We start from the raw sequence: 112,446 nt of genomic DNA, 5'->3' as shown, positions 1-112,446 counted from the left end.
TTGTATGTTCCTCAATGGCGTGAATGCGGTTCTGATCATCAATGAAGATCATGTCCAGCGAGATGAAGGTGTTGCGCATCCACATGGCGGATTCCTGCGGGGCAGGCCAGACAAACAGCATGCCATGATCCGGCTTTATCTCCTTGCGGAACATCTCACCCACTTCCTGCTGGCGTGGCGTGCTGGCCACTTCCACCCTGAAGGCATGGCTGCGCCCGGTCTGATCGGTAATGGTCAAGGCAACTTCGGGTAATGGTGGCTGTGCCTCCGTAACCGTTTCTTCAGCCCGAACCATGCCACCAGCAGCAGCCAGACCCGCCAGGACGAGTCCACCTGCCAAAAGACCCCACTGATAAACTCTTTTCATCATCATCCCTCTCCTTATCTGCACCACCATGCCGATCAGTGCTGAAATGCCGGATTATGCTGCCGCTCTTCCCCTATCGTGGTCGGCAGGCCATGACCCGGCAGGACGATGGTATCGGCCGGAAGAGTGAACAGTCTGCTGCGGATCCCCTCCAGCAGCTGTCTTTCATTGCCATAGGGGAAGTCTGTCCGCCCCACCGTACCACGGAACAGCGTATCACCGGCAATCACCAGCCCTGCCTGCCGCAGGATGAACACGACATGACCGGGCGTATGACCGGGAACATGAGCAACCTCAATGTCATGCCCAAGAAAGAACAGTATATCCCCGTCGCTGGAAAAACGGTCCGGTGTGACGCTTTTCATGCCATCCAGCCCGAAAGCAGCCGCCTGCTGCTCGATTCTCGACAGCAGAAACAGGTCCTCCCGCAACGGCCCGATGACAGGCACGTCACCCCCCTGCCGGTCCGTCAGCAGTTTCTTGAGGTCGGCAGCACCTCCGGCATGATCAAGATGACCATGTGTCAGCAGGATGGCCTCGACATGCAGCCCCTCGGCTTCCCGGGCCAGCCGCACACTTTCTCCGCCAGGGTCGACAACAATCGCCCGCCCCATCTGGTCCGACAGAATCGTGCAGTTCTGACGAATCGGTGTCACGGTCACTTTCCGCAAGGTTAATTTCATGACGGGCTTCCATTTCCGGGCATCAAACAAGAAATGATCTACAACGTCATACCCCTACCCGACAAGAAACCACCACTTCCCCACACTCCACACCCATGAAATAAAATACTGCAGAAAGAAAAGCATAGTAGACGAATAGAAGATTAGGATCTAAATACAGTTTCTGGAGCCATTTCTCCTTTACATTTCCGGAGGGCCATGCCTCTTGCGGGCTTTGCCTTGCCAAATGAGTATGATCAGCCTGAAACATATTTCTAATTGGTATATATTTCCTAATGTTAAATCTTATTCAGGTTTCTCTGCCCATTTCATGCCATTATTTGTCTTGTCATTCACAGGCTTCTTCTGATAGTTTCCCGGAACTACTGAAAGAGTGAGGTCCACTTCGGTCAAACAGAACGGGAAGATGTATCATGCGCCGTGCCGGGAAACGGTTATTTTTATCATGTCTGGTATTATCTGCGGCAGCATTCTGCGCTCCCAAGGCCGAAGCGAGGCACCATGTCCGCCATTCAAGCCGTTTGATCAGAAGCAGCCACTTCCTGCACAGGCATTACCGCCACTATGGTCATGCCCATGTCATCCAGTGCGTTGCCTATGTGCACCAGAGCACGGACTTCCACATCCGTGGCAATGCACGGGACTGGTGGCGCAATGCTGAAGGCATGTACGCCCGTGGCCAGCAGCCCGAGCCCGGTGCTGTCCTCAGCTTCCGTCCCACACGCCGTATGCCACTTGGGCATGTTGCCGTTGTCCGTCGGCAGATCGACAGCCGGACCATCATGATCGACCAGGCACACTGGGCCTCCAACGGCATCAGCCACAACACGAAAGTGGTGGACGTGTCTCCTGAGAATGACTGGACGGCTGTCCGTGTGGCTCTCCCGGGCAATGGGGAACGTCTCGGCAGCATCTATCCGACGCATGGCTTCATCTACAACCGTCAGGACGGTTCTGCCCCTGTTTCCATACAGTACCGCAATGTCATTGCCAAAGGAACGGCCAGTGACATGGAAACAGCCTCCATTCCGGCTGATGCCAGCTTCTTCGGAGACGAGGCTCCCAGCCGGTCTCTCCAGTAAGAACTGGACCTCACGACCGTAGTCCCACAAAGCCGGACCGTTCCCTCAGGGACGTCCGGCTTTGTGGTATGGATGACCTGTCTGGATGGACTGTGCCCGGAAGAGCTGCTCCGCCAGCATGACCCGCACCAGCATGTGTGGCCATGTCAGCTTCCCCAGCGAAAAAACAGCATCCGCCCGCTGAAGAATGGCGGCATCAAACCCTTCGGCTCCCCCAATCATGAAACAGACAGGGCGGCCACTCTCCTGCCACGTCTGCAATCGGGACGAAAAGGCCGGGCTATCCAGCAGACGGCCCCCTTCATCCATCGCCACAAGAAACGCATTGTCAGGACAGGCAGCCAGAAGGGAATCGGCCTCCCGCCGTTTCAGTTCGGCAGGAGCACCCCGGCCCTGGGCCACTTCCACAATCTCCAGCTTCGGACGCAACCGGGCGCAGTACCGGTCGAGCAGCTCCCGTTCCGGGCCGGCCTTCAGCTTTCCTACGGCGATGAGCTTCATCAGAAAACCCTCTCGCCAGCCACCACCTCATTCAACGGCAATTTCTTCCGCAGCCGCATCAAAGTCACCACCCCACATGCGTTCCAGCGCATAAAGCTCACGGCTTTCCGGCATGAAGAGATGGACAACCACATCTCCTGCATCCATCAGAACCCAGTCACTACCCTGGTCCCCTTCAATCTGCGGGCGGGCAAGATTTTCTTCCTTCAGGCGACGTTCCAGATGCTGGGCCATGGCAGAAATCTGACGCTCGGAAAGACCGGAAGCAATGACCATGCGCTCAGCGAATCCGGCACGACCTGTCAGGTCCAGCACGACAATGTTCTCGGCTTTGTCTTCATCCAGACTGTCCGTAATGACAGACAGAAGACGGGCCAGCCCTTCCTCATCACTATGAGGGGCGGAAGCGGGGGTTTCAGTCGCGTTGATGATGGTTCTCACTCCTGATCGACAGACGGGCAGAACAGCCCCTTTTGACGCAAAGCGGTCGAAGATATGTCATTCTGAGGTGCCGAAAGGAATGTCCAGCCCGGCCCACTTCCTTTTTCTAGCAGAAGAGACGCCGCCCTTCCATCACGACGATGATGCCGCAGGACGGAACTGGCCCGCCCCTTGAGGGCCGGTATGATGCTTCCGGGGCGAGGCAGGACAGCAATCGGCACCATCTGCGCCAGCCGCCGCCATGACCGCCAACGGGAAAACTGGGCCAGCCCGTCTGACCCCATGAGCCAGACAAAACGGCACTGTGGGAAACGCTGCCGGAGCATGGCCACGGTCCGGACCGTGTAACGCTGCCCCAGCTTCTGCTCTATGTCCGTGGCGATGATGCGCCGTCCATCTGCCAGAGCCTGTGCCGTTGCCAGCCGCCGGGAGAACGGCGCCATTCCCTTGCGGGGCTTGAGGGGATTCCCCGGAGACACCATCAGCCAGACCTGATCCAGCTTCAGACTTGCCAGAGCCTTGCGGGCCAGCTGGATGTGCCCCTCATGCGCCGGATTGAACGACCCTCCCAGCAGGCCGATGCGCATCCGGCGGCCATCCCCGAATCGGGATGCAGCAGCCCCCAGCGGAGTCGCCGGAAGCCTTTCGGGACGAGGCCCCTTCATGAGGCTGTCTTACACGTTGAAGCGGAACAGCAGGACATCACCATCCTGCACGACGTAATTCTTGCCCTCGACACGCAGCTTGCCGGCCTCACGGGCACCCGCCTCGCCCTTGTAGGTGACGTAATCATCATAGGCGATGGTTTCGCAGGCGATGAAGCCACGCTCAAAGTCATTATGAATGACGGCTGCCGCCTGCGGGGCCTTCGTACCTGCCGTGATCGTCCAGGCCCGGGTCTCCTTCGGCCCTACCGTGAAGTAAGTCTGAAGGCCCAGAAGGCGATAACCAGCAGCAATTACACGGTCCAGACCGCTGTCCTTCAGGCCGAGGCCATCCAGAAACTCGGTCCGTTCCTCAGCCTCAAGCTGGCTGACCTCCGCCTCGATGGCCGCAGAGACGATGACAGCCCCGGCACCTTCCGCCTCGGCCCTCTTCCGCACCTGCTCGGAATAGGCATTGCCAGTCGAAGCCGCCGATTCTTCCACGTTGCAGACATAAAGGACGGGCTTGGTCGTCATCAGCTGGAGGCGGGCAGCCTCTACTTCTTTCCCCTCAGGAACGGCCGTACGGGCCGGTTTGCCCTCACGCAGGGCGGCCAGCAGCGGCTCCATGAGTTCCAGCTGTTCCTTGGCCTCACGGTCATTGCCACGGGCACGCTTTTCCAGCCCGACCTTGCGGCGCTCCAGACTGTCCAGATCGGCCAGCATCAGTTCCGTCTCGATGATGTCCGCATCCCGCACGGGGTCCACGCCGCCCTCGACATGGGTGATGTCATCATCATCAAAGCAGCGCAGGACGTGGATGATGGCATCCACCTCACGGATGTTGGCGAGAAACTGGTTGCCCAGCCCTTCCCCCTTGGAAGCCCCACGGACCAGCCCGGCAATATCCACAAACTCGAGGCTCGTTGGCACAATGCGCTGAGAGTTGCCAGCCTTGGCCAGAACCTCCAGCCGTTCATCCGGCACGGCCACCCGCCCCGTGTTCGGCTCGATGGTGCAGAACGGATAATTGGCAGACTGTGCCGACGCTGTCTGTGTCAACGCATTGAACAGGGTGGATTTGCCGACATTGGGGAGGCCGACGATCCCGCAGTTGAACCCCATTCGCTCTCTCCCCTTTCTGTGCCCTGCCGGTCTGGCTCATCTCTCGCCACCGCAGGCCTGTTAGATTCTCTGTTTTCAGTTCCGCCGCAAGGCTGTTTTCGTCATGAAGGCCTCATGCTCACCCTGCGCCAGAAGTGGCGTGGCATCGGCCATGTCATCCAGCCACAGCTCCAGCTCAGACCGTTCCGTGCTGGAGAAATCCCCCAGTACATGGCCATGCACCTTTTCCCGGCTGCCCGGATGGCCGATCCCCAGCCGCACACGCCAGTAATCAGGGCCGGGCAGGGCCTTGTCCATGGAGCGCAGGCCATTATGCCCGGCCGCTCCCCCGCCCCGTTTGACCCGCATCTTTCCGAAGGCCAGGTCCAGCTCATCGTGAAAGACGGTAATCTCATCCTGTGGGATTTTATAGAAACGTGCTGCCTGCTGCACGCTGTCACCAGACAGGTTCATGTAGGTCAGCGGCTTGAGCAGAAGAACCTTCTGCCGCCCGACCATGCCTTCCGCCGTTTCCCCACGGAAGCGCTTGCGCCACGGGCCGAACCCATGGCGCGCGGCGATCGCATCGACCGCCATGAAGCCGATATTGTGCCGGTTGCGGCTCATTGATGCGCCCGGATTACCGAGTCCGACCCAGAGCTTCACAACCGCAATACCCCTTACTTGGCTTCAGCTGCTTCCTCAGAAGCCTCTTCCGGCTCCTCGTCAACCGTCGGCGGAGCGATGGAGGCAATCACGAAGTTGGGGATATGCAGGGTCGGTGTGGAGTGCTCCGTCCCCTGGAGGTCGTCCCAACGCACGTTGTCGTTGATGTCCAGCTTGCTGAGGTCAACCGTGAAGTGCTCAGGGATGTTCTCGACCGGAACTTCCACGTCAACGGAGTGACGGGCAATGTTCAGCACGCCGCCACGCTTGATGCCCGGAGCCTCATCTTCACCCGTGAAGGTGATGCCCACCTGAACATGCACGCTCTGGCCAGGAACCAGACGCAGGAAGTCGATATGGATCGGCGCATCGGACACCGGATGGAACTGGATGTCACGGATCAGGGCATGGACCTGCTCACCACCGATGCTGAACTGGTACAGGCGGGACTGCCAGGCACCACGGTGCAGCTCTTTCATGATGATGCGGGGGTCGATGGAGACCAGAGCCGGCTCCTTCTTGCCACCGTACACCACGCCCGGGACCATGCCCTCACGACGTGTTGCGCGCGCTGCCCCCTTACCTGCTTTGGCGCGCTGGGAGATCTCCAGTGTCGTTACTTTCGCCACGTTATACGCTCCTGCGTTCTGAAATTGTCATGCCCAACCGGCCTCCAGGGGTGCCGGATGGTTGCCCCGCCCTAGCGGAAAAAAGCGAAAAAGACAATTTTTTTATCAGTCCAGCCCCGCACGGATGACAGCAATCTGGCGGCCCGTCCGCCCGTCACCATGCACTGTTGCCCGGCGATGGCTGAAAAAACGCTCCTCCGCCAGCGTATCATGGCCTGTCCATTCTGCCTGCACGCCCTCTTCTGCCAGACGGAACAGGCAGAAAGCGGGCAGATCAAACTGATGATGCCCAGCTCTTGCTGCCTGGCTGAAAAACCGCTCGCCCTCCGGGTGCCGTTCCAGAACGGCCCGACGCATGTCCTCACCCACTTCATAGGAGACAGGGCCGATGCAGGGCCCCACCACGGCACGGAGTCCCTCCGCCCCCAGCAGACGCATCTGCCGGACTGTCTCTTCCAGCACACCTCCCACAGCTCCACGCCAACCTGCATGGGCTGCACCAACAATCCGCCCATCGTCCGACGACAGCAGCACAGGGGCACAGTCCGCCGTGGCTACGCCCAGAGCAAGCTCCGGGCAGTCCGTCACCAGCGCATCACCCGCCGGAAGGGCCTCGTGGCCCTGCGTATGAGACCAGACCTCATCAACCTGGCGCAGCACATGCACATCCGCTCCGTGAACCTGCCGGAGCGCAGCAAACCGCTCCAGCTCCACACCCACGGCAGCTGCCATCCGCCGCCTGTTCTCCTGCACGTTGTCCAGCCGGTCCTGCGTCCCCAACCCGCCATTGAGGGTATCATAGGGAGCCACAGACACGCCCCCCTCCCGGGTAAAGAAGCCATGCCGGACAGGCAGAAGCGGCGACCGTAAGAAGACAGGCTGTGTCATTCTGCAATCCAGTCCGTCTGCCGGGCAGGACGGCTGAAGGCATGAACCATCAGGCCAATCCCGGCCAATGCCATGGGCAGGCACAGGAGCTGCCCCATCGTGATTCCCCCAGCCAGAAAGCCGATATTGTCATCCGGCTGGCGGAACAGCTCACAGAAGGCCCGGGCACAGGCATAGCCAAACAGGAACAGCCCGGACAGGAACCCGGCCCGTGCCCGCAAGGCTGGGCGGCTGACAGCCAGCAGCATCACGACCAGTAGCAGGACACCCTCCGTCAGGGCTTCATAAAGTTCGGACGGATGCCGTGGCTCCGGCCCGACAGCGGGAAAGATCATGGCCCACGGCACGGCACTCGCCACTGGCCGTCCCCAGAGTTCCCCGTTGATGAAATTGGCACACCGCCCCAGAGCCAGCCCGATGGGCACCACCACGACGATCCGGTCTGCAAAGGCCAGAAAGTTCAGGCCCCGCCGCCATGTGAACAGGGCCAGTGCAATGATGACCCCTGCCGCTCCCCCATGAAAGGACATGCCGCCCTTCCATGTGGCGAAGATTTCCAGAGGATGGGACAGAAAGAAAAGCGGCCGGTAGAACAGGACATAACCCAGCCGCCCCCCAGCAGCACACCCAGCACCGCATAGGCAAGGAAATCATCCACGGCTACCTTCGTTGCCACCTTCGGCCCAAGCTGGACCAGCCTGCGGGCCAGGGGCAGGGCAATGATGAAAGCCAGAATATAAGCCAGAGCATACCAGCGCACCACCAGCGGCCCGATCTGGAAAGCAACGGGGTCCAGCCCCGGGAAGATAAGCGGATGTGTCACAGATACGGCCTTCCTGATGCCAGATACCCCTTGATGTAATGGCTGATCCCGTCCTCCGGTGTTGTGAAAGGAGCCGTATATCCAGCCGCCCGCAGTGCCCTCATGTCAGCCTGCGTGAAGGACTGGTACTGCCCCCTCAGGCTCTCTGGCATCGGAACATAATCGATCTCTGCTGCCCGTCCCGCCGCAGCACAGACAGCCCGGGCCAGAGCCTCGTATGTACAGGCCTGTCCTGTCCCGCAATTGAACAGCCCGCTGACGGCAGGGTGTTCCAGCAGCCAGAGCAGGACATTCACCACGTCCCCGATCCAGATGAAATCACGCTTCTGCTGCCCATCCGCAATATCAGTCCGGTCGGACTGGAACAGACGGATGGGATTACCGGCCATCAACTCATCATATTTTACCTTGATGACCGAAATCATCCGCCCCTTGTGATACTCATTAGGGCCATAAACATTGAAGAACTTCAGACCGGCCCATTGTGGTGGGGTCGGTTCCCCAGCCTCTACCGTCCGCTTCACCCAGAGGTCGAACGCCTGTTTGGACCAGCCATAAAGATTGAGCGGCTGCAATCCCTCGATGCTGTCCAACCCGTCTGCAAACAGCTCTGGCCGGTCTGCCGCCCCATAGGTTGCTGCCGAAGAAGCATAAAGGAACGGCACCTCATGCTCCACACACCACCGCCAGAGCTGCTGGGACAGGGTGACATTGCTCTGCCAGACCAGGTCTCCATCCCGGGCCGTCGTTTCACTGATGGCCCCCAGGTGGATGACGGCCTCCACCCCTCTCACCGTTGCCAGAAAAGCGGAAAGTTCATGGGGGGGAATGATCTGGTGGGGAGGATGGCTGGCAAGATTGTGCCACTTCCCCTGATCATGCAGATAATCCACAATGACAGTCCGCCGCCCCTGCCGGAACAGGGCCTGCTGCACGCATGAACCAATAAATCCGGCTCCGCCGGTGACGATAATCATTCTTCCTGTATAGTCTGGCCAGATGCGGCTTCCAACAGAAAGAACGCAGAAACAGGGATGACGGTTGACAGACCGGCTTCCTGTTCTGAAAGAGTCGTGGCGGAAAAGACGGTCCGTTTTCAATGCTGAATGTCCAGGAGTAGCACCATGGTCTCTCGCCCCCGTTTCCTCGATGATCTGACCGGCCTTGCCGGAACGGCGTTTTCTGCCGCATCCGGCCTGCGGGAGGAGGTCCATACGCTGATCCGCAGCCAGATCAACGAGATGCTGTTCTCCCTCAACCTTGTCCGCCGGGACGAATTCGAGGCCGTGCAGGAAATGGCCAGCCGCACCCGGGCCGAGCAGGAACGGACCGAACAGCGCCTCAGGGAGCTCGAAGCACGACTGGACGAGCTGGAACAGGCCCTGACAGCCCCACCCTCACAGCACTGATTTTTCACAGGACATGAACGGAGACTTCCCATCATGACAGCTCCCACCCTTCTTCTCGTCGGTTGCGGCAAAATGGGCGGCGCCCTCATGCGGGGCTGGGTCAACAGCCCGAACCCGCCACGCCTCTTCATCCTGGACAGGAAGCTCCAGGACGCCCCGGCAGGCAGCACCGTCTTCCGTACACCGGAAGAAATCACTACGGACGTGACACCGGACATCATCGTCCTGGCTGTCAAACCAGCCGGTGCGGAAACCGTGCTCAAAGCCCTGCGACAGAGCCTCGGTGCCCGCATGGACAAGACCGCCCTGCTGTCCGTCATGGCAGGCAAGAACTGTGAAAAACTGGCTGAATGGTGTGGCCGGGCGGACATGCCCATCATCCGCACCATGCCCAACACACCTTCCAGCGTTGGAGCAGGCAGCACGGGGCTATACGCCTCACCGCATGTCAGCAGGGAACAGAAAGAGCTGGCCATCCGCCTGATGGAGCAGGTTGGTACGGTCGTCCCCGTTCCACATGAGGAAGACCTGCGGTCTGTCATCGCCATTGCCGGCTCTGCTCCCGCCTATGTCTTCCTGCTGGCCGAACTGCTGGAAAAAGCAGGGCAGGACCTGGGGCTGGAACAACAGGCCGCCCGTACGCTGGTCCGCAGCATGATCTACGGTGTGGGCAAGATGCTGCATGAACTGCCGGACGATGCCGAAACCCTGCGCAGGAACGTCACCAGCCCCAACGGGACAACGGCCGCAGCCCTGAATGTCTTCATGGCTGAAGAAAACTGGCCCCGCCTGATCCCGCTGGCAGCCGAAGCCGCCATCAAACGGTCCCGTGAGCTGGATGACTGACATCGGATGCAGGCAGACACCACTCTGCCTGCATCACCATAGCCGCACGGACAGGGAAAACCATCATGACTCTTGACCATCACGACCCGCTTTTCGACAGGACCATGATTGAGGCCACCCTCCAGCTCGCCCAGAGCCATGGCTGGCAGCGTGTCTCTCTTGTTGATGCTTCACGTGAAGCGGGGCTGCCCCTCCAGCAGGTCCGGCAGCGTTTCCCGTTCAAGTCCATGATTCTGATCCGGCTGAACAGCCAGATTGATGATGCCGCACTCTGCGGGGAAAGTTACGGTGCGACTGTTCGTGAACGGCTGTTTGATCTGCTCATGCGGCGTTTTGATGCCATGCAGGATTACCGCTCCGGCATCTGCGCCATCATGCACACCCTCCCCCGAGACCCTGCCCTGGCAGCGCTTCTCGCCGGAACCACGATGGAAAGCCTGCGCTGGGTCGCTGATGCCGCAGCACTGGACCGTCACGGCCTTGGTGGCATGATCCGCCTCAACAGCCTGCTGGCCATATGGTCCAGAACGCTGGCACGCTGGGAGAAAGACTCAACCCCAGACCTTGCCAATACGATGCAGGTGTTGGACAGCACGCTCGCCCGTGCCGAACGGATGGGCCTGTTGAAGGAATCTTCCGCCTCTGGGCAGGCTGACATGGTTGCAGAAGAGGGTGGACTGCCCGACCATGTTGCCCCTGAGGAAAACAGTAACAACAACGTGTTGGACTGATCCCTCCTACAAAAAATGGCGGCCCTCTCTTTACCCTTCTGGCCGTTCGGGATAAGAGAAGGGTCTGCGTTGGGGCGTAGCCAAGCGGTAAGGCAGCGGATTTTGATTCCGCCATGCGGAGGTTCGAATCCTCCCGCCCCAGCCAGTATTTCATCCCTGAAAATCAGAGCATAAAAAAACGCCGCTCCCTCTTCGGAAACGGCGTTTCATCCGTAGCTGCACTCAGATGCTGTCTGCCCTCCCTGACGAAAGGGCAGACACCCCATCAGAACTTCTGGAAGTCCTTCGGGTGAAGCTGGTTCTGATCAAGGAAGGTGATCTGGCCCTGATCATTCGGCAGCTCGATGGTCGTGTTGCCACCCTTGACGGTCTGATGCTCAAGCATCTGGCCGATCTGCTCGTCCGTCGCCTTAAGGCCAACCTTGTTGCCCGCAGCCTTGCCAAAGTCGGTAATCGTGTAATGACCGCCCTTGTTGTTCAGGAACTGGAAGAGATTGGCAGACCCGCTGCCACCACTCAACGTAGCACCAGCATCAGTGCCACCACTGACCGTATTGTGCACGGTGATCGTGTCGGACGCTGTACCACCCTTGATGGTATCACCAATTCCGGCAAAAGCCTGAAGAGACTGATGGGACTTGGATGCATCAAACAGGATGTTGTCCGGATGCAGGGCATCACTCTGATGATCCGTCTTGAAGACGCTCTGACCAGCACTTCCCTGGCGGGCATAGTGATAGACACTATTGGCCGTCCCGAAGATGGTCGCATTGTTACCAACAGAGTGGGTACCGGACCCCACACCACCAAGGAAGCTCAGCGTTCCACCAAGGGAAAGCCGCGTCCCATCCCCGGCAGCGGAGATCGTATCCTGACCACCCAGCACAGTTGCCTGCGGCAGACTGGTCGCATCATTCCCCATGCGGAAATCAATTGAGCCATTACCCACGACATCAGACGGGGCCAGCGGCGTGCCATCACCAGAGCCTGAAGAAGACACCAGAGATGCAAAGGAGGTTGAAAACAGTCTGTTCAGGTCCTCTGCCCCCTGCGTGGGGATGCTTACAGGATACTGATGCTGCTGCCCTCCCGGGACGGTTACAATAGCCACGAAACTTCACCTCAATGCAGCGTTGTCACACTCAACTGGGCCAACAGGCAGAACTGCCGCCACAAACGGAACGACCGGCCCTTCTCACCCCTCCCTTGAGCTGTGAGGGTCAACATTTTTCATGGCCTCCTCGGGTCCAAATTAAGGAATATCTGTGACACCCCCTCAAAACCCTACGCTTCAGCACAAATTAAGGAACGGCATGACAAGGACTCTCTTTTCACTCATGAGTAGTAAACATATGGCTTCAAAATTACAACATGTTTATTTATTTTTAATTAAACAAATCGCCCGTCAGGTGCAAACCGCATGACGCCTTCCATGAGAATCGCATGGAAGGCGTCTATCGACTGCCGAGACTACGAATCTGGATTTGCGGAACAGCCCGCCTTACTGCAACCGGGACTCGAGCCGCTCCAGAGCAGCCAGCCAGAGCGTGGCTGTCCCATCAGATGGCGCCCGCCAGTCCCCACGGGGGAAAGACTTCCCCCAGCCACCACTTTCGGCCCATTGGGCATGGCCGACCTCTTGAACTGGCTGGTTGCAAAAAAACGCCGCATGAACAGGCGCATCCAGTGAATGATGGCCGGCAGGTCATAGGCGACCCGGTCCTGCTGCGGATAGTTCAGGGGCCAATCGCCCCTTCCCGCATCCCGCCATGCATGAAACTGGAGAAACGCTATCTTTTCAGGCGGGAAGCCATACCGCAGCACATGATAGAGAGTGAAATCCTGCAAGGGATACGGGCCTATCATCTGTTGGGTACTCTGCACCCCCTGCCCCTGATCGGGCACCAGCTCCGGTGAAATCTCTGCCGAGACAATCTTCTCCAGAACAGTACGGACCGATGCCGAGAAGCTCCCATCATGCCCCACGGCCCAGCGTATGACATGCTGGATGAGTGTCTTTGGCAACCCGGCATTGACATTGTAATGCGCCATCTGGTCCCCGACGCCATAGGTGCACCAGCCCAGCGCCAGCTCGGACATGTCTCCCGTACCGATCACCAGCCCCTGATGATGGTTGGCCAGACGGAAAAGGAAATCCGTCCGCAAACCTGCCTGCACATTCTCAAAGGTCACATCATGGACAGGCTCCCCACGCCCATAGGGATGGTCGATGGCCACCAGCATGGCTTTCGCCGTGGGGCGGATGTCCAGCTCCCCGGCGCTGACACCAAGGCTCTCCATCAACCCATGGGCCATGGCAAGGGATGCGCTGCCCGTCGCAAAGCCCGGCATGGTTCTGGCCAGAATGCGGCTCCGCTCCCAGCCAAGGCAATCCGCCGCCTTGACCGCCACCAGAAGGGCCAAAGCACTGTCCAGTCCGCCCGACACGCCAATGACCATGGTCCGGGCATGAGCTGCCTTCAGCCGCTGGCACAGCGCCTGAACCTGAATGTTCCACGCTTCCCGGCAATCCTGCTCGCACTGCTCCGGGCGGGAGGGCACGAAAGGAAAACGGGGCACATCCCTCATCAGCCCACGGTCCTTCACCTCCGGTGCCAGAGTGAAACGGACATGACGGAGTCCATCATCATCGGCCGGGACGAAATAACCCATCTGAAGCCGTTCCTGCCGCAACCTGTCGAGATCGATATCCGCCATGATCATGGCACCCTGCTGGAGGAAACGCTCCGACCGGGCCAGGCAGTCCCCGGCCTCATGGATGAGAAGCTGACCATCCCAGGCCAGATCAGTCGTGGATTCGCCCTCGCTGGCTGCTGCATAAAGATAGGCGCTGACGGTCCGCATGGACTGTGCCCGGCAGAGCAGGGTTCTGTGCTCTGCCCGTCCAACCGTCACCGGCGAGGCTGAAAGATTGGCCAGCACCGTGGCCCCGGCCACAGCCAGGGCTCCGCTGGGAGGCTGGGGAGCCCAGAGGTCCTCACATATTTCCACCCCCAGCACCAGACCGGAAACATCCTCGGCTTCAAACAGGATGTCCGTTCCAAATGGCACGGCACGCCCTCCCAGCATGATGGTTCCGGAGCAGCCCTGACCACTGGTGAAATGCCGGGGTTCATAAAACTCCCGGTACCGGGGCAGCATCGTTTTGGGGACAATGCCGAGAATCCGTCCCCGGTGGAAAATGGCCGCACAGTTGTACAGGGCATCTCCCCGCCGAACGGGCAGACCAACGATGCCAACCGTCATGCATCCTGCCGTCGCCTCAACCAGAGCCAGCAGAGCTTCCAGCGCCCCATCCAGCACCACCTGCTGGAAGAAAAGGTCCTCCAGCGTGTAGCCTATCAGCCCCAGCTCCGGGAAAACCGCCACGGCAACACCCTGCTCATGGCAGCGCTCCAGCCACTCCTGCACGATCCTCCCATTCTGCCGAGGGTCGCCCAGAGTGATGGGCGTGGTACAGGCCGCAACACGGGCAAAGCCCTGCCGGTAAAGACACAGAAAATCAGCCATGGTCATGGCGGCTTCCTCCCGTTGGAGACTCCTCTCAGCCTGACGGCTCACACATCCAGCCGACCATTCCGCACAAAACGGAACAGACGGTGCGTCTCCATGACAGCCAGACCAAAGACCAGCACGGCATACAGGGCAGAAAGCGTCGTCATGGAGACAGGCAGACCGAAAGGATAATCCGGCAGGTCACAGGGTTTCGTGGGCCGTGCAGGAAGATGGGCCATCCAGTCCGCAAAATCATGCCCTTCCACAAGGCCAACGTGACATTCCGCCGCAGGGCTCGGCCACAACCCATGCTCCACCCCGACATGAAGAACCCCCAGACCGACGCTGACCGCCAGGCAGACCAGCCCGGCCACGGCCGCCCAGCGGGCATAACGGGGGGACAGGACCAGAGCCAGCACACCCAGCCCCAGCAGCACGCGCCAAGGTCCCCGCTCCCAAAGGCACAGCTCACACGGCACCATGTGCAGGAATGTTTCCGCCACGAAAACGATCAGGAACACAAGCAGGGCGGCTAGGACATACAGCCCACCAATATGCCAGACGGCCCTGATCTGCCGCTTGTCGGTAAACAGCATTCTCCTCATCCTCCCAGTCTCATCCATCCAGCCTCAATGCTGGGTGCCCACACCCTGCGCCGGTTGCGGCGGTAGCAATGGAGCCGCCGGTGGCAACAGGGATGTCGGCCCGGATGGGGCAGCTCCCTGCCCACCACTACCACCAGAAGAAGGCGGTGCCAGCACGGTCGGCCCCCGTCCTTCATCCGCCTCCACATGCGGGGCAATGGCCATGGGCAGCTGCGGCTGCACAGGCGCTGGCAACGGCCCAACCATGGGGTCTACCCTGTCCCCATCACAGGACACGACCTGCACATCATACAGGGCACCTGCATACGCTCCCAGGGCCGGATCGTCCGTGAACATCCATCCCTCGAAGGGCGGACTGCCGGATTCCTGTTTCTCTTCAATCTTCAGCAGGATGGCCGTCTGCGCCGGGAGACCATCCGGCCTCTGAAGGCACCGCTCCAGCCGGAGGGACAGAGGCCCATAAACAGCATCATCCCCCACATGCAGCGGTACGAGTTCCACGTGGGAATCCAGGCGCCGCATGATCCGCAGCACGGCTCCATTGCGCCCCTGCCACGCCGTGGCCGGATAAACAGCCGGAGCGGCCACACCCCGGACTCCTTCCGCCCGCAGGTTCTCCGGCACCGTGGCCAGCAGCCCCGCCAGACAGGACAGGGCCAGAACTGTCTTCCTGATCCTCACTCCACACCTTCCTTTTCCACCACCTCGACGACACCACTTTCCACCATCACATCGGCCAGAAGCCGCTCCATGCGGTGCCGCAGAAAGACAGGCCCAACCTCCATGAGCAAAGCATCGGCGCAGGCATCGCGCAGCACCTGCCTCAGTTCCACTTCATTGTCCCGCAGGACACGCAGCTTTCCCGTGCAGCTTATGGGCTGCCCCTCCCTGTCCAGCCAGGTCTGCTCATCAGAGGCGTGGCTCACGGTGATGTCTGCCCTGCACCAGGCGACGGCTCCGGAACGGCCGCAGAAGCGGCGGCCGGCTGCGCTGCCGGAGCAGCCTTCTTCTGAAGGGAGTCCGTGACCGAAAAAATGAACTTGCTCAGCAGCTGCTCAAGGCTGATGGCCCCCTGCGTTTCACCAATGGTCCCGTCAGGCGCCAGCATGGCCGTATCGCCACCCGGCGTCAGCGCCACATATTTCCCGCCAAGAAGGGAATCCGACGTGATGATGGCCCCGCTATCCACTGGCAGGTGTATGTCAGAAGCAACGGAAAAAACGACATTGGCCTGGAAGGTGTGTGGGTCCACCTGCATGCTCCGCACATGCCCGACAGTTACGCCTGCCAGCCGGACATCCGAGCCCACACTCAGCCCGTCAACATGGCCAAAGGCCGCATGAAGGGGATAGCCACTGTCCTGCGGATGCTGCCGCCCGACAAGAGCCAGCACGACAAGCACCACCAGTGCAGCAGCGGCCACCAGCCCGACCAGCAATTCCATCCGCTCCCGGCCAGCCCGCCTTGCTGCGATATATCCGGCATTGTCCGAAGCCATGAACACATCCTCATTCAAGCATTGTTGACCCATCATGCAGTCACGCCGTACCGCTCTAGCGGACTCAGCCCTTCACGTCCAACATCCTGCATGATGGACGCCATTTTTTCTTTTTCCTCCCAAGGCTGGCAGTTATCCCCCATATCCCCATTTTTCTGCCCGCTTATGCCCGTTTTCCCCCTGCGGTCATGGTTTCATCATTCCCCCTTCAGTACTAGACTCGTCAGCATGAAAGCGCATCTTCACTGGAATGGCGTTCACATGAGAACGCTTCAGACGAGCATCGACCCCGACAGCACAGCCCTGCGTGCGGTCACCCTTCCTTCTGTCTGGAGTGATGACGCCGCCCAGGCGCTTGTCCAGCTGGCGCCGGCAGAAGGTGGGCCTGTCCGCCTTGCCAGTGAATCCGCCCGCTGGGTGGAGATGATCGACACCACCCCCCACCTGCCACACAGCCCGCAGGATGCTCCGCCGGTCGGCCGTGGCCTGTCCTGCCTGCTTCTGATGCAGCAGATGGCACCCAACGCAGCTCTGTGGCGCAATGAGCCGGACGGGCAGCCCGGCTTCATCATCCGGCTTTCCGGTTTCGTGCAGGATGGCATTTTCGCCACGGAACATTTCGCAGCCTGCCTGAAGCTGGCCTGCGACAGCCTGCGTCGGCTGGATGCCGCACGGCGCCCCTACCGCAGCGGCGACCTTCCGCTTTTTGATGACCCTGCCCCCCGTGGCGACAGTGACGGTCCCGCCGGCATTGTCCTGCTGACAGACCTGGACGCCTGCCTGGCGGGCCTCGGGCTGGATTATGACAGTGACGAAGGCCGGGCCATTGCCACAGCCATCACCCGTTTCACACGGCTTGTTGCCCACGCCGGTACTGCAACGCCGGAAAAAGCCTTCTCCTGCCCGCAGGCACCAGACCTGGAGCAGGCCAGCATTGCCATCAGCGCCGCCACACAGTCCCTGTCCGGCCTTGCCACGATCGAGACCGGGTTCTCCTCCCCCGGGCCGGTCGATGCCCTGCTGGATGTGGAATCCTGCGGGCTCGGCCCAATTTTCTCGCTGGTCAACAGTCAGGGTGGGCTGCATCCTTCCACTCTGGAGCGTCTGGCCCACAAGGGCCTCTCACCGGAAGCCGCCCTCGCCCTGACACTGGACGGACAAACACCCCTCCAGCCAGCTGGTGCCAAGGCACACGCCCTGATGCATGACGCTGTCCTGCCCTTCTGCGACCATCTGCCGGCCCTGCCCGAGCCGGAAACGGACGACCTCAAGGAGAAGCTGGGCCGTGGCGTCCGTCGTCCCCTACCCATGCGTCAGGGGGGCTTCAGTCAGCGGACCTCCATTGGCGGGCACCGTCTCTTCATGCGGACCGGTGAATTTGAAGATGGCAGTCTGGCATCCCTGTCCCTCACCCCTCCTCGGGAAAGCCCCATGGCCCGTGGGCTGATGGAATGTTTCAGCCAGGCCGTCAGCATCGGCCTCCAGTTCGGCGTGCCGCTGGAGGTGTTTGTCGAACAGTTCGCCTATTCCCGCTTCGGAGCCTGCGGCACGGTGGAAGGGGACGAAATGGCCAGCTATGCGACATCCATGCTGGATTATGCCTTCCGCGCCCTTTCGGAGGCCTATCTGGGCCAGCGCATGCCTGATGCCCCTGCCGAGTCCGGCGAAAAACAGCATGAAGCCCCCATGCTGCCCTTCGGGCCGGAGCAGGACGGTCCATCCTCCCGCCCCCGGAACAGGAAGCTGCGCCTCGTCGGCTGAGGCGCCATGCCAGAAATGCAGGGCGGGAAATCATTGACAGTGACTGAACAGCCTGTCTAGCTAGACCTGTCCAGCACGGGCTTCCTTTCCGATGGCGCTACGCCACGAAAGGAACGGAGCGCTGCCCCGCCAGATACGGCGGGGAGTTATGGGGGATCGCGCATGATCGATCACGATACAGCCAGACGTGAGCCGTTCGATGACCGTCTCGCCCGGCTGGAGCAGAAGGTGGCTCCCCGGACCGGGAAAGCGAAGCCGTCAGCCCTCTCAGAACAGTCCTCCCTCGGCATGGCCTTCCGCATCGCCAGTGACATGATTGCCGGTATTGCTGTTGGTCTGGGCATTGGCTATGAGCTTGACCGATGGACAGGATACAGGCCTGTGTTTATAATTGTGTTCGCCATGCTTGGCATGGGAGCCGGCCTGCGGAATGTCTGGCGTGTTGTGAATGTGATGGATGTCCCCGAAAGTGGGACGCAGAAAAACGGGAGAAGCCAGCGTGGCCAGCGGATCGACGATTGACGCGCTCGGGCAGTTTGAGCTGCATCCGATTTTTGGTTCTTTTGGTGAGGCCCTGTGCCTCTCCCAGGCCCCGCTGTACATGGTCATCAGTGTGGCTGTCGTGCTGGCGTTCCTCTATCTCGGCATGAAGCCGAAGGCTGTTGTGCCCGGTCGTCTCCAGGCTGCGGCGGAGGTCAGTTACGAGTTCGTGCACGGCCTGGCTGTCGATACCATCGGTGAGAAGGGCACGGCCTTCTTTCCCTTCGTCTTTGCCCTGTTTTTCTTCATCCTGGCCGGCAACTATATCGGTCTGCTGCCATTCTCCTATACATTCACCAGCCACATCGCCGTGACCTTCGCCCTGGCGATCACGGTATTCATTCTCTGCATCCTGACCTCGCTGCGGTTCCAGGGCATCGCCTTCCTGAAACATTTCATGCCGGAGGGGGCTCCGGTGGCCCTGTGCCCCATCCTGATCCCCATCGAGATTCTTTCCTACATCTCCCGCCCCATCAGCCTGTCCATCCGTCTGTTTGCCAACATGGTGGCCGGGCATGTGCTGCTGGAAGTCTTCGCAAGTTTCACGATCATGCTTGCCGGTCTCGGAGTTGTCGGCGATGTGCTGGCTGTCACTCCGCTTGTGCTCAACATCGCACTGACGGCACTTGAGCTGCTGGTAGGGCTGCTACAGGCCTATGTCTTTGCCATCCTTACCTGCATTTACCTGCGTGAGGCTGTCGATCACTGAGTGACCGATACCTCCACGTGTTTTCCTTCGCCCTGTCTTAAAGGAACCTGAACCATGGATCTTCTTCATCCCGCCCGTGAGATTGGTGCTGGTCTTGCCGTGATTGCTCTCGCCGGTGTCGGTGCTGGTATCGGCAACATCTTTGCCGCCCTGGTGAACTCCATCGCCCGCAACCCGGCTTCCCGCCCGCATGTGTTCGGTCTGGGCATGCTTGGCTTCGCCCTGACGGAGGCCATTGCCCTCTTCGCCCTGCTGATTGCCTTCCTTATTCTCTTCGTCTGAGGGCAGGACCCATGCGCCTTACGCCTCGTTTCCTCCTGTCTGCCGCCGCCCCCCTTGCGGCCTTACCGGGCCGGGCCGTGGCGGAAGGCATGCCCCAGCTCCACTTCAAGGATCCCCTGTTGCAGGGGCAGGTGGTCTGGGGTGCCATCATTTTCATCGTCTTCTACCTGCTTCTGAGCCGTTCCGCCCTGCCTAAGGTGGCGGATGTGATCAAGGCCCGTGAAGTCCGCGTCCGGAACGATCTGGACGTTGCCCGCCGCGCCCGCAAGGATGCCGACCAGGCCCAGAAGGAACTCTGCGAGGCCCGCGAGAAAGCCATGGAAGAGGCCCGCGCCACCATCCAGGGCATCCGCGATACGGCCAAGGAGAAAATCCGGGTTCAGGCAGAAGAAACAGCAGCCCGCCTGGAAGCAGAGATCAAGAAGGCTGAAGCGCAGATTGCTCTGTCCCGCAGCAATGCGCTGGGCAGCATCAATGAGATCGCATCCAGCACTGCTACGGTTCTGACAGAGCGCCTTGTTGGCACAGCCGACCAGCAGGCCATTGCCGCTGCTGTTGAACACGCCCATGCTGCGAGGAGCTAAGCATGTTTCATGAACCCCGCTTCTGGACAGCACTTGCTTTTGTCCTGTTCTTCGTCATCTTCGGTCGCAAGATATGGGCTGTTGTCACATCCAAGCTGGATGACCGGGCTGATGAGGTCCGCAAAAATCTGGATGAGGCCACACGTCTCCGCCGTGAGGCCGAGCAGATGCTCGAAGATTCCAGACGTGACCACAAGCAGGCTCAGGAAGAGGCTCAGGCACTGATTGCCAAGTCCAATGCTGAGGCCCAGCAGCTGCGTGCCCAGGCTGAAAGTGATGCGGCAGAGATTGTTGCCCGCCACGAAAAAATGGCCCGTGAGCGTATTGAAGCTGCCGAAAAAATCGCCCTGCGCGACATCCGCCGTGAGGCGGCCGCCCTGGCCCTGGCAGCTACAAAGGACGTTCTTGGTAAAAAGCTGGCTGAAGACCCCGACCTTGCCAACAGGCTCATCAATGATGGCCTGAAAGCACTCCCGCAAGCCTTTGGTGACAAAGCTGCGTAAGACATCATGACAGCCAGTGAGATGACCAGTCCCTTGCTGGCTGTCGTGATTACCGTCCTCAATGAGGGCGAGAATATCCTTCCCGTCTGTGCAGAAATCCGCACGGCTCTTGAGAGCCTGCCACCGGCAGAGATCATCTTCGTGGATGATGGCAGTACGGACGACACCCTCCAGAAATTGCAGGAAGCCCGCAGCACTATCCTGCCCGGGTTGCGTATTCTGTCCCATCCCTCCTGTCTGGGTAAATCTACGGCCCTGCGCACGGCCATCAGGGCCGCCCGTGCCCCATGGATCGCCACAATGGATGGAGACGGACAGGACGACCCTGCCTTCATCAAAACAATGGTCGAAGCCGCATGGGACCATGGTGAAGGGGCTGTCGGCCCTCTGGTTGTTGGCGTCCGCCGCAAGCGTCAGGACAGGCTCTCCCGCAGGTTTGCCACCCGTTTCGCCAATGGTTTGCGCCAGCATCTGCTCAAGGATGACTGCCCTGATACGGGCGGGCCGCTCAAGCTCTTCCCCCGCGACCTGTTCCTCTCCCTGCCCCAGTTTGAAGGGCTGCACCGTTTCATCCCCGCCTTGATGAAAAGCTACGGCGCCCCCCTCATCTGCATCGAGACACGACACAGGGCCAGGCTTCATGGCCATTCCAAATATACCAATCTGCACCGGGCTCTCGTGGGGGTGCGTGACATGCTGGGGGTTCTCTGGCTACAGAACCGCACCCGTCGGCCACCACCACTGAACGAACTGTAAGACAGCAGCCTCTCTCCCCGCCCGGCACCGGACGACCCTTCTGACGATCCGGGCAACATGCCCGTTCATCCAGTGCGAACCGGAGTTTTCATGCCTCCAAAATTCCGTCATTACGCTCTGCTTGCCGTTCTGGCGTTTCTGGCTGCCTTGCCGGGGCGCATGAGCCTGCCCCCGCTGGACAGGGATGAGCCACGCTACATGCAGGCCACAGCCCAGATGCTCTCTTCCGGCAATTTCCTGGACATACGCTTCCAGGACCAACCCCGCTATCTGCAACCAGCAGGCATCTACTGGCTGGAAGCCGGAGCAGTAAAGGCCTCCGAAATCATCACACAGGATGAAACGCTACGCCATGAAAGCTGGCCCTACCGTATCCCCAGCCTTCTGGCATCAGTCTGCAGCATCCTCCTGACAGCCTGGATCGGAACCCGTCTGTTCGGATTTTCTACAGGCCTACTGGCGGCAGGCCTGCTCATGGTGGCACCGCTATTTGCCGCAGAGAGCCGGATGGCCACCATCGACAGCACCCTGCTGCTGGATATTCTGTGCCTTCAGGCCCTGCTGCTCTGCCATTTCACCGACATGCAGAAGGGCAGAACGACACCATGCCGTTCCAGCATCCTCTACTGGAGCGCTCTCGGGGTAGGGATGATGCTGAAAGGCCCCATTGTTCTCATCCCCGCCCTGGGCACCCTGATCTCACTCTCCATCTGTCTACGCAGTACGGCACTCATCCGACAGTTGCGGGCCGGGTGGGGCTGGCTGCTCAGCGTACTCATCGTCCTTCCCTGGTGTCTTGGCATTGCTCTGGTCAGTCATGGTGAGTTCTTCCGCCGTGCCGTAGGCCACAATCTACTTGGCAAAATTGCCCACCCGCAGGAAACACACGGCTTCCCCCCCGGCTATTATCTCCTCCTGTTCCTGCTCGCTTTCTGGCCAGGGGCTCTGGCAGCCATACGCTCTCTCCCAACCCTCTGGCAGCGACGTGCCAAACCAGAGACCCTGTTTCTTCTCTGCTGGATCATCCCACACTGGCTCATCTTTGAGTGTCTGGCCACCAAGCTCCCTCATTATGTCCTGCCAACCTACCCGGCCATTGCCATTCTGGTGGCTGCCAGCCTGACGGTCTGGCCCCTCGTACCGCTACGTTCTCTCTGGACGAAACTGGGGGTGTCCCTCTACGCCCTCGCCTGGGGATTGGCCGGACTCCTCTTCTGCCTGGCCGGGCCAGTCCTGCTCTACAGGATGGAAGGCCACCTCTTTGCGGATGCGCTCATACCTGCCCTGGGCAGCCTGCCACTCCTTCTGGCAGGCCTCCGGCTCATCTGGAAACAGAACTGGTCCGGCGGGGCACTCTGCGCCATGGGTGCCGCCCTGCTGACCGAAACGGGCATCTTCCTCTGCGTCATTCCCCATCTGACCAGCATCCAGCTTGCTCCCCGCATTGCCGAGAGCTTCCGGGAGCTCCGCCCCTGTCCCGACAGCGCCCTGATTTCCCCCTCCTACAGGGAACCCAGCCTTGTCTTCCTTACCGGGGGCCGGGCCAGACTGCTGCCACCATCGCAAGCAGCCCATGAACTGCATGACCACGCACGCTGCGATCTGGCTCTCCTGGACAGGAAGGATGACCCAGCCTTCCAGCAGGAACTGGCCCGCCTTGGCACGGAGAGCATTCTGTATGACCAGTTTGACGGACTGAATTACTCCAACGGTCACAGGCTTCATCTGCGGCTCTATGCCAGCAGTGAAAAACCCACCCGCTGAAAAGGAAACTCATGCCTTGACCTGATGGCAGCCCTGAAGAGAAGCGGCTCGCTTTCATTAAAAAACTGACATAGAATGAACGGACAGAACATTTTGTGGGCAGGGCCATGTTGCAGAATTTCACTTCCCCCGTGCCTGTGGCAGGGCATACCGTCTCCTCATGACACAACAGGCTGTTCCCTCCCCCACCAAAGACAGCACCCCGCCTTCATGGTCCATTGACGATACGGCCAACGGGCTGTCCCTGACCATCCGGGGGGACTGGAAGGCCCTGCAGGATGATGTGGTGCAGTTCCCGGCAACTGCTCTCACCTCCTCCCACCCAGGGAGCGGGAAGACATTGTCCATCAACCCGGACGGACTGGGCAGCTGGGATTCCTGCTTCATCATGTTCCTGTGGACCGTCAAGCAGGCCGCCTGCCAGGCCTCCCTGACATTTGATGATCACGCCCTGCCGTCTTCCGCCCAGCGCCTTCTGGCTCTTCTGCCAGAAAAAGTGGAACAACCCGCCCCCCACCAGCAGGACCGGGAAAGCTTCTTTGCCCGTGTTGGCGGAAAGACGCTGGACATCCTGCATGAGACAGCCACATCCAGCGCCCTGCTGCTGGAAGTCATGCGGGGAGCTGTCGGGACGCTGCGTGGCAAAAACTCCATGCGTCTCAAGGACCTGCTTGTGGATGTCTGGAATGCTGGCCCCTCGGCACTGCTCATCGTCAGCATTGTCAATTTTCTGATCGGGGCCATCCTGGCCTTCGTGGGGCTGCTGGAATTACGCAAATTCGCAGCTGAAATCTATGTGACCAATCTGGTGGGCATTGCCTCCGCCCGTGAAATCTCCGCCATCATGACAGCCATCATCATGGCCGGACGTACGGGCGGAGCCTATGCAGCCCGCATCTCCACCATGCAGGGCAATGAAGAGATTGACGCTCTTCAGGTGACTGGCATCTCCGTGGCGGGCTATATCCTGCTCCCCTCCATTCTCTCGCTGATCCTCATGATGCCGCTGCTGTATCTCTATGGCACGCTGGTCTCGATTTTCGGCGGTTTTGTCGTCTCCATGACCATGATGGACATTTCTCCCACCGGATACTGGCTCTCCACCTTCAACGGCGTGGAACTGAGCCAGTTTGCCTTCGGGTTCATCAAGGCACTCTTTTTTGCTGGCTTCATCGCTCTGGCTGCCTGCCGGATCGGCCTGAAAGCCGGCCGCAGTGCTGCGGATGTCGGCATTGCCGCCACACGGGCTGTCGTCATCGGGATTGTCGGGGTCATCGCTCTGGATGCCGTTTTTGCCGTCCTCGCCAACGCCGCTGGAATCTGATGATGTCTGATAGAGAAACTCTCATTTCCGTCCGTGATCTGCAACTCTCTTTCGGGCCCAAGATCATCCAGCAGAATGTGTCATTCGACCTGAAAAAAGGCTCCATCTTTGCTGTCATGGGGGGCTCCGGCTGCGGCAAAAGCACCCTGCTGAGGAGCATGATCGGTCTTCTGCGCCCCACGGCAGGGCACATCATGGTGGGTGGGGAGAATTACTGGGAGCAGGATGACGCCCACCGCACGGCCATCAACCGCCGTTATGGCGTTCTCTTCCAGAGTGGTGCGCTGTGGAGCTCCATGACCGTGGGCGAGAATGTCGCCCTGCCGCTGGAGATGTTCACGGACCTCAAGCCTGATGCCATAGACCATCTCGTCCGCCTGAAACTGGGGCTGGTGGGGATGGAGCATGCCATCGATCTCTTCCCCTACGAGATTTCCGGTGGCATGAAAAAACGGGCTGGACTGGCCCGGGCCATTGCGCTGGAGCCGGACATCCTCTTTTTTGACGAACCCTCCGCCGGGCTGGACCCGATCACCTCCGCCCGGCTGGATGACCTCATCCTCACCCTGCGTGACGGACTTGGGGCTACGATCGTCATTGTCAGCCACGAACTGCCCAGCCTTTTCACCATTGCTGATGATGGCATCTTTCTGGATGCTGTCACGCACAGGCCCATTGCCAGTGGCTCACCCCGTGCCCTGCATGACAGCTGTACCCTCCCGGAGGTGACGGCCTTCATGCACCGCTCTGCTTCCATCCCTTCCCAGACAGAACAGAAGGCCGAACAGCATGTCTGAAACCACCAACAGAAAAACCCAGATCGGCATCTTTGTCGTCCTTGGGGGCGTGCTGCTACTGTTCATCATCATGACATTCGGGCATCTCCGCCTCTTCTCCAAAACACGGGACGTTGCCGTGGTGTTCCAGAACTCCATTGCTGGCCTGTCTGTCGGGGCCCCAGTCAATTTCCGTGGTGTGAAGGTCGGATCCGTCCAGAGCATCACCCTGCATTTCGACCCACAGGACCACAAAGCCTATATCCCGGTCATCATTACTCTGGAGACCGGGCAGATGCATGTTGTCCAGGACGATGCGGGGGGCAAGCAGGTCAATTTCCAGACAATGATTGACAATGGCCTGCGCGCCGGGCTGAACCTGCAGAGCCTCGTGACGGGACAATCCAACATCGAACTGGACTTCGACAAATCCGCTCCCGCCACGCTGCATCCCCGCATCACAAAACTGCCGGAAATTCCTGTCCGGCTCTCCACCATGGAGAAGCTGAAAAACACACTGGAGCAGATTCCCATCAAGGATATCAGCCAGCATGCTGATTCCGCCCTGCTATCCGTCACGGAGCTGAGCGAGGGCCTGCGCCAGGACCTGCCCGGCCTCATTGCCAGCCTGAAGAGAACATCCGACCAGTCGCAGGAAACCATGCAGGTTGCTACTGCCACCATCAGGGACCTGCATACCCAGCTGGATGGGTCACTGGCAAAACTGGACCGACTGTTTGATACAGGTACCAACCAGCTTGAAATGCGTGGAAAGGATATCCACAGGACACTCCTCTCCGCCACAGCCACACTGGAGGCCCTGCAGGACATTCTCTCCGCCCGTTCCGTGGACCGAGCCAATCTGGATGCTGCGCTGCGGGATATTGCCGCAACGGCTTCCTCTCTCCGTGGGTTCGCCAACGATGTGGAACGCAATCCGCAACTTCTGCTTATGGGACGCCACCCATGATGTTTCCATCACGCCGTACTGTTCTTGCCCTTCTGGGAAGCTGCACCCTGCTTGCAGGCTGTGCATCTCCCCAGCTGCACATCTATACGCTCGGCATTCCTGTCCATACCGATACGAAATCCCTCCAGGTGTCTCCGCAAACAACCATCGTGCAGATCAGCCGGATCATCATGCCGGACTATCTGGACAGCCAGGAGATCATCACCCGTCAGGGGGAGGAAATCCGCCGCAGCCCCAACTCCCGCTGGGCATCCCGCCTGTCCCTTGGCATTACGGACCTGATCACCAACGAAGTGGCTGCCTCCCAGCATGACATCCTGGTGACGGACCAGCCCCTGGCCCAGGCAGCCGACATGCAGATCATGGTTGCCATTTCCGAATTCGATGTGGATGTGAGCGGTCATGCCATACTGAACGCCCATTGGGCCATTGTTCCGCATGATCGCCACAAACCGATGGTCCGCAACATTGCGCATCTCGCTGCCAACGGGCCTGTCAGGACAGATGCCGATACGGCCGCACTGATGCGGAAACTCGTAATACAGCTGGCGGAGCATATCTCCAGATCCATCCCAGCAACACCGTAAAGCAAGACGGCCCCCGGGACTGAAACAGTGAACCAGTCCCAGCCCTCTTCCCCGATGCCATCCCAAACTGTTTTTCAGGAAAATCGTGGTGGAGCTAAGGGGAGTCGAACCCCTGGCCTCCTCATTGCGAACGAGGCGCTCTCCCAACTGAGCTATAGCCCCACAATCTACCGTTCAAAACACCATGCACGCCATGAACTGTCAAGTCGTGACTGCCCAGCAATTGGTCTCGCCAGCCATGCAGAAGATTGTTACATGTGTGGGTCTGCATCTCCTCACGCCATCAGGAAGGATATCCGCCTGTGCATGCTGCCATCATCTATCTCCAGGTCATCAATCTCCTCATGGTGGTGCTGGATGTTTATACATGGATCATCCTTGCCTACTGCCTTGCCTCCATGGCCATCGGTTTTGGCGTCATAAACCCTCAGACCAACCGCTTCGTGAGTAGCCTTCTTGAGATACTGGCAAGGCTTGTGGAGCCCGTTCTGCAACCCATCCGCAATATTCTACCAGACACAGGCATGATGGACTTCTCCCCCCTCATCCTGCTCCTGGCCATTCAGTATGGCATTCCCTTCATCCTGAAGAGCATTTTCAGAATCTTCTTCCTCCCACAGGGCTGAAACGAAAAAAACCCCCGCCTGAAAATCAGGTGGGGGTTTTCCCTGTCCGATGAAGAGCTGATCAGAACACGGCAAACACGGCGGCTTCCGGTGAGATGGACCGGGACGTATTGTGCCCGGCCACCGGCAGGATCACACCGACAATCCCACCAACACTCGACGTCCAGTTATATTCAATCCCAGGCCCGACATTGAAGGCACCGGACCAACCCGTCCGAGAGTTGATGTATTTCTTTGAATAAACATTGTACCCATTGACCGAACTGGATGTAGCCCAGGTATGGTACAGGTCCAGCGCAAACACCCACTTCTTGGTGATACCCAGCTCGACTGAACCACCCTCATTCCCATAGGGACCGGCATGACCACGCCCGGTGAAACCTTTCTCTGTCCCATAACTGGTGATGTTGCGCAGTTTCGTACTGGCCACCGGATGGCGGACCTGCGCCCAAAGACGCACACGCATTGCATGGTCAAAAAACGGCAGGGCAAACTGGCTGTGCACACCATAGCGAAGTGCCCAGACACCCTGGCCAACCCCCTCTGACGCATTGGAAAGGTTCTTGTAATCACCTGTCGGGGTATTCACACCAAAATAAAGCGTGATGGACGGCGTATAATGCGGTGTCAGACGGTACTGGAACTCCACCGGCAGATCATTAAACTTCAGGCCGGAATGTTTGGTATGATTCCCCCAGCTATAGCTGTATGTCGGCAGCAGATAGATGGACAGATGGTCCGTAATACCATATTTCGCCAGCGAAAACTGGGAAATGGAATGCTGCCCCCCGGCTCCCTTCCGGGTATTGAGATGCCCGTTGGAATCAAACGCACCGGCAGGCAGGCCAGCCGCTACATAAGGCTCCACAGCAATCATGCCCGGGACAGGCAGAGCTGGTGAGGGAGAATAGAGGGACCCCGTATACCACTGCTCCGGCAACGGCTTGGAGGCTGGTTTCTCCGCAATGGACACGACCGGCTTCTGGGCAGCAGCCTCATGGGAGGAAGCCGCAACAGTCGTCCCCGCAGCTGCGCTGGCCGGCTGGGTGGCTTTGCCCGTTTTCTGGGCCGAACTGTCACCTGCTCCGTTACCGTTACTGGCCGCCACAGCCGTCTCCGCAGCATGCACATCTGCACAGGCACCGAAAGTACCTGCAAAAAGACTGGACAGAAGGGCTGCGTAACGCACGGACGTCTTCATCACGATAAACCATCATCCCATTGTTGTGATGAGAAAACATTACGACAGCAAAAAGATAGTTTGCAATAGAGAAATGAAAACTTATTTATATCTGAAACATATTCCATTTGTTTTATCTATCCGGGACATCCCCGGAGAAAACCAGACCAATGGTCTGTTTCCAGATGGTCATCAGGACGCTGTCCCTCCAACTGTCAGGCCACTCACCTTCAGCATGGGCTGCCCCACACCAACAGGCACACCCTGCCCGGCCTTGCCACATGTCCCTATGCCCGGGTCCAGCTCCATGGCGGGGCCGATCATGCTGATCTGCTCCATCACCGCTGCTCCACTGCCGATCAGCGTCGCCCCACGCACTGGTGCCGTAACCCGGCCATCTTCAATCAGATAGGCTTCCGAAGCAGCAAACACGAATTTGCCAGAGGTGATATCAACCTGCCCGCCACCAAAATTGCGGGCGTACAGGCCCTTCTTCGTGGAGCGGATCATCTCCTCCTCCGAGGCCTGTCCCCCCGCCATGATGGTATTGGTCATGCGCGGCATCGGCGCATGGGCATAGGACTGACGGCGGCCATTCCCTGTTGGCGTTACTGATGTCAGGCGGGCATTCAGCCGGTCCTGCATGTATCCCTGCAATATCCCGTCTTCAATCAGCACGGTCCGGCTGGTGGGAGTTCCCTCATCATCCATGTTCAGGGAGCCACGCCGCTCCGGCAAGGTGCCGTCATCCAGAACAGTCACCCCCGGGGCAGCAATACGCTGGCCCACGCACCCGGAAAAAACGGACGTCCCCTTGCGGTTGAAATCACCCTCAAGCCCGTGCCCGACAGCCTCATGCAACAGAATCCCGGGCCAGCCGGCCCCCAGCACAACCGGCATGTCCCCTGCCGGAGCCGCCACGGCCTCCAGCGTCACCAGGGCCTGCCGCAGGGCCTCTTGTGTCATGGCCTGCCAGCAGGACGGCTCCATAAGGCGGGACAGAGCATACCGCCCTCCCTGTCCGGCACGGCCACTCTCCCGCCGTCCGCCCTGTTCCACCACCACGGAAACATCGAGCCGGACCAGCGGACGGACATCCACCAGCGGCCCTGCATGCCCCTCCTGAAGAAACGCAGGACGCATGATCCGCACGACCTGCCACTGCGTGTTGAGGGTCACATTCACCTGCACGACACGGTGGTCCAACCCTCGCCCATAGGCCTCAATCTCTCCCAGCAACGCCGCACGCTGTGAGAAATCCCCCCCCTCAAGCGGATGTGCTGCACCATAAAGAAAGGCCCGTCCATCTGCCGCCGCAGCCTCCTGCAGGCGGGAAGGGGCCCGCTGGTCCGGTCGGAGAGCCATGCGCTCTACACTGCCCAGCCCCTCGGCGGCACGCCGCAACGCCCCCATCCCCAGAAGATCCGAGTGGGCAAAGATGGTCTGGCTGCCCGTGACACCCCGCAGGCCAAACCCGGAAGAGCGGTTGAAACCAGCCGTCCGCAGCAGGCCATTTTCCAGCCCCAGCGTCTCTTCTTCCCGGTATTCCAGAAACAGCTCCCCGTCATCCATGCCAGCAAGACTGCTGGCAAGCTGACGGTTCACGTCATCAGGTGTCCATGGCAGGGTCTCATGAAAAAAAAGGGCGTCGGATATTTTTACAGGGGAAGGCGCAGACATGACCACCAGATGGATTTTCCATACGGCACAGATGCCGGGGATTATAAAAAAACTGAGGCAGCACTGTCTCATAAAATGAAGTTTATGAGCAAGCACTCGACAGATGGCCAATTGTCCCCTAATCGTTTTGGTATCAGTCCAAAAATTGCGAGGCACGCAGCCATGGCGAAAAAAGCAGTTTCCTCTCCTTCCGCACAACGCCCTTCCCCTCAGAAAGCCGCCATCCAGCGCGTTTTTGAGCTGATCGAAGAGCACGGCATCGAGTTCGTTGATCTCCGCTTCACCGACACGAAGGGCAAATGGCAGCACACCACGCAGACGGTCCGCACCATTGAAGAGGACACCTTCACGGAAGGCTTCATGTTTGACGGCTCCTCCATCCAGGGGTGGAAGGCCATCAACGAGTCCGACATGGTCCTGCTGCCGGACCCGGAAACAGCCGTGGTCGACCCCTTCTCCGCCCGCCCGCAGCTCATCCTGATCTGCGACATCATCGACCCCAGAACGGGCGGCTATTACAATCGTGACCCCCGTGCGACAGCCAAGCAGGCCGAAGCCTACCTGAAGAAGAGTGGCCTGGGTGATACGGCGTTCTTCGGCCCGGAAGCCGAGTTTTTCATTTTCGACAGTGTCCGCTTCGGCACGGGTGAGAATTACGGCACTTACCACCTCGACAGCATCGAAGGGCCGGAAGCTGCCCTGAAGGACTACCCGGAAGGCAACATGGGCCATCGTCCGGCCCGCAAGGGTGGGTATTTCCCTGTTCCGCCGGTGGACAGCGAACATGACCTGCGCGCCGAGATGCTGGCTACCATGGGCGAGATGGGTCTGCCGATCGAGAAGCATCACCATGAAGTGGCCCGCAGCCAGCACGAGCTGGGCACGGCCTTCGCCACACTGGTGAAGTCAGCCGACTTCATGCAGATCTACAAATACTGCGTGCACAATGTCGCCCATTCCTACGGCAAGACGGCCACCTTCATGCCGAAGCCCATCTATGGCGACAACGGCACCGGCATGCATGTACATCAGTCCGTCTGGAAGGACGGCAAGCCGCTCTTTGCTGGCAAGCGCTATGCTGACCTTTCCGATGAGGCCCTGTACTACATTGGCGGGATCATCAAACACGCCAAGGCACTGAATGCCTTCACCAATCCCTCCACCAACTCCTACAAGCGGCTGATTCCGGGGTTTGAAGCCCCTGTGCTGCTGGCTTATTCCTCCGCCAACCGCTCTGCATCCTGTCGTATCCCCTACGCTACAAGCCCGAAGGCAAAGCGTGTCGAGGTCCGCTTCCCCGACCCGACAGCCAACCCCTACCTTGCCTTCAGTGCCATGCTGATGGCTGGTCTGGACGGCATCCGCAACAAGATCCACCCGGGCGAAGCCATGGACAAGGACCTGTACGAGCTGCCGCAGGAAGAGCTGAACATGATTCCGACTGTCTGCGGCTCCCTGCGTGAAGCTCTGGAGGCCCTGAAGACCGATCATGCCTTCCTTCTGGAAGGTGATGTCTTCACCAAGGACCAGATCGAAAGCTACATCACGCTGAAGATGCAGGACGTATACCGCTTTGAGCACACACCGCATCCGGTTGAGTTTGAGATGTACTACTCCGTCTGAGCTACCCCGTTCTTCCTGCTCCTAGCCGGGGCAGGAAGGGCTGGCCAGCGCACCATCGGAACAGACCGTCTGCCTTTCCATGAGGGGCAGGCGGTTTTTTTTCATGATGGCCGCCCCATGAAAAAAGGGCCTGCCCCCTGAGGGAGCAGGCCCTTGCCTCATGCTGCTGGCAATGCCGGATCAGGCATTTTTCTTGGAAATGCCATTTTCGGCTACATCCCACAGCCAGGCAGCCCCACGCACACCAGAGCTGTCACCATGACGGTTCTGCACGATTGGTGTCGTGCAAGGCGATGTAATTACATAACGGGGCAGCAGCTTGGGCACACGCTCGTAGATGCTGGGAAGATTGGACACGCCACCACCCAGCACGATCACATCAGGATCGAGGAAATTGACAGCCTGCGCACAGGCCCGGGCGAAACGGTCCATGTAGAGGTCCAGCGCACGGATGGCGGCTTCATCCCCATTACGGGCCGCCTCTTCAATTCCGTTCGGGGAGCGGTTGCCTTCACCCTTCCATTCCGCAGCCAGTGCCGGGCCACAGAGATAGCGCTCCTGACAGCCCTCATTGCCACAGAAACACTTCCGCATGGGCATGTCTTCCGGCTTTGCCCACGGCAGAGGGATATGACCCCATTCACCGGCGATGTGATGATGACCGGAGAGCACCCGAGCATTGGCCACGATGCCACCGCCCATGCCTGTCCCGATGATCACGCCCAAAACGACGGAATAACCGGCACCAGCGCCATCAGCAGCTTCGGACAAAGCGAAGCAGTTGGCATCATTTTCAACACGCACGGGACGGCCAAGACTCTCCTCCACATCACGCTTGAAGGCATTGTTGTTCAGCCATGTAGCGTTGGAGTTGCGGACCAGGCCTGTCTCGGGGGACAGGGACCCGGGGATGCCGATGCCCAGAGTGGATGTCAGCTGAGTCCCCGTGATGCGATGGGCAGGCACACAGCCGATCTGGTCCTCAGCCTTCAGCACCAGGTCCCGGATGGCCTCGATGGCCTTGTCATAAACCCCGGGGTTGGGAATACGCTCGCGCAGCACTTCCTTGCCACTGCGGTCCAGAGCAAGAATTTCGATTTTCGTGCCGCCAAAATCAATTCCAAGACGATAATCAGCCATGTGATGATTCTCCCTTAATCCAGCTTACGATGCGGGATGCAGAGGCTGCTGTCGGATGACCTCCAGCTCGGCTCCATGCTCCTTGATGAAACCGGCCAGAGCGCCAAAATGCTTGCTGGCAAGGTGGGTTTCGAACCCGTCCTTGCTGGCCCAGATCTCGCTGACCATGAAACGCCCCTTCTTCTCAGCATCACGGGAAATTTCGTAACGCTGGCAGGCTTCTTCCTTCAGCGAATGACCAGCACAGACCTGCACGGCTTTCTCAAGCTGGGCGGCTTTCTCTTCAGCAATGGTGACCAGTGCCAGAATATGGATGCTCTCGCTCATTTCGACTCTCCCTGAGTTGCCCCGCCCAGCTGCCGATGGAACCACGCTGAGCAAAAAAAATGGCCGGAGGCAACACACATTCCTGTCAGTCCTCTCCCACTGTGGGAGAAGGCGGACAAAGCCTGCCTCAAGCCCTGCATGAATGCGAGCCTCACCAAAAAACAGGGCCGTGTAAAGACCTGTTCACAAACTTTCACTCAGGTGTCTTCTGCTCAGCGGGCCGTCTGCGGGACGAAGGGCAAAGCCGTGACAGAAACCTTGTGGAGCTGCCCGTCCGCATCGGCGGCGTAAAGCACCGTACCCTCTGCTGCATGGGATGGTGTGACATACGCCATGGCAATCATGGCCCGCAGGGTCGGACTGAAACAGCCAGACGTAATGCGCCCGACCCGGTCTGTCCTTCCTTCATCCGAGAAGAGTTCCACACCGCCACCCAGCAGCACGTCCCCTTCCGGACGCAGACCAACGCGCTGGCGGTATACGCCATGTTCCATCTGCCCTTCGATCGTCCCGGCACCAGGGTACCCCCCGCCCGTGCTCCGCCGGCCCGGCGACAGGCAGCTATGCTGCTGACCAGAGCGGCCTCCACCGGAGATGTGGTTTTGTCGATGTCCGCCCCATACAGACACAGCCCGGCTTCCATCCGCAGACTGTTCCGTGTCTCCAGCCCGGCCGGAGCCACATCGGGATCGTCCAGCAGACGGCGGGCAAAGGCTTCAGCCTGACTGGCCTCCAGAGAAAGATCGAACCCTTCCATACCCGTATAACCGAAACGGGATACAATGAGGCTGCCACCCTCCCACTGCATGGCCAGACTGTCCCGATACCGCATCCCCATGATGGTCGTCTGGTCCAGCACACGGGCCAGAACCTCGGCCGACAGAGGGCCCTGAAGGGACAGCATGGCCCGGTCAAATTCCCGGATCAGCCTGCAATCATTGCCAATGGCATTTTCGAGATAATCAGCATTGTCTTCCCTGTTCTGGCCATTGAGTGTCAGGATGAACTCTTCTTCCTGACGGGAAATGGCCAGATCATCCCGGATGCCACCCTGATCAGTCGTCAACAGTCCATAACGGACCCGGTTCTTCTCAAGCCCCATGATGTCCAGAGGCATCAGGGCTTCGAGCGCCTCAGCAACAACAGCGGCATTATCCTCTTTTGCACGGATACGGACCTGCCCCAGAAAGGAGATGTCAAACAGCCCCGCCTGCTTGCGGGTATGAAGATGCTCCACCTCCATGCCGAGAGGGTAATGCTCGGGCAGGGCATAGCCTGCATAGCATCCCATCGTGGCCTTCAGCTCTTCATGCAGCGCCTGAAGGGGGCTGGACTTCAATGTTTCATCCGTCATTCTGTTTTATCCTGTAAATACAGGGGAAGTTCACCACTCTGCCAGCTTCATCCCCGTCTGACAATCCGGGCCCGGGCAAGGCTTCACCACGTTCCCCACCTGGGGGAGCTGGTCATTCCCCCGCCTTCAGGCTGGCCAGTACATCCGACTTCATGCTCACGCTCTGTGCCTGTGTCGGGAAAGAGCCTTCCTCAACCTGCCGGACATAATGGGACAAGGCTCCAACCATCTGCTCTCCGATTTCAGCAAACCGATGGGCATGACGAGGGGATTTGCCTTCGAAAAGACCCAGCACGTCATGCCAGACCTGGACCTGCCCATCACAACCCGGCCCGGCTCCGATCCCGATGGTCGGAATGGTCAGGGTTCTGGAAACCAGCTCGGCCAGCTCGGCGGGAATGACCTCCAGCACAATACCGAAAGCTCCGGCCTCCTCCAGCGCACGGGCATCATCCAGAAGTTTACGGGCGGCCTCGACCTGCTTTGCCTGCGCCCGCAGGCCGATCTGATGCTGGGACTGCGGTGTCAGACCCAGATGCCCCATGACGGGCACACCCATTTCCGTCAGCCGACGCACGACCGGGGCAATCTCCCGGCCGCCTTCCAGCTTCAGGGCCTGTCCACCACCCTCCTGCATCACACGGCGGGCCGCATCCACGGCATCCTGCTCGGTAGCATAGGAAAGGAAGGGCAGGTCGACCACAATAAGGGCTTTATGGCTGCCCTGGCGGACCATCCGTGCATGATAGATCATGTCCTCCACACGCACGGGCAGGGTCGTATCCCGCCCCTGCATGACCATGCCCAGAGAATCCCCCACCAGAATGACCGGCACGCCCGCCTGCTCGGCAATCAGGGCCGAAGCGTAATCATAGACCGTGAGCATGGCGATCCGCCGACCCTCATCCTTCATGGTCTGGAAGTCTGCGATTGTAGTCCGGCGCATGGTGGGGATCCTTCTCTATGGCCTCATGAACGAGGGAGGTTCTGGGCGATATAGGGGGGCAGGCTGAAAGAGGCAACATGCACCTCTGGCGTCCAGTACTGGCAGCCTTCCGCAATGCCCTGTGCACGACGGGCCAGCTCGACCACGTCCGGACGGTGCGGCGGAGCCCCCTTCTTGGCCATGCCCAGTGTCATGAACCCACCAACATAGGTTGGCACGGCAGCCAGATAGGCCGTGACATGCGGGAAGAATTTCGCACGACGGGCCGTTGTCTCCCGCAGCTCATCTGCCTGCTGGAACGGCACGCCGCACTGATTGACGATGATCCCTTCATCCGAAAGGATGCGGGCGCAGTTCTCATAGAAATCATCCGTGAAAAGCACATCACCCACGCCGATCGGGTCCGTGCTGTCCACGATGATGACATCAAAGGCTGCATCACCAGATTTCTTGACGTAATCGATCCCGTCCCCAACGATGACCTCAGCCCTCGGGTCATTCCACGCATCCTTGCCAAACATCGGCAGGTGCTGCTTGGAGAGTTCGATCACGTCGCCATCAATTTCCACCATGACGGCTTTCTCGACCGTCCTGTGCTGGAGAACACGACGCAGCACACCACCATCACCGGCCCCGATGATGAGAACACGTTTTGGGTTCGGATGCATGAAGAGCGGCACATGAGCCAGCATCTCCTGATAGATGAACTCATCCCGCTCCGTGATCTGCACGATACCGTCCAGCACCAGCACACGGCCATGGCTGCTGCTCTCGAAAATGCGGATGTCCTGAAACGGGGACTTCCTGTGGGCCAGTTCTTTCACAACCCTGAAACGCTGGCCCCAATCGGGATAGAGGGCCTCGTTGAACCAGGTCCCGGAAGACGTGCCAGATGTCATGGCGGCATCCTTTCTTCAATCAACGACGCCTGCCGCCCTCCATCACGGGGAGGCCAGCACAGACGCCGCTCCTTACCCCTGCTCCCCCTCCAGCATGGACGCTGGCCAGCGAACAGGAACACTCCATGGAATCCATTGGAAATTGAGGGAAAAACCCCCTGGCCTTTCCCTATCCGGCTTACCGGCCCGTATGCCGTGTCGAGCTGACACGTCCACGCCTGAAAGCATCAATCTCCACACGTCCTGCCTGAAACAGCTCCTGCATGACAGGGACGGACATGTTGGGATCGCACACACCGCACATGAAAATGTCGACAGCGGCGAAATGACGCTCGGGCCATGTATGGATGGAAATGTGGCTTTCGGCCAGTACCAGCACACCAGATACACCGCCATTGGGTGTGAAATGGTGGAAATGACCATGCAGAATGGTCGCCCCGGCTGCCTCGGCAGCACGCCTCAGAGTGGCGTCAATCTGATCGGGGTCATCCAGATTTCTGGCATTCCAGAAATCGATGAGGAGATGGTTCCCTGCGTAGGTGATCCCATCACGCTTGATGAAAAAGTCCTTACAATCAGCGATTGTATCGATTGCCTCAGTATTCTGGATATCTCTCGGAAGGTCCGATTCCATCCCCAGTCGAGCAAGTGCGTCCATAACGTACCCCTGAACCAGCAGATTGCCGCATCCTCCCCCAATGAAGGAGCGGAAGGGTTGACCTCTAGGGGAATATAACCCTCAACGCAACTCTATTCTTTCTTTCTGAACAGAAAATGCCCAAATGAAGCCACAATAAAAAATGGGGAGGAAAATCCTCCCCATTCGTAAATACCGGTCATCGGACCTCAGTTGCGGGTCTTGTCAACCAGCTTGTTCTTGGCGATCCACGGCATCATCTCACGCAGTTTTGCGCCAACCTGCTCAATCTGATGCTGTTCATCACGGGCACGGGACGCCTTGAAGCCCACATTACCGGACTGGTTCTCCAGAATGAAGTTGCGCACGAAGGTTCCATTCTGGATGTCCTTCAGCACCTCACGCATGGCCTCCTTGGCGGCCGGGGTCACAACGCGCGGCCCGCTGACATACTCACCATACTCCGCCGTATTGGAGATGGAGTAGTTGACGTTGGAAATGCCGCCCTCATACAGCAGGTCCACGATCAGCTTCATCTCATGCAGACACTCGAAATAGGCCATCTCCGGTGCGTAGCCTGCTTCCACCAGTGTCTCAAACCCGGCCTTGATCAGCTCGATCGTACCACCACACAGCACAGCCTGCTCACCAAACAGGTCTGTTTCCACTTCCTCACGGAAGCTGGTCTCAATCACGCCAGCACGGCCGCCGCCAACAGCGGAAGCGTAAGCCAGAGCTACATCCTTGGCCTGGCCGGAAGCATCCTGATGCACGGCCACCAGGCAGGGCACACCACCGCCACGCTGGTATTCAGAACGCACAGTGTGGCCAGGGCCCTTCGGAGCGATCAGGAACACGTCCATCTCGGGGCTCGGCTCGATCAGACGGAAATGGATGGCCAGACCATGAGCAAACACCAGAGCCGTGCCGGGCTTCAGGTTCGGGGCCAGCTGTTCCCTGTACAGGGCGGCCTGGCCTTCATCCGGTGTCAGGATCATCACGACATCAGCCCAGGCTGCGGCTTCGGCCGGGGTAACGACACGGAAACCCGCTGCCTCCGCCTTGGCCTTTGCCTTGGATTCCGGGCGCAGCGCCACAACGATATCCTTCACACCGCTGTCACGCAGGTTGTTGGCATGGGCATGACCCTGGCTGCCATACCCGATGATGGCGACCTTCTTTTCACAGATCAGATTGATGTCCGCATCACGATCATAATAAACACGCATGACTTTTTTCCTTCCTCACAACGGGTGCAGGCCCCTCAATCATCCTGCCCCAGATGGGGAGACACTCCCCGGACATGAAACACTCCATCCAGCCTTCCCGCCCCGGAACAGGAGCAGGATGACCGGCAAAACTTCATTCAGACGAGGCGTTTGCCTTCTTCTGTCAACTCGGCCCCACCGAAAACACGCCCCGGCCCCAGAAGCATCTGGTCATGGCTGGCCCCGGACGGGATCATCGGGAAGCAGCATTCTTCCTGCTCCACATGCACATCCACCAGCACCGGTCCCTCATGGGTCAGCATGGTCTCGATGGCCTCATCCAGCCCGCCCAGCGTCTCGACCCGCAGACCACGGATGCCGAACGATTCCGCCAGCTTCACGAAATCCGGCAGGGCTGCACTGTAGGACTGGGAATAACGGGAATCATGCACCAGCTCCTGCCACTGCCGCACCATGCCCATATACTGGTTGTTCAGGATGAAGATCTTCACCGGCAAGCGGTACTGGGCAATGGTTCCCAGCTCCTGAATATTCATCAGGGTGGATGCCTCGCCGGCAATATCAATCACCAGCCCGTCAGGGTGGGCGATCTGTGCCCCCACGGCAGCAGGCAGACCGTAACCCATCGTGCCCAGACCACCGGATGTCAGCCAGTGATTGGGCTCATCAAACCCGAAATGCTGGGCGGCCCACATCTGATGCTGCCCCACCTCGGTGGAAACGAAGCAGTCCCGCCCGCTGGCCTTCACCTGCTCATACAGGCGGCTGATGGCATATTGCGGCTTGATGGTGGCCGTGGCGGCCCCGTCCTGCTCGAACCCGAAACCGTCAACAGCCCGCCACTGGTCGATCTCCTGCCACCAGCCGAACAGGTCCGGGGCTGCACTGTCTCCCCAGCCTTCCAGAAGAGCGTGCAGCGTGGCCTTCAGGTCCCCCTTCAGAGCCACATCAACCTTGATGATCTTGCCGAATTCCCGGGGATCAATGTCCGCCTGTATCTTGAAGGAATGGGGAGAGAACCCGTCAACACGGCCCGTCACCCGGTCATCAAACCGGGCACCCAAGGCGACCAGTACGTCGCAGTCATGGGCCGCCATGTTGGCTTCCACGGCACCATGCATGCCCAGCATCCCCAGAAAATGATCACTGGAAGACGGATAGGCACCCAACCCCATCAGGGTGGATGTCACGGGGAAACCGGTCTTCTCTGCCAGCTGGCGCAGCAGCTTTGCCGCCTCCGGCCCGGCATTGATGACACCACCACCAACATAAAGCAGAGGCTTGCGGGCCTTCTTCATGGCCTCGACGGCCTGACTGACCGCCTGAGCATCCAGAGCCGGAGCCGCCTTTTCCTCTACCACTTCCGCTGGACGGGGCGGCAGGGGAGCCTCGGACACCGTGATGTTCTTGGGCAGGTCCACCAGAACCGGACCGGGACGGCCGGAACGGGCCAGAGCGAAAGCTTCCCGAATGGTTGGGGCCAGAGCCTCGGCCTCCCGCACCTGAACACTCTTCTTGGTCGCAGGCCGGGTGATGCCCACCATGTCCGCTTCCTGAAACGCATCCTTGCCAATCAGCGGCACGGGCACCTGTCCGGCCAGACAGATCAGCGGGATGGAATCCATCTTCGCATCCATCAGGCCGGTCACGGCATTGGTCGCACCAGGGCCGGATGTCACCAGCACCACACCGACCTTGCCGGTGGAACGGGCATAGGCCTCGGCCGCATGGGTTGCCGCCTGCTCGTGCCGGACCAGAATGTGCCGGATCTTCTTCTGTTTGAAGAGAGCATCGTAAATGGGAAGGACCGCACCGCCGGGATAACCGAAAATGACATCCACGCCTTCTTCCTCAAGAACACGCAGAATGACTTCAGCACCTGTTGCCATCATGGGAGCTGTCTCGCTGGCAGGCATGACGTCTGTCCTTTCGCCGTTTAACGCAACGCTTCTGCTCTATCGTTCCGGAGCGGGTCCGTCAATTCTGGATGATATAAAATATTCAATTTCGCGCATTTTTTTACTCGAAAAGAACTCTCTTCCACTGGTTCTTTGAAATATTATTTCGCCATCTCCCTCCCGGCTCAGCCTATGGTGCCGGAACCATGTAGCCTGCCGGCGGGTATAGCGGCCAATGGCACGGGTAGCAGCCAGCCGGGCGTCCTCCAGGCTGCACTGCCCCTCCAGCACCTGTCCCAGCTCCGGCACACCATGGGCACGCATGGCGGGCAGACTGGCGGGCAGATTCTGCTCCCGCAAGGCCGCCACCTCATCCAGCGCACCAGCGGCCACCATGTCATCAAAACGCCGGACAATGGAAGCCCGCAGCTCGTCCCGGGGGGGATCAAGCTGAAGTGAGATGAAACGGCAGGGTGCCGCTGGCAGTGCCCTATCCTCCCGCCATGAGGCCAGCCCTCGCCCGGTTCCTGCCAGAACCTCCCAGGCCCGGCTGATACGCTGGGAATCCTGTGGATGAAGACGGGAGGCCGTCTGCGGATCAGCCTGCATCAACTTTTCGTGCAGGGCCTCCGGGCCAATCGCCTCCAGCAGGGTCCGGGCCTCCTGCCGGGCTGCTTCTCCGGGGTCGGGGACCTCCACGAGGCCATCCGTCAGGGCACGGAGATACATGCCCGTGCCACCACAGAGGATGGGCAGCCGCCCGGCGCTACGGCAGGCGGCGATTTCTGCCAGAGCCTGCTCCCGCCACCAGGCCACACTGCCGGGTGTGGCTGCGGGCAATACCCCATAAAGACGATGGGGAATGGCTGCTTCCTCTTCCTCCCCGGGGCGGGCAGTGAGGATGCGCAGCTCCCTGTAAACCTGCATGGAATCTGCATTGATGACCGTACCACAATACAGGTCTGCCAAATGAAAGGCCAAAGCTGACTTGCCCGAACAGGTCGGTCCCGCCACAATGAGGGCGTTTTCAGAAGAGTTCATACACCTATCCTGCCATATCTTCTGATCTTTTAGCGAGAGATGTCATGTCCCTTCCCTGTGTTCTGACTCTTGTTGCCAATCGCCGCCATGGGACCCTTCCCAAAGAGGCGATCGACATTGCCCGCAATCTTGTCAAAGGTGAGCCGCCGGTCGTTCTGTCCGAAGGCGAGGCCGTTGACATTTTCTGCCCGACACCCGGGCCCGGCGATGCCACGCCTGCAACAATCCGTGCCGCCCTGGCTCCCTACAAGGTTGATGCCATTCTCACCAAGACCCGTGGCCGCCGCAAAGCCGTGCTGGTGTCCGACATGGACAGCACCATCTTCGATGGCGAAACGCTGGATGATCTGGCCAAGGCAACCGGCACGGGCGACTATGTAGCCGAAATCACCAAGCGTGCCATGAATGGCGAGATGGAGTTTGATGAATCCCTCCGCAAGCGCACCATCGGCCTGAAGGGCCATCCTGAATCCCTGCTGAAGGATGTTCTGGAACATCTGCCTTTCACTGATGGTATCAGGGAGCTGGTGCAGACCATGAAGGCCAATGGCGCACGCACGGCCCTCATCTCCGGTGGGTTCGACTGGTTCACCGAGCGGGCTGCCAGGAAGCTCGGCTTTGATGAACATTACGGCAACCAGCTTGAGATCAGGGACGGCATCATCACCGGCCAGCTGATCGGCAAAATCCTCGGCCCGGATGCCAAGAAAGAACATCTGGAGACCATCTGTGCCGAGCGGGGCGTCAAGCTCTCTGCCAGCCTGACAACAGGTGATGGTGCCAACGACATCCCCATGCTCAAGGCAGCAGGTCTTGGCATTGCCTATCACGCCAAGCCGAATGTCCGGCAGGTGATTGAACAGCAGGTCAACTTTACCGGGATGCGGACGCACCTCTTTGCGCAGGGCTACACGGCTGCCGATATCGTGACCGATAAATAAGATGCTCGTCTGTGTGTCTACCGAGATGATGGTAGACACACAAGGCGAATTCCTAGCTCTGTCCTGATTATTACATCAAAAACAATAAATCCTATTTAGCTTGAATATATTTTTCAACATCATATCGTCTGTATTCTACTTCTTTATTAAGCAAATTCAATGCGTTAACTAGCCCAATATGGTCATCATCAATGGGATCATATTCTAAAACCTTCAAATTTCTATTTTCTCTCAAAGAATGTTTATGATATGAACTCATCCCCTTTGACGTAATAAAAAAATGAGGGTTCTGCTCTTGATATAGAAATTTTTGATTTTCAAGAATAAGGCTAATATCAGGATCAGAAATTCCACATCCTATGAAAATAAAAGTATAGTTGAGTAATGCAGCATCAAATGCCTGATAAAATTTGCTATTTTCAACCCTTGCTTGAGAATAATCCTTTTGGGTAAAAATTAATTTTGATACACTATCAAGAGACCCATGGACTTTAACAATATATCTTCCACTTCCTCTCAAAAACTCTTCAACATCGTCATCATAATAATTTTTTATTGTACACGTTCCCCTTTCCTCGTGCCGTACGTAACGCTCATAAATATCATCAAAATTAAGAGAAAAAACGATTCTACTATCCAATGCATGTATTGCCTTATGAAGGTCAGAAATTTCATATTTTGGCTTTTGAAACATATCCCTAAGAAAAGACGTCCAACGAGAGTCCAACTCCTTTTTCAGCCATTCACAGGCATGAAGATAATCGCCTTTAGAAATAGCATCCTTAATAATATCTCTGTCTGCGTCGTTTATATCTGAACACTCACCAATAGCCTGCTCTAAAAACTCTTTCCACAAAGGGGGACGTTTTCCTCCACTTCCTGAAGAATGACGAGAGACACCACTTCCAATGACTATCACAACCCGGCGCTCAGCTATATCAGGAACCATTCTAGACCATCCATCAGGCAAGTTATCAGACGGGTCATCAAACAAGTCATCAGGCAATTTAAATCTAATCATTTCACACGCTCCAAAAAAACATCAGAAACAGACTTAAAGATATCTAAGGCCTCCTTCACCTTAGTAAAATGAGCCCCGACAATACCATCACTAGCTCCCAACTCAAATATCGGTACATGGTTATACTGCGACAACGGCACAAGACTGAATAAATTTTGAACAGAACCTATTGAAAAATCTTGATTTTGGAGTTTGCTAGAAAGATTACTTTTAATAATCACGTCATCCATTTTTTGTCTTATATTCTCATAGGCTTGAACCGCACGCATTTCACCGTTTTTATTTCGTCTGGCTAAATAACTTTGTGTCACATACCCTATAAACTCTGGTTTGGAATAATGTAACCTAGGAATAGACGTAGGCCTTCGTGAAGCGTCTATCCCTCTTTCCCAGTCGGCCCACCAATCTTCAATCCACTTTGCAATATTTTCAAAGGCCTTCAATGAAAAAATATCAATTGACACTGGACTAACAAAATAGTCCGAGCTCAACATTACTGATCGATTTATCGCACCGAGGGAAGGGCTGAGATCAAATAATACATAATCATAATTCTCTAATCTCTTAAGAAGTTCAGAGAAAACTAAGCTTGTTTTAATACCTCGCACTTCCCCAGATCGTGCATCACTCCAGTCACGTGCTAACAGATCTTCCGTAAGTGCTAAACGAGGATCTCCTAGTATAACATCTACTTTAAAACGCTCAGATCTTTTAAATTCTACATTCGCACTATACCCCTCGCCTAAAGAAAGAGGTTCTATAACTTTAAATATGGTAAATGTATCTTCGCTAGAATACCATCTATCGACAGATTCAGCATCGAAAAAATATTGCGTCGCATTACATTGCGGATCGGCATCAATAACACAAACCGATTTTTCGCAATAAGACGAAATATAGGCTGCCATATTACATAAGAGCGTAGTTTTACCTACACCCCCCTTATTATTAAAAAAAGCAACTGAATGCACTATCATCTCCTAGAGAAATTTATTATTGAAATTGAATAAGAAGAAAAAATAATTTTTTTGTCAAGTACTATTTGATTTCTATAAAATATTTTACAATCTGTTTTCTGCTATTCTCCCTAGAATTTACGTCTTCTTTCTACTCTTTGCCTTCTGGCACGGATATGTCCACCCAGACGGGCCAGCGTTTCTTTCAGTCCATCATCCTCGATGCCACTCACGGGAACAGGAGCAGCCTCTTTCCACACGTTCCGGGGAGGACGTGACGGTCTGCGCTGGACAGGGCGGTCCTGCACCAGCTTGATGTGATGCAGGGCCTCATCCCCATGAAGACCGCAGGCCGTGTTGATGTTGGCCAGAATGCGGGGGGCCGCATACTGCATCTCCACCGCAGCCGGGCCGCAGCAGCGTATGGTCAACACGCCGGGCCGCAGGCGGCAGGGTTCGCTCACCTCCGCCAGCGCTGGACCGACCAGCGTCTCCCACTCCATGAGCAGACGCACAAACAGCGGTGATTTCTTGCGGAAAATGGGTTTTGTCAGGGGGGGCAGCAGGGCCCCGATCATCCGGCCCTTGCCTCGACGGTAATCGCTCCAGCCCTTGCCATCCGCTTTCCGGTCCTGCCCCGATGCTGATGAACGGGCAGTTTTTTTCATTCCTGTCTCATCTGCCATCCGACCCATCCCAATATGCTGCGTACGGACTCTCCATACCATCATCACGGGAGCAGACGGAAACGTTTCAGCAAGGCCAGCCCTTGCCCCGATGCTGTTTCTTCGTCATAGACACCGGCGTGACACCTGATGCTTCCCTCCTTCTCCATTGGTATGACCATCATCGCCGTACCCTGCCCTGGCGTGCCGCACCCGGCCAGCAGGCAGACCCGTACCATGTCTGGCTGAGCGAGATCATGCTCCAGCAGACAGTCGTGCAGACGGTCATTCCCTATTACCAGCGGTTTCTGGCCCGCTTTCCGACAGTTGATGCTCTGGCGGAAGCGCCGCAGGAAGAGGTGCTCCAGCTCTGGGCCGGGCTGGGCTATTACGCACGGGCACGAAATCTTCATGCCTGTGCTCAGGCCGTTCATAAGCTGGGAGCCTTTCCCCGTACGGTCGAAGGATTGCAGACACTCCCCGGAATCGGGGCCTATACATCCCGGGCCATTGCCGCCATTGCCTTCAATATTCCGACCGTTCCGGTTGATGGCAATGTGGAGCGCATCACGGCCCGCCTCAATGCCGTGGAAGACCCGCTACCCGCTGCCCGCCCCCTGCTGGCCCGTCTTGCCAGCCATCTGAATGACGATCCGGCAGCACAGGCCCGCCCTTCCGATTTTGCTCAGGCCCTGTTCGACCTTGGGGCGAGCCTCTGCTCGCCCCGCTCACCCTCCTGTCTGACGTGCCCATGGCAGGACGGCTGCCTCGCCCGAGCCCGCAACATGGCTGAAGCTCTCCCTGCCCGACAGAAGAAGAAAGCCCGCCCGACCCGTCATGCCATTCTTTTCCGTGTCATCGATCCGGAAGGCCGTGTCCTGCTCCGCTCACGACCACCGGAAGGTCTGCTGGGAGGAACGGACGACCTTCCCGGCACACCATGGTCCGAAAGCCAAAGCACGCCTTCGCCTGCACGGCTGGCCGAAACGGCCTTTACCCGCTACGCCCCCTTGCAGGCACAGTGGGAAGATTGTGGGGAGGTCAAACACATCTTCAGCCATTTTACGCTGCTTGTCCGCATCTATGGCTGCACGATACCAGCACAGAGCAATTATCCGATTCCTCCGAAGCATGGCCGGTTCCGTTTCCTGAAGGAGGCGGTTCTCTCCAGCGTGATGAAGAAATGCCTGCTGGTTGGCGACCGGCACAGGCCTGTCCCGGGCTGATCATGTTTCACATGAAACACTGAAAACAGACATGGGGGCCGCAGCCCGGCCCCCATGTCCGTCTCTTCTGTGCGTGAATAAAGGCTTTCGGAAAAACTCAGGACAGCTTCCTGACCAGTCCGGCCACATGCCTGCCAAGGAAACGGGCCCCCTCCAGGTCTGTCTCGCTCGGCTGGCGGGAACCGTCACCATTGGCGATGGTTGTGGCCCCATAAGGAGCGCCACCTACGATCTCGTCACTACGCATCTGCCCCTGGAAACTGTAGGGCAGACCGCTGATGACCATGCCATGATGCAGCAGGTTGGACATCAGGGAATAGAGTGTCGTTTCCTGCCCACCATGCTGGGTTGCCGTGGAGGTGAAGACAGCCCCCACCTTGCCGATCAGCTCCCCTTTGGCCCAGAGACCACCGGTCTGATCCCAGAAATTGGCCATCTGTGCCGGCAGACGCCCGAAACGGGTCGGAGCCCCGATGATGATACCATCATACTCGACCAGCTCAGCCGGCGTTGCAACAGGTGCGTCCTGTTCCAGCTTGAAGTGATGCGCTCTGGCAGCCTCCTCCGGCACCAGCTCTGGCACACGCTTCACAACGGCCTCTACGCCCGTTGCACGTACACCTTCGGCAATGCTGTGGGCCATGGTCTCCACGTGACCGTAAGATGAATAATAAAGCACGAGCACTTTTGACATGACGATACATCCTTGATCTGTCGGTCTTTCCCGCTACCGGGAACACTGAAACCTTCACAAGAGGTAACGCCACCTTTCCAGACTGGATATAGAAAATCGGGAAAGGATGCTTTTCGGATTTCATCAGTCCGCTTTCAGTCGGACAGCCGCCATGGCGGTGTGCTGAACTGGCGGATGAGATGCTCCATGAGCAGGCTCACCCTCTGAGGCCGCAGCTTTGTGGCGGATGTGACGAGATAAAGGGCAATGTCGTCCGCCTTCCAGCCCGGCATCATTTCCTGCAACCGCCCCTCCTGCATGGCTTCACTCACCATGAAATCCGGCATCAGTCCGAAGCCAAGCCCGGCCTCCAGCGCTGGCAGGAATCCTTCCGCATTGTCGGACTGGAGTCGTGCCGTCTGGGACAATGTATGGACTGCCCCTGTCGCTTTTTCCATCAGCCGGATGGCCCCGCATGATGACCCGTTGACATAGACAAAGCTCTTCCTCCCCTCCAGTTCCTGCGGATGGGCAGGCTCACCCTGCTGGGCCAGATAGTCCGGGGAGGCCACAAGCAGGCGTCGTACCGTACATACCCTGCGGGCCCTGAGCGCCGAATCCTCCAGAGCCGCAATGCGGATCGCCACATCATAACCTTCTGAAACGAGGTCCACGAAACTGTCCGTAAACGTGATGGCAATATCAATCTCCGGGTAGGCCCTCAGGAAAGACGGCAGAGCTGCGGAAACATACCGAAGCCCGAAGGTAGTTGGAGCCGTCATCCGGATCAGACCGGAAGGACGGATACGGCCACCCCGCACCTCATTCTCTGCCGCTTCCGCCTCCATGAACATGCGATTGGCCCGCTCCAGCGCAAGCTGCCCTGTCTGTGTAAGGGACATATGCCGGGAATTGCGGCTGAACAGGGCGACACCAAGAGACTGCTCCAACCGACTGATCGCTTTTGAGACAGTGGGGGGTGAAAGATGAAGTTCCCTGGCAGCCTGCGAGAAAGACCCATGCTCGGCCACCCTGGCAAAAATGGCCCACGCCTCGAAATCCGGCAATTTCATAATTCCGTCCCCTCCTGCCAGCCTCTGGCTGCTGACAGGTCATGATGCAAAATATGGAAAGAATGTCTTTCTTTCATGCCTGTGTGATCCGCTCTCTTCACGCCTTACATGGTGGGTGAGCTGAACCAGCAAGGAATGACACCATGATTGATATTCGCCCCTTTGACCAGCTCGGCCATGCCTCACATGGGTGGCTGGATGCCCGGCACCATTTCTCTTTCGCCCATTATCTGGATCATGACCGCATGGGCTGGGGGCGCCTGCGTGTCTGGAATGATGATACCATCGCCCCCGGCACCGGGTTTGACACCCATCCCCACCGGGACATGGAGATCATCACCTATGTCCGCCAGGGCGCCATCACGCACCGGGACAGTCTCGGCAACACGGGGCGGACCGAGGCTGGAGATGTGCAGGTCATGTCCGCTGGAACGGGCATTTTCCACAGCGAATACAACAATGAACCCATCCCCACACAGATATTCCAGATATGGATCATCCCGACAGACAAAGGGCACGGACCATCCTGGGCGACACGGCGTTTCCCCAAAGGAGAGCAGACAGGCCAGTTCACCGTTCTGGCGTCTGGTCATGCCGATGACAAAGATGCCCTGCCCATCCATACTGATGCCCGTGTTCTGGGGCTTTCCCTCCAGAAAGGACAGCAGGCCAGTTACGCCTTCATACCTGGCCGACTGGGTTATCTTGTTCCTGCAAAAGGCACCCTGCTGCTGAATGGGCAGACCATCACGGCACGCAGTGGGGCGGCCATTGCAGGGGAAGACACCATCACGCTTGAAGCGCTGGAAGATTCGGAAATAATTCTGGTAGATACGACATCATGATCTGACAGCTCCCTGCCCGGAAAGAAGGATGTTCCATCTGGCATGTTTCCCGTGAAACATATAAGCCTGTAGGGAATCCGGGCAGGGAGCCACATTGCATGAACACTGATCACACGGACCAGACCACCTCTCCGCCCCTGTGGCTGCTGGATGCAACAGGGCAGATGCTGGGCCATGATACCCTCAATGACAGGATCATCCGGCAGCTTTTTGATACCCGGGCCGTGCCAGGATTGAGCCTCCATCTACAGTCCCCCCTGACACGGCGCAATTATGCTTCCTCCCCCATCCGGGCCCATTTCAGGAAACAGGCGTCCCTGCCCTTTCCCCTGCCGGAAATTGACGTTTTCTCCACATTGCAGGACAGCATCGCCCTGCGTTGCGTAGATGGCAACCAGGGCTGGATCAGCATTGGCACCGATCTCCATGAGATTCATTTCGATGCACCGAAAATGACCCCACTGGGGTATTTCCTGCCTCTGACAGGTGAGGCCCTGCTCGGACTTGCCATGCTCTTTGACCGGGGCCTGGCCAGCGTCCGGACAGCTGATGGCACGATGATCGGCCCGGCCTCCTTCCTTTCGGAAAAACCTCACGGGCTGGCACTCGGCCCCATCACGACATGTCTGGCTGACCATCTGGAGACGCTCATCCAGCTTGGCAGGCTTCCGCCAGGGCAGGAACTCTCCCATTCCTTCGGGCAGGACCATCTCACCTTCCGCCGGGCAGACTGATCCGACATGAAAAAAGGCTCTCCGGCATGATATCCGGAGAGCCTTTTAACTGTTCCCCTTCCGGTCATACCGGAAGAGGAAGCGAAAAGCGGTTTCAGCCCTTCAGTGCCTTGCGGACACCTTCAGCATAGGCCGGGTCAACCTTTTCGAAGAGACCCAGCTGACGCTCGACGATGTTCTGCGGCACGCCAGCCATGGCACCGGCAATGTTGTTGTACAGGCGCTGTTTCTGGGCATCATCGAAGAGATGATACAGAGCACGCGGCTGTGCAAAGTCATCACCATCGCTACGGTGATCGTAGTAGGTGGCGTCCCCGCTCACGCGCAGCGGCGGCTCCATCGCAGCCTTGTCTTCAACCGGACCACCGAAGGAGTTCGGCTCGTAGAAATCGCCATCGCCACGCTTCGGCTCATCAAAGCGCATGGCACCATCAAGATGATAGTTCTTCACCTTGAACTTCGGACGGTTGATCGGCAGGGACTCGTAATGTGTGCCGACACGGTAGCGGTGAGCATCCGCATAGGCGAAGATACGGCCCTGAAGCATCTTGTCCGGAGAGAAACCGATGCCCGGCACGATGTTGGACGGGGAGAAGGAAGCCTGCTCAACCTCGGAGAAATAATCATCCGGGTTGCGGTTCAGTTCCAGCTCACCGACTTCGATCAGCGGATAGTCCTTGTGGGACCAGACCTTGGTCACGTCAAACGGGTTGAAGTTGACGCGCTCGGCCTCTTCCTCTTCCATCACCTGGATGTAGAACGTCCATTTGGGGAAGTTCCCCTTCTCGATGTTCTCGTACAGGTCTTCCTGGGTGGACTCACGGGTCTTGGCCACGACCTCAGCAGCTTCCTCGGTCGTATAGAACTCATGGCCCTGCTGGGTCTTGAAGTGGAACTTCACCCAGAAGCGCTCACCCTTGGCATTCCACAGTGAATAGGTGTGGCTGCCATACCCGTTCATGTTGCGGATGCCCTTGGGGATGCCACGATCGGACATCAGGATCGTCACCTGATGCAGGCTCTCCGGGCTGAGGGACCAGAAGTCCCAGGCTGCCGTTGCGGAACGCAGGTTTGTGCGGGGATGACGCTTCTGCGTATGGATGAAGTCCGGGAACTTGATGGGATCACGGATGAAGAAGACCGGGGTGTTGTTGCCCACCAGGTCCCAGTTGCCGTCATCCGTGTAGAACTTCAGGGCCCAGCCACGCACGTCACGCTCGGCATCGGCAGCACCACGCTCACCGGCCACGGTGGATGCACGCAGGAACATGTCCGTCTTCTTGCCGACCTCGGAGAAGATGGATGCGCAGCTGTACTTCGTGATGTCCTTGGTGATGGTCAGCGTTCCATGAGCACCAACGCCCTTGGCGTGCACGGTACGCTCCGGGATGCGCTCACGGTTCTGATGAGCGAGCTTCTCTATCAGCTGATAGTTTTCCAGCAGAAGCGGTCCGCGAGGACCGGCAGACTTGCTGTCCTGGTTGCTGACCCAAGGGGCACCAGCGGTCGTGCGAATGATATTCTTATCAGACATTCAAGGACTCCTACCTTTTATCTGACCATGGAAAATAGGTAACATCCGGAGGAAAAGGAAAATGATTGATCCTGTTTCACTAATAAACAGTCCTGATCCAGTCCGATATCAACCCTCGATTAGGGAAAGTAGGCAGGTTTTCGGACAGTGTCCATCCCCTCTTTCTTCAAAAATAATGTGAAGTTCTATTTGATCAATGTCATTGAACAGAGACATCACCTCAGTTTATGAGAATGATATGCAATAACGTATTCCTGTTTATTTCAGTCATCAGCAGGACCAGTCAGCTTCCTCAGAACAGTCGGGCCATTTTCATGAAAATGAAGGTCACGGCCATGGCAGCCACACACAGCCCACCAGCAAAAATGGTCCCCAACCCACCAGAGGCCAGAAACATGCCCCCCGTATTCATGCCGAAGAACCCCGTGACCAGCGTGGCCGGCAGCATGAGGGTCGTCACGATGGACACGATGCACAGACGGCGGTTTGTTTCTTCCGCCTGGCTGGAAGCCAGCTCATCCTGCAAGGAACGGGCCCGATCCTGCAAGGCAATGAGATCGTCAAGGGCTGCGTGAATCTGCCGTTCAGCCCGGTCCCGCAGGTCATCCTCGGCCCATTCCGGCAACTCGAGGTCTTCATCCCGCAGGACACGGTCGATCGGCATGACAACACGCCGCAGCTCTGTCGAACGGCGCCTCACCTTACCCACGATACCACCAAGATGCCCAAGATCGGACCCGTGGACAATGGCTAGCAGAACATCTTCCGCCCTGTCCAGCTCGTCATCAAGCTGGGCCAGCTGGCGGCGGACCGTCCCGGTAAAATCCCGCAGGACACGGTCTATCACCCCAGCCGGATTGCGGGGTACCCCCTGTGTCTGGAGAGACCGGTAGGCCGACCCCAGTACGGGAATGGGCGTGCGCCGTGTCGTGATCAGGATATTCTGCCGCATGGCAAAGCGCCAGGCACAAATCTCCCGGTCTTCCTCCGCCAGGGCATCGTCAAAGGCGGGCAGGGCCCCCCAGACCGTATCATCGGCAGCTTCAAGGGCAATGCCGTAATCCGTTTCCGCCAGCATGGTCCCCACATCTTCCGGCATCCCCGGCAGCCGCCCCACATGGGTACGGGCAGAACTGTGAACCGTATCGAAATGCAGCCAGCACCAGCCATTCTCTCCGGACGCCGCCTCATAGCCTTCTTCCCCGGGAGACTGGAGGATACGCTGCACGTCCTCGGCATCCAGCGGCATGATCCCCTGCCCCGGCACGGCACGGACAGCCCAGACAAGGCCCTTGATCCGGGCCATGGGGTGGGCCTCCTTCAGGGACGGGTCAAGCACTGTAAAAGGAAAATTCGGAACAGTATTGTCGGGCACAGCCACCCCCCATTACAGTTTTCCTGCCCGGACTGAAGGTGGCAGGACATCCCTTTGCACCGGGAAGAGCCAAGGCTCCAGACACATGAATACCGCCCGTTCTCTGACACGTTGCCCGATGGGACGCAATATGGATGACACCATTTTGTAACGGAAAACTGTTGGTCCGTTCTTCTTTCCAGCCTTACGGCAAGGCTCTATAGTTTCCCGGTGCAGGAACCGCATGGAGGCCTCGCCTGCCTGCTGTTCCATCCATGATCATCAACTGCCAAAAACCAAGGAAACACATATGGCTACGCAGGACTACAAGGTTCGTGACATGTCCCTGGCCGACTGGGGCCGCAAGGAAATCTCCATTGCCGAGGGCGAAATGCCGGGCCTGATGGCCCTCCGCGAGGAATATGGCGCCAGCCAGCCGCTGAAGGGTGCCCGGATTGCCGGCTGCCTGCACATGACCATCCAGACCGCCGTGCTGATCGAGACGCTGATCGCCCTCGGTGCCACAGTCCGCTGGTCCTCCTGCAACGTATTCTCCACCCAGGACCAGGCAGCTGCCGCCATTGCCGCCGCCAACATTCCCGTTTTCGCCTGGAAGGGCATGAACGAGGAAGAATTCATCTGGTGCATCGAGCAGACCATCAAGGGGCCGGATGGCTGGACCCCCAACATGATCCTTGATGATGGTGGTGACCTGACAACCCTCATGCATGAGAAATACCCCGAGCTCCTCAAGGAGGTCCGTGGCATTTCCGAGGAAACCACGACGGGCGTGCATCGCCTCTGGGACATGGAGCGCAAGGGGCTGCTCAAGGTTCCTGCCATCAATGTCAATGACAGCGTGACCAAGTCCAAGTTCGACAACCTCTATGGCTGCCGTGAGAGCCTCGTGGATGCCATCCGCCGTGGCACCGATGTTATGATGGCCGGCAAGGTGGCTGTTGTGGCCGGTTATGGTGACGTGGGCAAAGGCTCTGCCGCTTCCCTCCGCAGCGCAGGCTGCCGCGTGCTGGTGACGGAAGTTGACCCGATCTGCGCCCTTCAGGCTGCCATGGAAGGTTATGAGGTCGTCACGATGGAAAATGCCGCTCCCCGTGGCGACATCTTCGTGACCTGTACCGGCAACGAGGACATCATCACCATCGAACATATGCGTGAGATGAAAGACCGGGCCATCGTCTGCAATATCGGGCATTTTGACAGCGAGATTCAGGTCTCCGCCCTGCGCAATCACAAATGGACCAACATCAAGCCACAGGTTGATGAGATCGAGCTGGCCCCGAACCGCCGCCTCATCCTTCTCTCCGAAGGCCGTCTGGTCAATCTGGGCAACGCCACAGGCCATCCGTCCTTCGTGATGTCCGCCTCCTTCACCAACCAGACGCTGGCACAGATCGAACTCTGGAATGCAAAACCGGGCCAGTATGAGGCAGGAAAAGTTTATACTCTGCCAAAAATCCTTGATGAAAAGGTTGCCGCTCTCCATCTTGCAAAGGTGGGCGCCACGCTCTCCAGAATGACACAGGCTCAGGCGGATTATATCGGGGTGTCCCCCAACGGGCCGTTCAAGCACGACCTGTACCGTTACTGATCCTTTCTGTCACTGTTCCCTGCCATCATTTCCGATGGCAGGGTCATAACCGACCAGTCATTCCTGCTTTCAGGGAAGGAACATATCATGGGTCTTTTCAACGACATCGTTTCCAAGGTTTCCAGCTTCGCCACGAGCCTGTTCGGCTCTTCTGCCAAGGCGGCGGATACGGCACAGCCAGCTGCCGGTGCTGCGGCTCCGTCCATCGCACAGGTGGATGTGGATGCCGTTCTGAAGGAACTGGCCGCCAAGGCTGGCCAGCCTCTGAACTACAAGGAATCCATCGTCGATCTGCTCAAGCTCCTGGGCCTCGACAGCTCCCTGCAGGCCCGTCAGAGTCTTGCTGACGATCTGCACTATACCGGGGACAAGAACGACACGGCCACGATGAATGTCTGGCTCATCAAGCAGGTCTATACCGAGCTTGCCAACAATGGCGGCAAAATCCCTGCTGGCTGGGGCCACTGAGTCCATATCTGGTCGGTATCCCTGTAACTGACCAGATGAAAAACCCCTCCGTCCAAATCATGGGCGGAGGGGTTTTTTCGTACCTGATACCTGTCAGATATCCAGCAGCAGGCGACGGGGGTCCTCGATCAGCTCCTTGAGCCTCACAAGAAAACTGACCGCTTCCCGTCCATCCACCAGACGATGATCATAGGACAGGGCCACATACATCATGGGCCGGATGACAACCTGCCCCTCCCGGGCCACGGGCCGGTCCTGGATGGCGTGCATCCCCAGCACACCGGACTGCGGTGCATTGAGAATGGGCGTGGACAGCAGGGACCCGAAAATCCCGCCATTGGTGATGGTAAAGCTGCCACCTTCCAGTTCTTTCAGGGCAAGGCCACCCTTACGAGCCCGTTTGCCATAATCGGCAATGCGGCGCTCCAGCTCGGCAAAACCAAGTGTCTCGGCCTTCCGCAGCACGGGCACGACCAGCCCCCGTTCCGTCCCCACGGCAATGCCCAGATTGACATGATCCTGATAAACGATCTCATGTCCTTCAATCCGGGCATTCAGCACCGGAAAATCCTTCAGGGCCCCTACGACAGCACGGGCAAAGAACGACATGAACCCCAGACGGGCCCCCTCATGCTTCTTCTCGAACAGCTCCCGATACTGGCTCCGCAGCGCCTTGACGGCACTCATGTCAATTTCATTGAACGTTGTCAGAATGGCGGCACTGTTCTGGGCTGCCTTGAGATTCCGGGCAATGGTCTGACGCAGGCGGCTCATCGGCACACGCCGCTCCCCCATTCCCCTGTCTTCGGGAAGGGAGGCCACCGGTTCAGCCACAGCAGGAGCCGGATGAGTGACAGCTCCTCCCGTCACCACGGGCTGCTCTCCCTCTGCTGAAGCAGCTGGACCATGGTCCGTCACATCCTGCACCACGTCCTGGCTGTCCTGCTGCCTGTTTTCCTCAACCGCAGGGGCTGCTGCCTGATCATCCACGAATGCAATGACCTGCCCGACCTCAACATCCGTTCCTTCCGGCAGATCATGGCTCAGTGCCCCGGCTGCCGGAGCCGGCACATCCAGCGTGACCTTGTCCGTTTCCAGCTCAAGAACCGTCTCACCAGCCTTCACGTAATCGCCAGACTGTCTGAGCCAACGCATCACGGTTGCCTGTTTCAGGCTTTCACCAAGCACAGGGACTTTAATCTCAACCGTCATCGTGACTCCTGTCCTTCCAGAACTTGAAACATGGTCCCGGCCTCCCACCTCCCGGAAGAGACCCGGCCTCTCATTAGCCTTATATCTCCCTATGAGGCTATAGGGTAAAGCCTTCTCTTTGTCTTTTCACTTTTCCAGCAGGAAACCTTTCATGACCAGAACCCTGCCCGCTTTTCTTCAGTCAGACCACATATCCTCTCGGACACGCACTGCCCTGCTCGAAAGAATGGAACAGGAACAGGGCCAGAGGAAACATCTTTCCCCAGAGGCTTTTCAGCTTCTTGAGCTGGTCTGTGATGACATTCTGCCACAGGCACCACTTCTGGGTGAGCTGCATCTCAATCTGGCAGTCATGATCGATCAGGCTCTCGCCGGGCCTGGAGATGGATGGCGTTTTGCCGATCTGCCGACAGATATGGCCGCCTGGGAAGATGGTCTTGCCTCTCTGGAACTGTATGCCCGGGGCCTTTTTGGACAGGATTATGCCTCTCTTGACACGGATCAGCGTGGTACGCTGCTGGACAGGGCTTTTGATGGCTCCCTGCCGGTCAATGCTCAGGCGCCTTTTTCAGCCTCACAGATGAAGTTGTGGAGTGGTGATCTCCGCAACCAGATCGTTGCAGCGTTTCTGGCGCATCCGATTGCACAGGAACGGCTTGGAATTTCCTCCAGCCTGACTGGTGGAGACAAGGAAATTCAAGGGTTTTCTACTGAATCACTGACCAAAAAAGAGGCTTTTGAGCCGGAAAATGAGCGCCGTTTTTCAAAAATGGGATGAAGGAGAATTTCAGGGCTTTTCCGCCTCTGGAAGAAACAGGAAAAAGGGATCGTAGGGACATGAACCAAGGTCTTTCTTCATGGCGGCAAGCCAGTCTGGAGCTGGAATGGAAGAAAGGACAGCCAGACAACACAACATATGAATTTACAAATCTTAGATTTAGATGTTGTTGAAAGACCTTGTGGAAACCGGGGTACCCGGCTTTCGAAAAATGTACCCCAGCTTACTCACAGTGTGTACAACCTCTGAAGGTAGGCTAGAACAAGGGTGCAGAACGTTATCCCTCTTTTTCCACAATGAGGCTGTGTACAATCCCCGTTTCATAAGGGGGTACAGTACCGTCCCCGGTACTCGGTACCTCTCCCGCTTCGGGCCGTACTGTCCCCATGTACCCCAGTACGAACATCTTTGATCCATAAGTGATGGAAACAGTTGCATGATGCAGAAAACGCATAATGATTTTTCACAGGAAACTGCCGATGTTGTCGTCATCGGGACGGGCGCTGGCGGCGCACCGCTCATTGCGCGGCTTGCCATGGCAGGGCGGAAGGTCGTGGCGCTGGAAGCCGGCCCTCCTTTCAAGGCCAGGTCCCACACGCCGGATGAGCCGACAGCACAGGAACTGTACTGGCTGCATGAGCGTCTGTCTGGTGGGGGAACACCGCAGGCCTTTGGGGGTAATAACAGTGGAACAGGGATTGGGGGGTCCCTGCTTCATTACGGGGCTTTCCTGCCGCGCATGGATCCCCGGGATTACCGCCTGTACAGTGAGAGCGGGAAAGGGGTGGACTGGCCTTTCGGAGCCGAAGAGCTTCAGCCTTACGTGGAAGAAGTAGAGCGCTTCATAGGTGTGAGTGGCCCAGCGTCTTATCCCTGGGATGAGAGCCGCCATTATGCCTATCCGCCCGCAGCACCCAACAATGCCGCCCTGAAGATGCGTCAGGCCTGTGACAATGTAGGGCTGCGTCATGCAGATGGTCCTCTGGCTGTCATCACGAAAGCTCATGACCAGCCTCATTTTGGCCGACGGGAAGCCTGCGTGAATTGCGGTGCCTGTCATCAGGGCTGCCGGAACGGGGCGAAATCGGGCGTGGACAACACCTATCTGCCACTGGCCTGTGCCCATGGGGCTGAACTGCGTCCTGGCTGCATGGCGACGGGGTTTGAGCGGGACAGCCAGGGGCGGATCACGGCGGTCATCTATGTCCGTGACGGACGGGAGGAACGGCAGAAATGCCGGGCTGTTGTCCTGTCTGCCGGAGCGGTGGAAACGGCCCGCCTGCTGCTGAACAACGGTCTGGCGAACAGTTCCGGGCAGGTGGGACGCAATTACATGACGCATGTATCCACGCAGGTCTGGGGTGTGTTTGATGAAGAAACCCGGCCCAACAAGGGTTACCCATCCCTGACCATTTCCGAAGACATGTTGCGGCCAAAGGATGCCGACTTTGCGGGAGGGTATCTGCTCCAGTCCCTGGGCATGATGCCGCTCACATGGGCTGCCAATCTGGTCCGGGCGGATGGGCGCCGTGGTGAGGCCCTCAGCCGCACGCTGGCAGCCTACAATTACAGTGCGGGTATCGGGATGCACGGGGAAAGCTTGCCACGGGATGAAAACCGTGTGACCCTGTCTGATGAAAAAGACGCTTTCGGTCTGCCCAAACCACGGATCGACCATACATACGGCCCCAATGAGGACGCCATGCACCGCCATGCATCCCGCCTGATGGTGAAGATGTGGGAGTCCATCGGGGCGAAGGACATCCGTGTCATCAGCCGGGCCGCACACATGATCGGCACCTGCCGGATGGGAACCGATGCAGGAGCGGCCGTGGTCAATCCATATGGGCGCAGTTTCGACATCGACAATCTGTGGATCAGCGACCACTCCACCTTCCCGAGTTCCGGTGCGGCCAATCCGGCCCTGACAATCATGGCCCTTGCCCTGCGCACGGCGGATGCCATGCTGAAAGTGGTCTGAAAGGCTAGCCCTGCCCCGCAAGGAGGGCCCGCTTGACAGTGCGGCCCTCTTTCACCTAGGAAGAAAGCCGACCTGATGGTGGCGGCGTCCTGCTTTGCCTTCCGGGTCATCTCCTTCGCACCGGAAGGCAGTTTTGCCAGTTCCCTGTGGGGCGGCAGCCCTGACTGTCCCTGAGGTCCGGCATGCCCCGTGGCGCATGGTCCTGCCGTGCGGGTACCCGGCCTGTATTCTGGTTTTTCGTCTATTCCGATTAGTTACCCCACCGGGGCATATCAAGGCGCATCATTTCATGCATCTCGCCGAACTGAAGAAGAAATCCCCTGCTGATCTGCTGGCTTTTGCTGAAGAGCTGGAGGTCGAAAATGCATCATCCCTGCGCAAGCAGGACATGATGTTTGCCATCCTCAAGACTCTCGCCGAGCGTGAGCAGGCCATTTATGGCGAAGGAACGCTCGAGATCCTGCCGGATGGTTTCGGCTTTCTGCGCAGCCCGGAAGCCAATTATCTGCCCGGCCCGGATGATATCTATGTGTCTCCGGCCCAGGTGCGCCGCTTTGCCCTGCGGCCTGGTGATACGGTGGAGGGTGAGATCCGGGCGCCCCGGGATGGAGAGCGCTATTTTGCCCTCCAGAAGGTCAATACCATCAATTTTGAGGCACCGGAGCAGGTCCGTGCCCGTATCAATTTCGACAACCTGACCCCCCTCTTCCCCGAGCGCCGTCTCCGCATGGAAACCGAGCCGACAGGGGAAGCTTGCGCTGCTCCGGCTCCTGCCAAGGGCAAGGGGCGTGATCGCAAGGACCAGAAGGATTACACCTCCCGTGTGATTGATCTGGTCTCTCCCATCGGCATGGGGCAGCGTGCCCTGATCGTTGCACCGCCGAGAACGGGTAAGACGGTGATGCTTCAGAGCATTGCTGCTTCCATTTCTGCCAATCACCCGGATGTGTTCCTTATCGTTCTGCTGATTGATGAACGGCCTGAGGAAGTGACGGACATGGCCCGGTCCGTTCGTGGTGAGGTCGTTTCCTCCACCTTTGATGAACCGGCCCACCGCCATGTGCAGGTGACGGAAATGGTGCTGGAAAAGGCGAAACGCCTTGTCGAGCACAAGCGTGATGTAGTCATCCTGCTGGATTCCATTACCCGTCTGGCCCGGGCCTATAACACGGTCGTGCCCTCATCCGGCAAGGTGCTGACCGGTGGTGTGGATGCCAACGCCCTCCAGCGGCCGAAGCGTTTCTTCGGTGCGGCCCGTAACATCGAGGAAGGTGGCTCGCTGACCATCATTGCCACGGCCCTGATTGATACAGGTTCCCGCATGGATGAGGTCATCTTTGAAGAGTTCAAGGGCACGGGCAACTCCGAGCTGATGCTGGACCGCAAGCTGGCAGACAAGCGCACCTTCCCGGCCATCGACATCACCAAGTCCGGCACCCGCAAGGAAGAGCTGCTGGTGGACCGGGCGTCCCTCTCCAAGATGTGGGTCCTGCGCCGTATCCTTGCCCCGATGGGCACGATGGATGCCATGGACTTCCTGCTGGACAAGCTGCGTTACAGCAAGACCAATCAGGACTTCTTCGATGCGATGAACAACTGATTAACAGCCTGGTCTGTTGTCCATGAAAGAAAAGGCAGGGCCATGCATATGGCCCTGCCTTTTCTTTAGGTGAAGTCCATGTCAGACCATCAGCCATGGGGGATCAGAAGGTGAAGGAAGCTTGCCATCAAGATGATGGCAAGAGTGCCCATTCCCCAGAGGGCCAAGAACCACGCTAGACGTTTGGAGAAGGAGGCTGGCACCTTCTTCTTATCGTATGTGGTGAACTTAGTGATATCCATCGGCTTTTGTGACCTTTCCACGGAAAAGATAGTAGGAATAGATCGAATATCCCGTGATGATGGGGAGCAGGATGACGGTCCCGACGAGCTGGAAAAGCTGGCTGGGAACTGGAGATGCTACATCCCACAGGGTCAGGGTTGGTGGTACAGCGTAGGGCCAGATGGTAATGGCCAGGCCAACCAGGCTGAGCAGGAACCATCCAATGGCGCACAGGAAAGGCGTGATGGCGTGTTCCTTGTCTAGGGTCCGCCACATCAGGAAACCGGCCAGTGCCACCAGTAGAGGAACAGGCAGGCCGAACAGAATGTTCGGAAAGGCAATCCAGTGATGGAGATAGGGCGCATGGAGAAACGGCGTCCAGCAGCTAACGGCAATGATGCAGAGAATCATCAGAATGGATAATCTCTTGGACCAGCGGCGGCATCGTGCTTCCAGTTCATCGGATGTGCGCCAAACGAGCCAGGTCGTACCAAGAAGAGCATAACCTGTAACAACGGACAGGCCACAAAGAACGCTGAACGGTGTCAGCCAGTCCATGGCTCCTCCGGCAAAGGCACCGTGGCTTGTATGCACCCCCTGAACGTACCCGCCAAGAATGCAGCCCTGACAGAAAGCGGCAAGTGTGGACCCTGCCATGAAGCCCGTATTCCAGAAGGCCCGATGGTTGGGTGAGTGCGCCATGATGCGGAACTCGAATGCAACACCACGGAAGATCAAAGCCCCCAGCATGATGATGATGGGGATATAGAAGGCAGGCAGCAGCGTGCTGTAAGCACCGGGGAAAACACCGAACAGGGTTGCTCCACCCAGAACCATCCATGTTTCATTACCATCCCAGACGGGGGCAATCGTGTTGATCATGATGTCACGATGCTCCGGTTTTTTCTCGAAAGCAAAGAGCATGCCAATTCCCAAGTCAAAGCCATCAAGGATGACGTAGACCGAAATGGCCAGAATGACGATGAACGCCCAGATGAAGGGAAGATAGAATGCAAGGCCGGACATGTTATGACGCATCCTTGTTCTGAGAGATCGTATGATGATGGCTACCTAGGATCATGATGTCATCGCTGGTGTTGTCAGCAGCTTCTGGGGTGGCCCGTAGCAGGCGGATGAGCATCAGGAGGCCTGAGCCGAAAACAAAGAGATAGACCGCAACAAAAAACAGCATGGAGAAAGACAGGCTGGAGAGTGCCAGCGGTGAGGCGCTGTCTTTCGTGCGAAGCAGGCCATAGACCGTCCATGGTTGCCGCCCGACTTCTGTCGTAACCCAGCCACAGAGTAGAGCCAGAAACCCAGCTGGTGCCATGGTGAGTATCACCCGCAGAAAAAGAGGATGGTCGAACAAACGCTGTCGGCGCCGCAGCCAGAGTGACCAGAGGCCGCAGAGCAGCATAAGCCCCCCTAGGGCAATCATGATGCGGAAAGAAAAGAACACGATTGGCGCCGGGGCCCGCTGGTCTGCCGGATAATCTTTCAGGCCGGGCACCTTGCCGTTGATATCATGGGTCAGGATGAAGGAGCCCAGTAGCGGAATCCCTATGGCGTAATCCGTACGTTCTGTCTTCATGTTCGGGATGCCGAACAACAGTTCAGGGGCTCGTGTTTCGCTTGTCCAGTCGCCTTCCATGGCGGCAATCTTGGCGGGCTGATATTTCAGGGTGTTCAGCCCATGCATGTCGCCCGCTATGATCTGGAGAGGGGCTGTGATGACAATCATCCAGAGGGACAGGGAGAACATGAGGCGGATCGTACTGTCTGCCTGTGTACCTCCCTTTTTGGCCTTGAGCAGATGCCATGCACCTGCGGCAGCTACCGTGAAGGCCACTGAAAGCATGGCAGCCAGCCCCATATGGGTGATCCGGTAGGGAAAGGATGGATTGAAGATGATGGCCAGCCAGTCATGGGGCAGGAAATGGCCTGTCTTTTGGTCAATGACATAGCCTTGTGGGGTTTGCATCCATGAGTTGGATGCAAGGATCCATGTCATGGAGATCAGCGTTCCTGTAGTGACAGCACAGGTTGCAAAGAAATGCATTCTGCGGCCGACACGGTTCAGCCCGAACAGCATGACACCAAGGAAACCAGCCTCCATAAAGAAGGCCGTCATGACTTCGTAAGAGAGAAGCACGCCTGTGATGGGCCCTGCCTTGGCAGAGAAGCCTGCCCAGTTGGTACCGAACTCGTAAGCCATCACGATGCCAGAGACGACCCCCATGCCGAAGACGATGGAGAAGATTTTCAACCAGTATTTAAAGAGATTCAAATAACGGTTATCATTCGTTTTTAACCACATGCCTTCAAGAAAGGTGAGGAATACAGATAGACCGATCGAAAATGCTGGGAATATTATATGTACGCCAACGGTAAAGGCGAATTGTATTCGTGCGATTGTGAGAGGTAACTCATGGTCATTAACCATATATAATCATTCCTTTTCGTTGGAATGGGAGGAAATTGACATTTTTTCATTATTGATTTTGGCGAGTTTTCAACAATTGATTTTATTTTTCTTCTTATAAATATTTTTTAAATAAAAAATTCCCGTCATTTTTTGCGGGGTCAGGCCGATGGCAGGTGATGAAAATTTGCCATCATATTTTTGTAAGATCATGTGATGATCAGCTTTGGTAATAAGGTAAGGCTGGATGATCCCGTGTTTCAGGAACTGGATGCTTCTTGTTCCAACCCCAGCAGGAAGGCCTTGCTCTCTGCGCCTTCAAACCCGCTATAGTCACCATGGCCCCTGCCGTGGGAGGGCAGGACACGGTGGCAGGGGATGAGAATGAGCAGCGGGTTGCGGGCCACGGCCTGACCGATGGACTGCGGGCTTCCACCGACAGTTTTGGCCAGGTCGCCATAGGTCCGGGTCTGCCCGTGCGGAATGGCACGCAGGGCCGCCCAGACACGTTTCTGATAGGCCGTGCCATCAAGCATCAGTGGAATGGATTGGAAATCCACCGGCTCTCCATCAAAATAATCCTGCATCATGTCCCGCACTTTCAGCAGGAGGGGCGTTTCACTCTGGTCCCGGCCCCAGCCTTCATCAAGGGAGACGATCTGCTCCTCTTCTTCGCTGAGGGTCAGGGCACCGAGGGGAGAATGGAAAGAAAGCTGTGGCATGGCTGTCAGGCTGCCCCTTTTGCGGGAGAGCGTCAATTCTTTCTTTGGCCCGCTGCTTTTCGGGCATGAGTGCTGTATGAAAGGCGGCATGACATCATCCAGCATTTCCACCAAGACGGTTTTTGCGTTGGCGACAGGCCCGGTGCAGGGGGCGATTGCGGTCATGCGGGTCAGCGGGCCGGAGAGTGCGGCCCTGCTGGCGGCTCTCTGTGATGCCCTGCCAGCTCCCCGTCATGCCAGCCTGCGGGCCTTGCGGCATGAAGGTGACGTGCTGGATCACGCTCTCGTCCTCTGGCTGCCGGGGCCTCGGTCCTATACGGGGGAAGACAGCTTCGAGCTGCATCTTCATGCCGGTCCGGCCATCGTGGAGGCAGTGGCGCAGGCCCTTGTTTCCCTTGGTGCCCGCCCTGCCGAACCGGGAGAGTTCACCCGTCGGGCCGTGCAGGCAGGACGGATGGACCTGTTGCAGGCCGAGGCCATAGCCGATCTGATTGAAGCCGATACGCAGGCCCAGCGGCATCAGGCCCTGAAACAGGCTGATGGTGCCCTGAGCCAGCTTTACACGGAATGGGCGTCCCGCCTGCGGCAGGTTCTGGCCCAGCAGGAAGCCCTGATCGATTTCCCGGATGAGGAACTCCCCCCGGAGGTGGAAGACGCCCTGTTGGGTGACTGCCGGACCCTGGCGGAAGAGATGCAGGCCCATCTGGCCGATGAACGGGGCGAGATCGTCCGTGATGGTCTGAAGATCGTTCTGGCGGGGGCACCGAATGTGGGAAAATCCAGCCTGCTGAATGCGTTGAGTGGTCAGGATGCTGCCATCGTCACGCAGAAGGCGGGTACGACACGGGATGCCATCGCCGTGGACTGGATGATAGAGGGCATCCGTGTCCGGCTGATTGATACGGCAGGCGTGCGGGAGACGGAGGATGAGATCGAGGCGGAAGGCATCCGCCGGACCATGCGGCACGTGAAAGAGGCCGATCTGCTCTTTCATCTTGTCGGGCCGGGGGATGAGACGCCCCTGCTGGCGGATCACGCCATAAGGCTGCGGACGAAGACGGACCTCGCCCCGGCACGGGAGGGTGAGCTTGGCATCCATACGAAGGATGAAGCCGGTCTGGCCCCTCTGAAGGCATGGCTGAAAGCCCATCTGGCCCGTCTCATGGCTCAGCGTGGCACCCCGCCCCTGACCCGTGCCCGCCATCGGGCAGGGCTGAAGGAAGCACAGGAACATCTGACCCGTGCGCTGGAAGCCCCATGGCTGGAGGTGCGAGGAGAGGAGCTGCGCCTGGCCATGCAGGCCCTTGGCCGGTTGACGGGCCATGTGGATGTGGAAGCCCTGCTTGATACGATTTTTGGCCAGTTCTGTATAGGAAAGTGACGTTACCTCAATGAGCACATCACCTGCGCAAACCTATGATGTCATCGTGGTGGGGGGCGGTCATGCCGGGACGGAAGCCGCCGCTGCCGCTGCCCGCTTCGGGGCCCGGACATTGCTGCTGACGCACAGGCTGGACACCGTAGGCAGCATGTCCTGCAATCCGGCCATCGGAGGCATCGGCAAGGGCCATCTCGTGCGGGAGATTGATGCCTTTGATGGTCTCATGGGCAAGGCGGCAGACCGGGCGGGAATTCATTTCAAGCTGCTGAACCGTTCCAAAGGGCCAGCGGTACATGGGCCACGGGCGCAGGCGGACCGCTCGCTTTACCGGGCCGCCATACAGGACCTTCTGGCGGCCACACCCAACCTGACCATGCTGGCCGGGGCCGTGGGCGACCTGATTGTCGAGAAGGGTCATGTCCGGGGTGTGATCTGTGAGGATGGCCGCCGTTTTTCCGCCGGGGCGGTCGTGCTGACAAGCGGTACCTTCCTGCGGGGCGTGATCCATACGGGGCGGGTCAGCCAGCCAGCCGGACGCATTGGCGATGCGCCCGCCACGCAGCTTGGGGAGCGGCTGGAAGCCCTGGGGCTGAAAATGGGCCGCCTGAAAACAGGCACCCCGCCCCGTCTGGCCCGTGACAGCATCGACTGGGAGGCCCTGCCTGCCGATGAGGGCGATGCCGAGCCGGAGGCCTTCAGTACGCTGACAGCCTCCCTGCCCAATAGACAGATCGTCTGTCGCATCACGCAGACAACCCCGCAGACACACAGGATCATTGAGGACAACCTGCATTTTTCGGCCATGTATGGCGGTGAGATCACCGGGCGGGGTCCCCGCTACTGCCCGTCCATCGAGGACAAGATCGTCCGTTTCGCAGGGCGGGACAGTCATCAGGTGTTTCTGGAGCCGGAGGCCCTGCCGGGCAATCCGGGTGGGGAGCTGGTCTACCCCAACGGCATCAGCACCTCCCTGCCGGCCGAGGTGCAGGCGCAGATGATTGCTTCCATGCCGGGGCTGGAGACGGCCCGCATTGTCACCCCCGGTTATGCCGTTGAGTATGATTATGTTGACCCACGGGAGCTGCGTCCGTCTCTGGAGCTGCGGGCCTTGCCCGGCCTGTATCTCGCCGGGCAGATCAATGGCACGACAGGGTATGAGGAAGCGGGCGCACAGGGTCTTCTGGCCGGTCTGAACGCTGCCCGGGCCGTGGCAGGCAGCGAGCCCCTGACGCTGGGACGGGAGGAATCCTACCTTGGCGTGCTGATTGATGACCTGACTCTGCATGGTATCAGCGAACCCTATCGCATGTTCACCTCACGGGCGGAATATCGCCTTCTTCTGCGGGCGGACAATGCGGACCTGCGCCTGACACCAAAAGCCATCGAGGCCGGATGTGTTGGCACAGAACGTGAGGCGGCCTTCCGTGAGACGGTGCGCCAGATTGATGAAGCGATGGAGGAAGCCCGGAAACCGGCCTTCCTGCCCCAGCACCTGCGGGAGCATGGCATCGAGGTCTCGCAGGATGGACGGCGGCGCAGCCTGCTGGACGTACTGGCGACACAGGCCGATGAGACACGGATTGCCAGTCTCTCTCCATGGTTTGCCGCTCTGCCGGTCCGTATCGGGCGGCACGTACAGACAGAGGCCCGCTATGGTGGCTATCTGCGCAGGCAGGAGCGGGAAATCCAGCAGCTGAAGAGTGAGGCGGCCTTGCGCCTGCCGGATGATCTGGATTACGGGGCGATCGGGGGGCTGAGCCAGGAAATGCAGGAGCGGCTGGGGGCTGCCCGTCCGGTCGATTTCGCCGCTGCGGGGCGTGTCCGGGGTGTGACGCCCGCTGCCCTCATTGCCCTGCTTGCCCATGTCAGGAGCCGTACATGATGACGCATGTTTCACATGAAACAGAAAAGAAGCTCGCCCATTTTGCCAGCCTGCTGACCCGCTGGAATGAGAAGATCAATCTTGTCAGCCCGAAGGATATCGCCCACCTCCGCCAGCGTCACATTGAGGACAGTCTCCAGCTCGTCCCGCATGTTGCGGCTGGTGTGCGGATAACGGACCTTGGTTCTGGCGGTGGTTTCCCCGGGCTGATCGTGGCGATTGCAACAGGAAACCCGGTCACGCTGATTGAGTCCGACCAGCGGAAATGCGCCTTCCTGCGGGAAGCGGCACGGGAATGTGGTGCCCGTGTCACCGTGCTGGCAAAACGGATCGAGCAGGCAGAGGTGGAACCGGCGGACATTGTGACAGCCCGTGCGCTGGCCCCCCTGCCCCAGCTGCTCGACTGGGCACGGCCTCTGCTGAAGGAGGAAGGGTATTGTCTTTTCCTCAAGGGAAGAAAAGCGTCAGATGAGTTGACCAGTGCCCGTTCTGACTGGCACATGAGATATGAAAGTCTCCCAAGCCGAACAGACCCAGACGGGGTCCTTCTCAGGATCAGTGATTTCAGACGTGTCTAAAGCTGCTTCACATACACCGCACATCATCGCCATTGCCAACCAGAAGGGGGGTGTCGGCAAAACGACGACCAGCCTGAATCTGGCGGCAGCTCTGGCGCAGCGCAAGCGTGTCCTGCTGGTGGACCTTGACCCGCAGGGCAATGCGTCAACAGGCCTCGGGCTGGATTATGATGAGCGTGGCCGTGGCACCTATGGCGCCTTGCTGGAGGATGCCCCGGCGGAGACGCTTCTCCGTTCCAGCGTGGTGCCGAAGCTGGATGTCATGCCTGCCAATGGCGACCTGGCCGGAGCCGAGCTGGAGATGATCGACCAGGACCGGCGGGAATACCGGCTGCGGGATGCCCTGAAACCATTGCTTAACCGGTATGACATCATTCTGATCGACTGCCCGCCCAGCCTGGGGCTGTTGACCCTCAATGCGCTTGTCGTGGCCCAGAGCGTTCTGGTGCCGTTGCAGTGCGAGTTCTTCGCTCTGGAGGGGATCAGCCAGCTGGTCCGTTCCATCGAGCGGGTGCGTCTTGCCTTCAATGCGGACCTGCATCTGGAAGGGATCGTGCTGACAATGTTCGATACCCGCAACAATCTCTCTGCTCTGGTGGCGGAGGATGCCCGTGGCTTCTTTGGTGATCAGGTCTTCAAAACGATGATTCCCCGTAATATCCGTATTTCCGAAGCACAGAGTCATGGGCGGCCTGTCATGGATTATGCCCGCAGTTCCACCGGGGCACTGGCCTATGAGGATCTGGGGGCCGAGCTGCTGAAACGGCTGAAGAAGAAAGGCTGAGCACCATGGCAAAGAAGGCATCCCCCTCCTCCCGCAAACTTGGCCGGGGTCTGGCCGCTCTTCTGGGGGATCAGGCGCCCAATCTGGCCCGTGTTGGGGCCCCGCAGGGTGAGGCTCAGGCTCCGTCCCAGCCAGGAAGTCTGGGGGTGGATCTGCTCGCTCCCAGTCCGTTCCAGCCGCGTCGGGACATGAATGAAGACCGGCTGGCCGAGCTTGCTGATTCCATCCGCTCCCGCGGGGTGATCCAGCCCATTCTTGTGAGACCGGACCCCGAGCAGAAGGGGCGGTATCAGATCATTGCTGGTGAACGCCGCTGGCGGGCTTCGCAGAAGGCGGGCCTGCATGAGGTGCCCGTCTATATCCGTCAGCTTGATGATACGGATGCCATGGCGGCGGCCATGGTCGAGAATCTCCAGCGGTCGGATCTCAACCCTGTTGAGGAAGCAATGGGGCTGCAACGGCTGCTGCAGGATTATAGCCTGACGCAGGAGGAACTGGCCGGGGCGATTGGCAAGTCCCGCTCTCACATCACCAATACCATGCGCCTGCTGAACCTGCCGGAGGCTGTTCTGGTCCAGCTGCGGGATGGTGGGTTGAGTGCCGGTCACGCCCGTGCCCTGCTGGGCCATCCCGACCCGGTGGCCGGTATGGCTGAGGTGCTGGCAAAGGGGCTGAATGTTCGCCAGACGGAAGACCTTGTGGCCCGGCTGAACAAGGCGGCCAGTGAGGAGAAGACCAAGGCTGCCCCGGCTCCGGAGATCACCCGGCTGGAGGAAGACCTCTCAGCCCGTTTCGGGCTGAAGACGCAGATACGCTTCAATGGGAAAAGTGGATCGCTGAAGATCAACTATTCCTCTCTGGAGCAGTTTGAGGCCCTCATGGCCCGTCTGACCGGACAGAGCTGATTTTTTTGAGAAAATATTTAAAATCCCCTTGTCAGCCTTCATGAAGGCTGATAGATAACCATCCATCGGTTACCGATTGTGGGCACATAGCTCAGTTGGTAGAGCAGCTGACTCTTAATCAGCGGGTCCTAGGTTCGAGCCCTAGTGTGCCCACCACAATCGGCCGGTTCCCCTGAAAAGATGTCGAAAACTTTCCGGATGCCAGCGGCAGGACACCCGCTCTGCGTTTTCTGCTGGAAAGAAGATGATCCCCTTTCTCCTAAAAACCGCTCTGTCCGCCGTGCTCGTGGCCTCCATTGCCACGGTGGCCCGTCGCCTTCCTGCTTTGGGTGCGCTCATTGCGTCCCTGCCGCTTGTGTCTGTTCTGGGGATGATTTTTCTCTGGGCTGAGAAACCGGACCGTGAGCTGATGGCCACTCATAGTGAGGCGACTTTCTGGTACGTTCTGCCATCCCTGCCCATGTTTCTGCTCATTCCCGCCCTCCTGCGGCGAGGCTGGCCTTTCTGGGGCAGTCTGGCGGTTGGCTGTGTATTGACGGTTCTGCTTTATCTTGTCGTGGTCTGGTGCGCCCGACGTTATGGCATGGTTCTGTAAATGGTCAGACAGGACATGCTCATGATTATTCTGCGTCTTGACTGACGTTACCCTGCGTTGATTTTTCATTTATTTTTTTGAAAAATTACTCTTTCTTTCTGGAGGATGAAACGTGAAGAGTGCCAGTCCGTTCGGCTATTTCATAAAAGGTATAAAAAATTAGGTGACATTCAGCGGACGGGCAACTTGTCCTGAATACTGGTATTTTAGGCTTTTTGAATGTATTTTTTATTTTGTTATTGAAATAATTTATTATATATTTGGTAGTATATTTCCATGGATTGTTTTTTCTATTTTAATGTTTTTACCGGGTATAGCTGTTGGGATGCGACGGTTACATGATACTGGTCGGTCCGGTTGGTGGGTATGGCTGCCGTCAGCATCCTTCTCAGTGATCGTTTACTATGTTGCGTTCCTGTATAAATTAAATCCGTCAGGGGGACATCTGTCCCCACTCGTTTTCCTTCCCATTATCCCATTCCTGCTTTGCCCGATCGCTACTCTCATTTTTTTGTGTCAGCCGGGGACGCCGGGGAACAACAGGTTTGGTCCTCCGCCTGGTAACGGCAGAGGCTGAGAGTAAAATCTGTTTCATGTCCTGAGAAAGGCATAAGCGATATTCAGCAAGTTTCGATGGCTGGCATCCTCATGGAGGTTGCCAGCCATTTTTTATGGGCAGACCGTTTCATGATGATGACGTGTTTCCTCATGTTAAGGATATATGGCTGGATCAGGGCACTTTATGCGGGCAGGCCGGCCATAAGTCTGTTATGGACAGGCAGGACAGGATAGGATGGCAGCGTCAGAGAAGATGAGAGTGCTATGCGTGTAAGCGATTTCAAGCCTCGGCCAGTCGCAGGGCGGCATCAGCCGGTGATAGCCCTGGTCGGGTGTGATGGAAGTGGGAAGTCCACCGTGGGGACGGCCCTGCTGGCGCTGTTGCAGGCCGAGCGGCCGACGGCTTTCTGCCATCTCGGCAAGCAGGCAGGCAATCTGGAGCGTACGCTTGCCCCCCTGCCCTTCATTGGCCCGTATGTGACAGGCAAGGCCAGGAAAGAAAACAGCCGGATACAGACCGGCAAAAAAGCAGGCGTGCTGGCGGCCGTGTCGGGTTTCGTTCTGTCCATGCGGCGTGTGTTTCGTTTCGCACTCATGCGGTGCAAACATGAACGGGGCATGGCCGTGCTGACGGATCGTTATCCGCAGAATAGTGTGCCTGGCCCCATGGATGGTCCCACTCTGGCCAATCTGAACCGGGATGGCGTCCTGCTGCGGATTTTCAGCCGGGTGGAGCGGGCGCTCTATGCACGGATGGCCCGTTTCCGGCCAGATGTCGTCATACGGCTGAATGTTGACCTGGAGACGGCCCTGCAACGCAAGCCGGATCATGTTTCTTTCAAGCTGGCCCGCAAGATTGAAGACCTTGCCCGGCTGGATTTTTCTGGTGCTCCCATCGTTGATATCGATGCCACCGAGCCGCTGGCGCAGGTACTGGCACAGGCAGAAGAAACAGTCCGCAAGGTGCTGGCACTCTATCCCCGTTCCGGCCAGGGATTGGCTGCGCAGCCCCGGGCAGGCTGTCTGGTTTCGCTGGTTGGGTGTGATGGGTCTGGCAAGTCCAGTATCAGCCAGTCTCTGGTCCAGCATTTTTCTGAAACACGTCCAACCGTTTATGGGTATCTTGGTCTTGGTTCGGGTGATCTTGGGCGGCGGATCGGGGCTCTGCCCCTTATTGGTCCAGCGTTGGAGAAGAAGCTGAACGGCAAGGCCAAGAAGGCCCGGACCAAGGGTGAAAAAATGCCGGGCCTGATGACGGGTCTTGTTCTGTTTGTCTTTTCTCTGGTGCGGCTGAAGCGCTTTCTACGGGTCAGGCGGGCGGTCGAGAAGGGATTTCTGGTGGTGACGGACCGTTACCCGCAAATGGAAATTCCTGGCCAGTGTGATGGTCCTGGTCTTTCAGCGGCTTATAGCAGCAATCCGCTGATCCGGTTTCTGGCCTGGCTGGAACGTGGCATCTATCGCCGGATCGTGGCCTTCCGGCCTGATCTGGTCATCCGGCTGAATGTGGATGCGGAAACAGCCCATGGCCGCAAACCGGACCATGACCTCGAAGCCCTGCGGATCAAGGCGGAGCTGATGCCGCAGCTGAATTTCAATCATGCTCCGCTGGTTGAGGTCGATGCCCGCCAGTCTTACGAAGCTGTGCGGCAGGACGTGCTGGATATTCTGGCACGGCACGGGCTTGTCTGAAGCAGGAAGGCCCATCCGTTTTTCTGGATGGGCCTTGCCGCAAGGGGCGGGCGTTCAGTGTGGGCTGCGTTCCAGAAAGGCCCGGATGCGCTGGGGAATTCCCTCCGGGGATTGGAAGCGGTCCCGCCGGTAATCCTGCGTTCCCTCCAGTTTTTTCTCGATCAGCCCGTCATGGAAATCGCCCATCATGCCGTTGATCGTGGCGAGATATTCTGAAAGCTGGTCCAGCGCTCTGGAGGGGCGGATCGTGCGCAGTGTGTCATTGAAGGCCACCCGGCGGCTGATGATCTTGCGCATGACATGGAATTCATGGCCGGTTGTGGCATCCAGCGTGCGTATCAGTTTTGCCAGTCTGGCATTTTCTTTCTTCTGGTAAGCGATGATGCCTGCCGTACTGTCTTCTTTCCAGAGGGCGATGGGGGCGGCGATCAGCCAGTAATAGACCGGTGAGAGCACGACCCAGAGGATGAGGCCGTTGATCAGCGTAGCCCGCCGCTGGTGGTTTTTGAAGGCATCCTGCATGTTGCCCATGATGATGGTGACAACATGCAGCAGGAGCGGATAACGGTGCTGCCTGGTGAAATTGGCACAGGCAAAGCGCATGTGCTTGAATTTGGCCCGTGCGTATTTGAAGGCCAGCTGTTCGTCCTTGCTGGCTGTGCCAGAGAGGGCAATCTTCAGGATCAGGCGACGGAAGGCCTTGCGGTCCACGCCATGTTCGAGAAGCTGCCAGCAGAGATTGTAGCCATCCCGGATTTCAGTCTTCTCACAGGCGGGCAGGACATCCTCGGGCAGGGGGGTGTCAGGGTGGGGAACGTCATCAAGGAGAACATGCTCAAAGACGGTATCCAGCATCTTCTGAGGGAAAGCCGGTGTGCTGCGGCGGCTGGCAGAAGGGCGGAAAGGGAAAATGGGCATGGCTGGGCTGGCATCTCCTGGCAAGGTATCAGCTGCCGGGCGAGGCGGGCAGGCTGTCGGTCTGGCGGATCTCCCTTTCATGAGGGAGGATGATCCTGTTGCGGCGCAGATAGGTTATACCCATTATGGCGAACGTGGTCATGGTAGCAAAGAACATGCCCAGGGCATAGGCAAGCCCGGCGCCGTTCAGGCCGTAGCGATGGCCCATGTAGACAAGCAGCGGGACGTAAAGAATCACGGAAACGAGCTGGGCCAGCATGATGTAATGGGAGCGTCCCGCCGTGTAGAGCACGCCTTCCATTGGCAGCCCGGCGGTGAAGAAGACCAGAGCCGGAGACATCCACATCATCAGGGTTGCGGCATCGCCAAAGCGGTGACCGAACATGCTGATGACGGGTTTTCCCCCGATATAGACAACCAGCATGGCCAGCATGCCCAGTGCGCCGGAAAGGACGCTGGTCCGCAGGGCCAGCTTCCATGGGGCGGAGGTCCGTGGATCCATGAGAACGACTTCGGGGTAGTAGCTTTTCTCCAGCAGTTTTGCAGGCCGCTGGACAGCATCCAGAAATTCCATGGCGAGGGAATAGAGGCCGGCTGCTGATGTGCTGACGATCTTGCCAACCAGCAGTTTGCTGATCGGCTCCCAGACCGTTTCCAGCAGGGTGGTGATGTTGGCGGTCCAGACGAAGCCCCACATGCCCTTTGGCATCTGCCGGGCTGCCTTCAGGATGCTGGGGCGCAGCCCTTTCAGCAGGTCATGGCGTTTCAGTTCCAGCAGGGCCGTGGCCCAGAGATATATCTGGCCAGCCAGAAGAGCCAGGTACCAGGCGATGACGAAACCGGCCAGCTTCATGCCACTGCCCCATGCCAGCAGGCAGCAGACAGCCCGGACAGCTGGTGTGATGAGCTGCTGCCGGGAGACGAGGTCTATGCGGTCGAAAAGGCGGAGGATGCCGTAGGCGGCCGTGCTGCCCATGCCGGGGATCAGTGTGCAGTAGAGCAGGATCAGCAGGGTTGGCTTGTCATGGACACCCAGCACTTGGCCCAGACAGAGGAAGGCCACCATGCCGAACACCATGGAGAGAAGCCCCGCACAGATATCCAGCCCCATGGCCAGGCTGATGCTGGTCTGGACAGTCCTGCGCTCTCCCTTCTGCCAGGGAACAGCAGCATAATGCAGGACAATCTGCCAGCTCTGGAACTGGCCGATGGCGGCAATCGTCTCGATGTAGGAGGCTATCAGTGTCAGAACGCCGAAATCATGCGGGCGCAGTGTTCGCCCGGTCACGACCAGTGCGACGAGGCCCATGACAGCCCCGATGAGTTTGGTCGATCCCAGCTTTCCCGCATTTTTCAGAACAACGCGGAAAAGATCATCCTTGAACCACCCTTTCATTCTGCGGGCTCGTGGAAGGCAGGAAGTTCATTGATGGCGACAACCCGCCAATGCCCGGCAATATGTTCGATGATGCTCAGGGAAAGATTCTGGATGCAGAAGCGCAGGGCCGTTTCCACGGGGATGTCCAGACAGTGGGCAAGAGCCATGCGAATGGCGCCGCCATGGCTAAGAATGACCATGTCTTTTCCGGCATTCTGTCGGGCATGGCTTTCCAGCGCCAGGCCGATGCGCTGGCGGACATCCACCATGCTTTCACCCTCTGGTGGACGTTCATCTGCTGCGATGGACCAGAAAGGGGGAGCCGGTTTTCTGAGCAGGGATGGAAACGTGTCGTGGGGGGTACCGTTCCATTGCCCGATGGACTGTTCAATGAAGGCGGGGTCAATCCTCATGGGAGTGGAGAAATTGCCGGCTTTCTGAATGGTCAGGCCGGTGTCGCGGGCCCGCTGGAGGGGGGAGGAAAACCATGTCGCCTTGCGGGGCAGGCGCCGGGCCAAGGCCTCGTAGGCGGGCTTCTGGCTGCGGAGATGCTGGGGACAGAGGGGCACGTCCAGCGTGCCGTACATGGTCTGTCGTGCTGCTTCTTCCACGATGGCATGACGCACCAGCCAGAAACGTGTCACACCGGCGGGGAGGTCCGGTCCATCCAGAAAATGCTCCTGAGGGTCTGGCATGGCGGGCTGCGTCACAAAAAAACCTCTCGAATGGGTCAGACAGCTGTGTCGGTTTGCCGGGGGAGGGCTGACAGGCTGATCACAGATTCATGATAAGGCGCATAGCGGGGAAAGAAACAGCTCTCAAGGAGAAGTTTCATAATTTGTGAAAACTGTTGCGGTCCTGGATGCGGTTTTTCATTCCGTTCTGACGCCGGGACAGCTATCTGATAGGCATGGCCCCGTCAGGTGGGGAACAGGCCAGAAAGCCACGAAGGAGAGAGACGGACATGAAACTTTCAGCAGGGCCGGTCATGGCTCCGGGTTTCTGGGTCAGGCTGTTCCGCACGGTCTGGCCGAAGAGCGACAATGAAGTATTCGTGCTGGATGGCAAATGGGTGATCCTGTTTCATGTCGTCATTGTTGCCATCCTTATCGGCGTCCATCTGATTCTGATGAACCTCAAGGATTTCTGACAGGACGCAAGGCTTTCCGGGTCATGACGGTTCCAGCCAGCAGGTAGAGGCCGACACCGCCCAGACTGATCCAGAATGGCAGGGGAATGTCGCTGTACCAGGCGAGGAGCAGCCCGCCCCATGAGAGCAGAAGCGCCCCCAGAACGGAGCAGACCATGCCCCGGAAGGGAGGGAGCTCCAGCTTCAGGGCAGCGGCAGCAGGGCCGACCATCAGGCTGAAACAGAGCAGTGCTCCGGCGATTTCCGCACAGGCCGCCGCAGCGAGGGCGGCAAGCAGGAGGAAGAGCTGGCCCAGCCGGGTTGGCGAGAGGCCCTGTGCCTCTGCCAGGCTGGGGCAAAGGCTGCTGAAAAGCAGGGGGCGCCAGAGGATGGCCACCCCTCCAAGACAGACAGAGACCAGCCCTGCCAGCATACCAAGGGTTGGGCCATCCAGCCCCAGGACATCGCCAAAAAGCAGGGTCGTTGTCTGGGAAGACGCTTCATTCGCTTCATGAAGACACCAGACACCAATCCCCAGGCTGGCGGCCAGAATGAGGCCGGTCATCGTGTCCCGCTGGGTGGGATGCTGTCTGCCCCGCTGTTCCTGCCCCATGAAGAGACCGCCCACCATGCTGGCGGCCATCATGCCTGCCAGTGGGGGGAGATGCAGCCACACGGCCGCTGCTGCCCCACTGAAGCCGATATGCGGCAGGGCATGGGCTGCAAAAGCCTGTCGCCGCAGCAGCATGAGCCAGCCCAGCGTGCCAGCCAGCAGCGAAACTAGAAAACAGCCCAGAAAGGCATGCTGCATGAAGGGGAAAGAAAAGGGATTGGTCTCAGACATGCAGCGCTCCCTTTGACAAAGTGATCTCTCTCATGGGCAGGTCAAGGCCAGTGGTCTGTAGCGGCCCATGAACCGTGATGAACAGACTGACCTTTTTCTGCTGGTGAAGCTGGCTGAAAAGCTGGAGCAGCGCTTCATGGCTGGCACGATCCAGGGCGGCAAAGGGTTCGTCAAGAATGAGCAGCCTCGGGGAGCCGGCAAGGGCCTGTGCAAGGGCAACACGTTGTCTTTCGCCGCCAGAAAGCGCTCCGAGCGGGCGTGAGGCCAGAGGCAGGGCCCCGACTTCAGCCAGAAGGGCCCTGGCTTTCCTGCGGGTTTTGCGAGGGGCAGGAAAGCCCCAGTGCGTGCCATCCAGACAGGCCATGACATGGCTGATGACTGGCAGCATGGGCGCCGTGTCGTCAGCCTTCTGCGGCATGTACCCACAATGGCGACGGGCTCTGGCGGGTGGGTGGCCATTGATGAGAAGCTCTCCCCCCTGTAGGGGAAGCAGCCCCATGAGGGCTCGGAGAAAACAGGTTTTTCCGGCTCCATTCTGTCCACGCAGGATGGTCAGGCCCTCCAGGGGAACATCAAGAGTGGCATGATGCAGGACAGGATGGCCCCCTACCTGGAGGCTGACATCCCGGCAGGTAAGGCGGGCTTCCTTCATGGATGGGGGGGTAGCGGGGTGTTGCGGGGCGCTGTCTGGTACAGGGCCTGTTCGAGCGATGTGAGGATGCCGTTCAGCCAGTCCTGCCAGTGTTGCCCGGTGGGCAGGCTTTCCCCGATGGCAAGGACTGGAATGCCGGACTGACGGGCCATGTCCTCCATTCTGCTCGCCTGTGGGGCGCTGATGGCCGGATTGCTGACCAGAAAGCGGATGGTCTTCTCGTGCAGGGCTGTTTCCAGCATGGCGGTGTCACGGGGAGACAGACCGGATTCGTTCATCAGGGCACGGGCCCAGCTCTGGTCTGTCATGACCAGCCCAGCCGCCAGCAGGAGACGTTCCCCGGCTGGTTCGGTCATGGCGAAGGGGGCGCCATGGTCTCTCTGCTGGATGGCCTGCTGGCGGGTGGCGATCTGGTCGATCTGCTGTTCGAACAGGGCGAGGCGCCTGTCGATGTCCTGCTGGGCCTGGGGGCGAAGCCCGGCAAGCCAGACGGCGATCTGTCGGGCCGTATTCCGGACCGTAGGGAGATCAAAAAAGAGATGCGGGTCTTCTCCGGTCTGCCAGCCCCCCTGACTGGCAGCAAGGAAGAGCTTCACAGAGGCGGGAAGCAGCTTCATGGCCCAGTCATCATAGGTGGCTCCATTGAGCAGCACGGCATCACTGGCTGCCAGCTGGCGGGCCATGAGGGGTGAAGGCTGGAGATGGTGCGGGTCCAGCCCCTCGCTGGTGATGAGCGAGCGTGTCCGTAGCGCTGGGCCACCAATCTGCTGGGCGATATCGCACCAGACGGGTTCCACGCAGCTCAGCAGGGGGGCTGGTCGGTCCGGTCCCGTTTCCGTGCTGGCCCGGGAAGGAAGGGGCAGCAGGCCTGTCAGCAATGTCAGAAAAAGCGGCAGGCAGGGGAGAAAACGCACCGTGAACATGGAAGCCTTTCAGGGCCATCAGCAGACGTGGATGTTATATAATAACATTTCGTTTGTCTGAAAAGGCACGGTCCTCCCCTCCCCTTCTCTCATTTGTGCCCGAACAGATGGCGGAGATCGTCACTGAGATGCTGGAAGGCATCCTCGTTGCTGCGCCGCCGCCTGTTCCCTTTCTCGGAAATGGCTGTAACGGTGACGGTCATGCCGGCAGCGAGGTTGAGGTCCGGCGGGATGGAATCCAGGCTGATGCGGACGGGAATACGCTGGGCCAGCCGCACCCATGTATAAACAGGGTCCACGGTGGGCAGGCCGAGGGCATTGGTCAGGGCGTTCCTGCTCGCAATGCCACGGGTGATGCTGTGGACATGCCCATAAAGCGGGGTGTGATAGCCCATCAGATCCATGCGGACAGGGTCTCCCACGCTGAGGTCATGGACCTTCACTTCCTCGAAATACCCATCCACCCAGAATGAATTCGTGTCGATGACATGAATGTTCACCTGCCCGGCGGAGGCATAGTCCCCCGGCCTCATGGTCAGGTTTGTGATGATGCCGTCTATGGAGCTGCGGACGGTCGTGCGGTCCAGATTGATCTGGGCCTGTCTGCGCTGGGCAAGGGCTGTGCTGTAGATGGCCCGGGCCTGCTGTGCCAGAGCCTCATATTGCGTCTTTTCTTCCTGCGAGACGGCCGCTCCCGGGATGGCATGGCGCCACCGGGCCTGATTCAGGCGGAACTCCAGGTCTGCCTTGGCCTTGTTCACATCGGCATCGGCTTTTTCGAGGGCGACCTGATAGTCGAACGGGTCGATGACATACAGCACGTCTCCAGCATGGACCTGCTGGTTGTCATGGACAGGAACGGTGATGATCTGCCCGGAGACACGGGGAGCAATATTGGCCACCTGTACACGCACCTGCCCGTTACGGGTCCACGGGGCGGCGGTGTAATAGTCCCAGAGGACAACAGCCACGAACCCGGCCACGCAGAGGATGGAAGCTGTGACAGCAAAACGGATGAGGCGGTAGGCACGGGTAAACACTGGCAGCCTTATAGCAGGATGGTGAACAGGCCGAGCAGGCAGATCATGATGGCAAACTGTGCCAGAGGCGGGTTGGCGAAGAAACGCCAGAGCCTCATCCACTGGAGCATGAGGCGGAGCAGGAAGGTCCCCAGCAGGGCCAGGGCCAGGTCGATGATGAAGGAGGACACGAACAGCCCATCCAGATTGATGACAAGGTGGCGTGTTACCATCGCCTGCGCCCTATTCCGTAATGGCGGAGCGCGGATCCGTTCTGCTGGAGGAGGAAGCGGACTTCCTCCAGCCCTGCAGCACATAGAACCGCTGCAACATGGGCAGGCCCGCTGGAGGCTGGCGCCCGGGAGAGCATCTTCTCTGCCATGAGGGGCAGATGGTCTGCCAGTGAAAAGAGCTTCATGCGGGTCAGGCTCATCTGCATGGTGTCCGCCAGTGGTGCCAGTTCCGTGTACCGGCGGGCCGTCTTGAGGTCCAGCTCCAGCCGGGCCAGTGCTGTGGTGAGGTCTGCCAGACTGATGAAACGCTGGCAGACCCTCCAGGCTGCCTTGCCTTTCTTCTCCTGGCTGATGGTCTGGCTCAGCATGTAGAGCTGGTGGAGCCGGTCATATTTGCGGCTCAGCAGGGCTGGTGTGAAGGATGGTGACCGGGCGGCAAACTGGCGTTCCAGCTCCCTGGCGATGGAGAGAGTGATGCGGAAGCGGGTCCGCCGTGGCCGTGGCGGCAGGAACAGGATGAGGAAGAAGGCGGTGATGCCAGCCGCACAGAGATAGAAGGTGTTGCGGTCCACAAAGGCAAGAAGGTTGTAGTCATGGTGATTGTTCAGCCCCAGAAAGACGAAGAAAAAGGCGCCGTAATGTGAGCCTGCGGCCGCCGTTGCGGGATTGATGATGAGCAGGCAGCTGAACATGACCTGGAAGAGCATGACAATGGCCATGCCCATCATGGTGTTGACATGCGGCAGGATGAAGAACGAGGTCAGCCCCGCCGTCAGGATGCCCAGCGGTGTTCCGATCAGGATACCCCGGCCGAAAGCGGCACTGTTGGGCTGGGTGATGCCCAGGCAGAGCAGCATGGCGCATTGAGAGAGTGCCGTGGCAGCATTGGGCAGGCCGCTGCCGATGAAGAGGGCCGCTGCCGCACTGAAACAGAGCAGCACCCTGATGGCATTGACGAGAGCTGCGATCCTGTCCGGGTGGAAGGCGAACCGGCTCATGGTTTTTACCTGGCCCAGTGGGGCTGCCTTCAGCAGCGTGTTGAGACCTTTGCGGCTGATGTGACGGCTGGCAATCAGGCTGGCCGTGCGCTCCAGGCGCCAGGCATCGGCCAGGGTCAGCCGGGGGGCCTCTGGCGGCAGGCGGCCGAGCAGGTCTGCCAGGATGGTTTCTCTGTCCGTGCCAGAAGGGGCGTGTATGTCGAAGCGTGTCAGGGCCAGCACGGCGGGGGCGATGGTGGCCTGGCGCATGAGAGCCAGCAGGCTGCGGCAGCAGGACAGGGCCGTCACCATGCCAATGAGACAGACCTGTGCCCCTTTTGCGCGCAGCCGACCTCGGGTCAGTTCCGTGCGTGTATCATGCACCTGGTGGGTCAGGGCAAAGACCGTGCTGGAAAGCGCTATGGTTTCCAGCGGGGAAAGGGTTGGCACGGTGTCATCAAGGGCGAGACGGGTTTCATGGCGTACTTCGGCTGCCGTTTTCTGCAGACTGCGCACGAGTCTTTGCCAGACATGCGGTGTACCGGAAAGCAGGGCGACCGTGGCAATGGCGGCAACGCCGATCATCACGGTGGAGACACGGGCCACCGTGACATCAAAGGCATTCTGGGGGGCATCAATGTGGGAAATGGCGATCAGGGCCACGACATAGCCTGAAAGGACGGCCCCATAGGCCCGGAATCCTCGGCGCAACGTGCCAGCATAGGCGCATATGGCCATCCAGACAGCACAACCACCCAGCAGAAGCTGGCGTTCCTGCCCGAACATGGAGACAAGGCAGAGGGCCACGACACCACCAACCAGAGTGCCGACCACCCGGTAGAAGGCTTTGCTCAGGGCCTGCCCCCGCAGGGGTTGTGCCAGCAGCATGACGGTCACGGCAGCACTGGCGGGAGAATCAATCTGCGCCCAGAAGGCAACCAGCAGGGCCAGCACGAGCGCTGCCCAGATGCGCAGGGTGAAGCCCCACCAGCCTGGTGGAAAGATGCTGCCTGCGGCCACCCGGAGACGGGACATCATGGCAAGGGGTGCCTGCATCAGGAAAAACGCACGACCGGGCATGAAACAGCAGAGCAGCCAAGGCCGGGACAGGCACTGTCATCAGGCAGGTAAGCTGGCTGATGTTTCACATGGAACAATTTGTAAGAGGATATCTGGTGGAGCCAATCGGGATCGAACCGACGACCTCTTGAATGCCATTCAAGCGCTCTCCCAACTGAGCTATGGCCCCACTTTTGCAGTGTGTCGACGACGCACCGTGTGGGGAGCATATATCCCCACATGGGAGGAAAAGGCAAGGGGGAAGATGCAATTTTTTCCATAAATTATTGCACGGGCTTCCTGCTGCCTGTCAGCCAGGCAGGATACCATGCTGTCGCAGGGCAGCCAGCAGCGGGATGAGCGGCAGCCCGGCAATGGCATCACTGCTCCCGGTTACAGTGTCAAAAAGCTGGATGCCCAGCCCTTCGATCCGGTAGCACCCTACGCAGGAGAGCAGAACGTTCCCTTCCTTCTGGAGATAATCGTCCAGAAACACCTCCGAAAAGGAGCGCATGGTCAGGGTCGGGCTGCTGATGTGGGACCAGAGGGGCTGACCGTCCCTCCAGAGGGTCACGGCGGCATGGAGGGCATGGGTCCGGCCCCGCAGGGCCAGAAGATGGGTGCGGGCCTCGGTCAGGTCAGCCGGTTTGGCGAAGGCCCGGCCTTCCAGTTCCAGAATCTGGTCCGCAGCGATGATGAACCGTCCGGGGTGCTGGCCGGAGGCCGTGTCTGCCTTGGCATGGGCCAGGGCGAGGGCCGTGTCCCGCAGGGAGAGGCCCTCCGTTTCGGCCTTCCGGCGCAGGGCGTTTTCATCCACATCAACCGGGCTGGCCGTGACGGGCACTCCGGCAGCGTGAAGAAGCTGAAGCCGGATGGCAGAACCGCTGGCAAGAACAGGCATGGGGGGAACCTCCGTGCAGATGACCGGACAGCCGCTATCATATCATTCCGTCGCATGACAGTGCCTCATTCCACAGTTGACGCCCGCCGCCCCTGCGGGGCAAGGATAGCCATATATGGATGCCATCATGGATATGGCCGTGGCAGGGGCGTGACTCCCCCTCCCTTTTCCGGAATTTTGAACAGGGCGCAGGCATGACACAGCAGGACAGAGCAGTTCCCCTAGGGATGGACAGACAGGACAAGCCGCTTCTGCGGGCCTTGCGGGGTGAGGCCGTCTGGCCGCCGCCCGTCTGGCTGATGCGGCAGGCGGGGCGTTATCTGCCGGAGTTCCGGGCCATGCGGGAGCAGGCGGACTTCATCACACGCTGCATGACGCCCGACATCGCCGTGGAGCTGACCCTGCAACCTGTCCGCCGCTATGGCATGGACGGGGCGATCCTGTTCTCGGACATCCTCATCCTTCCCTGGGCGATGGGGCAGGACCTGCGCTTTGAGGAAGGGCGTGGCCCGGTGATGACGCCCATCCGCAGCGAGTCTGACCTTGCCCGGCTGGATGAAGGCCGGATGATGGAAGCGGTCGCCCCCGTGCGGGAGGCCCTGCGCCGCCTGCGTGTGGAACTGCCGGAGGAGACGACCCTGCTCGGCTTTGCGGGCAGCCCCTTTACGGTGGCCTGCTACATGGTCGAAGGAGGCAGCTCCCGTGATTTCGCCCATATCCGGGCGATGATGCAGAAGAACCCGGCCCTGTTCGACAGGCTGATGGAGAGTCTGACCCGCAATACGGCAGAGATGCTGTGCGGCCAGATCGAGGCCGGAGCGGAAGCAGTCATGCTGTTCGATTCCTGGGGGGGTATCCTGCCGCCGGAGGCTTTCCGCCGTCATGTGATCGAGCCGACACGGCAGATCGTCGCCCATATCCGTGCCCGCCATCCTGACGTGCCGCTGATCGGCTTCCCTCGTCTGGGCGGTGTCATGGTGGCGGAATATGCCGAGAAGACCGGCATCAATGCCCTGGCCCTCGATACGGTGGCGGACATGGCCAAGGTGGCTGAAATGGTGCCCGAGACAGTGACCCTCCAGGGCAATCTCGACCCGATGATCCTGCTGAATGGTGGCGAGGCCCTGAAGGCAGAAGCCCGCCGCATCCGGGACAGCCTCAGGGGGCGGCCACATGTGTTCAATCTGGGACATGGTGTCATCAAGACCACGCCGCCGGAACATGTGGCCACGCTGGTTGAGACGATCAGGGACATCCAGTCATGAAAAACGCATTACGGCCAGGGCTGAAGCTGGTCATTTTTGATTGTGATGGCGTGCTGATTGACAGTGAAGGGCCATCCTGCCGGGCGACGGCGGGGTTTGCCCGCTCGCTGGGCCTGAACATTTCCGATGAGGAAGGGCTGGCCCGCTTTGCGGGCAAGGCCCTGCCGCAGGTAGTGAAGGAGCTGGAGGCGGAGCTGGGCCATCCCCTGCCCCCGGGCACCCACACGAAAATGCGGGACAATCTTGTCAGGCTCATGAAGGAAGGTACGGAACCCGTAGCTGGGGCCGTTCCCCTGCTGGAGGCTCTGGCGGCACGGCATGTTCCTGTCCGTGTCGGCTCCAACTCATCCATGGCGGAGATGGAGGCAAAATTCGGTTTTACCGGGATGGATCGCCTCCTGCCGGAGGCCCGCATCCATTCGGCTGCCGATATGGGGCATCCCAAACCGGACCCGGCCGTCTATCTGCATGGGGCCGAGGTGGAAGGTGTCCGGCCGGAGGAAACGGTGGTGATCGAGGACAGTGACACGGGGGCGGAAGCAGCCCGCCGGGCCGGCATGTCCTGCATCCTGCTGCGTCCGGCATCCCATCCCCTGCCGGGCTTCTGGCCCGTGGAGGGATTCGTGCGGGTGGAGCATCTCGATGAGGTCATGCCCCTTCTTGAGGGGGCCCTGGCCCGGAAATGACATGACAGCCGGAGAGGCTGTCTGATGTGCGGGAAGACCGCCCCATGATGGAGGCGGGAAGAACGGAAGGTAACGGGATTATGGCACTGTTTCTGCTGAAGCATCTGAACTGGTTTGTCTCACTGCACATCATGGCTTTCGTGTCATGGATGGCAGGACTGTTCTATCTGCCCCGGCTGTTCGTCTATCATACGCAGATAAAAGCAGGCTCTGAGGAAAGTACCCGTTTCAGCCTGATGGAGCGTCGCCTTCAGAAGCAGATCATGGCACCGGCCATGATTGTGACCTTTTTTACCGGTGCTCTGATGGCCTCTCTCCCGGGGGTGGTGAGCTGGTCCTCCGGCTGGTGGTGGGTCAAGGTTTTCTGCCTGTTGGGCATGTTCATGTTCCACGGGGCCTGCTCTGTCTGGCGCCGTGATTTTGCTGCCGGGCGTAACCGGCATGGTGAGCGTTTCTATCGCATTGCCAATGAGATTCCGACCATCCTGATGGTCCTCATCGTCATCATGATCGTGGTGCGCCCATAAAGGGAGGGGGATTCCCCTCCCTCAGGCTTCAGTGGGAATGAGGGCAGAAGCCGTATCTGTTCTCTTCCGGCTGGCTCTTCAGGCAGAAGACAGTGCAAAGCGGCAGGAGACCCACGATGGTCACGGGCAGGAAACGTCTCTTGCCCGATCAGTGCTGATGCGCCCGTTTCTTTCTGGCCTCACGCCGTTTCTCATCGGCAAGGGCTTTCCTGATGAGGGCATGTTCGTGGTGGCGGAGAAAAAGGAACGACCCGCCCAGCACTGCCAGCATGACAACGGCAAGCCCGATGCCGAGAGGCCCCGTAAAGCTGTCGATCTGGCTGCCCAGTTCGTAGGGGACGAGAACATAGCATGTTCCCCAGAGCAGCCCGCCAAGGGCATTGTAAATTGAGAAGGGCAGCCAGGGCATCCGGGAGGCCCCGGCGAGGAGGGCGATGAGAATGCGCAGGAAAGCGATGAAACGGCCCAGCAGCACGCCCGCTCCGCCAAACCGGCGGAAGAGATAGCGGCCAAGGGTGAGGCGGTCCTTGTGCAGGCCGATTTTGCGCCCGTGTTTTTCCAGCAGATGATAACCGAGCTGATGGCCGATGAGGTATCCGACATTGTCCCCGATGATGGCCCCGCTGACAGCGGCGATGATCAGCCCCTCCGGTGTGAAGTGGTGCGTGTGGGAGGCATAGAGGGAGGCGAAGATGAGCAGGCTCTCGGCTGGCAGGGGAATCCCCGTGCTTTCCAGCAGAATGATAAACCCTAGTGTCAGATAGGCATAAAGCGGGGGGAGATGCTCAAGAAAGGCGGAGAGATGCTGTATCAGGGGATGGGCTTCCTCTAGAAAGGGGGCACTGCGCCGCACCAAGTCCAGTCAGAAGAAACCCGGTCCAGCAACGGCCTGCCAGTGCTTTCTCCTGTCAGAATACTGGGGTAGGCAGAAATAAGGCAAGAACGTTTTTTGCAGGAGAGACATCATGACAGCAGCCCCTTCCCTGCCCTGGGTCACGCCGGAGCTGATGACACGCCGGACACGCAGCCTGTCGGAGATCAGGGCCGTGGCGGGATGGGTGCTCTGGCTGGAGCGGCGGCCGGATGAACAGGGCCGCAGTGTCGTGGTCGGGCGTGCGCCGGATGGCACCCTGCACGATCTCACCCCACCAGAGGCCCAGGTGGGTACGGACATGCATGTCTATGGTGGTGGGGCCTGGGCTGCGGAACGTCATGGGTCGGACATGGTCGTGCTGTTCAGCGACAGCAGGCAGGGTGGCCTCTGGCGGAGCCGCAACGGTCAGGCCGCCCAACCGCTCTGCCCGGCTGCCGGTGATGATGGCGTGACATGCCGTTATGCGGACCTGTCCCTTCAGGACGGACGGCTCGTCTGCGTGCGGGAAGTGGAAACGCCCTCCGGGGAGGAAAAGGCCGACCTTGTGGAGGTTGATGCACAGGGGCGGCTCCACTCCCTCCAGAGTGGGGCGGATTTTTACATGTCGCCCCGGTTTTCACCTGATGGGCGGTTTCTGGCCTTCATCGCATGGCAGAATCCGCATATGCCATGGACGGAAACGGGCCTGTATGTGACGGACCTGTCCGGTGCGGGCGGGACGGTCTGCCTGACTGGTGGAACGGGGCAGGACTGTAGCGTCATGGGGCCGTTCTGGGATGGGCGGCGGCTTCATGCGCTGTCCGATGCCGCTCCGGCTGGTGCCTCGCCTGAGTCTGACCGGCACTGGACGCCGGTTGCTTTTGAGCCGGAAGACATCACCGGGGGCGGCACGGCATGGCGGGCCTGTCCCCTGCCCCCGGCTCCGGCCGAGGTGGGGCTGCCTGCCTGGGTGTTCGGGCAGTCCTGCTGTGCGGCCCTGCCGGGGGGACGGCTGCTGGCCCGTGGTGTGCGGCAGGGCGTGCCGGTAACCCTGCTGCATGAACCGGCTTCAGGCTGGCGGGACGTGCTGGCAGGGGCTGTGCCGGATGATGTTCCCGTGCCGCTGGAGGGAGGCTCACGCTTTGCATGGCTGAACAGCCCGCTGGATGGTCCCCCTGCCCTGATGCTCGGCACGCTGGACGGAGCTGCGGAAGACCGGGAGATCATCCGCAGGGCTTGGGAGATGCCGCCTCATGTGGTCGCGGTGGACATCGCCCTGCCGGAGACGCTGTCCTTTCCCGTGGAGAACGGGCCGGGGCCGCTCCATGCCCAGTTCTACCCTCCCGCCCGGGGCCGCACTGTGAAAAGGTGGCGGGAAAGCCCCCTCTTGTGGTGATCGTTCATGGAGGGCCGACCGGGCAGGCCCGGACGGACCTGTCCTTCAAGGTCCAGTGGTGGACATCCCGGGGCTTTGCGGTGCTGGATGTCAATTATCGTGGGTCCACCGGTTTTGGCCGGGCCTATCGGGCGGCACTGGATGGCCAGTGGGGCGTGCTGGACGTGCAGGACTGCTGCCGGGCCGTTCAGGGGGTGATCGAGCAGGGGCTGGTGGACCCGCAACGCTGTGTCATCCGGGGCAGCAGTGCCGGGGGGCTGACGGTCCTTTCCGCTCTGGCCCGGTCCGACCTGTTCGTGGCGGGCACATCGCTCTATGGCGTGACGGACCTTCGGGCACTGGCCGAGGAGACGCACCGTTTCGAGGCCCGGTATCTGGATGGTCTCGTGGCGCCGTGGCCGGAGGAGGAGGCCGTGTATCTGGCCCGGTCTCCCCTGTCATGGCCGGAGAAGATCACGGCTCCCGTCCTGTTCCTTCATGGGGATGCAGACCGTGTCGTGCCGCTGTCTCAGGGGCAGGCTTTGCAGAAGCAGCTTCCGGCCTCGTCGCTGCATGTCTATCCGGGTGAAGGGCACGGCTTCCGGGATGCCGGGGTGATTGCGGATTCCCTTGCCCGGGAGCTGGCTTTCTACCGGGACGTGTTCGCTGGCAGGAGAGGCTAGCGCATTTTCCCCTTCCGCTGGGGCAGCGTCTGGCCGAGGCGGTGGATGACGGTGAGGGCAGCGACAAGGGCCAGTGAGCCGATAAGCGTGACGCCCAGGGCCTGACCGATCATCACCCCTTTGGGCCCGTAATGGATGCCGATGGCTATGAAGGGAATGGTCCCCACTGTGGCCCTGCTCCAGTTGAAAGCTGTGGAGTAGAGGGGGTGCCCCAGATTGTTGAAAGCCGTGTTGGAGACGAAGAGCAGCCCGACAAACATGTAGCTGGCCACGGCCCAGTGGCAGAAGAGCCGTACCAGCTCCACCCCCGTGCCCTGGACATGGAATATCTGGAGGATCAGCGGCTCGCCAAGGGCAAAGACCAGCCAGTCCAGCCCGACACAGAGGGCCGTGAGCTTGAGGGCGCAGAGAAAGGTCTCTTTCACCCGGTCCGGCTGCCGTGCTCCCAGATTCTGGGCCATGATGGGGCCGACGGAGCCTGTCAGGGCAAAGACGAAGGCAAAGGCGACCGGCACCATGCGGTCCACCACGGCCTGCCCGGAGACGGCCTCCAGCCCGAAACGGGACATGGCGTGCGTGACGATGAGGTTTCCGATAGGGGTGGCCATGTTGGTGCCGATGGCGGGCAGGGCAATGGCCCCTATGGCCCGGCTGGCATTGGGGATCGTCCTCAGGCGGGGACGCTCCAGCATGTCATGCCCCCGGAGATTGAGGAACCCGCTGAGAGAGATGACACAGCGGGACAGGACCGTGCTGATGGCCGCCCCTTCCAGCCCCAGATGCAGGCCAAAGATCAGGATGGGGTCCACGATGACCGTGCAGGCGGCCCCTGTCAGGGTGACCCGCATGGCACTTCTGGCATCCCCCACGGCCCGCAGCAGGGAGGAGAGAGCCATGCCGAGGCAGACCAGCGGCAGGGCGGGGGAGGTGATGTAGAGAAAATGCGTGGCGTGTTCCAGCGCTGCACCATGGGCGCCGAGCAGGGCCAGCAGGGGGCGGGCCAGAAAGGCCGTGATCAATCCCAGCGTGCTGGTGACAGCGAGCATGAGCACCAGAAAGGCGGAAGCCTGCCGTCTGGCCCGGAAATGGCGGCAGGCCCCGATAAGCCGGCCGGTGCTGGCTCCCAGCCCGATGGACATGCCCAGAGAGACGGCCACCTGCACGAACCCCAGAGAGGTGGCGAAGGCGATGGCCGCTGTCAGCGTCGGGTCATGCAGGTGTGAGATGTAGAAGAAATTGAGCAGGTCCACGAAAAAGACGGCCATCAGCCCGATGGCGCCTGTCCCGGCCATGGTGACGACATGGCGCATGATGCTGCCATGTACGAATCTGGCCCGTCTGGCTCTCTGCCGGGCGCAGGGGGACTCCTTGCCCCCGGCAGGAGTGACGGGGGAAGAAACCGGGGTGAGGGTAGGATCAGGCTTCGGCTGCATGGCTCTTCATTCTGCCCTGTTTGCCGGGGCAGGGCCAGTGCAGAATGAAAGGAAAGCAGCGTGTCTGCCATGTCTGGGGGAGGAGACTTACTCCATTCCGATGAGTTTCCATTTCACCTGATGGTAATGGGCGCGCGGGTCATACAGGGAGACGTGCAGGTTGAGCTCTTTGGCTGTCAGATGGCCTGTCGCAGCGGCCAGATGGTAGGAATCCTCAATCAGGTTGGCTGCATTCTGGACGAGGGTTTTCTGCTGGTCGAAGAGCAGTTCCTGCTGCTGGAGAACTTCAAAGGTGGTCCGTACGCCCAGCAGTTCCTGCTGCTGGATGGCATGGAGGGCCTCCACACCGGTGGCGACGGCTTTCTGGTTGCGGGCGAGCTGGTCGCTGTCGGCTGTCAGTTTCTGCCAGGCGCTCATGGCATTCTCGCGGGCCTCACGCCGCTGTTCGGCCAGATTGTGGAGAGCTGCATCAACGGCCTGCTTGGCGGCACGGATGCGGGCATATTCCGCACCGCCCTGATAGAGCGGAAGAGAGGCCTGAAGCATCACGGCTGTGGCGTCTTCCGAGAATTTGCCGTTCCCCTGGTTCACCTGCCTCTGGTAGGAGGCCTGGGCGGATATCTGGGGCAGCAGGTCGGCGATGGCCAGCCGGACATCATGTTTTGCTGATTCCAGCTGGTACTGGGCCTGCATGACCTGGGGAAGGTCATTGATGGCCAGCTGGTTTATTTGCGCCTCCGAAACGAAAGGGGACGGAAGCCGCTCCGCTGGAGACAGTTTCTCTGGCGGAATGATACCTATGACACGCTGGAACGTTGCCTCTGCCACGCGGACCTGTCCCTCGGCCTGACGGGTGGAGGCCTGTGCTGCCTCAAACTGTGATTCCGCCTGGAGGGCATCGGTGCGGGTGGCCTGGTTCAGGGCAAGCTGTCGTGTAGTCAGCTGGACCTGCCCTTCCAGCGTGTGTTCATTTTCCCGTGTCAGGGTCAGCAGGGCCCGGGCCTGTGTGACGGCAACATAGGCGGAAACAACATTGACGAAGAGCTGCTGCTCGATGTCCACAAGGTGTGCCCGTTCCCCGAGGATGGAGCTGCGGGCCTTGTGCATGGAAGCCCATGTCTTGCCTCCGCGGAAGATGGGCTCGGTGATGGTCACGCCCGCTGCATAGCCGGGGGCCCTGAATTTCTGATTGTACCGGAAGCTCCCGCCATACGGGAAGGTGACGTAGTTGGACTCGTTGTAGTTGGCGGTCGCACTTCCGCTCACGGTGGGCCGCCATCCGGACAGGGCCTCCGGCATGGATTCATCAGTCTGCCGCAATATGGCCTGCTCACGGAGTATCTGCGGGTTGGAGCGATAGGCAATGGCCATGGCTTCCGGCAGGGAGAGATGCGTGACGGGCGCAGGAGCAGGGTCCGGGTCTGCCGCCATGGCAGGAAGCGGCGAAAAGAGCCCGATGGACGCTATCAGACGAAAGGCGTGTCTTTTCTCTGGCAAGCAAAAGAAAAGATACATAAGTCATTAACCCTAAATTAATAAAGCATTAGCCATTTAACGACTTGCTTGTTTTGTGGACCACTATAGTATTATTCCTGAAAATTATTAATATTTCCTTATCGTTTTGTTTAACTGTACTGTGTGGTGTATGGCGGAAGACTCAGCAAGCCCGCTTTTCAGGGGGGAGGCCCTGAAATGGCGGCAGGAGGCGTGGATCGGCTCCGTCCAGTTGATCGAGCCTCTCTCGGGTAAAATTGCAGCGCTCTGTACGGTGGCGCTCGTTATCTGTGTGGGGATTTACGTTTTTTTCGGGTCTTATACGCGGCGCATCCATGCCAATGGTGTCATGCTGCCACCAGAGGGGCTGGTCGTTGCGGAGGCAGATCAGGGTGGTGTCGTTGCGGCCATCCACATTCATGAGGGCGATCATGTTGCGGCGGGGGAACGGCTCTTCAGCGTGGATGTTTCCAGCTGGTCGGAGGATGGGGCCACCGGGCAGCAGCTTGTCGAAGGGCTGCGCCGACAGAAGGACCTGCTGGAACATCGCCAGAATCTGCTCGCTGCTGATGCGCCCGTGGAGCTCTCCTCCCTGAAGGATGAGCTGGAGTCCCTGCGTCAGCAGTATGGCATGTTGCAGGAGCAGTCAGGACGGGACAAGAAGTCCCTGCCGTTGATCGAGCGGGCCATGAATGAGATGCGGACAGCCATGGACCGCCACCTCGTGACGGAAACGCAGTTTCAGAGTCAGCTGTTCAGCTATGTGCAGTTCATGGACACGCAGTCCCAGACATTGCGGACGCTGGTTGAGATGAGCGGGCATATGGCGGATCTTCAGTACCGGATCAACCGGCACCAGTACAAGGTGGCCGAGGACATGAATGATCTCGCTGTCCGCCTTTCGGACGTGCAGAGGCAGCTCATCCAAGCGCATGGGCAGAGCATGGGGGTTATCAATGCCCGTGTGAGCGGTACGGTTGATGGTATCCGCACGGTTGTAGGCCAGCGTGTCAATCCGGGGCAGTCCCTGCTGAGCATCCTGCCCGACAGGGCGACCCTGCAGGCAGAACTTTACGTGAACAGCCAGGCCATAGGGTTTGTTCGGCCCGGGCAGCATGTTCTGCTGAAATATGCTGCCTATCCGTACCAGCGTTTTGGTCTTTATGAGGGCGAAGTGGTGGAGGTTACCAAGGCGCCTCTGCCGGAGCGGAGCAACTACGCTGCCCGGACAGGGCAGCAGGGTGGCAGTGCTTCTGCGCCCCAGCCGGGGGCGGATGTGTACCGTATCCGTGTCCGTCCGAACCAGGAATTCGTCATTGCTTATGGCAAGCATGAAAAACTGAAGCCCGGCATGGCCGTGGATGCCGAAATCGCCATCGACCAGCGCAAACTCTACCAGTGGCTGCTCGACCCGGTCGTATCCATGGTGGATACGGTCCGCTCCATATCGGGTGGTGGTGCACCGGCACGGTCCCTGGCCGATAGTGCCGCCCAGCCGGATACGCCCTCACCTGCTCCATCCAGACAGAATGACACGAAGGGGACGCCGTGAATCTCCATACTATCCATACTGGTTTCCGGCGTAAGGTTCCCGTCATCCTTCAGACAGAAATTGCAGAGTGCGGACTGGCCTGTCTGGCCATGGTGCTGTGCCATTATGGGCGGCTGGTTGACCTTGTTTCCATCAGGCGGGAGACGTCTGTCTCCGGTACGGGGCTCAACCTGCGGGCCCTGATGACAATTGCCGGACGTTACGGGCTGCACTGCCGGCCTGTCCGGCTGGAGCTGGACGACCTTGGCAAGCTGGCCCGTCCCTGCATTCTGCACTGGGACTTCAATCATTTCGTTGTCATGACGAAGGTGACGGATACCGGTATCGTCATCAATGACCCGGCCCGTGGTGAACGGAAGATATCCCTTGAGGAAGTGTCCCGCCACTTTACGGGTGTGGCGCTGGAGCTGACGCCTGAGACGAAGTTCGAGAAGAAGGATGACCGCCGCCTGTTGAAGGTGGGGGACATGTTCCGCCACATCGTGGGGCTGAAGACGGTCCTCTGGACCCTTGGAGGGCTGTCCCTGGGGCTGGAAGTCCTGGCCCTGATCAACCCCATGCTGGGGCAGGTCGTCATTGATGAAGTGCTGACAACGGGGGACAAGTCCCTTCTCTGGACCATCGCTGCCGGGATGCTCATTCTCGTCATCGTGCAGGGTGTGATCTCTACCTTCCGCACATGGCTGGTGATGATTTTTTCCACCCGCATTTCCCTGCAGTGGAATGTCAGCCTGTTCACCCACCTGCTCAGCCTTCCGCAGGACTTTTTTGCCAAGCGTGGGGCCGGTGACATCATGTCCCGCTTTGGCAGTCTCGGGGCCATCCAGCATACCTTCACGACGGATCTGGTGCAGAGCATTCTGGATGGCATCATGGCTATCGGTATGCTGGTGATGATCATCATGTACGGCAAATGGCTGGCAGCGCTGGTGACCATCACCGTGCTGGTGGATCTGGTCGTGCGGTTCATCCAGTATGGTCCGTACAAGGAAATGACCGAGGAATCGCTGGTTCATTCGGCTGCACAGCAGGGGCATTTCATCGAAACCCTGCGGGGTATCCGCAGCATCAAGCTGATGGGGTTGCAGCGGCGCCGGACGGTTGTCTGGACCAACCGGATGATTGACAACATCAATGCCGGGCTGCGTATCCAGCGGTATGATCTCATTTTTGCCCGTGCACAGGAATTCCTGGTCGCTCTGGACAAGGTGGCAACCCTTGTGCTGGGGGCCAGGATGGTGATGTCCGGTGCCATGTCCATCGGTATGCTCATGGCCTTCATGAGCTATCGTGACCAGTTCTGTGGCCGGGTGGGCAATCTGATCAGCGTCGTGTTCAAGATCAAGAACCTCAAGGTCCAGTGTGACCGTCTGTCCGACATTGCTCTGGCCGAGGCTGAAGGGAACGAAGCAGACAGCCCGCTGGGCGAAACGGCGGGTGTTTCCGATGATGACGGCATGGAGAATCCGGAAATTCCCATGCTGGAATGTCGCAATCTTGGCTACCGGTATGGCAAGGAAGATGCGTGGGTTTTCCGCAACCTGAATCTCAAGGTCCATCCCGGAGAGAGCCTGGCGATCATCGGTCCGTCCGGCTGTGGCAAATCCACCCTTCTGGGGCTGCTGATGGGGCTCATCCAGCCGGAAGAGGGCCAGATATTCTGGAAAGGCATGGAGCTGAAGGCCGCCAACAGGGACGCTTACCGCGCCCGGATTGCCGGTGTTCTTCAGGATGACATTCTTTTCTCTGGCAGCATTGCGGAAAATATTTCCGGCTTTGACGATGAGATGGATATGGAATGGGTGGCCGACTGTGCAAGGAATGCACAGATATATGAGGACATCCAGCGAATGCCGATGACCTTTGAAACCATTGTGGGCGAGATGGGCAGCACGCTTTCTGGTGGGCAGAGGCAGCGCCTGATTCTGGCCCGGGCGCTGTATCAGGCCCCTCGCATCCTTTTCCTTGATGAAGCGACCAGCAACCTTGATCCTGCTTCCGAGCAGGCTGTGGAAGCGGTTCTGAATGAACTGCCCATCACCAGGGTGATCGTGACGCATCGCCCTGGCACGGCAGAGAGGGCGGACAGGATTTTTGCCATGGGGTTGCCGCAGGAGATCGTGGACACTCTGGCGAAAGAAACGTCGGCCATCGTGACCGGTCTGCCAAGCCCCAGCCCGGACTGATGCTGGTTCCGGGGGAAGCAGGAGGGGGGGGATGGATGATTGGACATGATCACATGTCGGCAGGTGCTTTTTATTATTGCGGATAAAGTTATTTGTGTTTTTGGTCTTTGGTGAGGGGAGGTACGATCAATTGCAAAATATGGCCGCATTCTTTTAGGAATCTGCGTCCGGAGTGTCTGCAGATCATCAGAACGATCTAATAAGAACCTTGGATATGGAGAGAGGAGTGTGAGTTACTTTTGCAGACATAATGTGGTGGGCGTCATAAAAAACACCCGCCAAGCCCGGGAGGCTTGACGGGTGTTCCTCAGACTTCAAGGATACATTGATGAAGACTTGGTATCAGATCCGGATTGCTGCTGCATTCGGACCCTGGCCAATTGTACCATTGGCCGTGCCCTGGATAAGCTGGTTGATCCATGTCTGGCCATTGCTGAAGCCATAGATCGCACCAAGGATACCACCGTTGATAGCCCCCATGAGCGTCGGAATGACCAGACCAACAGCCTGACCGATAGATCCAATGCCCAGAACGCCACCGCCGTCACCACCATGGATACCGCCGATGATCATACCGCTGTTTGCGCCAATGGCAGCCCCGGCAATAGCACCGATGATGGAGTCACCGAGACCGGAAGATGTACCGCGACCAGCTGCCTGATTGGCAGCCTGATTGTTGCCAAAACCAAGAAGGTTACCCAGGAAGCCGCCACCGGAAACGGAATCCAGTTCCGCAACGCTCAATTCACGCATTGTGTACCTCAAAAAGAAAGAATGTGGTTCATTATGATATGAACCGGGAGTATTCTTGTACTATTTTTTTGAAAAAAACGTGAACAAAGAAGAAAAATAGTATGAAAAGCGGTAAAATTGTATAAAAAAAAATTATTACAGTGTTAGACCATAATTATAACATAATTTAATTGCTTTTAAGTATCACTCGCATCTGCTGTTGGGTGCGGGTTATTTCGATAAGGTTCTGGATGATGCGTGAACTTTCTTTTAACGAGCTTGGCGCGGTATCTGGTGGTGGTCTTTTCGGCTACCGCGACGGGACGGCTTCTTCAGGAAGCAGCAATAGCAGCACTGGTCTTTTTCCTGTGCGCGCTTCGCTTGGTTTTGCGGACAGCCTCGTTGGCGGCGTCGTGGATGGTATCGTCGGCGCAGCCGTTGGTGGTCTCACGGGTGGTGCCAATGGTGGTGCCAACGGTACGGGCGGTGTCATCGGTGTCGGCGTGATCGCCGAGGCTGTCGGCGTGATCCTGGGACTGACGGTTGGTGGCCTGACGGGCGCAATGCTGGGTCTGTCCGGTGGTTATGTCGGGACGCAGGGCTACCGCGACGGTGCGGTGCAGGCCTTCCTGACAGGCAGCCTGTTGCCCAAGGGCGGCGGACTTTTCTGATCCGCCATGACATGACCGCCTGTCCAGGGCGGTGACATGGATATTGAAGAACCACCGGGGTCCATGGACCCCGGTGGTTTTTTCTTCAGACCGTCCCGAAACCGGCCTTCTGGATGAGGAGTGCACAGTCTTCCCTGGAGAGGGCGGGGCCAGTGAAAATGATGTGTGCCTGTGGCGGGTCGAGCGTGACGGCGGCCGTCTCGATGGCCGGAGAGGCTTCAAGGGCACGGGTCAGAGAGCGGACACAGCCATCACATTTCAGGCCGGTGAGAGGGAGGACGAGGGTTTCGCTCATAAAAAATCCCGTTTCATGATAAGGGATGGCAGGGGACTGTCTTCCCACAGGGGAGGAACCTTCCTGATCTGGTGTCCGTTCCGGAGCGAGAAAAGGCATTTCATGTCTGTTGGGCGGTTTTTTTGCATGATGATGGGAGTGGTGCTGTACCTGATGATGCAGCTGCCGTCTTTTGTCATGCCCATGGCCATGGTGGACGACATGATGATGTCCGCGCCTGCGCATCAGCTTCTGCCTGCCCGTGACATCGCTTCTCCTGATGCCGTGATGGTTCCGCCGGGGGGGGCATGGTGATGGAGGCGGCTGTTTCTTCCCGGCCGGATGCGGAAGAGGATATCGCTCCCTGCTGCCAGAGTCACCATGCTGTCTGTGAAGCCGGCCTGTTGCCGGAGGGGCAGAGGCTGGAACCGGCCGGTCTCTGGCAGAGGGCGGTCCCGTTTCACGATGTCAGGCTGCTGCTGCGTTCTGCTGTCGTGCTTCCCTGGCGCCCTCCAGCAATCCTGCCTGTCTGACCTGTCTCTGTGCTGCCTGTTTCCGGGCGGCATTTCTGTGTCACGTTTTTCAGGTAGTTTGTCATGTCACGTCATGTTTTGCTGCGCCGTCAGTTTCTGGGCGGGCTGGGCGCAGTTGGTCCGCTCATGGCCCTTCCAGGGCTGGGCCGGGCTGCGGCCGCCACGGCCGGGGCAGTGCCCCCGCTGGAGATGGACCTGCACATCACCCGCCGCAATGTCCGTATCGCAGGCCGCACCGGGGTAGGATATTGCGTCAATGGCCAGATGCCCGGCCCGGTTCTGCGTTGGCAGGAAGGGCGGGACGTCCGCATCCACGTTCATAATCACATGGATGAGCCAACATCCCTGCACTGGCATGGTGTCCGCCTGCCAAGTGATCAGGATGGTGTTCCGGGGTTGAGTTTTGCCGGGATTCCGGCAGGCGGACGGTTCACCTATTCCTTTCCGGTCCTTCAGAGTGGGACATACTGGTATCACAGCCATATGGGGCACCAGGAATCGTCCGGTCTCTATGGTGCCCTGATTATCGAGCCAGCTGGTGCTTCGCTGCTGCCGAGGGCGGACAGGGATCATACGGTCCTGCTGTCGGATTGGTCGGATGTGTCTGCCAGCCAGATCATCAACAATCTCAAGATGCAGGATGATTACTACAATTTCCGGCAGCGCAGCCTTGCGTCCCTGCCGGAGGAAAGCCGCCGGGCTGGAGGGCTGATACCCGCTCTGAAGAGTCGCCTGCAATGGTCCCGCATGAGGATGAGTGCAACGGACATCTCGGATGTCAGCGGTGCCATCTATACCTATCTCATGAATGGTGAGGCCCCGGCACAGGGATGGAGCGGCCTGTTCCGGCCGGGAGAGCGGGTCTGCCTGCGGGTCATCAATGCCGCGGCCATGACGCTGTTTGATGTCCGCATCCCGGGGCTGGAGATGCAGGTTGTGGAGGCGGACGGGAATCCTGTCGTGCCCGTGCCGGTGGATGAGTTCCGCATTGCTCCAGGGGAAACATATGTCGTGATGGTGACGCCGTTGCAGGCACAGCCTTACACGATCTTTGCCCAGAGCGAGGACCGCACCGGCCATGCCCGTGGCACGCTGACACCTCGCCCTGGTCTGTTGGGGCCTGTCCCTCCCATGGACCCCCGGCCCGTGCGGGGGATGGTGGACATGGGCATGGCCATGCCCATGATGAAGGGCATGAAGGCGATGGGGGGCATGCCCATGTCCCCTCCCGTGGAGCGGACTCCGGCGGATGAAATTGATGATCCCGGCCCGCCGCCCCTGAATGTGGAAAACCAGAACATCGCCACCCATCCGGTGGAGCGTGTCGGCAGTCCGGGAGATGGGCTGGAGGGAACGGGCCGCCGGGTTCTGGCCTACAGTGATCTGGTGGCGTTGCGTCCGCCGCCAGACCAGCGACCGCCTTCACGAGAAATCATCCTGCACCTCACAGGCAACATGGAACGGTACATATGGGGGTTCAATGGCCGGAAATATTCCGAATCCGGGCCGATCCATCTGGCCCGTGGTGAGCGGGTCCGGTTCACGGTCATCAATGACACGATGATGGAACATCCCCTTCACCTTCATGGCCTGTGGAGTGAGCTGGAAAATGGGGCGGATGACCAGCACCGTCCCCTGAAACATACCGTCATTTCACAGCCGGGGTCCCGCATGAGTGTTCTGGTCACGGCGGATGCGCCGGGTGTGTGGGCTTATCACTGCCATCTCATGTATCACATGCAGACAGGCATGTTCCGGGAGGTGGTCATCTCATGATGGGAAAAGACATGCTGCCCCTGGGGCTTGTCGCCTGCTTTCTGGCCCTGCCAGCCCAGGCCATGGATGATATGGCTGGATCGGCCCGACCGGGCCAGACGATGGCTCATGACATGTCCGGAATGGCCATGGATGATATGGATATGTCGGACATGGCAGACATGGAGATGCCGACCACGGCGCCTCCGGCTGTGCAGAAAGCCCCGCCAGCGCCTTACCAGGTGCGGAAGAAAACACCGCATGTCGTTCACAGGGCTGTTGATGCCCCCGGCCCTGTCGTGGATATTGGCCATCATATGCAGGCCATGGACATGGGCCGCTGGTTCCATGGTGTGCTGGATGAGTTTGAGGGGCGCTACCAGGCGGGTGGCCGGTCTTCACTCCGTTGGGATGGGGAGGCCTGGTATGGTGGCGACTACAACCGCCTCTGGCTGAAGAGTGAAGGCACCATGACGAAAGGCAGGGTCCGTGACGGAGACCAGGAACTGCTCTACAGCCGGGCCATATCCACCTATTTCAACCTTCAGGGGGGCCTCCGGCTGGACCTGGACAGTGGTCCGACCCGTGCCTGGGGAGCGGTTGGTGTGGAGGGACTGGCCCTGTACCAGTTTGAGGTGCAGGCGACCGGTTATTTCAGTGACCGTGGCGTGGCGGGACGGTTTGAAGGGTCTTACGACATCCTGCTGACCAACAGGCTGATTCTCCAGCCACAGGTGGAGCTGAATCTGTATAGCCGGGCCGATCCCCGGCGACAGGTCGGATCAGGCCTGTCGGACATCGATACCGGGTTGCGCCTGCGTTATGAGGTCTGGCGCAAAATGGCCCCCTATGTGGCTGTTACATATGATTCCCCCCTCACCCAGGGACGCCACATGGCCCGGAAGCGAGGCGAGCGGGCAAGTGAGGCCCGTTTCACGTTCGGAATCAGGAGCTGGTTCTGAAATAATGGTAACAGCCTGCCATGCCGACTCTGCTTTGGCTGGTAGGCCGTGTCCTCCCTTTTTTTAAAGAAAAACGGGTTACTGTGACAGATTCTTTCCCAGATTAAGTTCTTTCTGGGGTGTTTCAGGAAAAGGTTGCTGTAAATATTCCGTTAATATGAGAGCGGAAAATGGTTTATTTCAACATTATTTGATCAACAGGAGCTTACCTGTAATCTTTTTTTAACTCCTGTTGCCTTAAGGCGGCCCTGTCATCGAACATGATGAAGGTCAGGTTATCTTATGGCAACGGCGTTGGTCAGGGTGTCAGCCGGAACGGCTACCGTTTACAGCAGCGGGTCTCTTTCCAGCCTGGTGGGCTTGGGGGCCATTTCTTCCATTGTCGTAACCCGAACAGATCAGACACCGCCCAATGATCCGGTGAAGGTGGATCTGTCGTCGATCCTGGGTCAGTTGCGGGGAGACTGTACCATTACCGTCCAGGGCGGGGCCACGGCCTATGTCGGGGGTGGCCTGGTCAATGTCGGGGTGGTGAACGGGCTGACCCTGAATGGGGGGCGGCTGGTTATCCAGTCCACCCTGCTCAGTGCTTCGCTGGGCTCGACCATCACGGTAGGCCCCAATGCTGGCGAGCTGCGGATAGAGTCACAGGGCTTTGGCGTGAGTGTCGATTTCCCCGTGAAATTCGTGGATGCGCAAGGCAATCCCACAACCAGAATTCCGCCCAATTTTGTCATGGATTTCCCCAACACCCAGTCGGTGGGAGCTGTCTATAAGCTTTCGACGAACCAGACCGTGATTGGTGATGGCGTGAGCGCACTGGGCCTCATCAACGTCGGACGGACGACCACGCTGGAAGGGGACCCGTTCAATCTGAGGGTCAATGGCAAACCGCAGACGGATTTTTTGGGTGGGCTCACGGGGTATGGCTATACGTTCAGCCGCAACAACGGTCATGATGATGGCAGGAATGGTGTCATCACCTGCTATCTGGCTGGCAGCCTGATCCGGACCGAGACGGGTGACGTGCCCGTGGAGGTGCTGACGGTGGGGGATGCCGTGGCCGTTTTTGCACCGGATGGCCAGCCGCAGGGCTTCAGGCGGGTAAAGTGGGTAGGCCAGGGCCGTGTGACTGTTCAGCCAGCTCTGCCAGATGATGAAGCTGGCTGGCCAGTGCGCATCCGTCGTGGCGCCCTGGGGGCCAATATCCCCCACAAGGACATGCTGGTGACGTCGGAGCACTGCCTCCTGCTGGAAGGGCACTTCGTGCCGGTCCGCATGTTGGTCAACGGCAGTTCCATTGTCTATGACCGGAGCCTTGAGGAGTACGAGTACTGGCATTTCGCCGTAGAGCCGCACGCCATTGTCGAGGCGGATGGAGCCCTGACAGAAAGTTACCTGGATACGGGCAACCGGCAGGGATTTGTCTCCCAGGCGGGGCAGTGGGCGGAAGGGGCCCGGGGCTGTTGGGAGACGGATGCCGCCGCTCCGCTGGGGGTCAGCCGGACATTTGTGGAGCCCCTGCATGAGGCGATCCGGCGGAGGTCTGGAGGCCGGATGGAGAAGCCGGGCGAGCTGGTGGATGAGCCGGATCTGATCGCCCTGACTCCTTCCGGTCAGACCCTGCCGCTGGTGCGGCAGGCGGGGCAGCGTTACCTGTTCCGCCTTTCCGAAGGATGCAACGAGATATTGCTTGTCTCCCGTGTCAGTCGCCCCTGTGATGTCATCGGTCCGTTTGTGGATGACAGACGCTGGCTCGGGGTGCTTGTCAGCCAGATACAGCTCTTCTGGGAGGATGGAGAACGGAAAAATGTGACGGAATTCCTCTCTGCACCCCGGCAGGATGGCTGGGATGTACAGGAGGCTGCCCCCTGCCGCTGGACAAACGGGGCGGCCCGTCTTGTGCTGCCGGTGCATCCGGGCAGGAAACAGCCGCTGTTCGTGTCGGTCGAGGTCCTGGCAGGAGGGCCGTATCTTGCCAAAGCCCGTCCGACCGAAGGAATCCGTCTGGGGGGAGGGATGTTCTGACAGGACCGGCTCCGGGGCGGCATGGTGGACAAGCCATGCCGACCTGCCCATTATCTGGGTGCGATGGCCATTCAGGGCCATGCGTGATGAGATATAGGGGAGGAGCTGGATCATGGCACAGGGCAGAACCGTACTGGTAACCGGGGGAACGTCCGGTATCGGGCTGGCAATTGCGGAGACGTTCGCCCGGGCGGGGGACAGCCTCATCCTGCTGGGCAGCAGCCCGGAGCGTGACTACACCAAGGCCGTGCAGGCGGTGCAGGCTGCCGGGCGTGAGGCCGGGCACGACGTGCAGGTCTGTGCTCATGGGGTGAACATCACGGATTTTGATGCCGTGAAGGCCCTGCTGAAGACCATCAGCGACAGGGTGGGCCTGCTGGACGTGCTGGTCCATTCCGCAGGTGTTTTCTTCAACACGCCCATCACGGATGAAACACCCGATGCGTTCGACAGGGTGATGCGCATCAACGTCAATGGCATGTGGCACATCGTGCAGGCCGCCCTGCCTTTCATCCGGCGGAAAGAGGGTGACGTGCCGGGCGGGAAGGTCGTGGCCATTTCGTCCATCTGCGGATTTTACAGTTTTGCCGGCTATGCGGGCTATGCCGCCAGCAAGGCGGCGGCCACGGCTTTGGTCCGCAGTCTGGCCCTCGAGCTCGGCCCGTTGGGCATCAACATCAATGCCGTGGAACCGGGCCGTGTGAAGACCTCCATGCATGATGCACTGATCAACGATCCCTCACAGGCGGATGCCCTCAGGGCCGTGGCGGAGGCCAATCCCAGCAAGCGGACCTTCTCCTCGCCGGAGGACATCGCTGCCGTGGTGCAGTTCCTTGCCAGCCCGGGGGCGGTGGCCCTGCACGGCTCGGCCATCGTGGTGGATGAAGGAACATCGCTCGGTCTCGTCTAGGCCATACATCCCGTCATCATGATGCTGGAGCTTGAGGTCTCCCCCGGTGCGGGGATGCTTGAAAGCCGGGGAGGCCTCTCCCATATCTGCTCCATCTTTCAGCGGCGGGGCAGGCTGGCCGCCGAAGATGGAGCACATACGGAGCCTGCCATTTTGGAGGAGAGCAACGCATCATGAGTGATGGCAAAAACGCAGCGGAGATGCAGCAGCACAGTTTCAGTGCCGAGGTCGGGCAGCTGCTCGATCTGGTTGTCCATTCCCTTTATTCCGATCGGGAAATCTTTCTGCGTGAGCTGGTCGCCAATGCGGCTGATGCCATGGACAAGCGGCGGTTCGAGGCCCTGACCAACCCGGCCCTGTCCCTGCCGGAAGTCCCGTCCATCCATATTTCCACCGACAAGGACGCAAAGACCATCACGCTGTCCGATGACGGACTGGGGATGAGCCCGGAAGAGCTGACCCAGAATCTTGGCACCATTGCCCGTTCCGGCACCAAGGCGTTTGGTGAGAAGCTGAGCAATGCCAAGCCGGAGGAGCGTCCGAACCTGATCGGTCAGTTCGGTGTGGGTTTCTATTCCGCCTTCATGGTGGCGGACAAGGTGGATGTCGTCTCCCGCCGTGCCGGTGAGGATGTGGCCGCCCGCTGGGTGTCCGAAGGCAAGGGCTCCTACAGCCTTGGCCCTGCCGAGCGTGACCGCCCGGGCACGGACATCGTCCTGCACATGAAGGATGATGCTGAGGAATTCATTGATCCGTGGCGTCTGCGTGGCATCATCCGCAAATGGGCCAATCACATCGCCTGGCCAGTCGTGCTGCACGAGCCGGACGAGGATGGCAAGGAGAAGGAAGAGACCATCAATGAGGGCAAGGCCCTCTGGCTGCGTCCGAAATCCGAGATCACGTCCGAGGAATATACCGAGTTCTACCGCCATGTGGCCCGTGCGTTTGATGAGCCGTACGCCACGCTGCACTGGAAGGCCGAAGGCACGGTCGAGTTCGCCTCCCTGCTGTTCCTCCCCGGTGCCCGTCCGTTCGACTTCATGGAGCAGAGCAGCCGTGAGAGCCGCCTGCACCTGCATGTGAAGCGCATGTTCATCACGGATGAAGCCAGTCTGGTGCCGAACTGGCTGCGTTTCGTGCAGGGTGTGGTCGATACGGATGACCTGCCGCTGAACGTCTCCCGCGAGATGCTTCAGTCCACTCCGGTTCTGGCCCGCATCCGCAAGGCCGTGACCAAGCGTGTCATCAGCGAGATCAAGAAACGGGCGCAGGAAGGTGGCGAGTCCTTCACCGGTTTCTGGAACAATTTCGGCCTCGTCATCAAGGAAGGGCTGTGGGAAGATTCCGAACACCGGCAGGAAATTGCCGAGTTCTCCCGCTTCCACTCCACACATGATGATGAGCTGACGACGCTGGACGACTACATCGGCCGCATGAAGCCGGAGCAGGAGACCATCTATTATCTGGTCGGGGACAATCTGAAGGCCCTCAGGGCTTCTGCCCAGCTGGAAGGGTTCCGTGCCCGTGGGCTGGAAGTCCTGCTGCTGTCTGATGCCGTGGACAGCTTCTGGCCGGACCGTCTCCATTCCTACAAGGACAAGACCTTCCGTTCCGTGGCCCAGGCGCATGGTGATCTCGAGAAGTTCGCACCGGAAGCCGAAGAGCAGGGCGAAGCAGCCAATGTCGAGAAGCTGACCCCCGCCCTGAAGGACGCTCTTGGTGAGGCCGTGAAGGATGTCCGCAGCACCGTACGTCTGACAGGCAGTGCCGTGGTGATGACGAGCGAGGGTGGGCCGGACCTGGCCATGCAGCGTCTCATGCGCCGTTCCGGTCAGGAGATGCCTGCCCTGCCGCCGGTGCTGGAGATCAACCCCCGCCATCCGCTCATCCGTGCGCTGGCCGAACGTGTGGAGAAGGGCGAGAGCGTCGCAGAACATGCCCGCATCCTTCTGGACCTTGCCCGTGTTCAGGAAGGCGAGGCCCTGCCCGACCCCAGCGGCTTTGCCCGCACGCTCGCAGGCCTGCTTGCCGGGACTGTCGAAAAGTAATCTCAGGCAGATCGTCTGATGAAAAGGAAGGGGCTGCACGCCGGGTCGTGCAGCCCCTTTTCTGTTGAGCCTCAGTCTTCGTCCGTCAGCAGCGCAGGCAGGACTTCCTTGAGGCTGCGGGACGCATTCCGGCTGTTCTGGCGCAGCTCCGTGAGGATGGCGGCATCCTCTGTCAGGGAGAGTTTTTCTGCCAGCAGCAGGAGCAGGGCAAGGGAGGTACGCAGCCGGGCGATGCAGCCCGCAATGTCCAGCATCACGCCCAGAAGATGGACAGGCACATCCCCCGAGGGAAAGCAGGTCACCACCGTGTCCAGCAGGCCAGAGAGCGTGTCGGAGTCGTTGCGGGGTTTTTCCCCATGCGTGCGGAGGAGGTGGGCGATCTGCCGCTCCTGCTCCCGGTTCTGGTCCAGGATGGTGGTGATCCAGTGCTGGAGAGGGGGGGGAGCGGCCGGACGGCTGAGCAGCTCCAGCAGGCTCTCCCGCAACGTGCCCGTCAGGACCAGATGGGCATGGAGGCGGTCACGGTAAGTACGGCGTATGGAGGGCTGTTCGGCAGGATGACGTGGCACGTCTGTCTCCATGACGAAAAGGGGAAGGAAACCTTCATGGGTGCCCTGTCCTTCGGCGGAAGGCAAGCCCGTTCCAGTGGAGCTGGTCAGGTTTCGTGCGGCTGCTGGGGGCGTTGCGCATAATGGCGGGCAATGACGGTGCAGACAAAGAGCTGGAGCTGGTGGAAGATCATCAGCGGCAGGACGATGATTCCGGCCGAACCGGGAAAGATGACGCTGGCCATGGTCACGCCGGATGTCAGGGCCTTCTTGGAGCCGCAGAACTGTAACGTGATGTCATCCTCGATGCTCTGGCCCATCATCCGGCCCAGCAGATAGGTGAGCCCGAGGGCCAGGGCGAGCAGCAGGGCATCCGCCACCCCGACACCGGCCAGCAGGATGAGCGGAATGCGATGCCACAGCCCCTGAAGCACCGCTGCACTGAAGGCGGAATAGACCAGCACGATGATTGAGCCACGGTCACTGCATGAGATGAGAAACTTGTGGCGGTGGACAACCGGCCCCAGCCAGCGTTGCACGCACTGGCCCAGAATGAAGGGCAGGAGCAGTTCTTCTGCCACGTTCAGGATGGTCTGAAGACCGGACCCGCCACTGCTGCCGTGATCAAAGAAAAGGCCACAGAGCAGGGGGGTGATGAGGATGCCCAGAATGTTCGAGACCGTGGCCGCACAGATGGCGGCCGGGACGTTGCCCCGGGCCATGGAGGTCAGGGCAATGGAGGACTGTATGGTGGAGGGCAGACAGCAGAGGAACAGCATCCCGGCCCAGAGGTCCGGCCCCAGAAAACCGGTGGAGGACAGCCGGTAGGCAAGCCAGTACATGCCTGCCCCGAGCAGGGGGAACACGGCAAAGGTGATGAGCAGCGTGCAGCCCTGCAACCGCCAGTTTTTCACGCTGTCGAGCAATGCACGGCGTTTCAGCTTGGCCCCCTGGAAGAAGAACATCAGCATGATGAGCAGTGATGTCAGGCGGGAGAGCCAGGGCTGCCACACAACAGGGCAGGGCAGGAAGGAGGCCAGCAGAACAGCGCCGATCAGGCACATCAGGAAAGGATCAAGGCGTTTCATCGGGCGGTGTCCCTGCAAGGCTGTGGCATCATGGTGGCGAAAGCGTGCCCTGTATGGGGCCGCTGGTACAGAGGGACGGTAAAACAGAAGGTTCGGGCTGCCAATGCGTGGCACCAGGGAAAGATGTCCGTTCCGTGTCACGGTCAAGGAATGGCTTGCCAGAGAGGGCTGGAAAGAGGCATTTTCCCGGCAGGCCTTCGGATAGGGCCATCTCCATCAGATCGTAGAGAGGGGGGTCAGAGGATGACCGTCAATCGACGTATGGTTCTGGGATCATTTCTGGCGGCAGGTGCCCTTCTGGGCAATGGCAGAGCCCGTGCAGCCGTTGGGGGTGGAGGCAGCGCCGCACCGGCACAGCCCAACAATGCCCATGCCGAGCCGGGCAATGCGGCGGCGGCGGCTCCGCAGCCCGTGCATGAGACACTGGCCGACAAGCAGTACCGCCCCCGCATCCATTTTTCACCCTCCACCGGGTTCATGAATGATCCGAACGGGCTGATCTTTGATGGACGCTATTACCATCTCTATTACCAGTACAATCCATTTGGGCCTTATGCAGGCCATGTGCACTGGGGCCATGCCGTCAGCACGGACCTCTATACATGGCAGGATCTGCCGATTGCGATTCGGGAGACGGAAGCCGGAGAGGCCTACAGCGGCTGTGCCGTGCTGGACAGGGACAACCGTTCTGGTCTGTTTCCGCCCCGCACGCAGGACAAGCCTCAGCCGGGGTCGGTCGAGACAGCTGCCCAGAAGGCCGCCCAGCTTTTTCCGTCACTGCCGGAGGATGAGCAGGCACGGCGCCTTGTGGACAGGCAGTCGCACGATCTTCTGAAAGGGGCGAATTCCTCCCCCAGCCTGCTGAAGGAGCTGGGGGATGATCCTGTCTCCCGCGAGCAGTCACCCGTCCCCATGTCTCCGGCCCTGCCGCCAATGGCGGGTGGCCTGGTCGCCATCTATACACGGGCAACGCCGCAGCGGCAGACACAGTATATCGCCTGGAGCCCTGACGGAGGGCAGACGCTGAAGGATTATGAAGGGAACCCGGTGCTGGATATCGGGCACAATTCCTTCCGTGACCCCAAGGTGTTCTGGCATGCCCCGACTGAAAAATGGGTCATGGTCGTGGTGCGCTCCCGGGAGCACAAGGTGTCCTTTTATGGGTCATTCGACCTGAAACACTGGATGCATCTGAGTGATTTTGGCCCATCTGGCATTACTGGCGTGGATTATGAATGTCCGGGGCTGGCCGAGGTAGAGGTGGAAGGTGAGACGCCCGGTGAAAAACGCTGGGTCCTGTTCGTGTCCATCAATCCCGGTGGACCGCAGGGGGGCAGCATCACGCAGTATTTTGTCGGCCAGTTCGATGGTGAGCGCTTCACGCCGGATGATACGATCGTGGATCTGACAGATTTCGGCAAGGACAGCTACGCCCTCCAGACTTATGAGAACATGCCGGGCAATCAGACGGTCTATGTCGCCTGGCTGGACAACTGGCAATATTGTGAGGAGCTGCCCAACAAAAGCTGGCGTGGCGTCATGACCATTCCTCGCAAGGTTGTGCTGCGGCGTGACACGTCAGGCTGGCTGCGTATCGCCCAGACTCCTTATGCTCTGGAGGCCCTGCGGCGTCCTGCCATCCCATTCACCCTGTCCCGTCTGGAGCCCCAGAGCAGTCGGCAGGTGTCTATGCCTACCGGCGAGGCCGTGGAGCTGCTGCTGGATGTCTCTCTGGAAGACCGGGGCAGTACCCTGCCAGATGGAGACCATGGGCGTGCCGGACGTTTTGTCGTGGCCTTCTCCAACCATCAGGGAGAGAGCCTGAGCATCGGTTTTGATGGTTTCTCCTGCCAGCTCTGGCTGGACAGGAGCAACCTGCATGGCTTTACCCATCCCTTCTTCACGGGCACCTTCTCTTCTGCCCTTGTCCCGGGCAGCCGCCGTTTCAACCTGCGGATCGTGCTGGATGCCTGTACGCTGGAGGTCTTCGCCAATGAGGGCATGTCCGTCGGCACGGCTCTGATCTATCCGGCCAACCCTCTGGAGACGCTGAGTTTCCAGGTCACCAATGCGGCAGCTGTCATTCATCAGATGGCTCTGTATCCCCTGCGGCAGACGATGGACCGCATGGAACAGGGGTAACGGCCCTTTGTTCTGGCGCCCCTCTCTGCCCCGAAGGTGGGAGGGGCGCCGTTTCTGTCAGATGACAGCCAGCGTTTCCTTGCCATCAGGTGGCGGGAAGGCTGCATCAAGGGCTGCCAGATCGTCATGGGAGAGCCGGATTTCCTGAGCGGCGATGTTGAGGGCCTGATGATGGGGCGTGCCGGCTTTGGGAATGGCGATCATGTTCCTGCGACGCAGCACCCATGCCAGGGCAATCTGCGCCGGTGTGGCGCGGCCGAGGCTGGTTTCATGCTGGTGGGCAATGGCCCGCAGGGCAGGGTGATGCAGCAGCTCGCCCCCTTGGCCGATCGGGCAATAGGCCATGCTGGTGATGTGCGCCTGTTCGTCCCGTGGCAGCAGGTCATACTCCGTGCCACGATATTCCAGGCTGTAGAGAATCTGGTTGACGAGAGGATAGGCTCCCAGCTCAGCCAGATCGTTCATGTCGGCCGTATCGAAATTGGAAACCCCCCAGTCCCGGATCAGCCCCCGTTCCTTCAGTGTTTCAAAGGCGTAGAGTGTTTCAGTGAAGGGAGTGGAACCGGGCCAGTGCAGGAGATAAAGGTCCAGATGGTCCGTGTTGAGATGTCTCAGCGAGCGTTCGCAGGCTTCTATCGTTCCTCTGGAGGTGGCATTGCCCGGCAGGACCTTGCTGATGAGAAATGCCTGATCCCTTCGCCCCCGCAGGGCTTCGCCGACCACCTCTTCTGAGCGGCCATGGCCGTACATTTCTGCCGTATCGATGATTCTGAGGCCAGAATCCAGCCCGCTCTGCAGGCTGTGGACTTCGTGGGCCCGCAGGGCTGCATCATCGCCCATACGCCATGTGCCCATGCCGAGCGCTGGAAGCGTGATGCCGTTTCTGAGTGTGACAGTAGGATAGGGAGTCGTGGTCATATGATATCCTTCCCTTGGGCACGGACGAGCGGACTCGCCCCCGTGTGCACAGGGTAAGCCTGTGCCGGACGGAGGAAAAGGCATTTCGCACGGAGGTCCTGCCACGCCATGGGAGAAGAGGCGCTTTGTGGCGGACGTCAGCCAGTTTTTCAGGGAATAAAAAATGGTGCCCAAGGGCGGGATCGAACCACCGACACTGCGATTTTCAGTCGCATGCTCTACCAACTGAGCTACTTGGGCACCGGGCCATGGCAGCAGGGCCACCCGGCTATGGAGAGGGGTTTACCCTATGCAGGGCGGGTTATCAACCCTCTTTGCAGAAGAAAATGCACGGATCAGCGGGCTGATTCAGCGGGTTATGGCCCCCGGGATCAGGGCCTGTGGCGGGAGGTTTCCTTCACCAGCCGTGCGGCCTCGGCCTCCAGTTCTTCCGGGTCGTTGTCCTGCCGCAGGGACGGCACACGGTAATCCCCCTTGAACCAACGGCCAAGGTCTACATCAGCGCAGTGCTGGGAGCAGAACGGGCGGAAGGCGGGCATGGTGGGTTTCTGGCAGATCGGGCAGCTCATGAGAGACTCCAGCAGGATGATGGAGACACGGGATGACTGAGGAGGGTAAGGCGATGGCCTGTGAGATGGAAGAGGTCTTCCAGCGCCCCGGAATCGGCTTCAAGTGCCTGGATGATGGCTGGTGGTGCGTGGAGCCGGTCGCCCCTCAGCCCCTCACTGGCGATGCGCTGGAGGATGGCCAGCCCTTGCCCGTGGGGTGAGGCATACAGCTCATGCAGCGGGGCCCGATGGCGGGGGCGGGTCATTTCCAGCAGGCCACCGGGCGTGATGCCGGTGATGCGGGGCTGGAGCGGGTCCTGCTCCCTGTCCGCTGCCTTGCGGAGGAACGGGACAAGGGCGGGCCGTTTGCTGCTGCGGACACCTGCCGGGTCGATCAGGATGGTACCGGAGAGATTGCGCAGCCGGATTTCCCGCAGGAGTGGGCCGAAACAGGCCAGATTGGCGGCAAAGTCCGGGGTCTGATGGGCGTCCAGATCAATGGCGGTGAGGGCATGGGTGGGCGTGATATGGGCTGTCAGCGGTCCGACCTGGGCATCCGGGCTGGTCAGGGCGGCCCAGTCGGCCTCCAGAACCTCATCAAAGCTGCGGCTTACCCGGTGCAGGCGGGCATGAAGATGGGACGGCAACCGGGCCGCCAGGGCGGCACTGTCGGTCAGGATGGGGCAGTCTGATGGGGCCAGCCCCAGAATCTCATCCAGTGGCGTGGGACCGGATGTGAGACGGCGGGGGGCGGTTCCGGCCTCCATGTCCTCCGGCCATGGGAGGGCACGCAGGCGCAGGCCCTTGCCATTCTGTGCCGAACGGGTCACCTGGGCACGGACGAGACTGCCTTCGGGAGGGAGTTTGCGCCCTTTCATGAAGCCCGTACAGGCTGGACTGGCCAGCTCGACGAAAGCCCCGCCCAGGGCTGGCGCATGGGCGGTGATGCGGACGATATGGACATCCCCCCAGCCATCCGGCGCACCGGGCCGCCAGAGGGCAGCATCCAGCAGCGCATCGTCCTTCAGCAGGGCGATGCGGATTTCTCCGGGCGCACTGGCAAGACGGATTTCCATGCCGTGTCAGCGCAGCCAGTGCTGTCCGGCGGGCAGGGGCTGACCCCGGAGCAGCTGGGCGGTCTCGAACAGGGGCAGGCCGATCACGCCGGAGGGGCTTCCCCCGACCTGTCGGATGAAGGCGGCCGCCTGTCCCTGAAGGCCATAGCCACCAGCCTTGCCGTGCCAGTCTCCCCCTTCGATGAGGGCGTCAATCTGCCGGGGTGTCAGGCGATTGAAGATGACATGGCTTTCCACCACACGTTCGCAGTAGCGGCCTCCGGCCCAGTCTGCTGTCGGCTGGCAGACCACGGCGGTGAAAACCTTGTGGCGGCGGCCGGAGAGAAGGGTGAGGCAGCGGCGGGCTGTCTCGGCATCTTCTGCTTTGGGCAGGATGCGCCGCCCGGCCGCCACGACCGTGTCAGCCCCGATGATGAGGGCGGGACCATCATGGCGGGCGGCGACATGGGCCGCCTTGGCCCGGGCCAGCCGCAGCGCATGGGGACGGGGAAGTTCGTCCTTCTGCGGGGTTTCATCCAGGTCTGCCGGGCAGACAGCATCCGGCTCCACCCCGATCTGGCGGAGCAGGGCGATGCGGCGGGGCGAGGCAGAGGCCAGGATGAGGGCGGGCCGGGAGGAATCAGCCATGAGGGAAGAGATGGTCCTGTCTTCCGCTGTCTTACTTGAAGCGGAAGGTGATGCGACCCTTGCTGAGGTCGTAAGGGGTCATCTCGACATTGACCCGGTCACCGGCCAGCACGCGGATGCGATTCTTGCGCATCTTGCCGCTCGTATGGGCGAGAATGGTGTGCTCATTGTCCAGCGTGACGCGGAACATGGCATTGGGCAGAAGCTCAGTCACCGTGCCGGTAAATTCGATCAGGTCTTCTTTAGGCATGAATATCCCTTGCAGGAAGTGGGTAGAAACTGTGTGGGCCACGGGCCAGCTCTGGAGAGGCCTGGCCTGCAGCCCCGTCATGACGGCGCATTATGTGCGGGCACGGAGGTGGGACGTCAAGGTTTTTTGCTGGGTGGAGCGGGATCAGGCAGGCGGGCTTTGGCCTGCCAGCAGTACCATGCCAGTGTGGAGCGATGGGGACTGAAGCCCATCGTGGCGTCCCGCAGCTGGCGGGGTGTGGGGCGGACAGGCAGTTTTTTCAGCCTCTTCCATCCTTCCTGAACGCCAAGATCGCCCGCTGGCAGGACATCCGGTCTGTTGAGATGGAAGATGAGCAGCATTTCGACTGTCCATTGTCCCACGCCACGCAGGGCTGTCAGCTGTTTTATCAGTGTGGCGTCATCCAGCTGGCGGGCTTCAGCGAGGCTGGGTACCAGCCCGTCCAGCCGTCCCCGGGCGATGGCCCGCAGGCTGGCGGCCTTGGTGGCGGAAAGGCCGCAGCGACGCAGGGTGGCATCATCAAGGGCCAGAAGTTCCTGTGGTGCAGGGGGCGGCCCGTTTTCGTCATGGTCGGCCCCAAGGGCGCAGAGACGCCTGAAGATGGTCCTGGCCGCAGCATTGTGGAGCTGCTGGCCCGTCACAGCCTTGATGAGTGAGGCATAGGGATCGACTGTCTGCGGGTCTGGCGCAGCCTGTTCGTGCAGGCGGCAGGGGCCGACGGTGGCGATGAAGGCTGCCAGATCGGCATCCCGGGCAAGGCAGGCAGGTGGATGCATGGAACGGACTTTCTTCATGGGGCTGATGGTGGTGGAAGGGGGTTACACAAAAGTAGCGGTGGGGCACTTTTCCGGTGATGACAATATGGCCCTTTTTGAGGCACAAGGGAGGGGTCATGATCCTTATCAGTCTGCGCCCCTCTTTTTGCCAGCGGGTTTTCCGCCCGTGACGATGCAGGACGCCCCTTTGCAGAGGCGCCGGGAGCGGCTGGGAGATCATGCCGAACCCGTGGCCGGGTTGCGGACTGAAGCGCGCACCCCCATGCGGCGGACGCAGGTTCTGGTCGATCCACCACTGTTCGGGCCGCTGTTTCTGGCGGCCAGTGTCCATGGCATTGCCCTCTGGCTGATGATGCAGACCAGCGCTGCCGTGCATGGTACGCCAAATGGTGCACAGCAGCCGCAGGTGGAGATGGTGTTTGATGCCCCTCCGGCAAAGCACAGCATGAAGGGGGAGCCGACACATGAGGTTGGTGGTGCGGCCAGCGCTCCG

114 protein-coding genes, 5 tRNA genes and 2 pseudogenes (2 of these 121 cut by a window edge) are annotated in these 112,446 nt (G+C 59.3%); 55 read left to right on the top strand and 66 right to left on the bottom strand.

The genetic code is table 11. The features are described 5' to 3' along the window. On the bottom strand, positions 1-373 hold the 5' portion of the coding sequence (locus tag DTQ13_RS04615) for a DUF192 domain-containing protein (RefSeq protein WP_248461207.1). It extends 140 nt beyond the left edge of the window; only the first 373 of its 513 coding nucleotides appear in the window; the start codon lies at positions 371-373; its stop codon lies off the left edge, out of view. 29 nt (positions 374-402) lie between these two features. Further along, a complete protein-coding gene (locus DTQ13_RS04610; protein ID WP_192848648.1) occupies positions 403-1,050 on the bottom strand; it encodes an MBL fold metallo-hydrolase in 648 nt (215 codons plus the stop codon). Between the two features lie 521 nt (positions 1,051-1,571). Between DTQ13_RS04610 and DTQ13_RS04605 the strand changes: the two genes are divergently transcribed. Further along, positions 1,572-2,132 carry a CHAP domain-containing protein gene (locus tag DTQ13_RS04605; protein ID WP_248461206.1) on the top strand — a complete coding sequence of 187 codons (561 nt, stop codon included), beginning with the start codon at positions 1,572-1,574 and terminating at the stop codon, positions 2,130-2,132. Positions 2,133-2,177: 45 nt separating this feature from the next. Here the strand turns inward: DTQ13_RS04605 and DTQ13_RS04600 are convergent, their stop codons facing one another. The 9 genes and pseudogenes from DTQ13_RS04600 to rfaD all read right to left on the bottom strand — a co-directional run bounded on the left by DTQ13_RS04600 (position 2,178) and on the right by rfaD (position 8,805). Further along, complete coding sequence (locus DTQ13_RS04600; protein WP_192848650.1) at positions 2,178-2,633, bottom strand: 23S rRNA (pseudouridine(1915)-N(3))-methyltransferase RlmH; 456 nt, start codon at positions 2,631-2,633, stop codon at positions 2,178-2,180. 27 nt (positions 2,634-2,660) lie between these two features. Beyond that, positions 2,661-3,065, bottom strand: coding sequence for a ribosome silencing factor (rsfS, locus tag DTQ13_RS04595; RefSeq protein ID WP_373364561.1), 405 nt, complete (start codon positions 3,063-3,065; stop codon positions 2,661-2,663). A 5-nt stretch (positions 3,066-3,070) separates the two neighbouring features. Then, a complete protein-coding gene (locus DTQ13_RS04590) occupies positions 3,071-3,661 on the bottom strand; it encodes a nicotinate-nucleotide adenylyltransferase (protein ID WP_043559278.1) in 591 nt (196 codons plus the stop codon). Between the two features lie 87 nt (positions 3,662-3,748). Beyond that, positions 3,749-4,843: a redox-regulated ATPase YchF gene (gene ychF, locus DTQ13_RS04585; protein ID WP_043559276.1), complete on the bottom strand. Its 1,095-nt coding sequence runs from the start codon at positions 4,841-4,843 to the stop codon at positions 3,749-3,751. Between the two features lie 75 nt (positions 4,844-4,918). After that, positions 4,919-5,488: an aminoacyl-tRNA hydrolase gene (gene pth / locus DTQ13_RS04580; protein WP_043559272.1), complete on the bottom strand. Its 570-nt coding sequence runs from the start codon at positions 5,486-5,488 to the stop codon at positions 4,919-4,921. Positions 5,489-5,502: 14 nt separating this feature from the next. Continuing rightward, positions 5,503-6,117 carry a 50S ribosomal protein L25/general stress protein Ctc gene (locus DTQ13_RS04575; RefSeq protein WP_043559269.1) on the bottom strand — a complete coding sequence of 205 codons (615 nt, stop codon included), beginning with the start codon at positions 6,115-6,117 and terminating at the stop codon, positions 5,503-5,505. Positions 6,118-6,222: 105 nt separating this feature from the next. After that, a complete protein-coding gene (pgeF, locus tag DTQ13_RS04570) occupies positions 6,223-7,005 on the bottom strand; it encodes a peptidoglycan editing factor PgeF (RefSeq protein WP_248461205.1) in 783 nt (260 codons plus the stop codon). After that, positions 7,002-7,828, bottom strand: a pseudogene (lgt, locus tag DTQ13_RS04565) (prolipoprotein diacylglyceryl transferase). Before lgt ends, pgeF begins: the two are co-directional and overlap by 4 nt. Beyond that, entirely contained in the window at positions 7,825-8,805 is a 981-nt protein-coding gene (rfaD, locus tag DTQ13_RS04560) for an ADP-glyceromanno-heptose 6-epimerase (protein WP_081563337.1), read from the bottom strand. Before rfaD ends, lgt begins: the two are co-directional and overlap by 4 nt. A gap of 147 nt (positions 8,806-8,952) precedes the next feature. Between rfaD and DTQ13_RS04555 the strand changes: the two genes are divergently transcribed. From DTQ13_RS04555 to DTQ13_RS04540, 4 genes are all read left to right on the top strand, one after another. Then, positions 8,953-9,237, top strand: a complete 285-nt coding sequence (locus tag DTQ13_RS04555) for an accessory factor UbiK family protein (protein ID WP_043559260.1) — start codon at positions 8,953-8,955, stop codon at positions 9,235-9,237. A 33-nt stretch (positions 9,238-9,270) separates the two neighbouring features. After that, entirely contained in the window at positions 9,271-10,083 is an 813-nt protein-coding gene (gene proC / locus DTQ13_RS04550) for a pyrroline-5-carboxylate reductase (protein WP_248461204.1), read from the top strand. Positions 10,084-10,148: 65 nt separating this feature from the next. Then, on the top strand, positions 10,149-10,814 hold the full coding sequence (locus tag DTQ13_RS04545) for a TetR family transcriptional regulator (RefSeq protein ID WP_248461203.1): 666 nt from the start codon (positions 10,149-10,151) through the stop codon (positions 10,812-10,814). A gap of 70 nt (positions 10,815-10,884) precedes the next feature. After that, a tRNA-Gln gene (locus tag DTQ13_RS04540) sits at positions 10,885-10,959 on the top strand. A 120-nt stretch (positions 10,960-11,079) separates the two neighbouring features. On the opposite strand, the gene DTQ13_RS04535 is transcribed toward DTQ13_RS04540, so the two are convergent. The 6 genes and pseudogenes from DTQ13_RS04535 to mlaD form a co-directional block, all read right to left on the bottom strand. After that, positions 11,080-11,925, bottom strand: a complete 846-nt coding sequence (locus DTQ13_RS04535) for a hypothetical protein (protein WP_052348986.1) — start codon at positions 11,923-11,925, stop codon at positions 11,080-11,082. 390 nt (positions 11,926-12,315) lie between these two features. Then, positions 12,316-14,345, bottom strand: a pseudogene (locus DTQ13_RS04530) (NAD(+) synthase). A gap of 47 nt (positions 14,346-14,392) precedes the next feature. Next, entirely contained in the window at positions 14,393-14,926 is a 534-nt protein-coding gene (locus DTQ13_RS04525; RefSeq protein ID WP_043559250.1) for a disulfide bond formation protein B, read from the bottom strand. A gap of 33 nt (positions 14,927-14,959) precedes the next feature. Next, a complete protein-coding gene (locus DTQ13_RS04520; protein WP_248461202.1) occupies positions 14,960-15,616 on the bottom strand; it encodes a DUF2155 domain-containing protein in 657 nt (218 codons plus the stop codon). Beyond that, a complete protein-coding gene (locus tag DTQ13_RS04515) occupies positions 15,613-15,861 on the bottom strand; it encodes a hypothetical protein (protein ID WP_248461201.1) in 249 nt (82 codons plus the stop codon). Before DTQ13_RS04515 ends, DTQ13_RS04520 begins: the two co-directional genes overlap by 4 nt. Beyond that, entirely contained in the window at positions 15,858-16,433 is a 576-nt protein-coding gene (gene mlaD / locus DTQ13_RS04510) for an outer membrane lipid asymmetry maintenance protein MlaD (RefSeq protein WP_248461200.1), read from the bottom strand. Before mlaD ends, DTQ13_RS04515 begins: the two co-directional genes overlap by 4 nt. Before the next feature lie 261 nt (positions 16,434-16,694). Here mlaD and DTQ13_RS04505 point away from each other — a divergent pair, with 261 nt between their 5' ends. The 12 genes from DTQ13_RS04505 (at position 16,695) to DTQ13_RS04450 (ending at position 26,989) form a co-directional block, all read left to right on the top strand. After that, entirely contained in the window at positions 16,695-18,194 is a 1,500-nt protein-coding gene (locus DTQ13_RS04505; protein ID WP_248461199.1) for a vitamin B12-dependent ribonucleotide reductase, read from the top strand. A 162-nt stretch (positions 18,195-18,356) separates the two neighbouring features. Continuing rightward, on the top strand, positions 18,357-18,716 hold the full coding sequence (locus DTQ13_RS04500) for an AtpZ/AtpI family protein (protein ID WP_043559245.1): 360 nt from the start codon (positions 18,357-18,359) through the stop codon (positions 18,714-18,716). Next, a complete protein-coding gene (locus DTQ13_RS04495; protein ID WP_043559242.1) occupies positions 18,694-19,443 on the top strand; it encodes a F0F1 ATP synthase subunit A in 750 nt (249 codons plus the stop codon). Before DTQ13_RS04500 ends, DTQ13_RS04495 begins: the two co-directional genes overlap by 23 nt. A gap of 54 nt (positions 19,444-19,497) precedes the next feature. Next, positions 19,498-19,725 carry an ATP synthase subunit C family protein gene (locus DTQ13_RS04490; protein WP_018979931.1) on the top strand — a complete coding sequence of 76 codons (228 nt, stop codon included), beginning with the start codon at positions 19,498-19,500 and terminating at the stop codon, positions 19,723-19,725. 11 nt (positions 19,726-19,736) lie between these two features. Continuing rightward, positions 19,737-20,309: a hypothetical protein gene (locus DTQ13_RS04485; protein WP_081562459.1), complete on the top strand. Its 573-nt coding sequence runs from the start codon at positions 19,737-19,739 to the stop codon at positions 20,307-20,309. Between the two features lie 2 nt (positions 20,310-20,311). After that, entirely contained in the window at positions 20,312-20,812 is a 501-nt protein-coding gene (locus DTQ13_RS04480; RefSeq protein ID WP_081562458.1) for an ATP synthase F0 subunit B, read from the top strand. Positions 20,813-20,833: 21 nt separating this feature from the next. Beyond that, entirely contained in the window at positions 20,834-21,568 is a 735-nt protein-coding gene (locus tag DTQ13_RS04475; RefSeq protein ID WP_408863047.1) for a glycosyltransferase family 2 protein, read from the top strand. Between the two features lie 90 nt (positions 21,569-21,658). Beyond that, the gene (locus DTQ13_RS04470; RefSeq protein ID WP_248461197.1) at positions 21,659-23,332 is read left to right on the top strand and encodes a glycosyltransferase family 39 protein; all 1,674 of its coding nucleotides are present in this window, start codon (positions 21,659-21,661) and stop codon (positions 23,330-23,332) included. 160 nt (positions 23,333-23,492) lie between these two features. Beyond that, on the top strand, positions 23,493-24,656 hold the full coding sequence (locus DTQ13_RS04465; protein WP_081562456.1) for an ABC transporter permease: 1,164 nt from the start codon (positions 23,493-23,495) through the stop codon (positions 24,654-24,656). A gap of 2 nt (positions 24,657-24,658) precedes the next feature. Next, positions 24,659-25,453 carry an ABC transporter ATP-binding protein gene (locus DTQ13_RS04460; protein ID WP_373364560.1) on the top strand — a complete coding sequence of 265 codons (795 nt, stop codon included), beginning with the start codon at positions 24,659-24,661 and terminating at the stop codon, positions 25,451-25,453. Continuing rightward, on the top strand, positions 25,446-26,402 hold the full coding sequence (locus DTQ13_RS04455) for an MlaD family protein (RefSeq protein WP_248461196.1): 957 nt from the start codon (positions 25,446-25,448) through the stop codon (positions 26,400-26,402). The genes DTQ13_RS04460 and DTQ13_RS04455 overlap by 8 nt, the downstream gene beginning before the upstream one ends. After that, on the top strand, positions 26,399-26,989 hold the full coding sequence (locus DTQ13_RS04450) for a membrane integrity-associated transporter subunit PqiC (RefSeq protein WP_086441836.1): 591 nt from the start codon (positions 26,399-26,401) through the stop codon (positions 26,987-26,989). Before DTQ13_RS04455 ends, DTQ13_RS04450 begins: the two co-directional genes overlap by 4 nt. A gap of 86 nt (positions 26,990-27,075) precedes the next feature. On the opposite strand, the gene DTQ13_RS04445 is transcribed toward DTQ13_RS04450, so the two are convergent. Further along, positions 27,076-27,151: transfer RNA gene (locus DTQ13_RS04445), tRNA-Ala, on the bottom strand. A gap of 140 nt (positions 27,152-27,291) precedes the next feature. Between DTQ13_RS04445 and DTQ13_RS04440 the strand changes: the two genes are divergently transcribed. Then, complete coding sequence (locus DTQ13_RS04440; protein WP_227431471.1) at positions 27,292-27,615, top strand: YggT family protein; 324 nt, start codon at positions 27,292-27,294, stop codon at positions 27,613-27,615. Between the two features lie 61 nt (positions 27,616-27,676). Here DTQ13_RS04440 and DTQ13_RS04435 read toward each other — a convergent pair whose 3' ends face one another. Further along, entirely contained in the window at positions 27,677-28,816 is a 1,140-nt protein-coding gene (locus tag DTQ13_RS04435; protein WP_373364559.1) for a hypothetical protein, read from the bottom strand. Positions 28,817-28,987: 171 nt separating this feature from the next. Next, the gene (locus DTQ13_RS04430) at positions 28,988-30,475 is read right to left on the bottom strand and encodes a metallopeptidase TldD-related protein (protein WP_192848662.1); all 1,488 of its coding nucleotides are present in this window, start codon (positions 30,473-30,475) and stop codon (positions 28,988-28,990) included. A 162-nt stretch (positions 30,476-30,637) separates the two neighbouring features. Between DTQ13_RS04430 and glnA the strand changes: the two genes are divergently transcribed. Next, positions 30,638-32,098 (top strand): type I glutamate--ammonia ligase, encoded by a 1,461-nt coding sequence (gene glnA / locus DTQ13_RS04425; protein WP_043559209.1) that lies wholly within the window; start codon positions 30,638-30,640, stop codon positions 32,096-32,098. Positions 32,099-32,278: 180 nt separating this feature from the next. On the opposite strand, the gene DTQ13_RS04420 is transcribed toward glnA, so the two are convergent. The 10 genes from DTQ13_RS04420 to miaA all read right to left on the bottom strand — a co-directional run bounded on the left by DTQ13_RS04420 (position 32,279) and on the right by miaA (position 41,569). Continuing rightward, a complete protein-coding gene (locus DTQ13_RS04420) occupies positions 32,279-33,238 on the bottom strand; it encodes an ROK family protein (RefSeq protein WP_052348982.1) in 960 nt (319 codons plus the stop codon). A 24-nt stretch (positions 33,239-33,262) separates the two neighbouring features. Beyond that, positions 33,263-33,565 (bottom strand): putative quinol monooxygenase, encoded by a 303-nt coding sequence (locus DTQ13_RS04415; protein ID WP_043559206.1) that lies wholly within the window; start codon positions 33,563-33,565, stop codon positions 33,263-33,265. Positions 33,566-33,777: 212 nt separating this feature from the next. After that, positions 33,778-33,990, bottom strand: a complete 213-nt coding sequence (locus DTQ13_RS04410) for a glycine cleavage T C-terminal barrel domain-containing protein (protein ID WP_248461195.1) — start codon at positions 33,988-33,990, stop codon at positions 33,778-33,780. After that, positions 33,906-34,919 carry a glycine cleavage system aminomethyltransferase GcvT gene (gcvT, locus tag DTQ13_RS04405; protein WP_248461194.1) on the bottom strand — a complete coding sequence of 338 codons (1,014 nt, stop codon included), beginning with the start codon at positions 34,917-34,919 and terminating at the stop codon, positions 33,906-33,908. The genes DTQ13_RS04410 and gcvT overlap by 85 nt, the downstream gene beginning before the upstream one ends. Before the next feature lie 112 nt (positions 34,920-35,031). After that, positions 35,032-35,865 (bottom strand): 3-methyl-2-oxobutanoate hydroxymethyltransferase, encoded by an 834-nt coding sequence (panB, locus tag DTQ13_RS04400; RefSeq protein WP_043559201.1) that lies wholly within the window; start codon positions 35,863-35,865, stop codon positions 35,032-35,034. A gap of 23 nt (positions 35,866-35,888) precedes the next feature. Continuing rightward, on the bottom strand, positions 35,889-36,764 hold the full coding sequence (gene speE / locus DTQ13_RS04395; RefSeq protein WP_086441839.1) for a polyamine aminopropyltransferase: 876 nt from the start codon (positions 36,762-36,764) through the stop codon (positions 35,889-35,891). A 178-nt stretch (positions 36,765-36,942) separates the two neighbouring features. Further along, positions 36,943-37,422, bottom strand: a complete 480-nt coding sequence (gene speD, locus DTQ13_RS04390; protein ID WP_043559194.1) for an adenosylmethionine decarboxylase — start codon at positions 37,420-37,422, stop codon at positions 36,943-36,945. A 188-nt stretch (positions 37,423-37,610) separates the two neighbouring features. Further along, complete coding sequence (ilvC, locus tag DTQ13_RS04385) at positions 37,611-38,630, bottom strand: ketol-acid reductoisomerase (RefSeq protein WP_081562454.1); 1,020 nt, start codon at positions 38,628-38,630, stop codon at positions 37,611-37,613. 137 nt (positions 38,631-38,767) lie between these two features. After that, the gene (gene ilvB, locus DTQ13_RS04380; protein WP_248461193.1) at positions 38,768-40,546 is read right to left on the bottom strand and encodes a biosynthetic-type acetolactate synthase large subunit; all 1,779 of its coding nucleotides are present in this window, start codon (positions 40,544-40,546) and stop codon (positions 38,768-38,770) included. Between the two features lie 39 nt (positions 40,547-40,585). Beyond that, a complete protein-coding gene (gene miaA / locus DTQ13_RS04375; protein WP_248461192.1) occupies positions 40,586-41,569 on the bottom strand; it encodes a tRNA (adenosine(37)-N6)-dimethylallyltransferase MiaA in 984 nt (327 codons plus the stop codon). A 44-nt stretch (positions 41,570-41,613) separates the two neighbouring features. On the opposite strand from miaA, the gene serB reads away from it, so the two are divergent. Further along, positions 41,614-42,510 (top strand): phosphoserine phosphatase SerB, encoded by an 897-nt coding sequence (gene serB, locus DTQ13_RS04370; protein WP_248461191.1) that lies wholly within the window; start codon positions 41,614-41,616, stop codon positions 42,508-42,510. Between the two features lie 91 nt (positions 42,511-42,601). Here serB and DTQ13_RS04365 read toward each other — a convergent pair whose 3' ends face one another. From DTQ13_RS04365 to DTQ13_RS04355, 3 genes are all read right to left on the bottom strand, one after another. Then, positions 42,602-43,531: an SIR2 family protein gene (locus tag DTQ13_RS04365; RefSeq protein ID WP_248461190.1), complete on the bottom strand. Its 930-nt coding sequence runs from the start codon at positions 43,529-43,531 to the stop codon at positions 42,602-42,604. Continuing rightward, complete coding sequence (locus DTQ13_RS04360; protein WP_248461189.1) at positions 43,528-44,502, bottom strand: ParA family protein; 975 nt, start codon at positions 44,500-44,502, stop codon at positions 43,528-43,530. The genes DTQ13_RS04365 and DTQ13_RS04360 overlap by 4 nt, the downstream gene beginning before the upstream one ends. Positions 44,503-44,618: 116 nt before the next feature. Beyond that, a complete protein-coding gene (locus DTQ13_RS04355; RefSeq protein ID WP_248461188.1) occupies positions 44,619-45,155 on the bottom strand; it encodes a DciA family protein in 537 nt (178 codons plus the stop codon). A gap of 137 nt (positions 45,156-45,292) precedes the next feature. Between DTQ13_RS04355 and DTQ13_RS04350 the strand changes: the two genes are divergently transcribed. Then, complete coding sequence (locus tag DTQ13_RS04350; RefSeq protein ID WP_103765706.1) at positions 45,293-46,378, top strand: A/G-specific adenine glycosylase; 1,086 nt, start codon at positions 45,293-45,295, stop codon at positions 46,376-46,378. A 97-nt stretch (positions 46,379-46,475) separates the two neighbouring features. On the opposite strand, the gene wrbA is transcribed toward DTQ13_RS04350, so the two are convergent. Further along, positions 46,476-47,072 carry an NAD(P)H:quinone oxidoreductase gene (gene wrbA, locus DTQ13_RS04345; RefSeq protein WP_043559176.1) on the bottom strand — a complete coding sequence of 199 codons (597 nt, stop codon included), beginning with the start codon at positions 47,070-47,072 and terminating at the stop codon, positions 46,476-46,478. 134 nt (positions 47,073-47,206) lie between these two features. After that, positions 47,207-48,124 (bottom strand): LysR family transcriptional regulator, encoded by a 918-nt coding sequence (locus tag DTQ13_RS04340; RefSeq protein WP_248461187.1) that lies wholly within the window; start codon positions 48,122-48,124, stop codon positions 47,207-47,209. 143 nt (positions 48,125-48,267) lie between these two features. Between DTQ13_RS04340 and DTQ13_RS04335 the strand changes: the two genes are divergently transcribed. Together DTQ13_RS04335 and DTQ13_RS04330 are read left to right on the top strand one after the other, a co-directional pair. Further along, on the top strand, positions 48,268-48,969 hold the full coding sequence (locus tag DTQ13_RS04335) for a pirin family protein (RefSeq protein WP_192848669.1): 702 nt from the start codon (positions 48,268-48,270) through the stop codon (positions 48,967-48,969). A 98-nt stretch (positions 48,970-49,067) separates the two neighbouring features. After that, positions 49,068-49,703 carry a hypothetical protein gene (locus DTQ13_RS04330; protein ID WP_248461186.1) on the top strand — a complete coding sequence of 212 codons (636 nt, stop codon included), beginning with the start codon at positions 49,068-49,070 and terminating at the stop codon, positions 49,701-49,703. Positions 49,704-49,797: 94 nt separating this feature from the next. On the opposite strand, the gene DTQ13_RS04325 is transcribed toward DTQ13_RS04330, so the two are convergent. Together DTQ13_RS04325 and DTQ13_RS04320 are read right to left on the bottom strand one after the other, a co-directional pair. Beyond that, complete coding sequence (locus tag DTQ13_RS04325) at positions 49,798-51,237, bottom strand: catalase (protein ID WP_043559164.1); 1,440 nt, start codon at positions 51,235-51,237, stop codon at positions 49,798-49,800. A gap of 292 nt (positions 51,238-51,529) precedes the next feature. Then, positions 51,530-52,543, bottom strand: coding sequence for a CorA family divalent cation transporter (locus DTQ13_RS04320; protein ID WP_166651596.1), 1,014 nt, complete (start codon positions 52,541-52,543; stop codon positions 51,530-51,532). 358 nt (positions 52,544-52,901) lie between these two features. On the opposite strand from DTQ13_RS04320, the gene ahcY reads away from it, so the two are divergent. Then, positions 52,902-54,200, top strand: a complete 1,299-nt coding sequence (gene ahcY, locus DTQ13_RS04315) for an adenosylhomocysteinase (RefSeq protein WP_043559515.1) — start codon at positions 52,902-52,904, stop codon at positions 54,198-54,200. Positions 54,201-54,287: 87 nt separating this feature from the next. Then, positions 54,288-54,668 (top strand): DUF3597 domain-containing protein, encoded by a 381-nt coding sequence (locus DTQ13_RS04310; RefSeq protein WP_086431613.1) that lies wholly within the window; start codon positions 54,288-54,290, stop codon positions 54,666-54,668. A 93-nt stretch (positions 54,669-54,761) separates the two neighbouring features. On the opposite strand, the gene sucB is transcribed toward DTQ13_RS04310, so the two are convergent. After that, positions 54,762-55,880, bottom strand: coding sequence for a dihydrolipoyllysine-residue succinyltransferase (gene sucB, locus DTQ13_RS04305; protein ID WP_248461185.1), 1,119 nt, complete (start codon positions 55,878-55,880; stop codon positions 54,762-54,764). 151 nt (positions 55,881-56,031) lie between these two features. Here sucB and DTQ13_RS04300 point away from each other — a divergent pair, with 151 nt between their 5' ends. The 3 genes from DTQ13_RS04300 to rho all read left to right on the top strand — a co-directional run bounded on the left by DTQ13_RS04300 (position 56,032) and on the right by rho (position 60,239). Then, a complete protein-coding gene (locus DTQ13_RS04300; protein WP_192848672.1) occupies positions 56,032-56,658 on the top strand; it encodes a gluconate 2-dehydrogenase subunit 3 family protein in 627 nt (208 codons plus the stop codon). 436 nt (positions 56,659-57,094) lie between these two features. Next, positions 57,095-58,639 carry a GMC family oxidoreductase gene (locus tag DTQ13_RS04295; RefSeq protein ID WP_232086411.1) on the top strand — a complete coding sequence of 515 codons (1,545 nt, stop codon included), beginning with the start codon at positions 57,095-57,097 and terminating at the stop codon, positions 58,637-58,639. Between the two features lie 289 nt (positions 58,640-58,928). Next, positions 58,929-60,239: a transcription termination factor Rho gene (gene rho, locus DTQ13_RS04290; RefSeq protein WP_043559152.1), complete on the top strand. Its 1,311-nt coding sequence runs from the start codon at positions 58,929-58,931 to the stop codon at positions 60,237-60,239. Between the two features lie 228 nt (positions 60,240-60,467). Here the strand turns inward: rho and cydB are convergent, their stop codons facing one another. The 3 genes from cydB to DTQ13_RS04275 all read right to left on the bottom strand — a co-directional run bounded on the left by cydB (position 60,468) and on the right by DTQ13_RS04275 (position 63,605). Continuing rightward, a complete protein-coding gene (gene cydB / locus DTQ13_RS04285) occupies positions 60,468-61,487 on the bottom strand; it encodes a cytochrome d ubiquinol oxidase subunit II (protein WP_043559149.1) in 1,020 nt (339 codons plus the stop codon). A 1-nt stretch (position 61,488) separates the two neighbouring features. Beyond that, positions 61,489-62,904: a cytochrome ubiquinol oxidase subunit I gene (locus DTQ13_RS04280; protein WP_043559146.1), complete on the bottom strand. Its 1,416-nt coding sequence runs from the start codon at positions 62,902-62,904 to the stop codon at positions 61,489-61,491. Positions 62,905-63,143: 239 nt separating this feature from the next. Next, a complete protein-coding gene (locus DTQ13_RS04275) occupies positions 63,144-63,605 on the bottom strand; it encodes a methylated-DNA--[protein]-cysteine S-methyltransferase (protein ID WP_248461184.1) in 462 nt (153 codons plus the stop codon). 88 nt (positions 63,606-63,693) lie between these two features. Here DTQ13_RS04275 and mnmE point away from each other — a divergent pair, with 88 nt between their 5' ends. The 9 genes from mnmE to DTQ13_RS04235 all read left to right on the top strand — a co-directional run bounded on the left by mnmE (position 63,694) and on the right by DTQ13_RS04235 (position 71,980). After that, positions 63,694-64,986, top strand: a complete 1,293-nt coding sequence (gene mnmE / locus DTQ13_RS04270; RefSeq protein ID WP_248461225.1) for a tRNA uridine-5-carboxymethylaminomethyl(34) synthesis GTPase MnmE — start codon at positions 63,694-63,696, stop codon at positions 64,984-64,986. Between the two features lie 10 nt (positions 64,987-64,996). After that, entirely contained in the window at positions 64,997-66,868 is a 1,872-nt protein-coding gene (mnmG, locus tag DTQ13_RS04265; protein WP_248461183.1) for a tRNA uridine-5-carboxymethylaminomethyl(34) synthesis enzyme MnmG, read from the top strand. Further along, on the top strand, positions 66,868-67,446 hold the full coding sequence (gene rsmG / locus DTQ13_RS04260) for a 16S rRNA (guanine(527)-N(7))-methyltransferase RsmG (RefSeq protein ID WP_043559506.1): 579 nt from the start codon (positions 66,868-66,870) through the stop codon (positions 67,444-67,446). Before mnmG ends, rsmG begins: the two co-directional genes overlap by 1 nt. Further along, a complete protein-coding gene (locus DTQ13_RS04255) occupies positions 67,430-68,230 on the top strand; it encodes a ParA family protein (protein ID WP_373364558.1) in 801 nt (266 codons plus the stop codon). The genes rsmG and DTQ13_RS04255 overlap by 17 nt, the downstream gene beginning before the upstream one ends. Positions 68,231-68,235: 5 nt before the next feature. Continuing rightward, complete coding sequence (locus DTQ13_RS04250; protein WP_248461181.1) at positions 68,236-69,135, top strand: ParB/RepB/Spo0J family partition protein; 900 nt, start codon at positions 68,236-68,238, stop codon at positions 69,133-69,135. 80 nt (positions 69,136-69,215) lie between these two features. Then, positions 69,216-69,291: transfer RNA gene (locus DTQ13_RS04245), tRNA-Lys, on the top strand. 88 nt (positions 69,292-69,379) lie between these two features. Beyond that, positions 69,380-69,730 (top strand): DUF3147 family protein, encoded by a 351-nt coding sequence (locus DTQ13_RS04240; protein ID WP_043559132.1) that lies wholly within the window; start codon positions 69,380-69,382, stop codon positions 69,728-69,730. A gap of 163 nt (positions 69,731-69,893) precedes the next feature. Further along, positions 69,894-70,307 (top strand): DUF805 domain-containing protein, encoded by a 414-nt coding sequence (locus tag DTQ13_RS09245; protein WP_349815527.1) that lies wholly within the window; start codon positions 69,894-69,896, stop codon positions 70,305-70,307. Positions 70,308-70,552: 245 nt separating this feature from the next. Then, the gene (locus DTQ13_RS04235; RefSeq protein WP_219811865.1) at positions 70,553-71,980 is read left to right on the top strand and encodes a hypothetical protein; all 1,428 of its coding nucleotides are present in this window, start codon (positions 70,553-70,555) and stop codon (positions 71,978-71,980) included. 54 nt (positions 71,981-72,034) lie between these two features. Here the strand turns inward: DTQ13_RS04235 and DTQ13_RS04230 are convergent, their stop codons facing one another. The 3 genes from DTQ13_RS04230 to DTQ13_RS04220 are packed head-to-tail and all read right to left on the bottom strand — an operon-like array spanning position 72,035 to position 74,971. Then, a complete protein-coding gene (locus DTQ13_RS04230; protein ID WP_052348980.1) occupies positions 72,035-72,898 on the bottom strand; it encodes a hypothetical protein in 864 nt (287 codons plus the stop codon). Positions 72,899-72,926: 28 nt separating this feature from the next. Beyond that, a complete protein-coding gene (locus DTQ13_RS04225) occupies positions 72,927-74,294 on the bottom strand; it encodes a lipopolysaccharide biosynthesis protein (protein ID WP_248461180.1) in 1,368 nt (455 codons plus the stop codon). Continuing rightward, entirely contained in the window at positions 74,291-74,971 is a 681-nt protein-coding gene (locus DTQ13_RS04220) for a histidine phosphatase family protein (RefSeq protein WP_081563330.1), read from the bottom strand. Before DTQ13_RS04220 ends, DTQ13_RS04225 begins: the two co-directional genes overlap by 4 nt. A 269-nt stretch (positions 74,972-75,240) precedes the next feature. On the opposite strand from DTQ13_RS04220, the gene DTQ13_RS04215 reads away from it, so the two are divergent. Next, entirely contained in the window at positions 75,241-75,426 is a 186-nt protein-coding gene (locus tag DTQ13_RS04215) for a hypothetical protein (RefSeq protein ID WP_043559129.1), read from the top strand. Here the strand turns inward: DTQ13_RS04215 and DTQ13_RS04210 are convergent. The 8 genes from DTQ13_RS04210 to DTQ13_RS04175 all read right to left on the bottom strand — a co-directional run bounded on the left by DTQ13_RS04210 (position 75,413) and on the right by DTQ13_RS04175 (position 82,013). Beyond that, on the bottom strand, positions 75,413-76,249 hold the full coding sequence (locus tag DTQ13_RS04210) for a metal ABC transporter permease (protein ID WP_043559127.1): 837 nt from the start codon (positions 76,247-76,249) through the stop codon (positions 75,413-75,415). The genes DTQ13_RS04215 and DTQ13_RS04210 overlap by 14 nt on opposite strands. After that, complete coding sequence (locus tag DTQ13_RS04205) at positions 76,242-76,901, bottom strand: metal ABC transporter ATP-binding protein (protein ID WP_086431606.1); 660 nt, start codon at positions 76,899-76,901, stop codon at positions 76,242-76,244. Before DTQ13_RS04205 ends, DTQ13_RS04210 begins: the two co-directional genes overlap by 8 nt. After that, positions 76,898-77,824: a metal ABC transporter solute-binding protein, Zn/Mn family gene (locus DTQ13_RS04200; RefSeq protein WP_052348978.1), complete on the bottom strand. Its 927-nt coding sequence runs from the start codon at positions 77,822-77,824 to the stop codon at positions 76,898-76,900. Before DTQ13_RS04200 ends, DTQ13_RS04205 begins: the two co-directional genes overlap by 4 nt. Positions 77,825-77,913: 89 nt before the next feature. Beyond that, positions 77,914-78,864 (bottom strand): HlyD family secretion protein, encoded by a 951-nt coding sequence (locus tag DTQ13_RS04195; protein WP_043559122.1) that lies wholly within the window; start codon positions 78,862-78,864, stop codon positions 77,914-77,916. 8 nt (positions 78,865-78,872) lie between these two features. Beyond that, complete coding sequence (locus tag DTQ13_RS04190) at positions 78,873-79,076, bottom strand: DUF1656 domain-containing protein (RefSeq protein WP_043559119.1); 204 nt, start codon at positions 79,074-79,076, stop codon at positions 78,873-78,875. Then, positions 79,070-81,091, bottom strand: a complete 2,022-nt coding sequence (locus DTQ13_RS04185; RefSeq protein ID WP_248461179.1) for an FUSC family protein — start codon at positions 81,089-81,091, stop codon at positions 79,070-79,072. The genes DTQ13_RS04190 and DTQ13_RS04185 overlap by 7 nt, the downstream gene beginning before the upstream one ends. A gap of 135 nt (positions 81,092-81,226) precedes the next feature. After that, a tRNA-Ala gene (locus tag DTQ13_RS04180) sits at positions 81,227-81,302 on the bottom strand. A gap of 120 nt (positions 81,303-81,422) precedes the next feature. Further along, positions 81,423-82,013, bottom strand: coding sequence for a nucleoside triphosphate pyrophosphatase (locus tag DTQ13_RS04175; protein WP_248461178.1), 591 nt, complete (start codon positions 82,011-82,013; stop codon positions 81,423-81,425). 227 nt (positions 82,014-82,240) lie between these two features. Here DTQ13_RS04175 and hemE point away from each other — a divergent pair, with 227 nt between their 5' ends. The 3 genes from hemE to hemJ all read left to right on the top strand — a co-directional run bounded on the left by hemE (position 82,241) and on the right by hemJ (position 84,491). Continuing rightward, positions 82,241-83,278 (top strand): uroporphyrinogen decarboxylase, encoded by a 1,038-nt coding sequence (hemE, locus tag DTQ13_RS04170; protein WP_248461224.1) that lies wholly within the window; start codon positions 82,241-82,243, stop codon positions 83,276-83,278. Further along, positions 83,275-83,964 (top strand): HAD family phosphatase, encoded by a 690-nt coding sequence (locus DTQ13_RS04165; protein WP_086441861.1) that lies wholly within the window; start codon positions 83,275-83,277, stop codon positions 83,962-83,964. Before hemE ends, DTQ13_RS04165 begins: the two co-directional genes overlap by 4 nt. 80 nt (positions 83,965-84,044) lie before the next feature. Further along, positions 84,045-84,491 (top strand): protoporphyrinogen oxidase HemJ, encoded by a 447-nt coding sequence (hemJ, locus tag DTQ13_RS04160; protein ID WP_043559109.1) that lies wholly within the window; start codon positions 84,045-84,047, stop codon positions 84,489-84,491. A 148-nt stretch (positions 84,492-84,639) separates the two neighbouring features. Here the strand turns inward: hemJ and DTQ13_RS04155 are convergent, their stop codons facing one another. Continuing rightward, positions 84,640-85,344 (bottom strand): DedA family protein, encoded by a 705-nt coding sequence (locus DTQ13_RS04155; protein ID WP_227449746.1) that lies wholly within the window; start codon positions 85,342-85,344, stop codon positions 84,640-84,642. Between the two features lie 112 nt (positions 85,345-85,456). On the opposite strand from DTQ13_RS04155, the gene DTQ13_RS04150 reads away from it, so the two are divergent. Next, positions 85,457-86,740: a hypothetical protein gene (locus DTQ13_RS04150; protein WP_248461177.1), complete on the top strand. Its 1,284-nt coding sequence runs from the start codon at positions 85,457-85,459 to the stop codon at positions 86,738-86,740. Further along, entirely contained in the window at positions 86,734-87,402 is a 669-nt protein-coding gene (locus DTQ13_RS04145) for a S9 family peptidase (protein WP_248461176.1), read from the top strand. Before DTQ13_RS04150 ends, DTQ13_RS04145 begins: the two co-directional genes overlap by 7 nt. On the opposite strand, the gene DTQ13_RS04140 is transcribed toward DTQ13_RS04145, so the two are convergent. Together DTQ13_RS04140 and DTQ13_RS04135 are read right to left on the bottom strand one after the other, a co-directional pair. Next, positions 87,399-88,835, bottom strand: coding sequence for an MATE family efflux transporter (locus DTQ13_RS04140; RefSeq protein ID WP_081847677.1), 1,437 nt, complete (start codon positions 88,833-88,835; stop codon positions 87,399-87,401). The two genes, DTQ13_RS04145 and DTQ13_RS04140, sit on opposite strands and share 4 nt — an antisense overlap. 87 nt (positions 88,836-88,922) lie before the next feature. Further along, positions 88,923-90,266 (bottom strand): TolC family outer membrane protein, encoded by a 1,344-nt coding sequence (locus DTQ13_RS04135; RefSeq protein WP_043559475.1) that lies wholly within the window; start codon positions 90,264-90,266, stop codon positions 88,923-88,925. A 214-nt stretch (positions 90,267-90,480) separates the two neighbouring features. On the opposite strand from DTQ13_RS04135, the gene DTQ13_RS04130 reads away from it, so the two are divergent. Both DTQ13_RS04130 and DTQ13_RS04125 read left to right on the top strand, forming a co-directional pair. Continuing rightward, positions 90,481-91,881 carry an HlyD family efflux transporter periplasmic adaptor subunit gene (locus DTQ13_RS04130; RefSeq protein ID WP_086441863.1) on the top strand — a complete coding sequence of 467 codons (1,401 nt, stop codon included), beginning with the start codon at positions 90,481-90,483 and terminating at the stop codon, positions 91,879-91,881. Continuing rightward, positions 91,878-94,067 (top strand): peptidase domain-containing ABC transporter, encoded by a 2,190-nt coding sequence (locus DTQ13_RS04125; protein ID WP_081562428.1) that lies wholly within the window; start codon positions 91,878-91,880, stop codon positions 94,065-94,067. The genes DTQ13_RS04130 and DTQ13_RS04125 overlap by 4 nt, the downstream gene beginning before the upstream one ends. A 342-nt stretch (positions 94,068-94,409) precedes the next feature. Here the strand turns inward: DTQ13_RS04125 and DTQ13_RS04120 are convergent, their stop codons facing one another. Next, positions 94,410-94,820, bottom strand: coding sequence for a colicin V synthesis protein (locus DTQ13_RS04120; protein ID WP_192848680.1), 411 nt, complete (start codon positions 94,818-94,820; stop codon positions 94,410-94,412). 347 nt (positions 94,821-95,167) lie between these two features. Between DTQ13_RS04120 and DTQ13_RS04115 the strand changes: the two genes are divergently transcribed. Further along, entirely contained in the window at positions 95,168-95,470 is a 303-nt protein-coding gene (locus DTQ13_RS04115) for a hypothetical protein (RefSeq protein ID WP_152332652.1), read from the top strand. Between the two features lie 85 nt (positions 95,471-95,555). Here the strand turns inward: DTQ13_RS04115 and DTQ13_RS04110 are convergent, their stop codons facing one another. After that, complete coding sequence (locus tag DTQ13_RS04110; protein ID WP_248461175.1) at positions 95,556-95,765, bottom strand: heavy-metal-associated domain-containing protein; 210 nt, start codon at positions 95,763-95,765, stop codon at positions 95,556-95,558. A gap of 126 nt (positions 95,766-95,891) precedes the next feature. On the opposite strand from DTQ13_RS04110, the gene DTQ13_RS04105 reads away from it, so the two are divergent. From DTQ13_RS04105 to htpG, 7 genes are all read left to right on the top strand, one after another. Beyond that, positions 95,892-96,059, top strand: a complete 168-nt coding sequence (locus DTQ13_RS04105; RefSeq protein WP_248461174.1) for a hypothetical protein — start codon at positions 95,892-95,894, stop codon at positions 96,057-96,059. Then, positions 96,053-96,277: a hypothetical protein gene (locus DTQ13_RS04100; protein ID WP_248461173.1), complete on the top strand. Its 225-nt coding sequence runs from the start codon at positions 96,053-96,055 to the stop codon at positions 96,275-96,277. The genes DTQ13_RS04105 and DTQ13_RS04100 overlap by 7 nt, the downstream gene beginning before the upstream one ends. A 63-nt stretch (positions 96,278-96,340) precedes the next feature. Further along, on the top strand, positions 96,341-98,053 hold the full coding sequence (locus tag DTQ13_RS04095) for a copper resistance system multicopper oxidase (RefSeq protein ID WP_248461172.1): 1,713 nt from the start codon (positions 96,341-96,343) through the stop codon (positions 98,051-98,053). A 161-nt stretch (positions 98,054-98,214) separates the two neighbouring features. Beyond that, on the top strand, positions 98,215-98,994 hold the full coding sequence (locus DTQ13_RS04090) for a copper resistance protein B (RefSeq protein WP_408610234.1): 780 nt from the start codon (positions 98,215-98,217) through the stop codon (positions 98,992-98,994). A gap of 282 nt (positions 98,995-99,276) precedes the next feature. Continuing rightward, positions 99,277-101,022, top strand: a complete 1,746-nt coding sequence (locus DTQ13_RS04085; protein WP_248461171.1) for a Hint domain-containing protein — start codon at positions 99,277-99,279, stop codon at positions 101,020-101,022. A 112-nt stretch (positions 101,023-101,134) separates the two neighbouring features. Next, positions 101,135-101,932: an SDR family NAD(P)-dependent oxidoreductase gene (locus DTQ13_RS04080; protein WP_043559094.1), complete on the top strand. Its 798-nt coding sequence runs from the start codon at positions 101,135-101,137 to the stop codon at positions 101,930-101,932. A 173-nt stretch (positions 101,933-102,105) separates the two neighbouring features. After that, on the top strand, positions 102,106-103,980 hold the full coding sequence (htpG, locus tag DTQ13_RS04075) for a molecular chaperone HtpG (RefSeq protein WP_248461170.1): 1,875 nt from the start codon (positions 102,106-102,108) through the stop codon (positions 103,978-103,980). A 71-nt stretch (positions 103,981-104,051) separates the two neighbouring features. On the opposite strand, the gene DTQ13_RS04070 is transcribed toward htpG, so the two are convergent. Continuing rightward, on the bottom strand, positions 104,052-104,549 hold the full coding sequence (locus DTQ13_RS04070; protein WP_248461169.1) for a DUF892 family protein: 498 nt from the start codon (positions 104,547-104,549) through the stop codon (positions 104,052-104,054). Between the two features lie 86 nt (positions 104,550-104,635). Beyond that, positions 104,636-105,616, bottom strand: coding sequence for a bile acid:sodium symporter family protein (locus DTQ13_RS04065; RefSeq protein WP_043559087.1), 981 nt, complete (start codon positions 105,614-105,616; stop codon positions 104,636-104,638). A gap of 243 nt (positions 105,617-105,859) precedes the next feature. Here DTQ13_RS04065 and DTQ13_RS04060 point away from each other — a divergent pair, with 243 nt between their 5' ends. Further along, positions 105,860-107,758 (top strand): glycoside hydrolase family 32 protein, encoded by a 1,899-nt coding sequence (locus DTQ13_RS04060; protein ID WP_248461168.1) that lies wholly within the window; start codon positions 105,860-105,862, stop codon positions 107,756-107,758. 57 nt (positions 107,759-107,815) lie between these two features. Here DTQ13_RS04060 and DTQ13_RS04055 read toward each other — a convergent pair whose 3' ends face one another. The 7 genes from DTQ13_RS04055 to DTQ13_RS04025 all read right to left on the bottom strand — a co-directional run bounded on the left by DTQ13_RS04055 (position 107,816) and on the right by DTQ13_RS04025 (position 111,953). Beyond that, positions 107,816-108,676: an aldo/keto reductase gene (locus tag DTQ13_RS04055; protein WP_192848685.1), complete on the bottom strand. Its 861-nt coding sequence runs from the start codon at positions 108,674-108,676 to the stop codon at positions 107,816-107,818. Positions 108,677-108,840: 164 nt separating this feature from the next. After that, a tRNA-Phe gene (locus DTQ13_RS04050) sits at positions 108,841-108,916 on the bottom strand. Between the two features lie 131 nt (positions 108,917-109,047). Continuing rightward, the gene (locus DTQ13_RS04045; protein ID WP_086431592.1) at positions 109,048-109,245 is read right to left on the bottom strand and encodes a DNA gyrase inhibitor YacG; all 198 of its coding nucleotides are present in this window, start codon (positions 109,243-109,245) and stop codon (positions 109,048-109,050) included. Continuing rightward, positions 109,242-110,300, bottom strand: coding sequence for a ribonuclease E/G (locus DTQ13_RS04040; protein WP_248461167.1), 1,059 nt, complete (start codon positions 110,298-110,300; stop codon positions 109,242-109,244). The genes DTQ13_RS04045 and DTQ13_RS04040 overlap by 4 nt, the downstream gene beginning before the upstream one ends. A gap of 6 nt (positions 110,301-110,306) precedes the next feature. Next, positions 110,307-110,927 (bottom strand): Maf family nucleotide pyrophosphatase, encoded by a 621-nt coding sequence (locus tag DTQ13_RS04035; RefSeq protein WP_081562418.1) that lies wholly within the window; start codon positions 110,925-110,927, stop codon positions 110,307-110,309. 31 nt (positions 110,928-110,958) lie between these two features. Next, on the bottom strand, positions 110,959-111,177 hold the full coding sequence (gene infA / locus DTQ13_RS04030; protein WP_043559458.1) for a translation initiation factor IF-1: 219 nt from the start codon (positions 111,175-111,177) through the stop codon (positions 110,959-110,961). Between the two features lie 116 nt (positions 111,178-111,293). Beyond that, complete coding sequence (locus DTQ13_RS04025; RefSeq protein WP_043559077.1) at positions 111,294-111,953, bottom strand: DNA-3-methyladenine glycosylase; 660 nt, start codon at positions 111,951-111,953, stop codon at positions 111,294-111,296. Here DTQ13_RS04025 and DTQ13_RS04020 point away from each other — a divergent pair. Then, positions 111,952-112,446 carry the beginning of an energy transducer TonB gene (locus DTQ13_RS04020; protein WP_227449735.1) on the top strand. It continues 669 nt past the right edge of the window, so the window shows 495 of its 1,164 coding nt (coding positions 1-495); the start codon lies at positions 111,952-111,954; its stop codon lies beyond the right edge, outside the window. The two genes, DTQ13_RS04025 and DTQ13_RS04020, sit on opposite strands and share 2 nt — an antisense overlap.

This window comes from Parasaccharibacter sp. TMW 2.1888 (genome assembly GCF_023167265.1).
Lineage (GTDB): Bacteria > Pseudomonadota > Alphaproteobacteria > Acetobacterales > Acetobacteraceae > Bombella > Bombella apis.
Note: the sequence above shows the minus strand (reverse complement) of the source record. Positions and strands in the feature narration are given on the sequence as shown.

What these genes read in the sequence shown, in the direction of transcription:
- DTQ13_RS04225 (WP_248461180.1), bottom strand. Translation starts at nt 74,294, where the DNA reads ATGAAAGGGTGGTTCAAGGATGATCTTTTCCGCGTTGTTCTGAAAAAT.
- DTQ13_RS04415 (WP_043559206.1), bottom strand. Translation starts at nt 33,565, where the DNA reads ATGAGCGAGAGCATCCATATTCTGGCACTGGTCACCATTGCTGAAGAG.
- DTQ13_RS04120 (WP_192848680.1), bottom strand. Translation starts at nt 94,820, where the DNA reads ATGCGTGAATTGAGCGTTGCGGAACTGGATTCCGTTTCCGGTGGCGGC.
- htpG (WP_248461170.1), top strand. Translation starts at nt 102,106, where the DNA reads ATGAGTGATGGCAAAAACGCAGCGGAGATGCAGCAGCACAGTTTCAGT.
- DTQ13_RS04025 (WP_043559077.1), bottom strand. Translation starts at nt 111,953, where the DNA reads ATGCATCCACCTGCCTGCCTTGCCCGGGATGCCGATCTGGCAGCCTTC.
- DTQ13_RS04365 (WP_248461190.1), bottom strand. Translation starts at nt 43,531, where the DNA reads ATGATTAGATTTAAATTGCCTGATGACTTGTTTGATGACCCGTCTGAT.
- DTQ13_RS04355 (WP_248461188.1), bottom strand. Translation starts at nt 45,155, where the DNA reads ATGAAAAAAACTGCCCGTTCATCAGCATCGGGGCAGGACCGGAAAGCG.
- mlaD (WP_248461200.1), bottom strand. Translation starts at nt 16,433, where the DNA reads ATGGCTTCGGACAATGCCGGATATATCGCAGCAAGGCGGGCTGGCCGG.
- DTQ13_RS04045 (WP_086431592.1), bottom strand. Translation starts at nt 109,245, where the DNA reads ATGAGCTGCCCGATCTGCCAGAAACCCACCATGCCCGCCTTCCGCCCG.
- DTQ13_RS04325 (WP_043559164.1), bottom strand. Translation starts at nt 51,237, where the DNA reads ATGTCTGATAAGAATATCATTCGCACGACCGCTGGTGCCCCTTGGGTC.
- DTQ13_RS04130 (WP_086441863.1), top strand. Translation starts at nt 90,481, where the DNA reads ATGGCGGAAGACTCAGCAAGCCCGCTTTTCAGGGGGGAGGCCCTGAAA.
- DTQ13_RS04090 (WP_408610234.1), top strand. Translation starts at nt 98,215, where the DNA reads ATGGAGATGCCGACCACGGCGCCTCCGGCTGTGCAGAAAGCCCCGCCA.
- DTQ13_RS04320 (WP_166651596.1), bottom strand. Translation starts at nt 52,543, where the DNA reads ATGGCCCGGATCAAGGGCCTTGTCTGGGCTGTCCGTGCCGTGCCGGGG.
- hemE (WP_248461224.1), top strand. Translation starts at nt 82,241, where the DNA reads ATGGACAGACAGGACAAGCCGCTTCTGCGGGCCTTGCGGGGTGAGGCC.
- DTQ13_RS04220 (WP_081563330.1), bottom strand. Translation starts at nt 74,971, where the DNA reads ATGCCAGACCCTCAGGAGCATTTTCTGGATGGACCGGACCTCCCCGCC.
- mnmE (WP_248461225.1), top strand. Translation starts at nt 63,694, where the DNA reads ATGACATCATCCAGCATTTCCACCAAGACGGTTTTTGCGTTGGCGACA.
- gcvT (WP_248461194.1), bottom strand. Translation starts at nt 34,919, where the DNA reads ATGACGGATGAAACATTGAAGTCCAGCCCCCTTCAGGCGCTGCATGAA.
- DTQ13_RS04080 (WP_043559094.1), top strand. Translation starts at nt 101,135, where the DNA reads ATGGCACAGGGCAGAACCGTACTGGTAACCGGGGGAACGTCCGGTATC.
- DTQ13_RS04310 (WP_086431613.1), top strand. Translation starts at nt 54,288, where the DNA reads ATGGGTCTTTTCAACGACATCGTTTCCAAGGTTTCCAGCTTCGCCACG.
- rsmG (WP_043559506.1), top strand. Translation starts at nt 66,868, where the DNA reads ATGACGCATGTTTCACATGAAACAGAAAAGAAGCTCGCCCATTTTGCC.
- DTQ13_RS04450 (WP_086441836.1), top strand. Translation starts at nt 26,399, where the DNA reads ATGATGTTTCCATCACGCCGTACTGTTCTTGCCCTTCTGGGAAGCTGC.
- DTQ13_RS04475 (WP_408863047.1), top strand. Translation starts at nt 20,834, where the DNA reads ATGACCAGTCCCTTGCTGGCTGTCGTGATTACCGTCCTCAATGAGGGC.
- DTQ13_RS04435 (WP_373364559.1), bottom strand. Translation starts at nt 28,816, where the DNA reads ATGAAGACGTCCGTGCGTTACGCAGCCCTTCTGTCCAGTCTTTTTGCA.
- ilvC (WP_081562454.1), bottom strand. Translation starts at nt 38,630, where the DNA reads ATGCGTGTTTATTATGATCGTGATGCGGACATCAATCTGATCTGTGAA.
- DTQ13_RS04295 (WP_232086411.1), top strand. Translation starts at nt 57,095, where the DNA reads ATGATGCAGAAAACGCATAATGATTTTTCACAGGAAACTGCCGATGTT.
- DTQ13_RS04430 (WP_192848662.1), bottom strand. Translation starts at nt 30,475, where the DNA reads ATGTCTGCGCCTTCCCCTGTAAAAATATCCGACGCCCTTTTTTTTCAT.
- pgeF (WP_248461205.1), bottom strand. Translation starts at nt 7,005, where the DNA reads ATGACACAGCCTGTCTTCTTACGGTCGCCGCTTCTGCCTGTCCGGCAT.
- DTQ13_RS04165 (WP_086441861.1), top strand. Translation starts at nt 83,275, where the DNA reads ATGAAAAACGCATTACGGCCAGGGCTGAAGCTGGTCATTTTTGATTGT.
- DTQ13_RS04135 (WP_043559475.1), bottom strand. Translation starts at nt 90,266, where the DNA reads ATGGCGGCAGACCCGGACCCTGCTCCTGCGCCCGTCACGCATCTCTCC.
- DTQ13_RS04555 (WP_043559260.1), top strand. Translation starts at nt 8,953, where the DNA reads ATGGTCTCTCGCCCCCGTTTCCTCGATGATCTGACCGGCCTTGCCGGA.
- DTQ13_RS04235 (WP_219811865.1), top strand. Translation starts at nt 70,553, where the DNA reads ATGCGTGTAAGCGATTTCAAGCCTCGGCCAGTCGCAGGGCGGCATCAG.
- panB (WP_043559201.1), bottom strand. Translation starts at nt 35,865, where the DNA reads ATGCGCCGGACTACAATCGCAGACTTCCAGACCATGAAGGATGAGGGT.
- DTQ13_RS04610 (WP_192848648.1), bottom strand. Translation starts at nt 1,050, where the DNA reads ATGAAATTAACCTTGCGGAAAGTGACCGTGACACCGATTCGTCAGAAC.
- DTQ13_RS04200 (WP_052348978.1), bottom strand. Translation starts at nt 77,824, where the DNA reads ATGTTCACGGTGCGTTTTCTCCCCTGCCTGCCGCTTTTTCTGACATTG.
- DTQ13_RS04110 (WP_248461175.1), bottom strand. Translation starts at nt 95,765, where the DNA reads ATGAGCGAAACCCTCGTCCTCCCTCTCACCGGCCTGAAATGTGATGGC.
- sucB (WP_248461185.1), bottom strand. Translation starts at nt 55,880, where the DNA reads ATGACGGTTGAGATTAAAGTCCCTGTGCTTGGTGAAAGCCTGAAACAG.
- DTQ13_RS04105 (WP_248461174.1), top strand. Translation starts at nt 95,892, where the DNA reads ATGATGATGGGAGTGGTGCTGTACCTGATGATGCAGCTGCCGTCTTTT.
- DTQ13_RS04055 (WP_192848685.1), bottom strand. Translation starts at nt 108,676, where the DNA reads ATGACCACGACTCCCTATCCTACTGTCACACTCAGAAACGGCATCACG.
- DTQ13_RS04035 (WP_081562418.1), bottom strand. Translation starts at nt 110,927, where the DNA reads ATGGCTGATTCCTCCCGGCCCGCCCTCATCCTGGCCTCTGCCTCGCCC.
- mnmG (WP_248461183.1), top strand. Translation starts at nt 64,997, where the DNA reads ATGAGCACATCACCTGCGCAAACCTATGATGTCATCGTGGTGGGGGGC.
- serB (WP_248461191.1), top strand. Translation starts at nt 41,614, where the DNA reads ATGTCCCTTCCCTGTGTTCTGACTCTTGTTGCCAATCGCCGCCATGGG.
- DTQ13_RS04150 (WP_248461177.1), top strand. Translation starts at nt 85,457, where the DNA reads ATGACAGCAGCCCCTTCCCTGCCCTGGGTCACGCCGGAGCTGATGACA.
- DTQ13_RS04600 (WP_192848650.1), bottom strand. Translation starts at nt 2,633, where the DNA reads ATGAAGCTCATCGCCGTAGGAAAGCTGAAGGCCGGCCCGGAACGGGAG.
- miaA (WP_248461192.1), bottom strand. Translation starts at nt 41,569, where the DNA reads ATGAACTCTTCTGAAAACGCCCTCATTGTGGCGGGACCGACCTGTTCG.
- DTQ13_RS04175 (WP_248461178.1), bottom strand. Translation starts at nt 82,013, where the DNA reads ATGCCTGTTCTTGCCAGCGGTTCTGCCATCCGGCTTCAGCTTCTTCAC.
- DTQ13_RS04590 (WP_043559278.1), bottom strand. Translation starts at nt 3,661, where the DNA reads ATGCGCATCGGCCTGCTGGGAGGGTCGTTCAATCCGGCGCATGAGGGG.
- glnA (WP_043559209.1), top strand. Translation starts at nt 30,638, where the DNA reads ATGGCGAAAAAAGCAGTTTCCTCTCCTTCCGCACAACGCCCTTCCCCT.
- DTQ13_RS04420 (WP_052348982.1), bottom strand. Translation starts at nt 33,238, where the DNA reads ATGGCTGATTATCGTCTTGGAATTGATTTTGGCGGCACGAAAATCGAA.
- DTQ13_RS04330 (WP_248461186.1), top strand. Translation starts at nt 49,068, where the DNA reads ATGAACACTGATCACACGGACCAGACCACCTCTCCGCCCCTGTGGCTG.
- DTQ13_RS04100 (WP_248461173.1), top strand. Translation starts at nt 96,053, where the DNA reads ATGGTGATGGAGGCGGCTGTTTCTTCCCGGCCGGATGCGGAAGAGGAT.
- DTQ13_RS04460 (WP_373364560.1), top strand. Translation starts at nt 24,659, where the DNA reads ATGTCTGATAGAGAAACTCTCATTTCCGTCCGTGATCTGCAACTCTCT.
- DTQ13_RS04095 (WP_248461172.1), top strand. Translation starts at nt 96,341, where the DNA reads ATGTCACGTCATGTTTTGCTGCGCCGTCAGTTTCTGGGCGGGCTGGGC.
- DTQ13_RS04060 (WP_248461168.1), top strand. Translation starts at nt 105,860, where the DNA reads ATGACCGTCAATCGACGTATGGTTCTGGGATCATTTCTGGCGGCAGGT.
- DTQ13_RS04545 (WP_248461203.1), top strand. Translation starts at nt 10,149, where the DNA reads ATGACTCTTGACCATCACGACCCGCTTTTCGACAGGACCATGATTGAG.
- wrbA (WP_043559176.1), bottom strand. Translation starts at nt 47,072, where the DNA reads ATGTCAAAAGTGCTCGTGCTTTATTATTCATCTTACGGTCACGTGGAG.
- DTQ13_RS04140 (WP_081847677.1), bottom strand. Translation starts at nt 88,835, where the DNA reads ATGCAGCCGAAGCCTGATCCTACCCTCACCCCGGTTTCTTCCCCCGTC.
- DTQ13_RS04205 (WP_086431606.1), bottom strand. Translation starts at nt 76,901, where the DNA reads ATGAAGGAAGCCCGCCTTACCTGCCGGGATGTCAGCCTCCAGGTAGGG.
- ahcY (WP_043559515.1), top strand. Translation starts at nt 52,902, where the DNA reads ATGGCTACGCAGGACTACAAGGTTCGTGACATGTCCCTGGCCGACTGG.
- DTQ13_RS04500 (WP_043559245.1), top strand. Translation starts at nt 18,357, where the DNA reads ATGATCGATCACGATACAGCCAGACGTGAGCCGTTCGATGACCGTCTC.
- DTQ13_RS04085 (WP_248461171.1), top strand. Translation starts at nt 99,277, where the DNA reads ATGGCAACGGCGTTGGTCAGGGTGTCAGCCGGAACGGCTACCGTTTAC.
- rho (WP_043559152.1), top strand. Translation starts at nt 58,929, where the DNA reads ATGCATCTCGCCGAACTGAAGAAGAAATCCCCTGCTGATCTGCTGGCT.
- DTQ13_RS04230 (WP_052348980.1), bottom strand. Translation starts at nt 72,898, where the DNA reads ATGCCCATTTTCCCTTTCCGCCCTTCTGCCAGCCGCCGCAGCACACCG.
- DTQ13_RS04275 (WP_248461184.1), bottom strand. Translation starts at nt 63,605, where the DNA reads ATGCCACAGCTTTCTTTCCATTCTCCCCTCGGTGCCCTGACCCTCAGC.
- DTQ13_RS04185 (WP_248461179.1), bottom strand. Translation starts at nt 81,091, where the DNA reads ATGATGTCCCGTCTCCGGGTGGCCGCAGGCAGCATCTTTCCACCAGGC.
- ychF (WP_043559276.1), bottom strand. Translation starts at nt 4,843, where the DNA reads ATGGGGTTCAACTGCGGGATCGTCGGCCTCCCCAATGTCGGCAAATCC.
- DTQ13_RS04040 (WP_248461167.1), bottom strand. Translation starts at nt 110,300, where the DNA reads ATGGAAATCCGTCTTGCCAGTGCGCCCGGAGAAATCCGCATCGCCCTG.
- DTQ13_RS04280 (WP_043559146.1), bottom strand. Translation starts at nt 62,904, where the DNA reads ATGGTTAATGACCATGAGTTACCTCTCACAATCGCACGAATACAATTC.
- speE (WP_086441839.1), bottom strand. Translation starts at nt 36,764, where the DNA reads ATGACATCTGGCACGTCTTCCGGGACCTGGTTCAACGAGGCCCTCTAT.
- DTQ13_RS04250 (WP_248461181.1), top strand. Translation starts at nt 68,236, where the DNA reads ATGGCAAAGAAGGCATCCCCCTCCTCCCGCAAACTTGGCCGGGGTCTG.
- DTQ13_RS04485 (WP_081562459.1), top strand. Translation starts at nt 19,737, where the DNA reads ATGCGCCTTACGCCTCGTTTCCTCCTGTCTGCCGCCGCCCCCCTTGCG.
- DTQ13_RS04465 (WP_081562456.1), top strand. Translation starts at nt 23,493, where the DNA reads ATGACACAACAGGCTGTTCCCTCCCCCACCAAAGACAGCACCCCGCCT.
- DTQ13_RS04065 (WP_043559087.1), bottom strand. Translation starts at nt 105,616, where the DNA reads ATGAAACGCCTTGATCCTTTCCTGATGTGCCTGATCGGCGCTGTTCTG.
- hemJ (WP_043559109.1), top strand. Translation starts at nt 84,045, where the DNA reads ATGGCACTGTTTCTGCTGAAGCATCTGAACTGGTTTGTCTCACTGCAC.
- DTQ13_RS04240 (WP_043559132.1), top strand. Translation starts at nt 69,380, where the DNA reads ATGATCCCCTTTCTCCTAAAAACCGCTCTGTCCGCCGTGCTCGTGGCC.
- DTQ13_RS04340 (WP_248461187.1), bottom strand. Translation starts at nt 48,124, where the DNA reads ATGAAATTGCCGGATTTCGAGGCGTGGGCCATTTTTGCCAGGGTGGCC.
- DTQ13_RS04300 (WP_192848672.1), top strand. Translation starts at nt 56,032, where the DNA reads ATGACCAGAACCCTGCCCGCTTTTCTTCAGTCAGACCACATATCCTCT.
- proC (WP_248461204.1), top strand. Translation starts at nt 9,271, where the DNA reads ATGACAGCTCCCACCCTTCTTCTCGTCGGTTGCGGCAAAATGGGCGGC.
- DTQ13_RS04335 (WP_192848669.1), top strand. Translation starts at nt 48,268, where the DNA reads ATGATTGATATTCGCCCCTTTGACCAGCTCGGCCATGCCTCACATGGG.
- ilvB (WP_248461193.1), bottom strand. Translation starts at nt 40,546, where the DNA reads ATGCCTGCCAGCGAGACAGCTCCCATGATGGCAACAGGTGCTGAAGTC.
- DTQ13_RS04505 (WP_248461199.1), top strand. Translation starts at nt 16,695, where the DNA reads ATGAGAACGCTTCAGACGAGCATCGACCCCGACAGCACAGCCCTGCGT.
- cydB (WP_043559149.1), bottom strand. Translation starts at nt 61,487, where the DNA reads ATGTCCGGCCTTGCATTCTATCTTCCCTTCATCTGGGCGTTCATCGTC.
- DTQ13_RS04480 (WP_081562458.1), top strand. Translation starts at nt 20,312, where the DNA reads ATGTTTCATGAACCCCGCTTCTGGACAGCACTTGCTTTTGTCCTGTTC.
- rfaD (WP_081563337.1), bottom strand. Translation starts at nt 8,805, where the DNA reads ATGATTATCGTCACCGGCGGAGCCGGATTTATTGGTTCATGCGTGCAG.
- speD (WP_043559194.1), bottom strand. Translation starts at nt 37,422, where the DNA reads ATGGACGCACTTGCTCGACTGGGGATGGAATCGGACCTTCCGAGAGAT.
- infA (WP_043559458.1), bottom strand. Translation starts at nt 111,177, where the DNA reads ATGCCTAAAGAAGACCTGATCGAATTTACCGGCACGGTGACTGAGCTT.
- DTQ13_RS04215 (WP_043559129.1), top strand. Translation starts at nt 75,241, where the DNA reads ATGAAACTTTCAGCAGGGCCGGTCATGGCTCCGGGTTTCTGGGTCAGG.
- DTQ13_RS04455 (WP_248461196.1), top strand. Translation starts at nt 25,446, where the DNA reads ATGTCTGAAACCACCAACAGAAAAACCCAGATCGGCATCTTTGTCGTC.
- DTQ13_RS04490 (WP_018979931.1), top strand. Translation starts at nt 19,498, where the DNA reads ATGGATCTTCTTCATCCCGCCCGTGAGATTGGTGCTGGTCTTGCCGTG.
- DTQ13_RS04210 (WP_043559127.1), bottom strand. Translation starts at nt 76,249, where the DNA reads ATGTCTGAGACCAATCCCTTTTCTTTCCCCTTCATGCAGCATGCCTTT.
- DTQ13_RS04525 (WP_043559250.1), bottom strand. Translation starts at nt 14,926, where the DNA reads ATGCTGTTTACCGACAAGCGGCAGATCAGGGCCGTCTGGCATATTGGT.
- DTQ13_RS04470 (WP_248461197.1), top strand. Translation starts at nt 21,659, where the DNA reads ATGCCTCCAAAATTCCGTCATTACGCTCTGCTTGCCGTTCTGGCGTTT.
- DTQ13_RS04190 (WP_043559119.1), bottom strand. Translation starts at nt 79,076, where the DNA reads ATGGTAACACGCCACCTTGTCATCAATCTGGATGGGCTGTTCGTGTCC.